We start from the raw sequence: 111838 nt of genomic DNA, 5'->3' as shown, positions 1-111838 counted from the left end.
AGATGATCAGCGTCAACCGCGTCACCAAGGTGGTGAAGGGTGGCCGGATCATGGGTTTCGCCGCACTGACCGTGGTCGGTGACGGTGATGGCCGTATTGGCATGGGCAAGGGCAAGTCGAAAGAAGTGCCCGTGGCTGTGCAAAAGGCAATGGAAGAAGCCCGCCGCAAGCTGGTGAAGATCAGCTTGAAGAACGGTACCGTTCAGCACGCAGTCGTTGGCAAGCACGGTGCTACCACCGTGTTCATGCAGCCTGCCGCTGAAGGCGCTGGTATCAAGGCCGGTGGTCCGATGCGCGCTGTGTTCGAGGTGATGGGCGTGACCAACATCTCGGCCAAGTGCCACGGTTCTACCAATCCTTACAACCTCGTGCGTGCCACCCTGGACGGTTTGTCCAAGCTGCGCAGCCCGGCTGAAGTTGCTGCCAAGCGCGGTAAGGCCATCGAGGACATCCTGGGGGCCGAGGCAAATGGCTAATTCCAAGATCAAGGTAACGCTCGTCAAGAGCCTGATTGGCCGTCTCGAAGCGCACAAGGCGTGCGCTCGTGGTCTGGGTCTGCGTCGCATTCGCCAAACGGTGGAAGTGATCGATACCCCGGAAAACCGCGGCATGATCAACAAGATCAGCTATCTGCTGAAAAGCGAGGGCTAAATGGAACTGAATACGATCAAGCCCGCTGATGGTGCCAAGCACGCTTCCAAACGTGTAGGCCGCGGCATAGGCTCTGGCCTGGGCAAGACTTGTGGCCGTGGTCACAAGGGTCAGAAGTCGCGTTCGGGTGGTTTCCACAAGGTAGGCTTCGAAGGCGGTCAAATGCCTTTGCAACGTCGCCTGCCTAAGCGTGGTTTCAAGTCGTTGACCAAGGGTCACACGGTTGAGCTGCGTCTGGACGACCTGAACAAGCTGCCGGTTGAAGAAGCTGACTTGCTGGTGTTGAAGCAGGCTGGCCTGGTACCGCAAGGTGCCAAGGCTGCCAAGCTGATCCTGGCTGGTAAGGTGGAGAAGGCTGTCAAGCTGCGTGGTGTGTCGGCAACTGCTGGCGCCCGTGCTGCTCTGGAAGCCGCCGGCGGCAGCATTGTCGAATAAAGCTTGAGATAGGGCGACTACGTGGCAAATCCTGCGATGGCCAGTACTGCAAGCAAGTATGCAGATCTGAAAAAACGAATCTTGTTCCTCATAGGTGCTTTGATCGTTTATCGCATCGGTGCGCATATCCCTATACCAGGTATTGATCCGATAGCCTTGGCCAAGCTCTTCGACATGTCGCAGAGCGGGGCTGGGCTGCTGAACATGTTCAACATGTTCTCGGGCGGTGCCTTGTCCAGGGCAACGGTGTTTACCATCGGCATCATGCCGTATATCTCCGCTTCTATCGTCGTTCAGCTGGGTTCGGAAGTCGTGCCCAAGCTGAAGGAATTGAAGAAGGAGGGTGAGGCAGGTCGTCGCAAGATCACGCAGTACACGCGTTATCTGACCGTGGTTATCGCTGTTGCACAAAGCTTCGGTGCGGCAAGTTGGGCGCTCAATTCTCAGTTGGTTGTACCTGGTGTCAGTGGTGCGGAGTTCTACTTCACTACCGTGCTGACCCTGGTGACCGGCACGATGTTTTTGATGTGGCTGGGTGAGCAGATCACCGAGCGTGGCCTGGGTAACGGTATCTCCATCCTGATCTTTGCGGGTATTGCCTCTGGCATACCGGCATCCATAGGTCAGACCCTGGAGCTGGCCAACCAAGGTGCGCTGCCTGTACTGCTGGTGTTAGCCCTGGGTGCCGGCGTGGTCTTGCTGACCGCTGCCGTGGTGTTTGTGGAACGTGGTCAGCGCAAGGTGCTGGTGAGCTATGCCAAGCGTCAGGTGGGCAACCGCGTGATGCAGGGTCAGAATACCCATCTGCCACTCAAGCTGAACATGGCTGGTGTCATACCGCCGATTTTTGCTTCGAGCATCATATTGTTCCCAGCTACCCTGATGTCCTGGGGTGGCGAGTCCAGCTTCTTCTCTTGGTTGAAGCCGGTCGGCTCCATGTTGCATCCTGGTCAGCCGCTGTATGTGATGCTTTATGCAGCTGCCATCATCTTCTTCTGCTACTTCTACACCGCCTTGGTCTTCAATCCCAAGGAAACGGCCGAGAACCTGAAGAAGAGCGGTGCGTACATTCCTGGCATACGCCCGGGTGAACAGACCGCAAAGTATATTGAGCGTGTGATTCTGCGTCTGACGCTGATCGGTGCGATCTACATCAGCATCATCTGCCTGATTCCGGAGTTCCTGCTCCTGCAGTGGAACCTGCCGTTCTATTTCGGCGGTACTTCACTGTTGATCGTGGTGGTGGTAACGATGGACTTCATGGCACAGGTCCAGTCGTATCTGCTGTCTCACCAGTACGAGAGTTTGCTGAAGAAGGCGAACTTCAAGGCTGGCTGATACGAACCTGTGACTAACGATAGATAACCCGAACGAGTCATGTCGAAGGAAGACGTTATTCAGATGCAAGGGGAGGTTCTGGAGAACCTTCCCAACGCGACTTTTCGCGTGAAACTGGAAAATGGTCATGTGGTACTGGGCCATATCTCCGGCAAGATGCGGATGCACTATATCCGTATTCTGCCTGGCGATAAGGTGACCGTGGAGCTGACGCCCTACGATCTATCCCGTGCCCGCATAGTCTTCCGCTCGAAGTGACGCGGTTTTTCATTGAAAGGATAGAGCGATGCGAGTTCAAGCTTCGGTCAAGAAAATATGCCGTAACTGCAAAGTCATACGCCGCAACCGCGTTGTGCGTGTGATCTGCACGGATCCGCGGCACAAACAACGTCAAGGTTAAGCCGCGTCAGTTGCCGTCGGCTGGCGTTTGGTGCTAGAATCCGCAACTTTTTACATCTGGGGTAACGAGAATGGCCCGTATTGCTGGGGTAAACATACCCAATCATCAGCATACCGTCATTGGCCTGCAAGCCATTTACGGGATCGGACAGACTCGCGCTAAGGCCATCTGTGCCATCGCTTCAGTACCTGCTGATCGCAAGATCAAGGACCTGACCGATGCAGAGATGGACAAGCTGCGCGAGGAAGTCGGCAAGTTCACGGTTGAGGGTGACCTCCGTCGTGAGATTACGATGAACATCAAGCGTCTGATGGACCTCGGTTGTTACCGTGGTCTGCGCCATCGCAAGGGCTTGCCCGCGCGTGGTCAGCGCACCCGCACGAACGCGCGTACCCGCAAGGGCCCGCGTAAGTCGATCGCAGGGAAGAAGTAAGCACTTAAGGAATAGCAATGGCTAAAGCAAACACAGTGCGTGTACGGAAGAAAGTCAAAAAGGTCGTGTCGGAAGGCATCGTGCACGTGCACGCTTCCTTCAACAACACGATCGTGACCATCACTGATCGCCAAGGAAATGCTCTCTCCTGGGCTACCTCGGGCGGTGCTGGTTTCAAGGGCTCTCGGAAAAGTACACCATTCGCCGCCCAGGTGGCAGCGGAGCATGCTGGTAAAGTTGCCCAGGAATATGGCGTCAAGAACCTCGAAGTCCGCATCAAGGGACCCGGCCCAGGCCGTGACTCCGCTGTGCGTGCGTTGAATGCGCTGGGTTTCAAGATCACCAGCATTTCCGACGTTACCCCCGTACCGCACAACGGCTGTCGTCCGCCGAAAAAGCGTCGTATCTAATTCCGGAGACCCGAGATGGCACGTTATATCGGACCGAAATGTAAACTTTCGCGCCGCGAAGGCACAGATCTGTTCCTGAAGAGCGCACGTCGCGCTCTGGACAGCAAGTGCAAGCTGGATAGTAAGCCTGGTCAACACGGTGCTAAGCAGCCCCGTCTGTCAGGTTTTGGTGTGCAACTGCGTGAGAAGCAAAAGATCCGCCGTATCTACGGCGTTCTTGAGCGTCAGTTCCGCCGTTATTTTGAAGAAGCTTCCCGCCGTAAGGGCTCGACTGGTGAAAACCTGTTGAAGATCCTGGAAGCGCGTCTCGACAACGTTGTGTACCGCATGGGCTTCGGCTCGACCCGCTCGGAAGCTCGTCAGCTGGTCAGCCACAAGTCGATCACCGTGAATGGTGTGGTGGTGAATATCGCCTCCTACCAGGTCAAGGCTGGCGATGTGGTGTCTGTTCGCGACAAGTCGAAGAAGCAGGTTCGTATTCAGGAAGCGCTCGCGCTGGCTGAGCAGATCGGTTTCCCCGGCTGGGTTAGTGTCGATGGCAAGAAGATGGAAGGCGTTTACAAGAGCGCCCCAGAACGCAGCGACCTGTCCAGCGACATCAACGAGCAGCTCGTCGTCGAGTTCTACTCGAAGTAATCGAACCGTAAATACGGATCGTCGCTCGTTTCGATAAAGGGATTGATTGTTTATGCAAAGCAACGCGAATGACTTGCTGAAACCGCGCATCATCGATGTGCAGGCATCGTCGTCTACCCAGGCGCGTGTCGTGATGGAGCCGTTTGAGCGTGGCTACGGCCATACGCTCGGCAATGCGTTGCGCCGTATCCTGCTGTCGTCGATGCCCGGCTATGCGCCGACCGAAGTTAAGATCGAAGGCGTGTTGCATGAGTACTCGGCACTTGACGGTGTTCAGGAGGATGTCGTTGATATCCTCTTGAACCTCAAGGGTGTGGTGCTCAAGCTGCACGGCCGTGGTGAAGCCCTGCTGACCCTGAAGAAGGATGGCGAAGGCGTTGTTAAGGCCAGCGATATCGAAGTCCCTCACGACGTCGAGATCGTCAACCCTGATCACGTGATTGCCAACCTCTCTGCTGGCGGCAAGCTCGCCATGGAGATCAAGGTTGAGAAGGGCCGCGGCTACCAGCCGGCTGTCGTGCGTCTGGATAAGGAAGAGGGCCGTAACATCGGTTCCATCCTGCTGGATGCGTCGTTCAGCCCGATACGTCGCGTCAGCTACGCGGTTGAGAGCGCTCGTGTTGAGCAGCGTACCGACCTCGACAAGCTGGTGATGGAGATCGAAACGAACGGTGCCATCGATCCGGAAGAAGCGGTTCGTTTTGCCGCCCGCGTCCTGGTCGAGCAGCTGGCCGTGTTCGCTGACCTGAAGAGCACTGAAGTCGAACCTGAGGCGCCTCGTGCGCCGCAGGTCGACCCGATCCTGCTCCGCCCGGTTGACGATCTGGAATTGACCGTGCGTTCGGCGAACTGCCTGAAGGCTGAAAACATCTATTACATCGGTGACCTGATCCAGCGTACCGAAACCGAACTGCTGAAGACCCCGAACCTGGGTCGCAAATCCTTGAATGAAATCAAGGAAGTGCTGGCCTCCAAGGGTCTGACGCTCGGCATGAAGCTGGAAAACTGGCCGCCGGTCGGCCTGGAAAAGCCGTAATCCAGGCTGGAAAGACAAGGGATAAACACCATGCGTCATCGTCAAAGTAACCGCAAACTGAATCGCACGACGAGCCATCGTCTGGCGATGCTGCGCAACCTGGCCAACGCACTGCTGAAGCACGAAGTCATCAAGACGACGCTGCCTAAGGCAAAGGAACTGCGTCGCGTGGCTGAGCCGCTGATCACTTTGGGCAAGCAGGAGCGCACCGTCGCCAACCTGCGTCTGGCCTTCGACCGCACCCGCGATCGTGAGCTGACCCTGAAGCTGTTCGACGTGCTGGGCCCACGCTACAAGAACCGTAACGGCGGCTACCTGCGCATTCTGAAGTACGGTTTCCGTCAGGGCGACAATGCTCCTATGGCATTGGTCGAACTGCTGGACCGTCCGGAAGTTGCTGAAGTCGTGGAAGCTGCCTAAACCGCAGTGTTCCAATGGAAAAGCCAACCTTAGGGTTGGCTTTTTTACGTTTGGCGTGCCGCATTTGATGTCGTGGCGGCGTTAGCTTGGGTGCGCGGCGATCTGTATGGGTGGTGGTGGCTGGGCTGGATCATCGCCAAACCAGTCCCAGCTCTTCTGGGCTTTGCGGCTGGCTTCGTGGCACAGGTGCTGCGCCTTGTCGTAACCCATGCCGGCCAGGTCGGCGACAGCCTGGTAGTCGTCAGGAAGAGCCTCGTCGTTCCAGCCATTGGCACTATGGCGGGCATAGGCGACGGCGGTGGTGACGGTACGCACCCTGGGGTGTTCAGCGTGGCCTTCGTCCATCAGCATCTTCAATATCGGGGGCAGGTGCCAGGCTTCTATCAACGCCAGCTGCAACTCGATAAATGGGAAGCCCAGCACGGTCTTTTGCGCCTGTTGGCTACGCAGGCGCTTATCCAGCTGTTGCATGGCGCGTATCCGTAGCAGCAGCTTGGGGGCGAAGCAGCCCACCAGTACTTCGGCGATATCACGCAGCAAGGCGGCGGTGCCCACTTCGCCGCCGTCAATGTCGTGCCGGTGGCTGGCCCAGAGCTCGGCGCTGATGGCAGCGTGGAAGGCCCTTTGGAGTACCCGCAGGACCTGCTTCAGGCCTTGAGGGTGCCCCTGCAGCATGTGCTCAACCGTGTCGGACTCGACAAAGGCGCGTAGCAGGGGGTCGACGCCCACCATGAGGATCACCCGTTCCACCGTGGTGACATCGGTCAGTTGCTGGGCGGAGCGGTGCCGCTGCAGATAGCGCAGTATCTTGAGTGCCAGCAGGGCGTCGTGGTGTGCGACGGCGGCCAGATCCAGCACCGTAGCGTCCTCGCCTTTCTCCACCAGCTTGACCAGCTCGGCCTTGCTGCGGGCGAGTATGGGGAAGGTGCTGGCTTCGAAGAAGCGTGTCCAGGCATCAATGCTGGCTAAGGGGTGCTCTATCATCTGTCCTCCTCGCATGAGTCTAGTGCTCGCTGCCTGCGATAGCCAGCCCAGCACGTAAGCTGCCGATATCACTATAATCGTCGGCTTACCCTTATCGAGCTCACCATGGCCAGCTATGCAATAGGCGACCTGCAGGGTTGTTATCAGGAGTTTCTGGATTTGCTGGCCGCCATGGCGTTTCAGCCGGGTAGTGACCGGTTGTTCCTGGTGGGCGATCTGGTCAATCGTGGGCCGGACTCACTGGCGGTGTTGCGCTGGGTGTACCAGCACCGGGACAGCGTCGATATCGTACTCGGCAACCATGATCTGCACCTGCTGGCGGTGCAGGCGGGGCTGGCGAAGCAGAAGGGTAGGGATACCCTGGGCGAGGTGCTGGCGGCGGCTGATGCGCCCTTGTTGTTGGATTGGCTGCGGTGTCAGCCGCTGGTGCGGCGATACGGTGGGTATTTGTTTGTCCATGCGGGCTTGCTGCCCGAGTGGACAGCACAACAGGCTGTGACTTTGTCGGCGGAGGTTGAGGCGATGCTGGCCTCGCCGGCTTATAAGGAATTCCTGGGGCAGATGTATGGCAATCAACCCAGTCGGTGGGATGAGTGCTTGGTCGGCATGGACAGGCTGCGACTGGTGGTGAATGTCTGCACCCGCATGCGTCTGCTGACGGACGCAGGCGCCTTGGATCTGGATTTCAAGGGGGAGCTGGACGATGCGCCAGGCCACCTGCATGCCTGGTTTGATTCGCCTGATCGGCAGCAGCAGGATGTCTGTATTGTTAGCGGCCATTGGTCGGCCTTGGGCTTGATGCTGCGGCCGGATGTCATCGCGCTGGATACCGGCTGTGTCTGGGGCGGCAGCCTGGCTGGTGTGCGGTTGGAGGATAGGCAGGTGTTTCAGGTGCCGTCACGCCAACCCCGCTCTAGCGACTGGGGGTGATGTTGTTCCCATTGGCGGGTTGCACGGGCTCGGATGTGGTGATGACCAGCTCGATATCGCTACGCACCCGCTCGGCGATGCGTTGCTGTGCCAGCTGCGCCAGCTCTCGCCGACCATATTCCTGGGCGGCCAGGATGGGCAGGTAATCGAGCGTGACACGCATGCGCGGTTCCGCCAGCAATAGGCCCATGGACTCGATCAGGCTCATTTCCCCCACATAGGCGGCGGCAGTGCTGCGCAGGCCATGCTGATCGTAGTAGCGCAGGGCAATGGGCTGCAGGCGGGCACCCGCTTCTATGGCGGGCTGCAGCAGTGAAGCATTGAAGCTGGCGACATCCAGGCCATGGGTGGTACTGCCTTCGGGGAAGACCGCGATGCAATCGCCGCTGCTGAGCGCATGGGCTATCTGACGATTGACCCGCACGGTGTCATGGCGGCGTTCGCGGGCCACGAACAGGGTGCCGGTTCGATGGCATAGCCAGCCTATCAGGGGCCAGCGGCGTACTTCGGATTTGGCCACGAAGCGGGATGGGCAGACCGCGTTCATGACGAAGATATCCAGCCAGGACACGTGGTTGGCTACCAGCACTGTATTGGTGGGCACCAGCTCAGGGTGATCGCCGCGGGCTTCCACCTCTATGTCCAGTATCTGGCACAGGCGCCGAGACCAGCGCGCGATGGCGCGCGCCCGGCTGGCGGCGTCCCTGCGCTTGAACAGCAGGGCAACCTCGGTCAGGCCAAGCAGCAGATGCAGGAAGAGGCGGGCGGAACGCCACGCGCGTAGTAGTCGCGGTGTTTTCATGGTGACAAGCCGCGAGTGTAATGTCGCGAGCAGCGGCTTGTCAGCAAACCGTGCGCTGATACTGGGCAGCACCCCGCTCATTCGGTGGCGATGAAGTGGCGGGCGTAACGGTTATTCATCCGGCTCATGGGCAGCAGGATCAGCAGATCGGCGGTGTTGAAGTCCGGGTCCCATGCCGGCAGGCCGCAGATATAGGCCCCCACACGCATATAGCCCTTGATCAGCGGCGGGATCTCGGCCGGCACGGCATCATCGAGTGCATCCAGGGGCAGCGGGCAGCGTGGATGGGCGCGCCACTCCACCGGTGACATGGATTTCTTGCTCAGCTCCCGATAGATGCTGGCGGCGGCATGCCCGCCGTCCGCCATGCTGATGCTGGCGCAGCCGACCAGGTATTCATAGCCGTGGCGGCTCATGTAGTCGGCCAGGCCCGCCCAGAGCAGGGTGATGGTGGCGCCGGTGCGGTAGTCAGGATGTACGCAGGAGCGGCCCACTTCAACCATGCTGCTGCGTATGTGCTGGAAGCGGGTCAGGTCGAACTCGGTTTCGGAATAGTAGCTGCCTAGTGCCTTGGCTTGGTGGGGGGGTAGGATGCGATAGGTGCCGACGACTTCGTTGCTGGCTTCGTCCCGTACCAGCAGGTGTTCGCACCAGGGGTCGAACAGGTCTACGTCCAGGCCGCTATGGCGGCTGTTGAGCCGCGCGCCCATTTCTTCGCCAAACACCTTGTAGCGCAAGGCCTGCGCTGCACGTACATCGCTGTCGCTGCTGGCCAGGCTGACGCTGAGCTTGGGCCGGGCCGGGGTGGTGGGGTGCAGTTCGATATGCAGCATGGCGCTGGGGCTCCAGGTCTGTTCGTGGTCTCAGGAACAAACTTAGAGTGCTGCCATGACGGTCAGGTGACCGTGGAATGAAGGATTTCTTACCGGTGTAACCTCGGCCGCTGCCGGCAATGGCCGGAACGCCGGGTGACAAAATCGTGAATAGGCTCTTAGGTGCGGTTGTCGCTACCGTCGTCGGCTAGCGGATCTACCGGGCTGCCTGCAACACGGTACTGCTCGGCAGCCCATAGGCCCAGGTCTATCTGCTTGCAGCGTTCGCTGCAAAAAGGACGCCAGGGATTCTCGGTGGACCATGGACTGAGCTTGCCGCAACACGGGCAGGGGACTTGACGTTGGGACATGGATCAGAGGTTGCAGAAGGCCAGGACGAAGTCGATATCGTGATCGCACTGCCTGGGGCGGTCGGAGCCGGCTGCAGGCGTGACGAAACGCACATTGATGGCGTATTTGTTGGCTGAGAGTTCGGGAACGTAGGGGACATCGGAGGCCAGTGTTACCTTGAGCAGCTGCACCAGCTTGCCGCCCGACATCTGCTGGAAGGCACCATTGCGGGCCACCAGGGGTACCACCTTGGCGCTGTTGCGCAATATCCGCAGCACGATGTCTATGCCGTCCTTGATGGGCAGCATGGGGCCTAGCCAGCCCCCCAGTTCGTGACGCCGCTCTTCTACCGGCTTTTGTTGCCAGTAGTGGTAGGAGGGCAGGTCGAACTCGCAAACGCCACCGGGGATGCCGGAGCGCTGCTTGATGGCCATCAGCCACTCATTCTCGCGCAGGTGCTGGGCGAACTTGCCGGTGGGTTCCAGCAGGCGGCCATGGGTATGCTCGATATCGGCCAGTACCATATCCAGCGCCTCTTCGGAAATCTGCGGATTGTCGCGCAGTCCTTCCAGTGTCTGGCGTTGGCGGTCCAGCTCCTGCAGCAGATCGGATTTCAGATCGGCGCGGCCGGCCACTTCCATGATTTCGAACAGGCACAGCAGGGAGGCGTGATGCTCCAGGGGGTGATCGCGACCGGCAAAGAAGGCGGCACGGTCGTACAAATCCTCCAGCCGCAGCAAGGTGCGGATACGTTCGTTGACGGGGAATTCGTAGCTGATCACGTTGGGCGTGGAGTGGTTAGGCCTGTATTAGCGCTCGATTGTGCAAGATTCGCCCCATTTTTACAAACGATTAAGCTGAATCGGGTTCCGATTCAGGTGCTTGCAGATACTTCTTATGTAAAACCTTAACTTTATCCGCGAGTTGCGCGAGGTCGCCGTCGTTGGTGATCACATCATCGGCCCGTGCCAAACGTTCGCTGCGGCTCATCTGGCCGGCCATGATGGCCCTGACATCGGCTTCGCTGAGTTGGCTGCGGCGCATCACGCGCGAGATCTGCAGGGCCTCGGGAACATCGACCACCAGGGCACGCGTGATGGTACTGGCATAGGCACCCGTCTCGAACAGCAGGGGGACGGCCAGCAGGCAATAGGGCGTGGTGGTGGGCAGGCCGGCCAGATCGGCTAGTGCGGTCTGGCGTATCAGTGGGTGGAAGGCGGCCTCCAGCCTGGCCTTGGCCTGGGGATTGCTGAAGATGGCCTGCCTTAGCATGGGGCGGTCGATGGCACCGTCTGGTGTTAGGTAATCCGATCCGAACAGCTGTGCTACGCAGGCGGCACCTGGCTGCCCGGGCTGGCTCAGGCGATGGGCGATCTCGTCGGTATCGACCAAGGGCACGCCCAGCGCCTGGAAAGCCTGGGCCACGGCGGATTTGCCGGACCCTATGCCACCGGTCAGGCCTATCACGCGCAAGAGAGGGGCTCCGGCGGGCGAGGCATCAGTAACTGCCCCAGATCAGTCTTTGCAGCTGCGGCCCCCAAAACAGGGTGGCGAGGCCGGCTATGGCCAGGTAGGGACCGAAAGGCAGGGGCTTGCCCCAGCCGCGCCGCGCCAGCAGGGTCAGGCTGATGCCTATGATGGCACCGGCTACCGACGACATGAGGATGATGACAGGCAGGCACTGCCAGCCCATCCAGGCGCCCAGGGCCGCCAGCAGCTTGAAGTCGCCATAGCCCATGCCGTCCTTGCTGGTGACCAGCTTGAAGGCCCAGTAGACCAGCCAGAGCAGCAGATAGCCGGCCATGGCACCGACGACGGCATCCTGCAGGGGAACGAAGATGCCGTTCAGGTTGAACAGCAGGCCCAGCCAGAGCAGGGGCAGGGTCAGGCTATCGGGCAACAGATAGGTGTCGGCATCGATGCAGAACAGGGCTACCAGGAACCACACTAGCAAGATGGCGCCCACCGCCAGCAGGGAGGGGCCAAAGTGCCAGGCCATTGCGGCAGTGAGCAGGCCGGTCGTCAGCTCCACCAGCGGATAGCGCGGGCTGATGGCTGTCTGGCAGTGCCGGCAGCGGCCGCGCAACCATAGCCAGGAGAGCACAGGGATATTGTCGCGGGCGGTGATAAGGGCGCCACAGCCTGGGCAGGCTGAGCGAGGTACCGCCAGGTTGTAGCGTGGCCTGGCGGGCTCTTCGGCGTCTTCGGGCAGGTCGATGACCGCGCATTCGTGACGGAATTCGCTCTCCATCATCTTGGGCAGGCGATGGATCACCACGTTCAGAAAGCTGCCTACGATCAGGCCCAGGCATAGCGAGAAAACAATGAAGAACGCCGGCTCAATGCCAGCGAGGTTGAGTAGCGTCATCGCATCAGCCGCCGACGGCGGCACCCATCTTGAAGATGGGCAGGTACATGGCGATGATGATGCCGCCGATGATGGGGCCCAGTACCATCATGATCATGGGTTCCATCAGGCTGGTCAGCGCATCGACGGCCTCGTCCACTTCCTGCTCGAAGAAGTCGGCGATCTTGCCCAGCATGGCGTCCAGTGCACCGGATTCTTCGCCAATGGCAACCATCTGCATCACCATGGGGGGGAAGACTTCGCTGTTCTGCATGGCGACAGTCAGGCTGGTGCCGGTGCTGACCTCGGTCTGGATGCGTTTGGTGGCGTCGGCGAAGATGATATTACCGGCGGCCCCGCCGACCGAGTCCAGTGCTTCGACTAGTGGCACGCCGGCAGCGAACATAGTGGACATGGTGCGTGTCCAGCGGGCGATGGTGGCTTTGCGCATAACTTCACCCAGCACTGGAATACGCAGCGACAGCTTGTCTATTGCATGCTGAAACTTCTTGGAGCGCTTTTTGAGCTGGATGATGCCGTAGATGCCGCCACCTATGCTGCCAAAGATAGCCCACCAATATCCTAGGAATATCTCTGAGATTGTAATCACCAACTGGGTTGGACCAGGCAGTTCAGCACCAAAGCCTGAGAACAAGTCCTTGAAGGCTGGAATCACGAAAATCATGATCACCGAAATAACGATAAAGGCGGCAACGACGATAGAGATAGGGTAGAACAGAGCGGACTTGATCTTGCCTTTGATGGCGAGGATTTTTTCCTTGTACGTGGCTAGCCTGTCCAGCAGATTATCAAGAATACCAGCCTGTTCGCCCGCTTGTATCAGATTGCAGAACAACTGATCGAAGTAAAGTGGGTGCTTGCGGAACGCTTGAGTGAGGCTGGCGCCGGTTTCCACGTCATTCTTGATCTCGGTCAGCAAGCGGGTCACGCTGGGATTGCTATGTCCCTTGGCGACGATATCGAAAGCCTGCAGCAACGGTACGCCGGACTTCATCATGACCGCCATCTGGCGGGTGAAGAAGGTGATGTCCTTCTCGGTGATGCGCTTGCCCATGGATCGCGATTGCTTCTTGATCTTGAGCACGGTAACGCCCTGGCGGCGCAGACTGGCACGTACCACGGCATCGCCGCCGGCGCGCATTTCACCCTTGATGGTTTTACCCGTCTTGTCCTTGCCTTCCCAGGAAAAGGTTTGTTCCTTGACCTGGTTTTTCTTATCGACCGCCATGCGGTTACTCCTTGGCTTAACAGCCTTATTCGTTGGTGACGGCTTCTACTTCGGTCAGCGAGGTCATGCCTTGCTTGACCTTGAGCAAGCCGGATTGGCGCAAGTCGCGAATGCCTTCGCGCTTGGCCTGGTCTGCGATGTCTATAGAGTTACCCTGGCGCATGATGATGCGCTGCATTTCTTCGGAGATGGGCATGACTTGATAAATGCCCACCCGTCCCTTGTAGCCCGTGCCCTTGCAGATATCGCAGCCGACAGGCCCGTAGGGCTGCCAGCTGCCATCCAGCTCGTCCTCGGTGTAGCCGGCGCGCAACAAAACGTCGTGTGGTATGTCCACCGGCTTCTTGCAGGCCGAGCACAGGCGCCGTGCCAGCCGCTGGCCGGTGATCAGGATGACTGACGAGGCGATGTTGAACGGGGCGATGCCCATGTTCAGCATGCGCGACAGGGTGGCGGGCGCGTCGTTGGTGTGCAGGGTGGAGAACACCATGTGGCCGGTCTGGGCGGCCTTAATCGAGATGTCGGCGGTCTCCAGGTCACGGATTTCACCCACCATGATGATGTCGGGATCCTGCCGCAGGAAGGACTTGAGTGCCGCCGCGAAGGTCAGGCCGGCCTTGTCGTTGACGTTGACCTGGTTGATGCCGGGCAGGTTGATTTCGGCCGGGTCTTCGGCAGTCGAAATATTGATGCCGGGTTCGTTCAGGATATTCAGGCAGGTATAGAGCGACACCGTCTTGCCGGAGCCGGTGGGGCCGGTTACCAATACCATGCCGTAGGGGCGGTGGACGGCGTCCAGCAGGGCGGCTTTCTGATCTGGCTCGTAACCGAGCGCGTCGATACCCAGGGTGGCGGAGCTGGGGTCGAGAATCCGCATACAGATTTTCTCGCCGAACAGCGTGGGTAGGGTGGAGACCCGGAAATCGATGGCGCGTGTCTTGGAGAGCACCAGCTTCATCCGACCATCCTGCGGGATGCGCTTTTCCGAGATGTCGAGCTTGGAGATCACCTTGATGCGGGAGGAGATTTTCTCCTTGATGGCCAGCGGTGGCTGGGCCACTTCGCGCAGCACGCCGTCGATGCGGTAGCGCACGCGGTAGAACTTCTCGTAGGGCTCGAAGTGGATATCGGAGGCGCCGCTATTGATGGCATCCAGCAGCAGCTTCTGGATGTATTTCACCACCGGGGCGTCATCGACTTCGTTGCTGCCGGTGTCGGCCTCTACCTGGGTCTCCTCGGGCACGTTGAGGTCCAGGTCATCCTGGTCGTTCACCATGTCCTTGAGGTTGGCGCCACTGGCCTCGACCAGCTTGTCGATCAGCTGTCCCAGCTTGGGGTCTTCGACAATGATGGGTTCGATGACGGCACCGCTCTGGAACTTGGCATCTTCCAGTGCCTGCAGATAGGTTGGGTCGGAGATGGCCACGAACAGCTTGGTGCCGCGCTTGTACAGCGGGGCAATGCGGCGGGTCTGCATCAGTTTGCGGTCCAGCGCGCCGGGCGGGATATAGGCCGGGTCGAGCTGGGCCAGGTCCAGCATGGGATAACCGAAGGTCTGCGCGGCGAACTCGGCCACCTGCAGGCCGCTGAGTTTCTTGCTGGCAACCAGGGCTTGCACAAAGCTGGTCTGGCTGGCCTGTGCCTGTGCCTGGATGGCATCCGCATCGGCTTCCTGCAAGCGGCCTTGCTGAACCAGCGCGCGGGCGATGCCAGAGAGGGTGGATGGGGATTGCGCCATAGGTAATGCGTCCTTGCGGAAGGTGACGCGAACTGCGCCGTATTTAGAAGGCTGGCATAAATAATGCCTTTGTCAAGTTCGTATGTAAAGCCGAAAACCCTTGCGCCGTCTGGCTTTGGCGGGATTTTTGACGGCGTGGGCATGTATTTCGCCTTGCGTAACACATGGGCGGGCCTGGTCTGTTGCGCTGTGACTCAATGCTGCAATAGGGCGTCCATTACGAACCGACTACCAATATAGGCCAACAGCAGCAGGGTGAAGCCGGTCAGCGTCCAGTTCACGGCAATGCGGCCGCGCCAGCCGCGCGTCTGCCTGCCCCAGAGCAGGGCGGCGAATACCAGCCAGGCGGCCAGCGAGAACAGGGTTTTGTGATTGAAGGTGACGGCTTTGTGGAACAGGGCCTCGGAGAAGACCGTGCCGGTGACCAGGGTGGCGGTCAGCAGCACAAAGCCCAGCGCCAGGGTGGAGAACAGCAGTCGCTCAAGTGCCAGCAAGGGGGGGAGCTGGCTCAGCAGGCCACGGCCTGGGTGGTGAAGCTGGCGATCGGCCAGCCGCATCAGGATGGCCAGCCCCGCCGCCACGGCGAAAAACCCATAGGCCAGCATGGCAATGGCGAAATGAGCCTGCATCAGGGGGGCGGACAGCCAGGGTGTCGGGTGGCCGGCAGGCATCAGCAGGCTGGCGCCCAGGCTGACAGTGGCCACCGGCAGCAAGATGACTTGCAGGCCTTCCAGCTTGATCAGGAAGGCTGCTGTCCAGTAGATCAGTACCGCTATCCAGGTGAGCATGCCCAGGGCTTCGCGTGCGCCGAAGTGGGGTGCAAGGCTGATCAAGGGAGTGAAGGCCAGGGGGGCGTGCAGCAGCAGCAGCAGCCCCAGTAGGCTGTGCTCCAGCTTGAGCCGGGTGGCTGGCAAGTCTTGGAATGGCGGTCGGCGCGATGCCCACAGCCAGCCGGCCAGTGCAAGGTAGCCTAGCCATACCAGCAGGGGGAGCAGGGTGAGGTACTGAGTCATGGGGCGTGTTGGCAAGTCGGGTTGCGGCAAGTCAGGTAAACTGCCGGGTTTAAACAGCCTTTGGGAATCTGTTTACGCGCTTGCCGGCATCGGTAGCGCACTGCGGCAGCTACCCCATGCGGCTGCGGATGCCGTGTTTGCAGCCCTGCTGCTGGCGGGCAAGATAGCGGTAAACAGTTTCCGAACCAGTCTTCGGCCTCGTGTCGAGAGGCTGCTCAAGTCTAACAGAGCACCGCTGGGTGCCGATTGAGAATTGCTCCCATGTTTGACAACCTGCAAAGCCGTCTTTCCACTGTCGTCAAAACCCTGCGCGGTCACGCCCGGTTGACGGAGGACAATATCTCGGACGCCATGCGCGAGGTGCGCATGGCCCTGCTGGAGGCTGATGTCGCCTTGCCTGTGGTGAAAACCTTTGTGGCCCAGGTGAAGGAACGCGCCTTGGGGCAGGAGGTGATGGGCAGCCTGACGCCGGGCCAGGCAGTGATCGGGGTGGTACACGATGAGCTGAAGAAGCTGATGGGCGACCACAACGACAGTCTCAATCTGGCTGCGGTACCGCCGGCCATCGTGCTGATGGCGGGTTTGCAGGGGGCGGGCAAGACCACGACCACCGGCAAGCTGGCCAAGCGCCTGAAGGAAGATTCCAAGAAGAAGGTGCTGGTGGTCTCGGCTGACGTGTATCGGCCTGCCGCCATCGAGCAGCTCAAGCTGTTGGCAGGCCAGGTGGGGGTGGAGTGGTTTCCTTCCGACCCCAAGCAGGCGCCGGCCGATATTGCCCGTGCTGCGCTGGATCATGCCAAGCGGCATTTCTTTGATGTCCTGATTGTGGATACTGCGGGCCGCCTAGCGATAGACGAGGCCATGATGGCCGAGATCAAGCAGCTGCATGCGCTGCTGAACCCGATAGAGACGCTGTTCGTGGTGGATGCCATGCAGGGTCAGGATGCGGTGAATACGGCGCGGGCCTTTGGTGAGGCCTTGCCGCTGACCGGTGTGGTGCTGACCAAGCTCGATGGTGACGCCCGCGGTGGTGCGGCGCTGTCGGTGCGGCATGTGACCGGCAAGCCGATCAAGTTCATTGGTGTGGGTGAGAAGGTGGGCGGGCTGGAACCCTTCCACCCCGAGCGTATGGCTTCGCGCATCCTGGGCATGGGCGATGTGCTCAGCCTGATCGAGCAGGTGCAGCAGACGGTCGATGTGGAAGAGGCTGAGAAGCTGGCCAAGAAGATGAAGTCCGGCAAGGGGTTTGACCTTGAGGACTTCCTGGCGCAGATACAGCAGATGAAGAAAATGGGCGGCATGTCCGGCCTGCTCGACAAATTGCCGGGCATGGGCCAGATGAGCCAGGCCATGCAGGGCCCCGAGGCTGAAAAAGCCATGCGCCGGGTGGAGGGCATTATTCGCTCGATGACGCCGCTGGAGCGGCGCAAGCCCGAGTTGCTCAAGGCCAGCCGCAAGCGCCGTATCGCTGCGGGCGCCGGGGTCAGCGTGCAGGAGGTCAATCGCCTGCTCAAGCAGTTCGAGGACATGCAGAAGATGATGAAGCAGTTCTCGGGCAAGAATATGTTCAAGCTGATGAAGGGCATGAAGGGCATGCTCCCTGGCATGTAAACGCCTGCTCAAAGCTTGCCGGTTTGTCGTTGTGCAACGTGGGTGTGCTGGTAGCGCGCCCCGTCTGGCGGCCACCTGTGTGGTTTGCCGATACGGTCTAATTACTTGAGTTGCAAGATCTTCTTGCTGCTTTGTGCTGGGTGGTTGTAGAATGCCCGGCTTTCTCCGCCTAACCAGAATTTTAGGAACAACATAATGGTTGTGATTCGTCTTGCCCGTGGTGGCGCCAAGGATCGTCCGTTCTTCAACGTGGTCGTGGCCGACAAGCGCTGCCGCCGCGACGGTCGCTTTATTGAACGCATCGGCTTCTACAACCCCCAAGCCAAGGATGGCGAAGAGGGTCTGCGCATTGCTGCTGACCGCCTGAGCCACTGGATTGGCAACGGTGCCCAGCTGGCTGACAGCGTCAAGAAGCTGGTCAAGCGTCTGCCGGCCTAAGTGCCGAAGGACGTGAGCGCCGACATGAAGCCGGCGGACCAAAAGCCCATCGCAGCATCACCGGCCGGTGTACCGGCTGATCTGGTGTCGATGGGTTTTGTCGCAGGTGCGTTTGGTATACGCGGCTGGGTGAAGGTGGTTTCCGACACCGAGTACGCCGATAGCCTGTTTGATTACGATGTTTGGTGGCTGGGCCGTAATGGCAACTGGCGCGCCTATCGTGTCGAAGAGGGTAATCGCCAGCCCAAGAATCTGTCTGCCAAGCTGGAAGGCGTGACGGATCGTGATGTCGCCCATGGTTTCAAGGGGATGACTGTTGCGATTCCTCGCTCAGCCATGCCGCCGGCAGATGAGGGTGAATACTACTGGGCCGATCTGATCGGCCTGGCCGTTGTCAACCTGCAGGGCGAAAGCCTGGGCAAGGTAGACAACCTGCTCAGCACCGGCGCCAATGACGTGCTGGTGGTGAAGGATGGCCAGGTTGAACGCCTGATTCCGTTCGTGGGCCCGGTCATCGACAGCGTTGACCAGCTTGCCGGCGTGATCAAGGTCGATTGGGGCCTGGATTACTGACGTGCGCTTTGATGTCGTCACGATTTTTCCTGCCATGTTCGAGGCGATTGCCCAGCATGGCGTGACGCAGCGGGCGCACGAGCAAGCCTTGTTTGGCCTGCAGTGCTGGAACCCACGCGACTACAGCACGGGCAATTACCGGCGGGTGGATGATCGCCCCTATGGTGGCGGCCCCGGCATGGTGATGTTGCCAGAGCCGCTGGAGGCCGCCATTGAGGATGCCAGGGCGGCGCAGGCTGCTGCCGGTGCTGCGCGTAGTAGAGTGGTTTATATGTCGCCGCAGGGTGCGCCGCTGACGCATGAGTCGGTGATGCGACTGCTGCAGGAGCCCGGCCTGATCATTCTGGCCGGTCGCTACGAAGGCATAGACGAGCGTGTGATTGCGCGCCAGGTGGATGAGGAAATCTCCATCGGCGACTATGTGCTGTCGGGCGGCGAATTGCCGGCCATGGTGCTGATCGATGCGCTGGTCAGGCAGTTGCCCGGGGTGCTGAATGATGCGGCCTCGGCGCAGGAAGACAGTTTTGTGGACGGGTTGCTGGATTGCCCCCATTACACCCGTCCAGAAGAATATCGCGGTATGGCGGTTCCGGAAGTCCTGCTTTCGGGCAACCATGCAGCGATCAGGCGTTGGCGGCTTAAGCAGTCGCTGGGGCGGACGTGGTTGCGTCGGCCCGAGTTGCTGCAGGATCGCCAACTGACAAAAGAGGAAGCTCGTCTTCTCCGTGAGTTCCAGTCCGAACAGGATCAGGATGCACGTAAAGAGGATGCCTGAGCGCACCGAGAGGTGGCTGGCAGCCTGAGAAGGAACAAGCTTCACACTGGAGTATTGAACGATGAATCTCATCGCCAAGCTGGAACAAGAAGAAATCGCCCGTCTGGGCAAGACCCTCCCCGAATTCGCCCCCGGTGACACCGTCATCGTGCAAGTGAAGGTGAAGGAAGGTAACCGCGAGCGTCTGCAGGCTTACGAAGGCGTTGTTATCGCCAAGCGTAACCGCGGCCTGAACAGCTCCTTCATCGTCCGCAAGATTTCGTCGGGTGAAGGCGTTGAGCGTACTTTCCAGACCTACTCGCCGCTGGTTGCTTCGGTTGAAGTGAAGCGTCGTGGTGATGTGCGTCGCGCCAAGCTGTACTACCTGCGCGACCGCTCGGGCAAGTCCGCACGTATCAAGGAAAAGCTGCCGGCCCGCAAGGTCGCTGCTGTTGCCGCCGCTTAAGCGACGGACACTGCTGCTGCTTGAAAAACGGTCGTCGCAAGACGGCCGTTTTTTTATGGTGCGCCCGGCAGGGCGCACATGTGCGGGGCATTCATCCCCACAGGGCAAGGTTGAGCGGCACGGTCAGCATGGCGCCCAGCGTGGTGGCGGTAATGGTGGCAGCGACCAACTGGCCGTCGCTGCCCAGGCGCACCGCCAGGATATAGGCGGTGGTGGCAGAGGGCAGGCAGGCCAATACCAGTGCTGCCTGGTAGTACACGCCGGTTACCCCCAGCAGGCGGCAGCTGGCAACGGCCAGCAAGGGCAACAGCAGCAGCTTGACCACCGACCACCAGGCAACTAGCCAGGGCGCGCCGCGCCAGGCAGCTAGGCGCAGGGCGCCGCCTACGGTCATGAGACCCAATGGCAAGGCCGCACCTGCCAGCAGGCCCAGGCCGTGGTGCAGCCAGGTGGGCAACGACCATTCATTGAGGTTCCAGCACAGCCCCAGGGCGATGGCGAGGATCAGCGGGTTACTCAGCAGCTCGCGCCAGATGCGCTGGCCCTGGCCCTGGGTCAGTTGCAGTATGGCCACGAGGTTGACCAGTGGAATCAGCAGGCCGACCAGCACGGCGAAGGCGGCAATGCCTTGCTGGCCGTGCAGGCCGCCGATGATGGCCAGGCCCACATAGGTATTGAAGCGGTAGGCGCATTGTGTGCCGCTGTTCAGTGCGGCGGGTGTGGCCTGCATCAGCCAGCGGGCGGCATAGCCCAGCAACAGGCCGCCCAGGGTAAACAGCAAGCCGGCCAGCAGCATGGGGCCGCTTTGTACCATGTCCAGTGGCGCGCGTGACACTGCATTGAAGAGCAGCGGCGGAAACAGTACGTAGTAGATAAACTGTTCCATGCCCTGCCAGAAACCATCGTCGCGAAAGCTGCTGCGCCTGAGCGCATAGCCCAGCAGTATCAGCAGGAAGTCAGGTAGCAGCAGGGTGATCATGGGCTGGGATTATCGGCCTGTTCGAGCGAAATGCAGTATGAGGTGGTGACTTTATGTCCGCCATGACGGATCGGGACAGAATAGACGGTTTTATCGATGCCGCCTGGCTGGCGGAGGGCTGGAGCAGCCATACCGCGGATAGCTACCGGCGCGATCTGACCCAGTGGGCCGATTGGCTGGCGCAATTGAGTAGCGACAGCCTGAGCGCGGGCCCAGAGCAGATACGGGATTACCTGGCCTTGCTGGCCGCGCGCTACACCGAGACGGCGGCGTTGAGCGAGGTGGACAAGCGCCGGTTGCCGGCCTTGATGCGAGGCAAGAATGGGGCATCCCGTGGTCGCTTGTTGTCGGCTTTGCGTCGCTACTACCGGCATTTGCTGGAGGAGGAGACGATAGCCCAGGATCCCACCAGCGAGTTGGATGGCCCAAGGCTGGTGCGGCCCTTGCCCAAGACGCTGTCCGAGGTGGAGGTGGAGGCGCTGATGCGTGCACCCGCGCTGGATACGCCGCTGGGCCTGCGTGACGCGGCCATGCTGGAGCTGATGTATGCGGCAGGCCTTCGGGTGTCGGAGTTGGTGGTCTTGCCGCTGGCGGCCATGAACCTGGCCGAGGGTTCGGTGCGGATAGAGCATGGCAAGGGCGACAAGACGCGCTTGGTGCCCATGGGCCAGCCGGCGCAGCAGGCGTTCCGGCGCTATCTGGCCGAAGGACGGCCGCAGTTGTTGGACGGCCGTGCCCACCCGATTGCCTTTGTGAATGCCCATGGCCAGCCGCTGACCCGGCAGGGCTTCTGGTATATCGTCAAGCAGTACGCACTGCGGGTGGGCATCGCGGCCCAGCGACTGAGCCCGCATGTGCTGCGGCACGCCTTTGCCACCCACCTGGTCAACCACGGTGCGGACTTGCGGGTGGTGCAGCTGCTGCTGGGGCATGCGGACATTACCACCACCCAGATCTACACCCATGTGGCCAAGGCCAGGCTGGCAACCCTGCATGCGGCGCATCACCCGCGTGGCCGTCGCGGTGGGGCATGACCGTGGCTCGCCAGGCGAGCCACACCGTGAGGGGAGATGGCGGTATTACTTCTTCAGGCACTCGCTCATGAACTTCTTGCGCTCGTCGCCTTTCTTGCCTTCGGCCTCCTTGTTACAGGCCTTCATCTTCTCCTGCTGCGGATTGGCAGGCTTGGCCTTGAGGCATTCGCTCATGAATTTCTTGCGCTCGTCGCCCTTTTTGCCTTCGGCATCCTTGTTGCACTGAACCATCTTGCTCTGTTGCTTGGTGGGTTCCTTGGCCGTGGCGGGGGCGTCGGCAGCGTGGGCGAGGCTCAGGCACAGCAGGGCGGGAGCGATAAGGGCCAGCAGTTTCATGGTGAACTCCAATAGGGGAAATGGCAAAGCCAAGGCAGTGTAGAAGAGCTGTCAGCCAGCAGCAAATGCCGCTGTGATAAAATGCCGGCCTTCTTCTGATTCGTTTTCGAGGATTTTTATCATGGCCGGCCATTCCAAGTGGGCGAATATTCAACACCGCAAGGGTCGTCAGGACGCCAAGCGCGGCCAGCTGTTCACGCGGCTGATCAAGGAAATCACGGTTGCTGCCAAGATGGGCGACCCCGACCCTGCCACCAACCCGCGCCTGCGACTGGCGGTGGACAAGGCCCTGGGTGCCAATATGCCCAAGGACAATATCCAGCGCGCCATTGATCGCGGTGCCGGCAACCTGGAGGGCGTGGACTATCTGGAAACACGCTACGAGGGCTATGGCATAGGTGGTGCTGCCGTCATGGTGGATTGCCTGACCGATAACAAGACCCGTACCGTGGCCGATGTGCGCCATGCTTTCAGCAAGTACGGCGGCAATATGGGCACTGATGGTTGCGTGTCGTTCCAGTTCAAGCACTGTGGCTACCTGATCTTTGCCCCTGGCACCAATGAGGATGCCTTGATGGAGGCGGCGCTGGAGGCTGGTGCTGACGATGTGGTGAGCAATGACGATGGTTCCATCGAGGTGATCACCCCTCCCTATGACTTCGTCACCATCAAGGAAACGCTGGAGGCCGCTGGTTTCAAGGCTGAAATGGGCGAAGCCACCATGAAGCCGCAGGCCGAGACACCGCTGGCCGGCGACGATGCCGTGAAGATGCAGAAGCTGCTGGATGCGCTGGAAAGCCTGGACGATGTCCAGGAGGTCTACACCACCGCCCTGATGGACGAGTAACAGACCAGTAGACGGGCAGTCTGCGGGCGGGCTGGTAAAGCCGCCGCGATGGATGCTGTACTGCCCGACCGAGGGCCGGTTATCCGGCCCTTACGCATTTGAGCTGTGGCTTGCCTAAGATAGAGCAGGCACAGAGGCTTGTTGAGGAACGGATTGCCGCCATGTATCACACGCCAAATTATCGAAATCGTGGTAACAGCCGCTGGCGGGATCGCCTGCGCGGCTTGCTGGGCATGCGTGTCAGCCGGCAATTGCCTGACCCCGGCCCCCGACCCCATATTGGCGACTACATTGCCTATCGTGACCTGGTCATGAAGATAGGTGAGCCGGTGGCTGATGAGCTGTGGGATTGGCTGGTGTTCAACCGCTGGCGCCAGGTCCACCCGCAACGGGATCGCCGGCGCTATCGCCGCCTGCCCAGCGAGACTTTCCGCTTGCTGGCCCGCTGCGCGCCTACCCAGCGGGATGCCTTTGTGGCCCAGATGCTACGCCAGCACAAGCCAGCCATGACGCGCATGGGGCCGTTGAAATAAGCGGACGGCACTGGAGATCGGGGCCGCAGGCTGCTAAAAAGCAAGCTGTCTGATCGCCCGGCCACGCCATGACCTCCGCACACCTTTTACGCCTGCTGCGCCATTTCTCCTGGTGGCACTGGCTGGCCATCAGCTTGCTGCTGGTGTTGCTGGACTACACCGTATTGCACACCAGCCGCATCATCGACCAGCGCGCCGGCGATGTGCTGCTGCGCGAGCATGCCAAGCGGCGCCCGGTTTCGACCGGCGTGGTGGTGGTCGATATCGACCAGCGCTCGCTCGAGCGGATGAACGAGGCGGCCGGCAGTTGGCCCTGGCCACGTTCGGTGCACGGCGAGTTGACCGACTATCTGGCACGCCAGGGTGCTCGCGCCATCGTGTTTGATATCCATTTCAACGAGATGGATTTTTACCGTCCCGAGCATGATCAGGCCTTTGCCGAGACGGTAGCGGCCCACAACAACGTTTATCTGGCCATGGCGCTGCAGGACAGTGGCAGTGGCGGGCCCCTGGCCAGCATGATTCCACCCGCTGTCGGTGTGGCGGCATTGCCTGGTGCCAATCCGCAAACCCGTATCCCCGTCTTGCTGCCCCTGGTGATGCTGCAGCACAAGCAGCCGGAGGCCATGCGCGGCGGGCTGATCAATTTTGTGGAGGACAGCGACCTGGTGGGCCGCCACTACCTGCTCTACAAGGACTACCAGGGGTGGCGCTTCCCCTCCATGCCCGCCCGGCTGGCGCGCGACCTGGCCTGGCCGCTGCCGCAGCAGGGTGACCGTATCCTGCTCAACTGGCGCAGTGGCTGGCAACATGTATCCTATGCCGATCTGTATGAAGACGCCCAGCGCGAGCAACCCCGCCGTCCTGTGATGGAGTTCAAGGACAAGATCGTGGTGGTCGGTGCGGCGGCGCCGGGCCTGATGGATCTGCGCCTTACCCCCTTGGCCAGCACCTATCCTGGTGTCGATATCCTGGCCACCAGCATAGACAACCTGCGTGCAGGCGATTGGCTGGGCGAGAAGCCCAGGCCGCTGGTGCTGCCCTTTGTCGCGTTGTTGCTGGGCACCATCGCCTGGCTGTTTGCCTGTGGCTATGCACCTACCCGCATCCTGTATGGCCTGCTGGGGGTGAATGTACTGGTGGTGGCGATAGCCTGGTGGCAGTTGGGACGCGGGTTGTTCCTGCCCCTGTTTGCGCCGCTGGCCTGGGGCTGGGGCTATTTCTGGCTGTGTGCCCTGCTGGCCTATCTGAAGGAGCGGCAGCAGCGCGAGCGGGCCATGGGCATGTTCCAGCGTTTTCTGGACCCGCGCGTGGTCAGCGATCTGGTGGCCAATGGTGAGATCAATACCGAGGTGAACGCCGAAAGCCGCCAGGTGACGGTGCTGTTCTCGGACATACGCGGTTTTACCACGCTGTCGGAAACCCGCTCGCCCGAAGCCATTGTCTCCCTGCTCAACCGCTATTTCTCCACCCAGGTGGAAATCATCTTCCGCCATGGCGGCACCCTGGACAAGTTCATCGGCGATGCCATCATGGCCTTCTGGGGCGCCCCGGTGAATGACCCTGACCACGCCAGGCACGCGATCGCGGCCGCCATCGAGATGGCCGAGGCGCTGGTGCGCTTCAAGGCCGAGCTGACCGAGCTGGGGCATGATTTCGACATTGGCATCGGCCTCAATAGTGGGCCTGCGGTTGTCGGCTTTATCGGCTCCCGCGATAGACTGGACTACACTGCAATAGGCGACACGGTGAACCTGGCCAGCCGCATAGAAGGGCAGACCAAGGGGGTGGCGCGGGTGCTGGTGGCAGAGTCGACCATGCTGCTGGCGCAGGCGGATTTCAGCTACCGTGATTGCGGCTTGCACCATGTAAAAGGCAGGGAACAGGAAGTCAGGTTGTTTGAGCCCGGGCGTCTGGGCACGAGCGGAAACGGGAGTTGAAGCAATGAAAATAGCGATAACTGTCTTGCTGTTGGCGGCCGGCCTGGCGCAGGCGGCAGAGATGGGCACGGTGTTACGGGCAGCAGAACTGAAACAAAAGCCTTTTGCGGATGCAGCCAAGGTCAGCGATGTGACGGCCAAGGCGGCAGTAGAGATCGTGCAGCGGCAGGGTGCCTGGATACAGATCAAGGCCGACGGTCAGGTCGGCTGGGTGAAGATGTTGAACGTGCGCACCGGCAACAGCCAGGCCAAGCCCGGTAGCGGCGGTGGTGGGCTGGGCTCGCTGGTATCGGTGTTCCAGACCGGGAGTTCGTCCAAGACCCAGACCACGGGCGTCAAAGGCATCAGCAAGGATGGGCTGAAGGAGGCACAGCCTGATATGGAGCAGTTGGCCAAGCTCAACGGCATGCAGGTCACGGCAGAGGATGCCAAGCGGTTTGCCCGCGCCGGCAAGCTGGAAGACGTGAAGGTTGACTACCTGCCCAAATCGGCTGACGGCAAATGACAGGGAATAAGGAGCTCAGCATGCGCAAACTGATATTGCCCCTGTTGTTGGCCTTTGCCGCCCCGGCCCAGGCCTGGGATGTGGGCAAGCTGATCAAGGGGCTGGAGACCGCCAAGAAGGTAGTGGATGCCAATCGCGACATTACTGAAGCCGAAGAGGTGCAGATGGGCGGCGAGCTGGCTGCCACCCTGCTGGGTGCCGCGCCGCTGGTGGATGACGCCGAGATGCAGCGCTATGTGAACCGGGTGGGAGTGTGGTTGGCTCAGCACAGCGAGCGCCCGGGCCTGCCCTGGAAGTTCGGGGTGATAGACCATCCCCATGTGAATGCCTTCGCCACGCCAGGCGGGCATATCCTGGTCACCCGCGGGCTGCTGCAGCGCCTGCGCAGCGAGGCCGAGCTGGCGGGGGTGCTGGCCCATGAAATCGCCCACGTGCTGAAGAAGCACCAGCTCAGCGCCATCCAGAAAAGCCTGGGGACAGCGGCCTTGTCCGACATTGCCGCCCAGTATGCCGATAACACCGGTAAGCGTAGCGCAGCCAATACCGCCAAACTGATCGGCGGTGGCAAGGAGCTGTACCTGAAGGGGTTGGACAAGGAAGACGAGTTCGAGGCCGACCGCATGGGGGTGGTGATTGCAGCGCGTGCCGGCTACAACCCCTATGGTTTGGTCGGGGTGTTGCAGACCCTGTCGGAATCGGCCAGCGATCCCGGCCTGGGTTTTCTGCTGGAAACCCACCCCATGCCCAATGACCGGTTGGACCGGCTGGATGCGGCCATGGGCGAGCGCATGGAGGAGTTGAGCAAGAACGTGGACAACCTGCCGCGCTTTAGCAAGCTCAGGCGCTAGGCGAGGCTTAACGATAAGCGGCGTACCGGCTTGGCCGGTGCGCCGTTTTTCGTGCCGGGTGAGGCATAAAAAGTGGCGCGGTGGCATGGCCCACAGGGGGATGCAACACGCGCCAGAGAGGAGTGAACCTTGATGGAAGATGGGCCGGGACCTGCTACGCCGCCTTGCCGGCCGCCGCAATGGCGGTGTTTTGTCTCACCCTGGGGTGGAGCAGGGTAGGCCGCAAGACAGCGACGGCCTGCCCCTTGCCAGGTTTTAATACTTCATGCGTAGGCCGACGTAGTACTGGCGGCCATTCTTGTAGAACGATTGTGGCTGCTTGGCACCGGTCTTGTCGTAGACATAGGTCTTCAGCAGTGGGTTGTTGATGTCCTTGGCATCGAAGCTCAGTGCCAGGTTGTCGTTGATGGTGTAGCCGAGCGAAGCGACCCAGGTCCCGACGGCATCCTGATAGACCGCGCTGCGACGATCGATACCGTTCAGGAAGGCGGAGCGGTAGTTGTAGGCGACGCGAGCGCTCAGCTTGCCCACTTCGTAGAAGCCGCCCAGGTTGAGGGAGTGCTCAGAGGTGCCGACGAGGTCGCAAGCGTGCCGGTCACCGGCTTTTTCCTTGGCCTCGCAGGCCACGCTGGTTTCCTTACCATCCGCATAGGTGTAGTTGGTGTTGAAGCCAAAACCACCACCAATAGGCATTTCCAGCGAAAGCTCGAGGCCCTTGACATCACCTGTGGTGTTGATCGGGGTATTCATCAGATAGGTGCTGAATATGTCCTTGCCCTGCTTCTGGCTTTCGACACCGTTGCGGAATACGGCATTGTAAGTACCGAACGAGACATAGGATGACAGGTCCATCGAGTAGAAGGCCGCTGACAGCATGGCGTTCTTGCCGAAGTACCATTCCACCCCTGCGTCAAAATTGGTCGAGCGGATAGGCTTGAGGTAGGGGTTGCCGCCGCTGCCGCTAAGTGAGGTATCATTCAGGCTCAGGCCGGCCAGGCGGCCAAAGTCGGGGCGGGCCATGACCTTGGCCAAGGCAATCCGGGCGACCAGATCGTTGCCGATGTCGAGCTTGAGGTTGGCGCTGGGCAGGACGTCGGTGTAGTCCGACGATACTACGCTGGCCGCGTAACGGGTGTTACCTGGCCCCTGGAAGCTGCCGTTGGCATCCAGAACGTAGGACTTGATCTCTTCCTTGGTGCGGGCAAAACGGATACCCACATTACCGCTCAGGCCTTCGTCGGTTTGGATGTCAGCCATGATGTAGGCCGAACTGGTGGGCTCGCTGATGGTGTAGGAGCTGGCCCAGTCCTGCCGGTCGGCGCGCTTGTACTTGTCGCCCCAGGCAATCAGCTGGTCAAAGGGGATGGCCCAGGAACCGCCAAGCACACCACCACCCAGGCCGGCGCCGAAGTCACTGGGATAGCTACCGGTAACGGCCCCCAGGCTGCTGCGTGGCACGCCTGCAGGATCGGTAATGCTGCCGGTCTGCTCCAGGCTGCGCTCATGCTTGGCGAAATGCAGGCCAAACTTGAGGCTGGGAACGATACCTTCGCTGAAGGTATAGCGGCCATCAACCTGGCCGTAGTCCTCGGAATCCTTGGTCAGTACCTTGCCGCCCCATGTGTCGATATTGCCTGCCGTGGGGAAGTTTGCCACGCCAGGTATGGTGACCGTGGCCGCGCCGTTCATGCCATTGAGCTTGTAGCTGCCACCTACGTAAGGGCCGCCAATTTCAGCGATGGTATCGCGCGGCGTGCCGCCCTCACCGCGTGTGGTGCCAAGCTGGCCGGTCAGCGTGAAGCGGTCGTTGATATTGAAGCGACCATCCAGGTTGAGGAAGTCGGATTTGGCGTAAGCGCCCTTGCGGCCAATCGCGTCCTGTATCCAGGAGCCACCGCAGGCGCCATTGAGGTGGGCAGGGCAGGTGGCGGGGAAGGCGATAGCAGTGACGGTGCTGCCTTCTATGGTGTAGCTGGAGGGGACGACACCATTGGTGAGTGGCGATACGGCCCAGAACATCTGGTTGCGGTTGTAGTTCGAGGCATTGAGCTTGGAGCTGAAGCCGGACAGTTCCAGGTTGATGCCTTCGGCCGGGCGGGCCTGTAGGGTGATCAAGCCGCCTTTGCGCACGCGCTCCTGCTCAAACCAGGCCGAGCCGGTCAGCAGGCTGATGTTCTTGCCACGCAGCTCGGGTGCTGCTGCCAGTACATCGTTGTTCTTGCCCCAGAGATTTTCCAGGGTGTCCCACCACAGGAATTCCTGGCCGTCGCGGCGCAGATGGCGCTTCTCGTTGAAGCCTTGCACCATGATGCCGAAAGTATTGGCGCTGTTCTTCCAGTTGAAGGAGGCGCTGAGCTGGGGGTCCCATTTGTCGGCCAGTTCCGAGTAGACGGCCTGGATATTGGCGGTGGCGGAGAACGGGGTCTTGGCGTCCAGCGGGTGGCGGGTCTGGATGTCTACTGAGCCGGCGACACCGCCTTCGGTGACGTCGGCACGGGCGCTCTTGCGTACTTCAATGCGCTCTACCAGTTCGGATGGGAGCAGGGAGTAACTGACGCTGCGGCCTGCACCGGTCTGGTTCAGGATGAACCAGTCACCGGTACCGACGCCGTGGCCGTTGATGGTGGTGGCGGTCAGGCTGGGGGGGGTGCCACGCAGGCTGATACGATCGTTTTCACCAAAGCCGCCCTCGGTGCCGCCGGCCGTGATGGTATTCACACCGGGAACGCGCTGGAGCGAGTCGGCGACGTTTTTGTCTGGCATCTTGCCGATATCTTCAGCGGTCACGACTTCCACGACCGAGGCGGCGTTACGCTTGGCAACCAGTGAGCGCTGCTTGGAGGCCCGGATGCCAGTGACCTTTACTTCCTCCGCCTTCACCTCCGGCTGGGCGGCCGGTGCATCGGCCGCGTAGGCGGGTGCTGCTGCGCCCAGCATGGCAATGGCTACTGCCAAGGCGACGGGCGTTGGTTTGTACTGCATGGCGAAACCCCTTTCGTTAAACATGCCACTCTCCTGTAATTGGATAAGTACCGCTCTGATGCTGAACAACGATCCCGGCCTCGCCCTACCCGGCGAAGGCGGGGTATACGGGTGCTACGGATAGGGTTGGCCACTGCCCGGCAGGGCCAGGCCGGCCGCATCGAACAGGTGGCAGGCAGCCAGCTCGGGCTTGAGCCAGACGCGCTCGCCTCGGTGTGGTGCGGTTTCCTTGCTGGGCAGGGAGAAGGCGATCTGGGTGTCCATGCCGTCGGCGCGGGCGTAGATGATCTGCTCTCCACCCAGGTGCTCCACCAGATCGACGCTGGCGGGGATGGCGTTGTCCTCGGCCTGGCCTTGCCAGGCAATGTGCTCTGGCCGCACGCCCAGGATGATGGGGCTACCGGACAGCAGGCGGTACTGTTGTGGCAGAGTAATACTGGTATTACCAGCTAGAACAATATCGCTACCACTGTTGCTACCACTGCGCAGCTGGGCCGGCAGGAAATTCATCTTGGGCGAGCCAAGGAAGCCGGCGACAAACTGGTTGGCTGGCTGCTGGTACAGCTCCAACGGGGTGCCGACCTGCTCGATGCGGCCACCATTGAAGACGGCGATGCGGTCACCCAGAGTCATGGCCTCAACCTGATCGTGGGTGACGTAGATCATGGTGGTGGCCAGATCCTTGTGCAGCTTGGCCAATTCGATGCGCATCTGCACCCGCAGGGAGGCATCCAGGTTGGACAGCGGCTCGTCGAACAGGAAAACGTCGGGCTTGCGTACGATGGCGCGGCCTATGGCAACGCGCTGGCGCTGGCCGCCCGAAAGCGCTTTGGGCTTGCGCTCAAGCAAATGGGTGATCTGTAGCACCTGTGCGGCGCGCTCGACGGCTTCGTTGATCTCGGCCTTGGGCTTCTTGGCCAGCTTGAGGCCAAAGCCCATGTTCTCGCGCACGGTCATGTGCGGGTACAGGGCGTAGCTCTGGAACACCATGGCAACCCCGCGCTTGGCAGCGGGAACATCGTTGACCCGGCGCTGGCCTATGGACAGATCGCCGCCGCTGATGTCCTCCAGCCCGGCTATCATCCGCAAGGTGGTGGTCTTGCCACAGCCGCTGGGGCCGACGAAGACCATGAACTCGCCATCGCGGATATCGAGATCGATGCCGTGGATGACGGTAGGGCCGTCCTCGTAGGTCTTCTGCAGGTTTTTCAGTTTCAGTTCGGCCATGGACCGGTTCCTTGTTGTTGGCCAGCGGTATTGTCGTGTTGACACCGCTTCAATACCAATTTAATACAAGACCGATTCAATACCACTGTAACAACACTGTCAACGCCTTTATGGTGCTTGTCTGCAAGTGTTGCGTTTGTGCGGCAGGCACTGGACGCTTGTACCAATCCCCGTGCAAACCTGGTGGCGGACAGCAGAAGGCCCGCCTGCAACACCCCATTAAAAAAGGGGGGCAGGCGGGCCTCAGGTGGTCGGGCGGAGTGCTTGTGTTTGCGCTGTATCAGGCGTCCAGCGGGGCGGGCAACTGGCCAGTGGCGTTCAGTTCGCCCTTGAGCCAGGCCACCACGGCATTCAGCGCCGGGTCGGCAAAGCCATAGCTGACCAAGGCTGCGCAGGGCAGGTCGGCTGCGGCATAGGGGTTCCATAGCGCCAGGTGCAGCTGCGGGCGCCAGCTGCTGCGCTCGGCGACGCCATAACGCTCGCGCGTGGTGGAGGCCACGATGGTGTAGACGCCATCCTGGGGTAGGCTCTCCCACTGCAGCTCGCTGCGGCGCTGGTAGCTCACTACGTCCAGCTCATACAGGGGGGCCAGCTTGGCGATCAGCACGCTGGCGGCCAGGCCGGGCTCGGACACGCCGTCGGAGGGTGCGTCGGCCTGCAATACCAGCCTGACCCGACTGCCCAGCGGCGGCCTTTGTGCCTCGCCTACCAGGGTCAGGGCGCGCGCCCAGGCGCCAGCAAACAGGGCGCGGTCGGCGGCTTCCTGCTCGGCACTATAGGGACGGACTTCGGCAGGATAGCGGCGGGCCATGGCGGTGACACGCGCATCCGCCTCGGCCAGTCTTGCTGCAGGCAGCGTGCCGGCTGCGACGGCCGCCAGCAAGGCCTGCTTGGCCTCGGTCATTTCATCGCCGAACTGCAGAACCAGCGACAGGTCGGCGCCTGCCGCGACGGCCATGACCGTGCCTTGGGCCTGACCCCAGCGCTCGCGTATGGCCTTCATGTTCATGCCATCGGTAATGGTGACGCCCTGGTAGCCCCACTCGTCGCGTAGCAGGGTTTGCAAGATGGCGGGCGAGAGTGTGGCGGGGCGCTCATTGTCGAAGGCAGGGAAGACAATATGGGCACTCATCAGGCCAGGGGTCTGATGGATGAGGGCATGAAACGGCGACAATTCATATTGCTCAATGGCGTTGCGTGACTTGTCGACGATGGGCAGGGCCAGGTGTGAATCGGTATGGGTGTCGCCATGGCCGGGGAAATGCTTGACGCAGGTAGCCACGCCTTCGCTGAGGTGGCCGGCCATCCAGGCGCCGGCCAGGCGGGCAGCTTGCTCCGGATCAGCGCCAAAGCTGCGCTCGCCGATGACGGGATTGCGCGGGTTGTTGTTCAGGTCCAGTACCGGCGCGTAGTTCCAGTTGATGCCCAGCGATGCCAGGCCGCGAGCGATGGCGGCGCCGACCTGGTAGGCCAGGGTGTCGGAGCCTATCGCGCCCAGGGCCATGGCGCTGGGGGCCGCCGGCATAAACAGGGTGCGCATGACTGCACCGCCCTCCTGGTCTATGCCTATCAGGGCATCCTGGCCGATGACGGCCTTGAGGTCGGCCACCAGTTTGCGGGTTTTTTCGGCGCTGCTGACATTGCGGCGGAACAGGCAGATGGCACGGGCATCAAGCTGCCGCAGGAAATCGGCATCGGCTGCGGTGAGTTCATCGCCGGGTACATCGACCATCAGGGCGCGGCCGGCAAGCTGGTTCAGGTTCTGGGTCATTTCACGGCACCATCAAAGCCACGCAGGAAATAGCGTTGGGTAAACAGGAAGACGATCAGGATGGGGATCACGGTCAGTACGGCGCCGGCGGCAACCACGCGGGTCTTGAAGCTGAATGAGCCCGACAGGTACTGCACGCCTACGCTGAGCGGAAAGTTCTCCGGGCTGGTCATGACCACCGAGGGCCAGATGTATTGGTTCCAGGCGGTTACCAGCGTCAGGATGGCCAGCGCACCCAGGGCGGGCTTGGCTAACGGCAGCATGATCTTCCAGAAGATTTCCCACTCGTTGGCGCCATCTACCCGGGCTGCGTCGATCAGATCCTGCGGCACGGCCTCGAAGGCCTGCTTCATCAGGAAGATGCCGACCGCGCCTGCCAGATTGGGTAGGACCACGCCGGTCACGCTGTCGGTCAGCTGTAGCTTGGAGACTGTGATGAAGTTGACCAGGAAGTTGATCTCGGCCGGTAGGATCATGGTGGCGATAATGGCGCCGAACACCAGCTTGCGCCCGGGAAACTGCATCCGTGCCAGGGGGTAGGCGGCCAGGCTGCAGATCACCAGGGTGCCGACCACGGTAGCGCCAGAGATCAGCAGTGAGTTCTTGTAGAAGGCCAGCAGATCGATGGTGTCGAACACCTCGATAAAGTTGACCAAGCTGGGGTCCTGCGGCCACAACGGCGGTGGAAAGCTGTAGACGTCACCCGTAGTGGAGAGGGCCGTGACCAGGGTCCACCAGAATGGATAGACGGTGATGATGGCCAGCACAGACAGCAGCAGGTAGTGGGGCAGGCGGCGGACGATGCGACGCAGGCGGGCGCTGTGCAGGCCGCGCTGCAGCATGGTGGCGGACGAGGGGGCGATTGCCGGCATGGTTTGGGCTTGGCTCATGGGTTCTTGGGCTGCAGGTAGCGGAAGTTGAGCCAGGCCAGCAGCATGCAGACGACCGACATGACCAGGCTGGCGGCCAGCGCACGACCGAAGTTGAGCGACTTGATACCGAATTCATAGGCGTAGTAGAGCGCCGTGTAGGTGGACTGGAATGGCCCGCCCTGAGTCATGATCTGTACTTCCTCGAAGGCTTTGACGGCGGCCAGCATGGACATGATGGAGCAGAGCAGGATGGTGGGCAGCAGCAGGGGCACGGTGATGCGCCAGAACTTCTGCCAGGCATTGGCGCCGTCCAGCGTGGCGGCTTCGTAAACATCGGCCGAGATGGCCTGCAGGCCGGCCAGGTAGAGCACCATATACCAGCCCAGGCCGCGCCAGATGGTGACGAACATGACGGCAAACAGGGCGATGCGGTCGTCAGTGAGAAAGCCGATGGGCTCGTTGATCAGGTGTAGCCAGCGCAGGATGGCATTGAGGGCGCCATCGTCGTTGTACATGAAGTTCCAGATGATGCCGATGACCGACACAGTGGTGACCACCGGCAGGTAATAGGCGGCGCGGAAGAACTTGATACCCGGCAGGTTGTTGTTGACCAAGACCGCCAGCAGGATAGCCAGTACCTGGATGACGGGCACCACGATGAGGTAGAGGGCGGAATTCTTCAGCGAGCCGATGAACAGTTCGTCGTCGAACAGCTCGCGGAAATTATCCAGCCCTACCCATACCGGGGCGTCGATCAGATTGTATTGGGTGAAGGCGATATAGGAGCCGAAACCGACGGGCCAGAAGGCAAAGGCCAGGAGCAGGATAATGGCCGGGGCCAGGAACAGATAGGCCGTCAGGGTGGCTTTGCGGGAGTGGGCCACGATAGATGTCTCCATGCCGGTGTACGGCAGCTGCGTGTCAGGGCGATGCCGGTCTATGCCCGGATCAGCCAGGTCGCCTTGCCCGGTATGGGCGTGCGGCACCCGCTACATCGGCCCCAGGGCGGGCGTAGCGGGTCAAGGCCTTGTATCGGTATCAGGACTTGCCGAGTTTCTTGTTCCAGAACGCGACGGCTTCATCCAGCGCCTGCTTGGTGTCCTTGCGGCCGGTGACGGCTTGCTCGACTGCGGCGGACAGGCGGGTGGACAGCAGCTCGGCATCCTTGACGCCGCCCAGGTAGATGGTGCGGGTCTGTTCCAGGTTCTTGGCGGCAGCCACCACGGCTTTTTCCACCGCGCCGGCGTTGGCCGGGTAGGTCTGGAAGTGGGCATCCTGCGCGGCCCGCTTGGAGGTAGGCAGGGTGCCAGCAAAGCGCGAGAAGGCCAGCTGGTTCTCTGCATTGGTCAGGTAGTTGCCGAACTTGCCTATCTCCGGCAGCAGCTTGGCATCGACATTGCGCGGCACCACAAAGGTGAACTGCCAGCCGCCCGAGGCGATGCCGGTGGGGCTGAGCTGCAGGCCGGCCACATCGGTGACCTTGTAGATGCCGGGGGCATCGTCGCGCACCCGGGTCATGGCGGCGGGCACCGATACCAGCATGGCCAGCCGGCCGCTGTTATAGGCGGCCATGGAGACCTGGAAGTTGTCCTGGGCGAACAGATTGTCCTTGAGCAGGGCGCCGGCCTTGTAGGCGTCGGCCAGCTTGTTTACCAGGGCAATATGGGCGGGCGAGTTGAATACGGCGCGGCCATCCTTCAATACCTCCAGGCCTTCCTGCGCCATCAGGCCTTCCAGCTTGGTGGGGCCCAGGGTGGGGGCAAAGCCGGCGACACCGGTCTTGGCCTTGATGATCTTGGCGTAGTGGAGCTGCTCAGTCAGGCTGCCGGGGGCTTTTTTCGGGTCCAGGCCGGCTTTCTTGAATAGCTCGGTGTTGTAGGCAATGACATTGGCGCCGTTATAGAAGGGGAAGGCGTACAGCTTGCCATCGAAGGTGACATCCTTGAGGGCGCCGCCGACATACTGGCTCTTGTCCACCAGCGGGTCGACCGACTGTATCAGCCCCTTCTGCTTGTATTCATAGGCCCAGGGCACGTCCATATTGGCCATGGCGGGGGGCTTGCCCGAGGCGATGGCGGCGGTGAACTTGGTGCGTATCACGTCCCAGGGGTAATCCACCCAGACCACTTCGACATGGGCGTTGGACGCGTTGTAGCGGCTGACCACATCCTTGAAGTAGGGGGCGAACTTGGGCGCCAGGCTTTGGGTCCAGAACTCCAGGCGCTGCTTGGCTGCCTGTGCCTGGCCGCAGAGGGCAAGGCCTGCCAGCAGCAGGGCTGTCTTGGCGATACGGTTGGTCTTCATGGTGCATACACCCCATCAGTCTGTTGTCGTCTAGCAGGCGTGCGCGTTGGCACGCCCTCCAATCCTGCACCGGGCTCTTGGGCGCGGTGTCGTCTCTATCCCTGGCCTGGGGCCAGGGCTGGTCAATTGCTTGGCTTGCCGTTGGGTGGTCTACGGCGCGGCCAGTGCTGGCCCGGTGGGCTAGCGGGTCAGGGTCACCTTGTTTAGGTGCCGCGGTTGATCGGGGTCGTAGCCTCGGGCACGGGCCAGCGCCTCCACCATGGGGTAGAAGGCGGTGATGGCTGCAATGGGGTCGAGTTCCGGTACCGGGCCCAGCGGCAGGGTCAGTTCGCGCTCGGCCACATCGGTCGGGGCCGCCAGCAGTACCTTGGCACCACGGCCGCGCATTTCCTCCGCTAGCTTGATCAGTCCTGCTTGCGCCGGACCGCGCGGTGCGAAGATCAGCAGGGGGTAGCCTTCGTCTATCAGTGCCATGGGGCCGTGCTTGATCTCGGCGCCCGAGAATGCCTCGGCCTGGATGGCTGCGGTTTCCTTGCACTTGAGGGCGGCCTCCAGGGCAACCGGCAGGGTCAGGCCGCGGCCCACCACCATGATGCGCTCGGCCTGCTGCAATACCTCCACGCCGTGAGACCAGTCCACTTCCTGCGCCTTGGCCAGGTTATCGGGCAGGGCGGCCAGGCCGTTGAGCAGTTGCGCGTCATCGGCCCAGTGGGCAACCAGGCGGGCGCCAGCGGCCAGGCTGGCGATATAGCTCTTGGTGGCGGCTACGGCGTATTCGGGGCCGGCTTCCAGCGGCAGCGTCCATTCGGCGGCTTCGGCCAGCGGCGAGGCAGCATCGTTGACCAGGGCTACGGTTTGGGCACGGCCCTGGCGAAAGCGCTTGATCGGTTCGACCACATCGGGGCTGCGGCCAGACTGCGAAATGGCGACGGCTACCGTGCCTGCCACATCCAGCGGGGCATCGTAGAGGGTGACCAGCGACATGGGCAGCGAGACGGACAGGCGGCCCAGCCGCAGCATGGTGAGATAGGCCAGATAGGCTGCGGCATGGTCGGAACTGCCCCGTGCCACGGTGACCAGTGCGTGCGGGTCGGTATGGCGCAGGCGCGCACCCAGTTCGGCGTAGCGGGCATCCTGTTTGTCTGCCTGGCGGGCGATGGCAGCTGCGCCTTCGCGCATCTCTTTCCACATGCAAGTAGTCACTTACTTCTCCGACGTCAGATTTACCGGCTCGCCTTCGACATAGACGGCCTTCAGTTTCAGGTTGCGATCAAGCACCACAATGTCGGCATAGGCGCCGGGCTTGAGCTGGCCGCGGTCGTCCAGGCCCAGCAGCTCGGCCTGGTAGGTCGATAGCCGGCGGGCGGCGTCGTCCAGGTCCAGGCCCAGGCTCACCAGGTTGCGCAGGGCTTCGTCCAGTGTCAGGGTGGAGCCGGCCAGGGTGCCATCGGGCAGGCGTACGCCGCCCATGCACTTGGTCACGGTATGGCGCCCCAGCTTGTAGTTGCCGTCAGGCATGCCAGCGGCGGCGGTTGAGTCGGTGACGCAATAGAGTTTGGGTATGGCGCGCAGCGCTGCCTTGATGGCGCCAGGGTGCACATGCAGCAGGTCGGGTATCAGCTCGGCGTACTCGGCGTGGGCCAGGGCGGCGCCCACCATGCCGGGCTCGCGGTGATGCAGGCCGGTCATGGCGTTGAACAGGTGGGTGAAGCTGGACGCCCCGTGCTTGAGGGCTTCCACGCCATCCTCGTAGCTGCCCAGGGTGTGGCCCAGCTGTACCCGTATGCCGCGTGACACCAGTTCGCTGATCAAGGCCATATGGCCCTGCACTTCGGGCGCCAGGGTCAGTACCCGCAGCGGGGCGAGATTGTTGAAGCTGCTGATCTCGTTGAGCACCCCGTCGCGGGCGAAGTTGGGCTGGGCGCCGAGCTTGCCGGGGTTGATATAGGGGCCTTCCAGATGCACGCCCAGTACCCTGGCACCGCCGCCGGTGCGTTGCGCCACCACGGTGGCCACGCCGCTGAGCGCATGTTCTATCTCACGCTTGGGCGCCGTCATGGTGGTGGCCAGCAGGCTGGTGGTGCCGTGCCGCGCATGGATGCGGGTGATCACCGACAGGGCATCGCCCCCCTCCATGACATCACGACCGCCGCCACCATGGACATGCAGGTCGATAAAGCCAGGCAGGATGATGTCGTCGGCGTTGCCGGCGGGATCGCGTGCCTGGCCCTGCAATGCGGTGATATGCGTGTCGAAGCGCAGTTCGCCGTGTTGCCAGCCATCAGGAGTGAGGATATTGCCGTGCAGGTTTTGCATCGTTCAGGTTCTTTGCTCAGCGGCGGAGTTCGGCGATGAAGTCGTAGTAGTCATTGCGGCAATAGGAGTAGGTCAGCTCCACCGGTAGGCCGCTGTCGAGATAGCCGATTCGGGTAATCATCAGCATGGCTGTGCCCGAGGGTATGCCTGCCAGTTGGGCTATCTCGTCGGTGGCATTGACGGCTTTGATGTGCTGCAGGGCGCGGGTGACCGAGCTGCCGTGGCTGTCGAGATAGGCATACAGCGAATCGGCCACCACAGTGGGGTCGGCCAGGTAGCGGCTGGGCAGGGTGGAGGTTTCCACCGCCATGACCGTGTCGTCGGCCATGCGCAGGCGTTTGAGCCGGGCTACGTTGGCTGCCGGTGACAGCCCCAGGCGCAGGACTTCTTCCTGGCTGGCGATGCCGGTCTCGCGGCTGAGCCAGCGCGACGAGGGGGCAAAGCCACGGCTGCGGATTTCTTCGGAAAAGCTGGTGAGGCGCGACAGTGGCTGTACCAGGCGGGGGGCGATATAGGTGCCCGAACCCTGGCGCCTGACGATCAGCCCTTGCTCGAACAGCATGTCCATGGCCTTGCGGGCGGTGACGCGGGAGATATCCAGCATGTCGCACAGCACGCGCTCGGAAGGCAGGGCCTCGTCGGCTTGCCAGAGACCGGTGGAGATGGCGCTGGAGAGTTTGTTGGCAACCTGGAGATAAAGCGGGGTGCTGCTGTCTGCATCCGGCTTGAGTGCCAGAAGGGCGGCTTCGCGGGCCTTGTCCATTTATGTATTTCCCCTAATCAGATGCAGCGCGCCAGTGGCGGAATCGCCCAGAGGCTGGCGCGCACGGTGGACCAGTTCTGCTGGTAGCCAGGGTTGCAATGCCGCAGCAAGACCACCACAGAACGCCAGTGGCAGATGAGATTCGGGATCCAGCGCTAGCGCTATCGCCGCAATTTCTTCACCAGCCTGGCGCAAGATGGTAGCAGCGGCGCCGTCGTTCGTGGCGTGGCTTAGTACCAGCGGCGTAAGTTGTGCGTAATTGGTCTGGCGAGCCTGCGCCAGCCAGTCATAGGCACTGTCTACCGAGCCGCCAACATGTTGTATTACTGCCTCAGCCAGTGGTCCGCGAGGCAGTCGTCCATCCAATGCCTTCTGCGCCAGCTGGGTGGCCTTCATGCCTATCCAGGCACCGCTACCTTCGTCGCCGCAGGGAAAACCCCAGCCCGATACGGTGCGCTTGCGCGGGCCGGATGGGCTGTCGCCGAACCAGGCCTCGCCTATGGTGCCGGTGCCGATGGCAACGATGACGCCAGGCTGGCCACCGTGCGCACCCAGCAGGGTGGTGAAGCCGTCGTTGTCCAGCTTGATGGCATGGAGTGCGGGCGCGGCTGCCAGGAATGCCGCGGCCCAGCTGGCGTTATGGACACCAGCCAGGCCCAGGCCCATGGCGCAGCGGGCGGCATCGTAAGGCTGGCCCAGGCTGGCGAATGCGTTGTCGCAGGCGGCCTGTATGGCTTGCCAGGCTGGCGCGATGCCCAGTGCCAGACCCGATGGGCCGGCGCTGCCCCGTGCCAGCTCGCGGCCGTCGCGATCCGCCACCAGCACCCGGGTGCCGGTGCCGCCGCCATCGACGCCGATCAAGAATTCAAGAGACATCCACTAACTCCGCGTGACCAATAGATACCGGTCTTATTGTGACTGGTTTGATACCAGTTGAATACAATACCGATTCAATACCACTGGCGTGATGCTGTCAACGACTTTGTGCGGCAAGTCCCGATTTTGCGGGCTATGTGTGGCGTGACTGCGCCTGGGGCGGCAACTGGCTGGTATCAGATTTCTTGCCGTGGCGTGTCAACCGCCTTGCTGGGGTCTGCGTTAAGGCGGATGACGTGTCATACCGTCGTAATAATTCCAAGCTGTATCCACTCCTCCTCCAGTTAAAGGAAACACCATGAAACTGATCGCTGCTCTGATCGCCGGCCTGTTCGCTACCGCTGCCTTCGCCACCGAAGTTGCCAAGACCGAAGCCCCCAAGGCTGATGCCGCCAAGGCCGAAGTGAAGAAGGACGAGAAGAAGGTGGAAGCCAAGGCCGAAGCCAAGAAGGAAGAGAAGAAGGTTGAAGTGAAGGCCGAAGCCAAGAAAGAAGAGAAGAAGGTTGAAGTAAAGGCTGAAGCCAAGAAGGAAGAAGCCAAGAAGGAAGAGAAGAAGTCCTGATCGGGACGGCTTCGGCCTGAATGGCAAAAGGCGGCGCGAGCCGCCTTTTTTGCATTTGGCGCCGCTAACAGAACCGCTGCGCCGGATTTGTTGCGGTGCTTGGAGCGTTGCGCTGCAGGGGTAAGGCATGTTGAGGGGTGTCGTTCGCCAGGGGCGGCGAAAAGACCTTGAACGGGCCCTAAGCGTTTAAAATAGCGGGATTTTCCCGCTGCAAGGCTTGTGTGCACCGTGTCCGACCCCATCTGGAAACCGAATACCACCGTGGCTGTGCTGGTCGAGCAGGCCGGGCGCTATCTGCTGGTCGAAGAGCTGACCGAGCACGGTCGCCGCTACAACCAGCCGGCGGGACATCTGGATGATGATGAGTCATTGCTGGTTGCGGCCATACGTGAGGCTCGCGAGGAAACGGCTTACCAGGTGTGCCCCACGGCCCTGGTGGGCATCTACCAATGGTCACCGCCCGGCAAGCCCGGGCTGACCTATCTGCGCTTTGCCTACGCCGCCGACCTGGCGCCTGGCCAGGCTGCCGGGTTGGCGGTCTGTAGCCATCGGTTTGCGGCCGAGGCGAGGCCGGGCGAAGTGTTGGCGGTGCTGGACGACGGTATCGTCCGTGCCGTATGGCTGAGCTATGAGGAAGTCCTTGCCTGCCAGGCGCAGCACCGCAGCCCACTGGTGCTGCAGTGCATAGAGGATTACCGTGCGGGACGGCGCTATCCGCTGGACCTGATCTGCCACTACGACAAAGATGTTGCTTGAGCGCCAGCCAGGCCGCCGGATGAAGTGCTAATTTGGGGAAAGTGTTGCCTTGCCCTTGGCAGGTAGAACCTATCCCGACAACGCGGCCCAGGCCGCAGAAGAGTATTGCTTGTGACTGACAAGACCCAGCGCATAGTCGTCGGCCTATCGGGCGGCGTGGATTCCTCGGTAACCGCCTGGCTGCTCAAGCAGCAGGGGATAGACGTGGTCGGCGTATTCATGCAGAACTGGGAAGATGACAACAGCGATGAGTTCTGCTCGATCAAGGAAGACTCACGCGACGCCATTGCAGTGGCCGACCTGGTGGGCATCGATATCGAGCTGGTGAACTTTGCCAGCGAGTACAAGGACAGGGTGTTCGCTTATTTCCTGAGCGAGTACCAGGCAGGGCGCACGCCCAATCCCGATGTGTTGTGCAATGCCGAGATCAAGTTCAAGGCGTTTCTGGACTATGCCATCAGCCTGGGGGCCGAGAAGATTGCCACCGGCCACTATGCCGGCATCGACCTGGCCGCCGATGGGCGCACCCGCTTGCTGCGCGGGGTGGATGAAACCAAGGACCAGAGCTATTTCCTGTATCGCCTGAGCCAGTACCAGGTTTCACGGGCGGTGTTCCCGCTGGGGGGGATGCGCAAGACCGAGGTGCGGCAGATTGCGGCGGAGATCAAGCTACCCAACCATGCCAAGAAGGATTCCACCGGCATCTGCTTTATCGGTGAGCGTCCTTTCCGTGAGTTCCTCAACCGCTACCTGCCCAAGGTGCCTGGCCGCATGCGTACGCCCGAGGGCCGTACGGTGGGCGAGCATATGGGCCTGATGTATTACACCCTGGGCCAGCGCCAGGGGTTGAATATAGGTGGGCCGGGCGAACCCTGGTATGTGGCGGGCAAGGACATGGCGGCCAATGAACTGATTGTGGTGCAAGGCCATGATCATCCGCTGCTGCTGAAAGATACCTTGCTGGCCGACCAACTCAGCTGGGTGGCAGACGAGGCGCCCAGGCCTGGCCGATATACCGCCAAGACGCGCTATCGCCAGGCAGATGCCAGCTGCGAGCTGCTGGAAGTGCGCGACGGCGTGGCCAGGCTGCGGTTCGATGCACCGCAGTGGGCGGTGACGCCCGGACAGTCTGCCGTGCTGTATGACGGCGAGGCCTGCCTGGGGGGCGGCATCATCGTTTGATTCAGGTCAGCATCCTGCTGGCGCCAACGCTATAGTGTATTTACTCGACTTGGGGCAGCGCAGGCTGGCTGTGCCCGGCGTGCGTTGCTGCGGCAGTTGATACCTTTCTGGGTGGGCGCTGAGCAATGCGGGCCGGCGCGCTCGGCTTCGCTGGCAGCAGGCGAAGACGAAATCCAGAAAGGAACACCGATATGTCCATAGGCAAGCGTCTTGTCGTGATGCTGGCTGTTGCCCTGGTTGCACTGCTTGCGGTGGGTGGCATAGGCCTGAAGGCCTTTGTTTCACTGAACAACCAGGTGCAGTCGCTCACCGTCGAAAGTATTCCCCGGGTCCAGGCCACCAACGATATTGCCATTGCCTACCGCGAGATGCGGGCTTTGCTGCTGTCCCACATCATGGAAGAGGATGTGGACCTCAAGAAAGCCTTCAACCAGAAGGTGGATGAGGCTGTCAGCAAGGCCAAGCTGGCGGTGGATGGCTATGCCAGCTTTGCCTCGGATGCGACCGACAAGGCCAATTATGGCGCCATGAAAACGGCCTTCGAGACCTATCAGGCCGGCTATGCCGAGGCCCTGAAAAGCTCCAGCGCGGCCCAGGCCGACCAGGCGGTAGCGGCCCTGTATGGCAAGGTGATACCGGCCGAGCAGGTATTACAGGCTTCCATCGAGAAGATGGCGGGTTACAACATCAAGATGCAGGAGGCTGCGGCACTGGAGGCGGAAAGCGTGTATGAGTCATCACGCAATCTGTTCATGGTGGTGATTGCCCTGGGCGTGCTGGTGCTGGTGGGGTTTGGCTGGTGGATCTACGGCGCGGTCTCCGGCCCGCTGGCCTTGATGGAGCGTACGGTGGAGCGCATAGGTCGGGACCTCGACTTTACCCAGCGCGTGCCTATCAGCAGCCGCGACGAGGTGGGCATGACGGTGGCCGCCTTCAATCGCCTGCTCGATACCTTGCAGACTAGCTTCCGGGATATCGCCAGCGGTGTCGATGGCGTGGCGGGCCAGGCCAACGGCATGGCCGACGCCGCCCGGCAGATGTCGCACAGTTCCACCTCGGCCAGTGAGTCGGCCGCCAATATGGCGGCGACGGTGGAGCAAGTGACTGTCAGCATCAACCATGTGGCCGACCGGGCCAACGAGGCCAATACCATGTCGCGGCGGTCGGGTGATATGGCGGGCGAGGGCGAGGTGGTGATCAAGGCCACGGTGGCTGAGATCAATGGCATTGCCGAGCGGGTGGCGGACGCCTCGGAACAGATCAATCTGCTGGCCCGTGAGAGCGCCAATATCGGCGCCGTGGTCAGCGTGATCAAGGACGTGGCGGACCAGACCAATCTGCTGGCGCTGAACGCCGCCATCGAGGCAGCCCGCGCAGGTGAGCAGGGACGGGGGTTCGCCGTGGTGGCCGACGAAGTGCGCAAGCTGGCGGAGCGTACCTCGGTATCCACGCAGGAGATAGGTGCCCTGATCGCCACCATACAGCAGGGGGCGGAGGCGGCGGTGAGCCGTATGCGCGAGGTGGTGGAGCGGGTTGATGTCGGCGTGGAAAAGGCCAGGGGGGCCGGCGAGACCATATTGCAGATACGGCAGGGCTCGGGCCAGGTGGTGGAAATGGTGGACGATATCAGCCATGCCATCCGCGAGCAGAGCGCGGCCAGTACCAATATCGCCCAGCAGGTTGAGCGCATCGCCCAGATGTCGGAGGAAACCAGCGGTGCTGCTGGCGTCACGGCGGATGCGGCCAACCAGTTGCAGGCCTTGGCCAACCAGATGCAGGTGACGGTGTCGCGCTACCGGGTGTGAGCTAGGCTTGCAAGACACACAAAAAGCCCAAGACCTTGTCTGGGCTTTTTGCGTCTTCTGGCGGCTTGCGGTATCAGCCGGCTGGCGGCCAGTGCGGCAAGCGCTCGAACATGGTGCGTAGCTCGCCATCCATGGCGATGGCGCTGCCCTGCTTGGCGTCGAAGATCACGAAGGTGACATCCGCCTCGGCGATGACGGTATCGCTGCCCTTGAGGCTGACGACCTGATGGATGACGGCGCTGCGGCTGCCTATCTTCTGCATGGCGGTGGCGATGCTCAGTTCTTCGCCCATCAGTGCGGCACGGCGGTAGTTGATATTGATGTTGACGATGACAAAGGCGAGGCCGGCCTGGCTGAAGAAGTCCAGCGAGCCGTGGTCTTCGGTAAAGCCCCAGCGGGCTTCTTCCAGGAACTCCAGATAGCGGGCATTGTTGACGTGGCCGTACAGATCCAGGTGGTAGCCGCGTACCTTGATCTCGGTAATATGTGGATTGCTCATGCTCGATGGGCTCGTGAGTGAGGATGGGCGCATCATAGAGCCTGTGATGGGCTCAGGCCACTGATTGGTAGTGCGGGCTGTACAGGTGCCGGGTTATGGGCTTTTCACCGCATGGGTGCCAGTTGGCAGGGCGTCGCGCCCGGTGGGCTGGTCAGTGGCGATATCCGCAAGCGCTGGATTTGTATTTTGGCAAATATAAATCCTGCAAGGGTCGTGGCATGGTGAGCCTTGCCGCAGGCATAATCGGGCCATGCCTTTGTATCAGATTCCCCCACGGCTACGCCGCTGCCTTTATGCCTTCGCCTTTTTACTGGCGGTGGTGGTGGCCGTGCCGCTATTCAACCTCAGCGCGCTGGGCGACAAGCTGGCTGCTGATGCCAGTGATTCGCTGGGCCGCAAGGTCGAGATAGGCGCCTTGCGCCTGGCCTTGTTGCCGCGTCCCAATGTCACCCTGGAAGACCTGACCATCAGCGAGCCGGATGGCCGCGCCCTGTTTGCCCACTTTGAAAGCGCGCGCTTTTCGCTGGGTTGGGGGGGGCTAGTGAAGGGCAGGGCCGAGCTGGTCGATGCCCGGGTTGAAGGCCTGGTGGTGAATGCCTACCAGCGCCTGGATGGCACACTCAATATCGACGACCTGCTGGCGCGGCGCCCCAAGCCTGGTCGCGTGGATTGGCGGCCGGAGCGGGTGGACCTGGTGTCGGCAGCGCTGAATTGGCAGGACGCCCATGGCGCCACGACCCGGTTTCGCAAGCTAGACCTGCACGCGCTGGACCCTGAGGGGGAGAATGGCGCGGTAACGGTGGTGGGGCAACTGACGGCGCCGGACTGGGGCGGTGGGCTGCGGGTGGATAGCAAGCTGCGGGTAGACCGGGCTAAGCTGGCGGCCAGGCTCAAGCAGTTCCGCCTGGCCATCAATGCGCAGACGCCAGAATGGCGCGATGGACGGTTCGAGCTGGCGGGCGACCTGGAGCTGGGGGCCTTGCCATGGCGGGCGCAGCTGCAGCAGGTGGTGGCGCAGGCAACCGTGCAGCGGGGTGAGCAGCGCTGGCAGGCCAAGCTTAGAACGCCGGCGCTGCGTGGTGGCGAGGGCGGGCTGGCAACGGGCGAGATTGAGGCGGAGTTCGGTATCAAGAGCCGGCTCAGCGAAATCGCTGGCCAGCTGAGGCTGGCACGGCTGGCTGCGGAGCCCACGGGCGGCCTGGCTGCCGACCAGGCCAGGCTGACCCTGCAACTGCTGGATGACACCCAGAACGCCCAGCTCGAGATAGAGAGCCCCTTGCGCATGGGCAACTGGCGCACGATGGAGTTGCCGGCCTTTACCCTGACCGGCTCATACCGTAACAAGGCTTTGCCGCAAGGGGCCATCAAGCTGGCGCTGGCTGGGCGCACGGCGGTCGATCTGGAGCGGGAGCGCTTCGACTGGGATAGCCGGGGCCAGTTGGATGGGGCGCCGGTTACGGCACTGCTGTCGCTGGAGGATTTTGTCTCCTCGCGCTATGCCTTTGCCCTGGATCTGGCCAAGCTCGACCTTACCCCCTACCTGCCTAATGCCGAGGCGGCGCCGCTGCTGGACCCGGCACAGCCGCTGTCGCTGGATTGGCTGAGCGGCCTGGTGGCACGTGGCGAGGTGCGCATAGGCGAGCTGGATATAGGCCGTTTCCGGGTATTCAACCTGCAGACGCATGTGGACACCAAGCGGCGCCAGCTCAAGCTCGATCCGCTGCGGGCGGATATCTACGGTGGCCAGCTCAATGGCAAGCTGTTGCTGGAAGGGGGCACCAAACCCCGGCTGCATATGTTGCAGACACTGACCGGTATGGAGGTGGCGGCACTGATGTCCGATACCTTCGGCATAGACCGCCTGTCAGGCCGGGGCACGCTTAATCTGGATATCACGGCACCGGCCGGCAGTATTGCGGCACTGCGCCAGGGTATGTCGGGGCGGGTGGATCTGATGCTGACCCGAGGCGCCATTGCCGGACTGGATGTGGGCGATGTATTGCGCGGCCTGCGTAGCAACCTGGCCAGGCTGACTGGTGGTGCCATACCGGCGGACGTGGCCCGGCGTACCCGCTTTTCCGACCTCAGCGCCCGTTTCGTGATCAAGGAAGGCGTGGCCGAGAGCCGTGATCTGGTCATACGTGCGCCATTCCTGAATCTGGCAGGCGATGGCCGTATCGATATAGGCCAGGGCGAGGTGGACTACCTGCTCAATGCCACTGTGCGTGGTGGCAGTGGCGTGCCCGAACTCGATGCCCTGAAGGGTGTGCAGGTGCCGATACAGATCAGCGGCCCGCTGGCCTCGCCCAGCTACAAGCTCGATACCACAGCCCTGCGGGAGAAGCTGGGTAGCGCCGCCAAGCCTGTGGCCGCTGCGCCCAAGCAATAGCAGGGCAGCCCGTATGGCCTGAGTTTGTGCCAGTGTGGGGGGCGGATGGCACAGGCGCCTGTCCCAGGCTTCTGGTGCGCGTGGCGGGCTATCGATGGCTGGGGGATTTCCCTCGTGGTTCAGGTTTTTTTGCAATCGATCTTGTCTATACAAATGTAGACGAGTAATCTGTGTTTCATTCGATCATCCGATGCGAGAGACACCATGCAAGCCATGACCCTGACCCCCGGTAAACTGACCCACAAGCAACTGCGCGCCATCATGGCGGGCGGTGTGCAGCTGACGCTGGACCCCGCTGCTGTGCCCGGCATTGAGGCCGGCGCGCGCGCGGTGGCGGCCATTGTGGCCAAGGGGGCGCCAGCTTATGGCATCAATACCGGTTTTGGCCGCCTGGCATCCACCCATATCCCGGCCGATCAGCTGGAGCTGCTGCAAAAGAACCTGGTGCTGTCACACGCGGTGGGCGTGGGTGCGCCGCTGCCCGCACCCATGGTGCGCCTGTTGCTGACGCTCAAGATTTCCAGCATGGGCCGTGGTTATTCCGGCATACGGCTGGAGGTGATCACGGCGCTGCTCAAGCTGCTGAACGCCGATGTGCTGCCCAGCATCCCTGCCAAGGGTTCGGTTGGGGCGTCGGGTGATCTGGCCCCCCTGGCCCATATGGCAGCCGTGCTGCTGGGTGTGGGCGAGGTGATGGTGGATGGCAAGTTCCTGCCGGCCGTGGAAGGCCTGGCCCGTGTTGGCCTCAGCCCCATGACCCTGGGTGCCAAGGAAGGCCTGGCCCTGCTCAATGGTACCCAGGCTTCCACCGCCATTGCGCTGGTGAACCTGTATGCCATTGAAGACCTGTACCAGACCGGCCTGGTGGCCGGTGCCTTGAGTGTGGACGCGGCAGCTGGCTCGGTGGTGCCGTTTGACCGCCGTATCCACGAGCTGCGTGGCCATGCCGGCCAGATTGAAGCGGCGGCGGCCTATCGTCAGCTGCTCGATGGTTCCGCCATCAATGCCAGCCACAAGGAATGCGACAAGGTGCAGGACCCTTACAGCCTGCGCTGCCAGCCGCAGGTGATGGGCGCCTGCCTGGACCAGATGCGCCATGCCGCCAATGTGCTGCTGCGTGAGGCCGATGCGGTTTCCGACAACCCGCTGGTGTTCCCCGATACCAATGAAGTGCTGTCCGGCGGTAACTTCCACGCCGAGCCGGTGGCCTTCGCTGCCGACAACCTGGCCATAGCGGTCTCCGAAATCGGTGCGCTGGCCGAGCGTCGTATCGCACTGCTGATCGATGCGACACTGTCCGGCCTGCCGCCCTTCCTGGTGAAGGATGGCGGGGTGAATTCCGGCTTCATGATTGCCCATGTGACGGCGGCTGCGCTGGCCAGCGAGAACAAGACCCTGGCGCATCCGGCCTCGGTGGATTCGCTGCCTACCTCGGCCAACCAGGAAGACCATGTGTCCATGGCAACCTTCGCTGCCCGCAAGCTGGGTGATATTGCCGAGAATGTGGCGCATATCCTGGCGATAGAACTGCTGGCTGCTGCCCAGGGGGTGGATCTGCGTGCACCGCACCAGACCTCACCACGCTTGCTGGCCGCCATGGCGCTGATCCGTGGCAAGGTGCCGCATTACGATATCGACCGCTACTTTGCGCCCGATATCGAGGCCATCACCCAGTTGGTGCGCGACGGGGCTTTTGCCAAGCTGGCGCCGTTCCGCTTCGATTCGCAGGCCTGAGACGGCGTGCCACGCGCCTAGTCGGCGGTGCGTGGATACAATCACGGGGCTTGCTGGGGCAGGCAATCTTGAGGCTAAGGGTCTGCCCTGGCACCCGTGGAATGCGCTACAAGCAGCGATGACTGGAGCCCATGACGGGCTCTGAGGTGAGAAGAAAATGAGCACACCGGCCTACCAACAGATCAAGGACTACCTGCTGAGCGAGATACAGGCAGGCCGCTGGCGTGCAGGTGACCAGGTGCCCAGCGAGAACGAGCTGGTCAAGCGCTTCGATGTGGCCCGCATGACAGTCAACCGCGCCGTGCGCGAGCTGGCGGCCGAAGGGGTGCTGACCCGTAGCCAAGGGGCGGGCACCTTTGTGGCCGCCACCAAGTACCAGAGCACGCTGGTCGATATCAAGAGCATCGCCGAGGAAATCCGCGCACGTGGGCATGAGCATACGGCCGAGCTGCTGAAGCTGCAGGCCGTCAAGGCCGATACCACGCTGGCCGCCGAGATGGGTCTGCAGGTGGGGGCGCCGCTGTTCTATTCGCTGATACTGCATCGCGAGAACGGGCTGCCTATCCAGCTGGAGGAACGCTGGGCCAATCCGCAGCTGGCGCCGGACTACCTCAAGCAGGATTACAGCCGCATCACCCCCAATGAATACCTGACCCGTGCCGCGCCCCTGTCACGGGTGGAATACCGTATCGAGGCTCGCCGGCCGGATCGTACCGCCAAGGCTAGGCTGGCCATGGACAAGGACGAGCCCTGTTTGGTGCTGCATCGCCGCACCTACTCCAGTGGCCTGGTGGCCAGCGTGGCCAACCTGTACCACCCGGCCGGCCGCTATCAGTTCAGCGGGCATTTCTAGGGCTGGCCATGATGCCTCTGCGCCTTGCCCCCATCCAGCTGGCCGATGATTTTGCCGAGGCCTATGCCATGCGGCGGGATTCCTATCGGGTATCGTTTGGTACCACCGAGTCGTTCGACCACGATGCCGGGCCCGCAGGCGAACTGTACCGGGCCAGGTTGGCGCAGCGTTGCGCCGACTACCCGGATGGCTATATGCATGCCTGGCTGGGGGACGAGATCGTCGGCCAGCTTGAGGTCAGGCACGAGCCTGAGCTGCCTGGGCACGGCTATGTGCATCTGTTCTACCTGCTGCCGGCCAGGCGCCATCAAGGCTTGGGTGGGCAGCTACACGACTATGCTGTCGACTATCTGCGGCGCCATGGCTGCCATACCGCGCGACTCAGCGTGGACAGGCATAACCTCCCTGCTCTGGCCTTCTACCGTCGGCATGGCTGGCGCTTCGACGGTGCCAATCCCAAGCATCCAACCACCGATTTTCTGCGCCTGGACCTCGGCCCCGGCGCAGCCTGATTCGATCTACCCTTCCCCGACAGGAGACCACCATGACCGATCCCCGCATCGACCCCAGCCGCGTTATCCGCGCCCCGCGCGGCAGCGAGCTGAGCTGCAAGAGCTGGCTGACCGAGGCTGCCTTCCGCATGATCCAGAACAATCTGGATGCCGAGGTAGCGGAGCACCCGACCTCACTGGTGGTCTATGGCGGCATAGGTCGGGCGGCGCGCGATTGGGCCTGCTATGACCGCATACTGGATACGCTCAAGACCCTGAACGACGATGAGACACTGCTGATACAGAGCGGCAAGCCGGTGGGGGTGTTCCGTACCCATGCCGACGCGCCGCGCGTGCTGCTGGCCAACTCCAATCTGGTGCCGGCCTGGGCCAACTGGGACCATTTCAACGAGCTCGATAAGAAGGGCTTGATGATGTATGGCCAGATGACGGCCGGCTCGTGGATCTACATCGGTACCCAGGGCATTGTGCAGGGGACCTACGAGACTTTCTACGCGGTGGCCAACCAGCATTTTGATGGCAAGCCGGCAGGCCGCTGGATACTGACCGGTGGCCTGGGGGGCATGGGCGGTGCCCAGCCGCTGGCCGCCACCATGGCGGGCTTCTCCATGATTGCGGTGGAGTGCGACGAGACCCGCATCGATTTCCGCCTGAAGACCCGCTATGTGGACAAGAAGGCCCATACCCTGGACGAGGCGCTGGCCATGCTGGATGCCGCCCGTGCCGAAGGCAAGCCGGTATCGGTGGGCCTGCTGGGCAATGCTGCCGATGTGTTTGGCGAGCTGGTGCGGCGTGGCATCACCCCCGATGTGGTGACCGACCAGACCTCGGCCCATGACCCGGTGCATGGCTATCTGCCGCAAGGCTGGAGCGTGGCGGAGTGGCGCGACAAGCAGAAGTCGGCACCCCAGAGCGTGGTGGAGGCGGCCAGCCGCTCCATGGCCGTGCATGTGCAAGCCATGTTGGACCTGCAAGCACGCGGTGCGGCCACCCTCGACTACGGCAACAATATCCGCCAGGTGGCGCTGGACCAGGGCGTCAGCAATGCCTTCGATTTCCCCGGCTTTGTGCCGGCCTATATCCGCCCCCTGTTCTGCAAGGGCGTAGGCCCCTTCCGCTGGGTGGCGCTGTCGGGCGACCCAGAGGACATCTACAAGACCGATGCCAAGGTCAAGGAACTGATACCCGACGACCCGCACCTGCACAACTGGCTGGACATGGCGCGCGAGCGTATTGCCTTCCAGGGCTTGCCGGCACGTATCTGCTGGGTGGGCCTGGGCGACCGGCATCGTCTGGGGCTGGCCTTCAACGAGATGGTCAGGACGGGCGAGCTGAAGGCCCCTGTGGTCATCGGCCGCGACCACCTCGACTCGGGCTCGGTGGCCTCACCGAACCGCGAAACCGAGGCCATGCGCGACGGCAGCGATGCCGTCTCGGACTGGCCCCTGCTCAATGCCCTGCTGAACACGGCTGGCGGCGCGACCTGGGTGTCCCTGCACCACGGCGGTGGCGTGGGCATGGGCTATTCGCAGCATTCCGGCGTGGTTATCGTCTGTGATGGCAGTGATGCTGCCGCCAAGCGTATCGAACGGGTGCTGTGGAACGACCCGGGCACCGGCGTGATGCGCCATGCCGATGCCGGCTATGAGATTGCACAGACCTGTGCCCGTGAGCAGGGGCTGAACCTGCCCATGCTGGGTCGCTGATCAGGCGGGGTGCCGGCGACAAGACGGCAGCCCACCCTGCTACCTACCCGTGCCGCCGCGCGATTGCCCGGCGGCACGGCCCATTGAACACCTGGCCTGAAATCTGGGTCTGCAGACAACGCCAAAGCCATGAACCTGCTGATACGCCACACCCACCTTGCCACCTTGGCCCAGCCCGCCGGCTACGGCGAGCTGCATGATGCCGCCCTGCTGGTACGCGATGGCCGCATCGCCTGGCTGGGGGCGGAGCAGGATATCCCTGCCGGCCAGGGTGAGCTGGAAGAGGTGGACGGGCAGGGAGGCTGGCTTACACCTGGGCTGATCGACTGCCACACCCACCTGGTATTTGGCGGAGACCGTTCGCACGAGTTCGAGCTGCGGCTCAATGGCGCCAGCTACGAGGAGATCGCCCGGGCCGGTGGCGGCATACGCTCGTCGGTGGCGGCCACCCGTGCGGCCAGCGAGGATGAATTGCTAGCGCAGGCGCTGCGGCGGTTGGATGGCATGCTGCGCGAGGGGCTGACCACCGTGGAAGTCAAGTCGGGCTATGGTCTGGATTTCGACAGCGAGCGCAAGATGTTGCGGGTGGCGCGGCGGCTGGGCCAGCAGCGGCGAGTGGGCGTGCAGGCCACCTATCTGGCGGCCCATGCGCTGCCGCCAGAATTCCAGGGCCGGCCGGATGACTATATCGATGCCTGTATTGCCTGGCTCAAGCCGCTGGCGGAAGAAGGGCTGATCGATGCCGTTGATGCCTTCTGCGAGCAGATAGGCTTCAGCCGCGATCAGGTGGCGCGCCTGTTCCAGGCGGCCGAGGCGCTGGGGCTGCCGGTCAAGTTGCATGCCGAGCAGTTGTCCGACTCGGGCGGGGCGCTGCTGACTGCCCAGCATGACGGGCTGTCGGCCGACCATCTGGAATGGCTGGATGAGCAGACCATTGCCGCCATGGCGCAGCATGGCACGGTCGCCGTGCTACTACCCATTGCCTTCTACTGCCTGCGCGAGACCAAGCTGCCACCTATCGCTGCCCTGCGGGCGGCAGGTGTGCCCATGGCGGTCTCTACCGACTGCAACCCTGGTACGGCACCGGCTTCCAGCCCACTGTTGGCGCTGAACATGGCTTGCACGCTGTTCCGCCTCACCCCGGCCGAGGCTCTGGCCGGCATGACACGCCATGCAGCCCAGGCACTGGGCCTGCAGCAGCAGACCGGCACACTGGAAATCGGCAAGCGCGCCGACCTGGCACTATGGCAAATCAATCGGCCGGCCGAGCTATGCTATTGGCTGGGCGGCGAGCCGCTGCTGGGGCGTTGGGTGGGTGGGCGTTACGCTGCCTGACGTTATGTCATATTTCTATTCTTGGTGGTGGCGTGAGCAGCGTGGGAAGGGGGTGTGGTATGTCGTAGCGGATTCGCTCGCAGCCATAAGTGCCTTGACGGTGCTGATCTTCGCGCCCTTGATCTTAGTTCCGCTGAGCTTTGTCTTCCCTGGTGTGATGGAAGGTTTAGCCAGGTGGAGCGTGCCGACCGCACTGGTGCTATTGAATCCGCTGGCTTGGATGAAGCTGCTGCAAATCGGCCCTTCAGGCGTCCGCTGCTACAGCGCTTTCTATGGTCTGCCTTACTGGCGCACTACCATATCCAATCGGGCGACATTCGACACCTACAGTGCATTCGAGGATAAGGACGCTGTCGGTGTTGTCTTCAATGTTCCTGATGCACGGTCCGACGGTCTGTTTCTGGGCACAAGCCGTTCATGCCGTGCGTTGTATCAGCGTATTAAGTGGGATTTGCCTATTGCCGGCTGGTCCATGCGGCGGGGCACAATGATTGGCCCTGGCGGCGTAATTGAAACCGAATAGATAGAAAGAGACAGCATGTTTTCCGTAGCCGACATGAGCGTGTGGCAGGGCAGGGTGGATACCGAAGAAGGCCCGCTGGCCCGCCGCTGGCATGAGTGCCTGCAGGCCTTTCATGATGATGCGCCCCCCGGTACAGCATTGTTGGGCTTTGCCTGCCACGCCGGGGTGCAGCGCAATCACGGCCGGCCCGGTGCCGAGGAGGGGCCGCTGGCCCTGCGCAAGGCGCTCGCCAACCTGGCCTGGCACCATGAGGGGCATATCTACGATGCGGGCAATGTGCGCTGCGTGGGCGATGCACTGGAAGAGGCCCAGCAGGAGCTGGGCAGGCAGGTAACCCATCTGCTGCAGCGCGGGCATTTCCCCTTAGTGCTGGGCGGTGGACACGAAATTGCCTATGGCAGCTTCCTCGGCCTGGCACGTCACGCCGAGCTGCAAGGCAGGCCGCCGCGTATAGGCATCATCAATCTCGATGCCCATTTCGATCTACGGGCAGGCGAGCGCGGGAGCTCCGGCACGCCGTTCCGGCAGATTGCCGAGGCCTGCGCGGCCAACCGGATGTCGTTCAACTACCTGGTCTATGGCATCTCGGAGCCAGGCAATACCGAGGCCCTGTTCCACCGTGCCCGCGAGCTGGGCGTGCAGTGGCGCGGCGACGAGGAGTGTACCCGCGACAAGATGGAAGACTTGCTCGATACCCTGGCCTTCTTTGCCGACGAGGTGGACTGGCTGTACCTGACTGTCTGCCTTGATGTCCTGCCGGGCAGTGTGGCGCCCGGCGTTTCGGCGCCGGCAGCCTATGGCGTGGAGCTGCCGGTGGTCGAGGCCCTGATCGATGCCGCCAAGGCCACGGGCAAGCTGATGTTGGCGGATATCGCCGAGCTGAACCCGGCCTTCGACCGTGATGGTGTCACGGCTAAGGTGGCGGCGCGGCTGGCTTGGCGGATTGCCCGCTAAGGCTGCACAGAAGCGACGTCGCGTGGCATAAAGTCACCCCTGTAATCCAGTGTCCCGATTCTGGCTAGGCACGTGCAACAGAAGCACATAGGTCTGGTAAGCTCGCGCAACATAGGTGGAAGGGTTTTGTTGGCCGTTCTATAGATGTGGCGCAAAGCCGTCAGGGTGACGAGTAGGTTGGCCGGGGGTATTCCCCTGATGCTGCTATGTTCGGATTCAGCGGCTGCCGAAGGCAGTCCGCTGACGTAACTCGTTGGGCTAGAAAGCGTCAGCGATTCTGTTCCCAATGGTCTGCAGTATTGGTCAGCACTTCACAATCGCAAAAACCACCGTGTTCGTTTAGCCAGTCAAGAATGGATTCTGCTGGCTGCCGGTTCTCTGCGATCCAAGACTCAGTAAAGCGTAAGGTGTGATTGCATCCCACCGCCTCAACTTTTGCGTCCACTGCCTCAAACATCGATTCCAGCAGTGAGTCGGCTATGGGGAAAGCCTGCTGCGCCAGTTTTCGCTGTTGCAGCTTCCATGCTTTCTTCCGATCTCGATCGACTGCATCCATAAGTTCTTCTTCCTTGCCGCCTGACGTCTGTGTTAATGCGTTGGTTTGACTGATGGGCTTGGTGCGCCTAGTTCGATGCTACCTCCAGCGTGCCTCAATGCGCCGCCGCCTTGGAGTAGAGATTGATGACGACTACCCCGGCGATAATCAGGGCCATGCCCAGCAGGGCGGGTGCGTCCAGTTTCTGGCCGTGCAGCAGCCAAGCGATCAGGGCAATCAGGACGATGCCGGCGCCTGACCAGATGGCGTAGGCGGTGCCCATGGGTATGGTGCGCAGGGTGAGCGACAGGAAATAGAAGGCAATGCTGTAGCCGCCCAGGGTAAGCAGGGAGGGCCACAGCCGGGTGAGGCCATCGCTGGATTTGAGGGCCGAGGTGGCAATGACCTCGGCGACGATGGCGATGGCGAGAAAGAGCCAGTTCTGCATGGGCTAGGCCTCCGTGGGGGAGTGCTGGGCGTAGTAGCCCAGGAACATGTCTACCGTGGTGGTCATGATGTGCTGCCTTGCCTCGGCCGTGGGGCGGGGCTGGCCCATGGTGACCTGGGGCCAGAAGGCAAACGCCTTGAGTAAGCCATACAACTGGTGGGTAGCGAAAGCCGGGTCGTGCGGCCTGAGCCTGCCGTCGGCCTGGGCGGCCCTGAGCCAGGTGGTCAGGCCTTCTTCCCGCTCGCCCATCCTGGCCACCATGGCCTGCGCCCGCTCGGGCGTATGTATGGTCTCGGCGATGGCGACGCGGGCCAGGTCGAGAAAATTGTCGTCGTCCAGCATGTCCAGCTTCTGCGCCACCAGGGCCAGCAATTGTTCGCGCAGGGATAGGTCGGCGCGATAGGGTAGGTCACGCCGGGCCAGGCTGCGCTGCCAGAGCTGCAGCAGGATTTCAGCGAACAGTTCTTCCTTGCTGGGGAAGTGGTTGTAGACCGTACGCTTGGAGACATCGGCGCTGGCGGCGATCTTGTCCATGCTGGTGCTCTGGAAGCCGTTGGCGCGGAACTCGGCAATGGCCGCAGCCAGGATGGCGGCGCGTTTCTGGTCAGTCAGACGTCGTGGTTCAGACATGGTTGGGCGGATACCTGAGGGTTGAATCTGATTTTACACTGATGAGTGTACTTTTCTCTTGCATAAAACTACACTGTGTAGTGTAATTTATCTCGAAGGGGCAGAGGACCTGTTCCGGAGAACCCGATGAAGCCCCTACGTCTGACCCTGATAGGATTGACCGTCGCCATGGCCTACCTTGCCTTGAATGCCTGCAGCACCGTGCCTGCTTATCCGCGCTCCACGCAGTTTGAAGCAGGCCGTTTCCGCAATGTCGCCACCACACCCAGCCCAGGCCTGGGCCAGACCCTGAGGGCCGCCTGGAGCATGCTGGTGGACAAGGCACCGGACACCACCCCCCGCAAGGCGATTCCGGTAATGGCGCTGAGCCAGGCCGATTTGCTGGCCGCACCTGACAACACCCTCTATCGTCTGGGGCATTCCACCATGCTGCTGAAGCTGGAGGGGGCGTTTTGGCTGACCGACCCGGTATTCTCGGAGCGGGCGTCGCCCTTGCAGTGGCTGGGTCCCAAGCGCTTTCATCAACCCCCCATCAGCCTAGAGGCGCTGCCGCCGATCAAGGGGGTGATACTGTCGCATGACCATTATGATCACCTGGACCACGCGGCCATACAGGCGCTTATCCCCAAGGTGGAGCGCTTCTATACCCCGCTGGGTGTGGGCGACCGCCTGGTGGCCTGGGGTGTGCCGGCTGCCAAGGTGCAGCAGCTGGACTGGTGGCAGGAGACACGGGTAGGCGGGGTGATGCTGGCCGCGACGCCGGCGCAGCATTTTTCCGGCCGCAGCCTGAGTGACCGCAACAGCACCCTGTGGGCATCATGGGTGATTGCCGCGCCAGGGCTCAAGCTCTACTTCAGCGGCGACACCGGCTACCATGCCGGCTTCAAGGCCATAGGCGACAAGTATGGCCCGTTTGACCTGACCCTGATGGAAACGGGCGCCTACAACGAGCAATGGGCCGATATCCACATGCTGCCCGAGCAATCCCTGCAGGCGCACCTGGATTTGCGGGGCAAGTGGCTGCTGCCCATACACAACGGCACGTTCGACCTGTCGCTGCATGCCTGGCACGAGCCTTTCGAGCGCATCAGCGCCCTGGCCCAGGCGCAGCAGGTAGCCTTGACCACGCCGCGCATGGGGCAGCAGGTCGATATGTTGCTGCCACCAGCTGAGGATGCCTGGTGGCGTGAGTAGGCGAGGCAAGAGCCCCGGATTGCTATTCTGTTGTCATCTCAATGATTAAGCTGACAGGGGGCGGCCGTATTTTTTGGAGGGCGATGTCTATGCAAATTCTGACGTATAAGCGTACTCATACTGGCGATCCTGATGATCGCGGTATTTTCGGGGTGAATGGTTGCATGGGCATGGTGCGAGCCTACAAATACGATGCAGTCATTGGTGTAGGAGGTATCGGTGCCGAACCCAAGGCCTACGGAATCGACGGAAAGATTACGTGGGTAGGCGTGAATCCGAAGGTGTTAACCGGCACAGGGGAACCGCCGCAAATAGCGTTTGAGTACTTCGTCTTGTTTGATGCACTTGGCCCAGAGTTACACTCATTGGCGCCCTATCTGGCCCAGCGTATGTATCAAGGCAAAGTGCGGTATCTTCTCAAAAGCTACAGTGCGCCGGAGCAGCGGGAGGCAGAGGGCATTGTGCAGTGGGCGAAGGCTGCATTAGCGGCAGGTGTAAGTACGGAGACTAAAAACCAAAACCGCTTGGCGGTTGGCTCCCAATGTACCTGCAAGTTAGCTGTGGCGGTTGTCAGGACAGCTGATTCCGCCCCTAGGCAGACTAGGCGGTGTGGCCCGAGTCGCGGTAAATGCTAATTGGTGGGCCTGCCTGGCGAGCAAGATGACGCTGTGCTTGAATACAGTCGTGGTACCGCGTCATTCCCCGTGGCAATCGATATTCAAATCCGAGTCTAGGCCTATGTTTTCATTTCTTCACAAGAAACCGACATCGTCCGAGCGAGACTTGGAGCAGCTTATCTTTGATGTCGCTGAGCATCAGGCAGACAAGGATTTTCGCGAGCTCTACGCACTCATGCAAGGTAAGCAGGTCTTCGTTCCCATCGACAAGGCCTCGATTCCGGCGGGCGCCGCTGTCGGGGAGCAGTACGTCACAACAGCGAATGATTGCCTCAAAATGCAGTATGTGATCGGACCAAATGGTCAGCTTCTCGCTCCCAGCGCGACATGCGAGGACTCTCCGATGGTCAAGAACGGCTATGTCGGCATGGAGTGGACGGCGTTTCTGCAGATGGTCGCCAAGCTCGATAACTCGTTCTTTGGCGCACTACTTCAAGGAAAGACATCCTGGGTTGCGTTTGATCGCGATCGAATCAGCTACATACTCGGCGGTGCTTGGGACCGGCCCATAGACTAAGGGCAGCTCAAAAAAACGCCGACGTACTGTCGGCGCACATGATTCGTTGAGCTATTCCGGTTGCCAAGACTCCAGGTGTCGCTTTTCGTCTTTTGGCAGCTACAAACCCAAGGCCTGGCTCAGGCTGGCGATTTCCTGGCGCCATTGCTGCTGAGCCTGCGGTCTTTGCTGGCGCGGCTTGCGGCCCAGGTCGTCGGCCAGGCGTGCTTCCAGCTCGCACAAGCGGGCCAGCATCTGGTCGGTATCACTGGCCGCAGCGGGTGCGACTGGCGCTGGGGCAGGACGACTGAGGGGGGCGGGTAGTACCTCCAGCATGCGGGCATAGGCCTGGGCAGCATCCTGCCATTGCTCTATCCGGCCATCGCGTATCAGCCAGTAGCGGTTGCAGGCGCGCTCTATCAGCTCCCGGTCATGCGATACCAGCAACACACCGCCGGCATAGCCGAGCAGGGCTTGCGCCAGCTCGGCCTTGCCATCCATATCCAGGTGGTTGGTCGGTTCGTCCAGCAGCAGGAGATGGTAGCTGGCCAGCGAGAGCCCCAGGAACAGCAGGCGGGAGCGCTCGCCGCCACTGAGTGTCGCCACCTTCTGGCCATGCCGGGGGTAGGCAAAGCCGGCGCTGATCAGTGCCCTGCGCCTGTCCATCTCGGCGATGCGGCCGGATAGGCGGGCAAAGGGCGCCAGGGCGCTCATCAGGTCATCGTCGTCGCGCAGCTGCTGTTGCGACTGATCGTAGTACCCAACGGCAGCCTGACTGTGGAACTGGATGCCCTCAGTCTGGGCGTCGTGCTGCAAGGCCTGCCAGCATTGCCGCAGCAGCGAGGACTTGCCCAGGCCGTTGGCGCCCAACAGCGCAACCCGGTCGCCAGCCTTGAGGCTACAATCTTCCACCGTAAACAGCGGCGGCAGGCCTGCGGCGGGCCTGACCGGCAACGCGCTCAGCGCCAGCAGGCGGTCGGCCGCCAGGGCCTGGCCTTGCAGGGCCAGGCGCCACGGCGGGCCCTGGGTGACGAAGGTCTGCTCCTCGCGTAGCCGGTCGGCCCGCTTCTGTATGACCTTGGCCTTGCGTGACAGGTCTTCGTTGTCGTAGGTACGACCCCAGATGGCCAGACGCTGGCTGCTGCTGGTGAGCCGGTCTATTTCCTTCTGCTCGGCGGCATGGCGCTGGCTGGCGGCCTGGTCCATCTCGTCCAGTGCTGCCCGCGCTGTGCTGCAGGGCAGGTCAAAGCAGTACAAGCGCTTGTCGCGCAATATCCAGCTCTGCCGGGTGACATTGTCGAGCAGCCTGGCATCATGCGAGACTAGGATAAAACCGCCCGGCCAGCGCAGCAGGAATTGCTCCAGCCAGAGCAAGGAGGGCAGGTCCAGGTGGTTGCTGGGCTCGTCCAGCAGCAACATATTGGGCTCCTGCAGCAGGGCACGGCCCAGCAGCAGGCGGGTGTGCTGGCCGCCGCTCAGGCCCGAAACAGGCACCTGGGCGTGATGGGGCTCGAAGCCCAGCTCCCCTAGCATGGCATCAGCGCGCCAGTGAGCATCGGGCTGGTTGCCCACGGCTGCGCAGAGGGCGGCATGGAGGGTCAAGCCGGCCAGCTCGGCGGGCAGATGCTGCTCCACATGTTGCAGGCGACAGGCGCGGGCGTGGTGCACGGTACCGGCTGTGGCCTCGCGGGTGCCGGTCAGCAAGCCTAGCAGGGTGCTCTTGCCGCAGCCGTTGTGGCCCAGCAGGCCTACGCGGTCGCCCAGGTTGAGGGTAAAGGACAGATCCTGGAACAAAGCGCCGTCGGCGGTATCCAGTTGCAGTGAGAGTGCGGAAATCAGTGTAGTCATCGCTCTTGCCATATTTTTGGGATGCAGGCATCCACATCAACACAAGCGCTGACGACAGGAGTCGGGAAAGGACTCAGGAAAAGCGGAAGAAGGGCTTTTCGGCAGGAATGAGGGCTTTGCTCCGACCCACTATCGCAACGCGACAGAAATGGGGCAGGAGCGGGCGTACATGCCATAAAGGCGTGCGAACCAGACGGTGCACGAAGACAGAACCATATTGACCTCCTTTCTTTGCAATGAGGTGTGGCGGTGGGGCGCCAACAAACGCGGCGAGGCGTTTGCTGCACCCAGAGTTCCCTACTTTAGCCGGCCGTACCGCTGGTGATCAAGCGGCTGGGTATTTTGCCGCCAGTTTCTGCAGTGTGCTGATACCGCGCAGGGTAGTCTTGAGCTTGCATGTCTTCTCGAACAGCCTATTGCTGAATTCCGACTCGCTGGGTTGTTGTCGGCGCAGCCAATACACCTCGCGGCCATGTATGTGGAAATCGTCGTGTTCGTTGCGCATGGCCAGCAGGGTGGCCTGTTGCGCAGGGCTCATGGGCTGGGCCAACAGGCAGACCGCCAGTGGGCCGCTGCCTGCCCTGGCCATCTCGAAAGCCGGATGGCTGGCGATGGCGGCCACTTCGGCATCGCTGCGGACAAAGGTGGCTACTTCGTAGCCCAGCGTCTGCTGCAGATGCAGGGCGATGGCCTGTTCAAGCTCAAGGGCTGGGCGCTCGTCGCGATCAAAGATGACATTGCCGCTGGCGATAAAGGTCTCCACGCCCGTCAGGCCCAGGGCCGACAGGTGCCGGCGCAGGTCTTCCATCCTGACATTGTGGCCACCGACATTGATGGCGCGAAGAAAGGCGATCTGGCGGGGCATGGTGGTGACTGGCAGAGTTGGCTGGGTCAAGACCCTAGCCGACAAAGTAGCGCTGGGTCTCGCTGGCCAGCTTTTCGAAGGCTTGCTTCTCCTGGCTCTGCTCGGCCATCTCGGCCAGCCTGGCGTCGGTTTCGCGCAATCGGCCTGCCATCATGATGGCCAGGTTGCGGTAGAGCTTGGTTTCCAGCCCGGCCAGGCGCGGCATGCTGGCACGCTTGAATACCAGCACCCGCACATCGTCTATGGCCACCACGCTGGCAGAGCGCCAGCCGAAATCAATCAGGGCGAGCTCACCAAAGGTCTCGCCCGGCCCCAGCCGGGTCAGCTCGTGCTCGGTGATGCCGGCGAAGCGGTTGACGGCTACCGTACCGGACAGCAGTACGTAGAGCTCGCTGCCGTCTTCGCCTTCGTTCAGCAGGCGCTTGCCGGCCGGGTGCTGCTCGAACTGGCAGGCGGCGAGATACTGGCGGGCTTCTTCGGCGGTAAAACCGCCAAACAAGCGCACCGATTGAACCAGTCGCTGTACCAGGGCATCGTTGTTCTGCATGGTTATCCTCGGGTTTCGAAGGCTGCCAGCAGCTTCTGGTGTATGCCACCGAAACCGCCATTGCTCATGACCAATACATGATCGCCAGGCCGCGCTTCGGCCGCGACCGCTGCTACCAGCTTAGTCAAATCATCGTGGGCCTGGGCGATTTCACCCATGGGTGCCAGGGCCTCGGCGGCGTCCCAGCCCAGGTTGGCGCCGTAGCAGTACACTCTGTCGGCTTCGCTCAGGCTGGCGGGCAGCGCTTGCTTCATGGTGCCCAGCTTCATGGTGTTGGAACGTGGCTCCAGTACGGCCAGGATGCGTGACCGGCCTATTTTCTGCCGCAGGCCGGCCACGGTGGTGGCGATGGCGGTGGGGTGGTGGGCAAAATCGTCGTAGACGGTCACGCCATGGACGGTGCCGCGTACCTCCATGCGGCGCTTGACGTTGCGGAAGCCGGCCAGGGCGGCGATGCCGACTTCGGGCGTGACACCCACATGGCGGGCAGCGGCCAGGGCAGCGAGGGCGTTGAGCTGGTTGTGCTCGCCCATCAGATCCCAGCGCAGGCGACCTTGCGGGACGCCGTCGAGGATAATGTCGAAACCATCGTCGTGTACCGCGCCGACCTGCCAGCCCTCGGCACCGCCGAACCGTGCCACCGGCGACCAGCAACCGCGCTTGAGCACCCGCTCCAGGCTGTCCTCGCGGCCATTGGCCACGATCAGGCCCTGGCTGGGTATGGTGCGGACCAGGTGGTGGAACTGGGTTTCGATGGCGGCCAGGTCGGCAAAGATGTCGGCGTGGTCGAATTCGAGGTTGTTGAGGATGGCAGTACGGGGCCGGTAGTGGACGAACTTGGACCGTTTGTCGAAGAAAGCGGTGTCGTATTCATCGGCCTCTATCACAAAGAAAGGCGAGCGGCCGCCGGGTTCCTGCCGTGGTTCGCCGGGCAGGCGGGCTGATACGCCGAAGTTCTCGGGCACGCCACCCACCAGAAAGCCTGGCGCCAGCCCGGCGTATTCCAGTATCCAGGCCAGCATGGAGGTGGTGGTGGTCTTGCCGTGGGTGCCGGCCACAGCCAGTACCCATAGGGGTTGCGCCGGATTGCGCAACACATGCTCGGCCAGCCATTGCGGGCCGGAAACATAGGGCAGGCCGGCGTCCAGTATGGCTTCCATCAGCGGATTACCGCGCGTCACCACATTGCCGATAACGTAAATATCAGCCTTGAGATTGATCTGTTCGGGCGAGTAGCCTTCAATGAGTTGTATACCAGCTGCTTCGAGCTGGGTGCTCATGGGTGGGTAGACATTGGCATCGCAGCCTGTCACGGTGTGGCCGGTGGCGCGAGCAAGCTGGGCGATACCGCCCATGAAGGTGCCACAGATGCCAAGAATATGGATGTGCATAGAGTCCTGTTTTGCGATCGCCCCGGCTCAGTTGCGCGAAGCTCTGGTAATATAAGTGGTTGACGATAAATGAACGAACGCTCGATGACGCCTTCCCAGTCACCCACTCTGACGCCGTCGGATATCGCCCGCATTGCGCTCAAGCGCCTTGCCGAGCTGGGTTTGCCGCCGACACCGGAAAACTATACGAAATTCTACAACGCCATTGCCGCAATCAAGTCCCCCACGGATAAAAGCGACGAGGAATTGAAGAGTGCGTATCAGGTGCTGTTCCGTGTTTCAGACGTGCTCGACGGCATGAGCGAGACCTCGGAAGTGCTGCTGGAAGACCTGTTGCGTGGCAGCGAGGTCATGGATCAGTCGCTGGATGCCCTGCGCAGCAGCCACGATGCCGACACGCTGGAACAGGTGTTGAGCACCTTGATCGAATCCACCGGCACGGTCCGCCAGACGGTGAATGCCTCGCATCGTGACCTGCAGGAACTGAAGGCGACCATGGACAAGATACAGTCCGACCTCGCCATCAACCGCAAGACGCTGGAGCAGGATCCATTGACCGGGGCGCTCAACCGCCAGGGCCTGGAGCATCTGCTGACCCGTGAAGTGAAGCGCGCCCGTCGTGCCAATCTACCGCTGACGGTAGGCATACTGGATCTGGACGAGTTCAAGCAGGTAAACGATAGATTCGGCCACCTGGTGGGCGATAAGGTGCTGATGCATTTCTCCAGCATAGCCAAGGCAGTGCTGCGCGAGAGTGATGTGCTGGTGCGTTACGGTGGCGAGGAGTTCCTGGTGCTGCTGCCCGAAACCGACTTGAACGGCGCACGCTTCCTGGTGGACCGCCTGCGCCAGGTCAACGCCAAGACGCCCTTCTTCCATCACAGCCAGCATATCGACATCCGCTTCTCGACCGGTGTGGCGCAGCTGAAGCAGGACGAAAACGGCCATGCCATGCTGATACGGGCTGATGAAGCCATGTACCAGGCCAAGAACAGTGGCCGTGATCAGGTGATCTTTTCCGACTAGTCGCGCCATCACAGTCTAGCCACGGGCCGGTGTATACACCGGCCCGTTTTGTTTTCTGGGCCACCGCCGGTCGCCTGGCAGGGGGCTGTTGTGGGTGTGTGACATTTTATGTCTTGACATTTTATGTCGAAAATCCTAACTTCAGCACACACGGCCATCAGCAGGACGCGACAGGCGCGCACCGATGGCCGCAGGTAGAAGAGGTGGGAAATGACCGAGTTTCAAAGCAGGATGGAAACAGCCGCGCGCATTGCCGAGGCGGTCTATGGGCTGACCGTGGAGTGGCAGCCGATACCGGGCGAGGTGGAGGTGGTGCAGGCCACGCTGGCCGGGCGTGAGGAGCTGCCCATCTACCTGACCCATAGCGGCGAACAGATCATCTGCATCTGCTATCTCTGGCACGACAAAGAGGTGCTGGCAGAGCGCCGGGTGGCGCTGTTGGAGGCGCTGCTGGATTTGAACATCCCCATGCCGCTATCGTCGTTTGCGCGGGTGGAGGGCTGGTTCGTGGTGTATGGCGCGCTGTCGCGTCAATCCCGTGCCGAGGAGCTGGCGCAGGAGCTGGCTACCCTCAGCGAAAACGCGGTGGATGCGCTGGATGCGTTTGCCGAGTATCTGAAGTAAGCGAGAAGGAGCGTCATCATGTCTATCTTCAACAAGATCGTTACGGCAGTACGCGGCAGTGTGCGTGAGTTGGGCGAGGCGGTGGTGGATGCCAACGGCACCCGCATCTACGAGCAGGAAATCACCGATGCCCGCCATGCCCTGACCCAAGCCAGGCAGGACCTGACCATGGTGATGGCCAAGGAAATGCAGGCCGGGCGCGAGATCGAGCGGCTGGCAGCTGAGATGGGCCGCTTCGAGAACCACGCCGTGGCCGCCATGGACAAGGGCGAAGATGCCCTGGCACTGGAAGTGGCAGACCGCATCGTGGCGCTGGAGACCGAGCTGGCAGCACAGCAGCAGGCCCGCACGGAATTCGCCGCCAGCATTGCCAGGCTGAAGGAGCTGATCAAGCAGGCCGAGGCCAAGGTGCGCGAGCATGAGCGCGAGCTGGTGATGGCCAGGACCACCGAGAGCGTGCATCGGGCGACGCAGTCTATCTCGCACAGCATGGGCTCGGGCGGCTCCAAGCTGCTGTCGGCCAGGGAGTCGCTGGAGCGCATCAAGCAGCGCCAGCAGGATCTGGCCGACCGGATGACGGCGGCGGCCGAGCTGGACAATGAGATAGGCGGGCAGGCGCTGGAGCGCAAGCTGGAAGCGGCCGGCATAGGTGAGAACGCTGGCCGGCGCGATGCGGTGCTGGCGCGGATTGCTGCCCGTCGTGCGGCCCCTGCGGATGCGCCGAGCGATGCCTAAGGTACCGGCACGCTGGGGCGAGGCCGAGCCGGCCATCAAGGCGGTGCAGGTGGCATTCGATGTGGAGGAGGCGGTGCTGCGTGCGGTGCGTTATGCCGCCTATCGCAATGAGCTGTCACCGTCGGATCAGATACGGCAGGTGTTGAACCTGCCCGTATCCACCCGCCCCAAGCGGCCACGTTTGACGGTGTCGCTGGCCGAGGCGGACTACCATGCATTGGGTGCCCGCTTTGGCCTGGCGGCCGAGGACAGGCTGGCCATCAAGGAGCGGGTGACGGCGGAGCTGATCGCCTTTGCCCAGCGCCACCCGCCGCCGCCTTGATGCGGTATGGCGCGCATGACATAGGACAATAACAAGATGCTTGATGTAATCACGACCACACTGGCCAGCTACCCCACCAATCTGCTGACGGTATTGCTGGGCGTGCTGCTGATCTATTGGGTGCTGGCGCTGTTCGGGCTGCTGGACCTGGATGCCTTGGATGTCGATCTGGATGCCGACCCTAGCGAACTAGGGCAGATCGCCAGCTATGTGGTGGCCTTTGGCCTGACCGGCGTGCCGTTCTCCGTCGTGATTAGCCTGGTGGTGCTGATTGCCTGGTTGCTGTGCTACCTGGCAGACCGCTACCTGCTGTTCTGGATGCCGGGCTGGATGACGCTGCTGGCCGGTACAGTGGTGCTGATCGTGGCCCTGGCGGCTGCCGTATTTGTCACCGCACGCGCGCTGCGCCCCATGCGTGGTCTGTTTGTGGAACACAACGCCCGGGGCAATGCCAGCCTGGTGGGGCTGAGCTGCCAGATCACCACCCTGAAGGTGGATGAGCGCTTTGGCCAGGCCAATGTGGAAACCGAGGGTACAGCCATCGCCATCCGGGTCAGGGCCGCTGCGCCCAACGGTCTGGTCAAGGGTTCGGTGGCCACCATCATCAGCTACGACGAAGGCAGTGGTTGCTACGAGGTGGTGGAGTCCCCGCTGATTTGATGCCTACGCAATAGCCGTTCAACAATAAATTACCAGATTACCCGCTACAGAGCCTCGCCAGGGGCCGTCAGCTCAAGGAGAAATACCCCAATGGAAGCCATACTGATCGCTGTCGGCGTACTTGCCGTCATTATTTTCGGCATCTTTGCCTTGTTCGCGAAGTTCTACAACAAGGTGGAGCAGGGCCATGCCCTGATCATCAACAAGCTCAAGGCCGTGCCGGATGTCACCTTCACCGGTGGGGTGGCCTATCCCATCATCCACAAGAAGGAGACGATGGAGATATCGCTCAAGACCATCGTGATAGACCGCTCGGGAAAGGAGGGATTGATCTGCGCCGACAATATCCGCGCCGACATCAAGGTCACCTTCTTTATCCGCGTCAACAAGACCGCCGAGGATGTACTCAAGGTGGCGCAGGCTGTGGGCTGCGCCCGTGCATCTGACCAGTCTACTTTGGAAGAGCTGTTCTCGGCCAAGTTCTCCGAGGCGCTCAAGACGGTGGGCAAGTCCATGGATTTCGTCGATCTCTACCAAGCGCGCGACCGATTCCGCGACGAGATCATCCGCCAGATAGGCGACGACCTGTCCGGCTATGTGCTGGACGATGCGGCCATTGATTTCCTGGAGCAGACGCCCATAGAGAAGCTGGACCCCAGCAATATCCTGGACGCCCAGGGCATACGCAAGATTACCGAGCTGACGGCGGTGGAGCACGTGCAGACCAATGAGCTGCAGCGCAATGAGCAGATGCAGATCAAGAAGAAGGATGTGCAGACCACCGAAGCCTTGCTGGAGCTGGAACGGCAGCAGGCCGATGCCGAGGCGCGGCAGCAGCGCGAGATCACCTCGGTGCGTGCCCGCGAAGAGGCGGAGGCCGCCAAGGTGCAGGCCGAAGAAAAGCTCAAGGCCGAAACCGCCCGTATCAAGATGGAGCAGGACCTGGCCGTACAGAACGAGAACATGAAGCGTGAAACCGAGGTGGCGGAAAACAACCGCAAGCGCGCCGTGGCTATCGAGGAAGAAAAGGTCGTCCGTGCCCGCGAGCTGGAGGTGGTGGCACGTGAGCGCGAAGTGACCTTGCAGGAGATAGACAAGGAAAAGGCGGTTGAGGTCGAGAAGAAGAACATCGCCGAGGTGATACGCGAGCGAATAGCCGTGGAACGTACCGTGGCGGAGCAGGAAGAGGCCATCAACGAGCTGCGGGTGGTATCGGAAGCCGACCGCAACAAGAAAGCGACCGTGATCAGCGCCGAAGGACGGGCTGCCGAGCAGATGGTGGTGGATGTGAAGGCGGCCGAGGCCGAGGAGCTGCGTGCCAAGCACAAGGCAGCCGAGCAACTGACGCTGGCGGAGGCCAAGCTCAAGGTGGCCGAGAAGGAAGCCGAGTCGAAGAAGCGCGAGGCCGAAGGCATAGAGGCACTCAGCGCGGCAGCCGGCCTGGCAGAGGCCAAGGTGATGACGGTGCAGGCCGATGCCAAGGAGAAGGATGGCATGGCGGCGGTGCGGGTGAAGCTGGCCGATGCCGATGCGGTGGCCAAGTTTGGCCATGCCGAAGCCAGCGCGCTGAAGGACAAGCTGGAAGCCGAGGCCACCGGCAAGGAAAAGCTGGGCCTGGCCGATGTGCATGTGCGCCTAGCGGATGCCGATGCCTTGCGCCAGCAGGGCGAAGCTGAAGCGTCTGCCATCCAGGCCCGCTTCGTGGCTGAGGCAGCTGGCTTGAAGGAAAAGTTTGCCGCCATGGGCGCGATGACCGAAGACACCCGCTCGCACGAGGAATTCCGTATGCGGCTGGACAACGCCCATATCGAGACCCTCAAGGCCATTGAGGCCAATACCTCGATTGCCCGCGAACAGGCCGAGGTACTGTCCACTGCGCTGGGCAACGCCAAGATCGATATCGTGGGGGGCGACGGCGACTACTTCCAACGCTTCGTCAATGCGCTGGGCATAGGCAAGGCCATAGACGCCACCATAGGCAAGAGCGAGACCCTGCAGACGGTGTTCAAGGGCCATCTTAATGGAGATAAGGACCTGCTTGCCGACGTGAAGGACATCATGGGCAATGTGGGTACGGATGATCTGCAGAACCTCACGGTATCGGCCTTTCTGGCCAAGGTCATGAGCGAAGGCAGTGAGGAGCAGAAAGCCTTGATAGGCCAGTTGCTGGGCAAGTTTGGGCGTAAGTAAGGTGCTGATGATGGTGACCAATTGCATACGTTGCAGCGACCAAGTGTTGGCAACGACCGAACTGAGCCCCGGCCTAAAGGCCGATAGCTGTGCCCAATGCCACGGTAGCTGGCTGGCCATGGAGGGCTGGCGCAGCTGGCGTGCCAGACGCCAGCTTGTGGGCAAGCCCGAACCGGTGGTGGTGGGTGGCGAGGATGTCGCCGCCGAGGTGGCGCAGGCGGCGGCCTGCCCGCACTGCCAACGTTTGATGAACCGCCTGCGGGTGGCGGCCGGGCTGCCGTTCCGGCTGGACCATTGCGCTGCCTGCCAGCATGTCTGGCTGGATGGGAATGAGTGGGCTGCCCTGAGCCAGTATGGCTACGATGGCGTGCTGGATGAGGTGGTGTCAGCGCAGTGGCAGCGACGGGTGCGCGAGGCGGAGGCTGTGGCCCACCGGGAATCGGCCTGGCGCAGCCGCTTGGGCGAGGCGGTCTACCAGGAAGCTGTGCGGCTGAGGCAGTGGCTCGACAGCCAGCCCAACCGTGCCGAGCTGTTGGCCTACCTGAGCCGCGATGACAGCAAGAACCATTGATCCAGAAACCGCGCAGGGCGGCAAGGCTGCCCTGCGCCATGATTGAGTACCGATGCAGACCACAGACCAAGAAACCGACCTGCAGGTGGCGGAGAGCGGCGGCTATGAGCTGGTAAAGGGCCGCCTGGCCAAGCAGGGCCGCGAGTTGGAGGGCAAGACCGAGGCGCTCAATACGGCACGCCTGGCCGAGTTTGGCGAATCCAGGCTGGCCCTGGCTGCCAGGGTGCGGGCCCGGACCGAAAGCAATTGCACCGCCCGCGACATCGTCCGGGTGGGCGATACCCTGCTGTTTGGCTACAACGTGTTCCTGGGGCTGAAACAGGAGACCCGCATCAGCGATGTGTTCGGCCTCTACCGTCTGGCAGAGTCGGCCGATGGCCCCGAGCTGGAGGCACTGCCGCTGGCGGACAGCCTGCTGGCTGACGCTCGCTTCGAGCAGGATTTTCGCGAGCTGTATGGCTATTACAAGGAGGCCAGCCTGCTGCAACTGCGGCTGGTCAATGGCAAGCTGCTGGCGGCATTCAAGACCGGCCCCAGCATGCAGAACCTGCGGGTGTTCCGCTGGGAGCTGGCGGTCGATGGCAGTGCCAGTTACATCGACAATCGCGGTGAGCGCGATATGGCTCTGCCACCCAGCCATGATTTTGAGTGGCAGGCCACCACCCGTGAGCAGCATGTGCTGGGGCGCCATCCTCACGTCAATGTTCTCGATACCGTGTTTGTCGAGACGGTGGGGGGCGACCTGACCATCAAGGTGGAAAACAATACCGAGACCGGCCTGGGCATCTATAGCGAGCCGGTGGAGGACAGCACCCAATCCCTGATGGATGCCGACATCCAGTACGCCCGCGCGGGCGGCGTGCTGCTGCTGAAGATACGGCCATACCGGGAGGCTGCTTACCGTTACCTGGTCTTCAACCCCCGTACCCGCTCGGTGCAGCGTATCGATGCCCTGGGCCAGGCCTGCATCAGCCTGCCCGAGGATCAGGGCATCATCTTCCCCGGCGGCATCTACTTGGCCAGCGGCGAGTACAAGGACTTCGGCCCTGACTGCGCCGGCATGGGATTCGACCGGCTTATCCGCTCGCCCAATGGCGAGGATGTGCTGTATGTCTTCTGCAATCTGGAGGCGGGCCGCTACGGTCTGTTTCCTTACAACCTGATACACAAGCGCCTGGCCAATCCCATCGTCGGCCATGGTTATGCCCTGTATGCCGATGGGCGCATGCTGGCGTTTTCGGTCGATGCCGACGAACCGGTCAGGCTGCATCCCATGCAGCTGTGGGATACGCCTTTTCATACCGACGAGCATGCGGCTGGCGCGACAGAGAAGCAGAGCTTTCTGGGCAAGCTGGGCAATGGCGAGCTGGTGCGCGGCATTGCCGAGCTGTTTGGGCTGGCCCGCGCCGCACAGGCATCGGCCCCGGCACGCGCCATGTATGAAGACCTGGAAAAGCGTGCGCGCCGCGTGGTGGATGGCTATTTCTGGCTGACCACACCGGAAGTCGATCTGGCGGAGGGCCTGAAACAGCTGGCCCATACAGCCAGACTGATGCTGGACGAGTTCGACAAGGTTGAGCAATACCGCCGCACGGCCGCACAGGCCATCGCCGAGGCTGAGGCCAATCAGGCGGCACTGGTGGCCGAGATCAAGCGCACTATCTGGCAGCACCCGCGCCAATTTACCGAGTTGCTGGATCGCCTGCGGCAGGCAAGAGGCAAGCTGCTGACGCTGAAAGACCTGCGTTATATCGATACGGCCCGGATTGCCGAGCTGGATGCCATCCTGGCACGCGAGCAGGACCTGCTGGGCGAAGGGGCGGTGCGCTTCCTGTCGGAGCCGGCAGCATTGGCGGCGTTTGATGCCCAACTGGCCGAGATTGCCAGCAAGGTGCCGGGTGCGGCTACCGTTGCACAGCTGGCGCCGCTGCTGAGCGCGCTGGACGATGTGGGTGACAGCCTGGATCTGCTGACCGAAACCCTGGGGGCGCTCAAGGTGGGCGACGCAGTGCTGCGCACGCGGTTGCTGGATGCCATTTCCACGGTTTATGCCAGGGTCAACCAGTTGCGTGCCGAGGCCGGCAACCGCAAGAAGCAGTTGGGTGTGGCCGAGGCCCAGGCGGAATTCGGTGCCCAGCTCAAGCTGTTTGGTCAGAGCCTGGACAATGGCCTCAACCTGGCGGCAACGCCGGAAGCCTGCGATGAGCAATTGGCCAGGCTGGTGGGTCAGCTGGAGGAGCTGGAAGGCCGCTTTGGCGAGCATGAGGCCTTCCTGGGCGATATCCTGGGCAAGCGCGAGGCGGTATTCGAGGCCTTTGAAGCCAAGCGCCAGGGCCTGTTGGCAGAGCGGCAGCAGAAACTCGGCAGCCTGAAGGCGGCGGCAGACCGGCTGGCGGCCGGCATCGCCAAGAAGATAGGCAAGTTCGCCGATGCCACTGCGCTGCAGACCTATTTCGCGGCCGACCAATTGGTACTCAAGCTGCGTGAATTGATCGCCAGCCTGCGTGGCGCGGGCGACAACGTCAGTGCCGACCAGTTGGAAGGGCAGCTCAAGTCGGCCCAGGATCAGTCGGTGCGCGCCTTGCGCGATCAGGCTGACATCTTTGAGGATGGCGGCAAGCTGATACGGCTGGGCAAGCATCGATTCAGTGTCAGCCAGCAGGCGCTGGAGCTGGCATTGGCTGTGCGGGACGACACGCTATGTGTCCACCTCAGTGGGACAGACTATACCGAACCGGTTGCAGATGACCGGCTGGCCGGGCTGCGCCCCTTTTGGGGGCTGGCACTGCCATCCGAGAGCCCGGATGTGTACCGTGCAGAATTCCTGGCCTGGCAGCTGCTGCGCGCGGCGGAGCAGGGGCGCGAGGGCCTGAGTAATAACCAGTTGGATGTGGCTGCGCTGGAAGGCACCCTGTTGCAGAAGGTGCAGACCTTTGCTGCCCCCCGCTATCAGGAGGGTTACCAGAAGGGCGTGCATGACGAGGATGCCAGCCGCCTGCTGGCGGACTTGCTACCCATGCGCACAGCCGCCGGTACACTGGCCATCCCGCCCCGGATCCGGGCTGTTGCCCAGTTGTTCTGGGCCAGCCTGGACGAGGCCCATCAACATGCCCTGGCCTTGCGTGCGCGTCAGGCCAGCTTGCTGCTGGGCGAGTTCGACGAGCGCGGCGCCCAGCAGCAGTTGGTGGCTGAACTGGCCGAACAGCTGGAGCGTTGGCAGCAGCAGGCAGGCTTTGAGGCGGCCGACCAACTGCCGGCTGCCGTGCTGGTGGCCAGCTACCTTGCCGAGGAGCTAGGCCAGACAGTGCTGCAGTTTGTGCTCTCGGCAGCGGCTGACGACCTGGCGCAGGCTTTTGTGCGCACCCTGACCGAGCGCGGCCATTTTGGCGACTGGCGCGATGCCTTGGGGCATGCAGGCCTGGCACAGCGTTGGCGTGCGGTGCAGTCCTGGTTGCAGGGCTATGTCCGGCGCCATGGCGGCTCTGCCCATTTTGTGGCTGAGGCCGCTGCCGTACTGCTGGCTGATCTGCCCAGGCAGCGCGTCAACGCTGTGCTGGAGGTGGAGGTGACAGGTTTGCTGGGCCAGCATCCCCGCCTGCAGGACGGCCGCTTGCGGCTGACCCTGGATGATTTCGCCCAGCGCCTGCGCCACCATGTGGAGCAGGTGTTGCCAGGCTTCGAGCAGTACCAGGCACTGCGTGGCGAACTGCTGGGACGTGAGCGGGAGCGGCTGCGTTTGAAGGATTTCCAGGCCAAGCCGCTGAGCAGCTTTGTGCGCAACAAGCTGATCTCGGAAGTCTATCTGCCTCTGGTAGGTGCGAACTTTGCCAAGCAGATAGGGACGGTAGGCGATAGCCGCCGGGTGGACCAGATGGGCTTGCTGCTGCTGATATCACCGCCAGGCTATGGCAAGACCACCTTGATGGAATATCTGGCCAACCGCTTGGGGCTGGTATTCGTGCGTATCAACTGCCCTTCGCTGGGGCACGAGGTCAGCTCGCTCGACCCGGCTGATGCACCTGATGTCACCGCCAGGCAGGAGCTGGAAAAGCTGAATCTGGCGCTGGTGATGGGCAATAACGTGATGCTCTACCTGGACGACATCCAGCATACCCACCCGGCCTTCCTGCAGAAGTTCATCAGCCTGTGCGATGCTACCCGCCGCATCGACGGCGTATGGAATGGCCAGCCCCGCACCTGTGACCTGCGCGGCAAGAAGTTCGCCATTGTCATGGCAGGTAACCCCTATACCGAGTCGGGCGATGTATTCAAGATTCCCGATATGCTGGCCAACCGGGCGGACATCTACAATCTGGGCGATGTGCTGGGCGGCAAGGAGGAGTTGTTTGCCCTCAGCTATATCGAGAACTGCCTGACCAGCAACCCGGCACTGGCGCCGCTGGCCAACCGTGACCCGGATGACTTGCATCGCTTTCTGCGCATGGCGGCCGGTGAAGAGATACCGCCGTCGGCGCTTTCCCATCCCTACGGCCAGGCCGAGATCAGTGAGATCGTAGGGGTGTTGCAGCGCTTGTTACGCTTGCGCGATACGGTGATGAAGGTCAACGCCAGCTATATCGCCTCGGCCGCCCAGGCTGATGCCTATCGCACAGAGCCAGCCTTCAAGCTGCAGGGTAGCTACCGCAATATGGCCAAGCTGGCAGAAAAGGTGAATGCCCTGCAGAGCGAAGCCGAACTGGCCCAGTTGTTGGCTGACCACTACCAGGGCGAGGCGCAGACGTTGACCGCCGGTGCCGAGGAAAACCTGCTGCGCTTGGCTGAGCTGCGTGGTGGCATGTCTGCCGCCGAAGCGGAGCGTTGGGCCCAGATCAAGCGTGATTACCAGCATATCAAGCGTACCGGTGGCGACGAGGCCGATGGCGCCAGCAAGCTGGCTACCCAGCTGTCGCATATCACCGGGCAGTTGGGCGAGATACACCTAGCCCTGCAGGCCGGCCACGCCCCGCAATGGGCCGAGGGCGTGCAGGCCGCCCTGGCTGGCCTGGGCGCAGCCATGGCGGCGCAGCAGACCACGGTGCAGGTGGCTCCGCCAGACCTGGGGGATTTGTCCGAAACGGTCAAGCGCATGGCGCAATCGTTCGATACCGGGCTGGTGCCGGTGGTCAGCGCCATGAACCACAAGATAAGGCTGGACCACGATATATGGGACAGGGTGCAACTGCTCAACGAACAGTTACAGGCCATCGCCAGCAAGGTAGGCGCCGGCAAGCTGCAGCTGAAGCCACGCAGCAGCGAGCCACCGCCCGCTACCGATGAAATACCGATTTGACGGCACATATTGCCGACCCAGACTAAACCCCCTACCTAAAAGGAAGAAACATGAGTCAAGACGAAGCACGCGATTACCTGGAAATGAGCTTTCGATCCATCAGCTGCTTTGGCAACGATGGCAAGCTGGACCTAGCCGAGTTCGACCAGATACTGACCATCGCCTTGCGCGACGGTAAGTTGGACGACAACGAGAAGCGGGTACTGGCCCGTATCATCAGCCTGCTGCAGCCGGGCGAGGCCGCGGAGCTGGCACCGAGGGTTGCGCAATTGAAGGCGCTATACGACATCTAGACGCTGTGTCGCCCTTGCTACGAAGCAGGAAGCCTGCGCCTGAGTGGTAGTAAAACGGCAACGCGGAGAGTTTCCGGTAAGTAGTTTGACGGCAATTCCCTACACGGTGTGAATCGCAGACAACGTGAGCCGGCTGCGATGGAATGCGAGCCCAGTTGCAGCGCATGTGCGTCCGCGCTGCTGGCTGGGCGCTGTGAATTTGAGCCGGGCGGTACGTCGAATACCAGTCCGGCCAGGTTCAAGCTTTATCTGCCCGTATCAAGAGACTTTTGCGCCTTTGCGCCGTGCCCGCCAACGCTTGGCAGCAAACCAGGGAGCCAGTACCCAGGGGAATGCCGCGTAAGCCAATAGGCGCAGCCGCACCGCTAGCGGCACGCCTGGTGTGGTGACAAACAGGCGCAGGCGCTGAGCCTGATTGCCGGCGGTGAGCATGTCGTGGATAAAGCCTTCGCGGCGCAGCTTGGCGGCAAAGGCACTGGCCACAGCCGCTTCCTGCCCAGCCAGTTGCGCTGCTTGCAACAGGAGGGGAATCTCGACCAAGGCGCCACGCGCGCCGCGCAGCAGGCGACGGGCCACGTCAGCAGCGCTAAGGCTTGCTTGCTTGGCTGAATAGCCGCCGCGTCGGTAACGCACCAGCGGCTGATCAAGCGTGATGGCGCCACCGCCGACGATGGCACGGAACACCATCACCAGATCTTCGTAGACCACCCCACTGGGTAGCCCGCCATGCCGATCGAACAAGCGCCGGGTCCAGGCCTGGGCAGCGCCGATAACCAAGGGTGGCCGCGCTAGCCAGTCGGCGGCATTGCGGTAAGTGGCCAACTGATCGGGGCTAATGCTCTCCTGCCTGCTGCCGTCCGCATCCATGGCAATCAGACTGCCAGCGATCAGATCGGGCCGGCACCCTGCCGCCACCCAGGCGGAGGCACAAAGACTGGCCCGCTGCGGTAGCGACACATCGTCGCCGGCTGCTACCAGCAGGAGTTCACCGCTACTGAGTCGCGTTGCTCTATCCAGATGTGCGCCTATGCCCAGATTGCTGGGATTGCGGTTCAGCACGATGCGGTGTGGGCCACGGTAGTCACGCACCGCCTGCTGCATGAGCTGCCAGGTCTCGTCGCTGGAGGCGTCATCCGACAGGATGATTTCCAGATTCGCGTAGTCTTGGGCCAAAGCGCCTGCGATCGCATCGGCAATGGTGCCGGCCTGATTGTAGGCAATCAGCAGCATCGAGAGGCGAGGTGTACCGTCCGCCATCAACGGTAAACCCAGTCACCGCCTCGGCGATCCATATGCAGGGTCATGCCGTGTGCGGTCAGTTCGGCATTCCGCCATTGCCGCTCGCGCTGGCGGCGCTGATGTTTGAACCGTTGGCGGCCCAGCCAGCTGAGCCCCAACTTGCCATACAGATAGCGGTGATCGCCAAACTCCCTCACGCCTTGTTCCAGCTTCATGGCCTTCTGGGTGATGGAGCCATAATGGTGCAGCACGGCATCGCCCACCATGGCCATCGCCACGCCATGGCGGCGGCAGCGAAACAGAAACTCGGTATCCTCGCGACCGCCCAGATCACGGTCGGTATCGAAAAAGCCCAGGCGATGGAACACTTGGCGTCGCACGGCAAAGCAGACACCATGGAAGAAGTTTTCGCGCTGCTGGCCGGCCATCTCGTGGCCGAAGCGCTCACTGAAGGCGGTCAGGTCATAATCCAGCTCACCTTCGACCAAAGCCGGGCTCACTACGTCCAGCCCCTTGCGTTCGGCAGCGGCCAGGCTGCGCCCGATGGCGTCGTGACCAAACACCACATCGTTGTTCAGCAACACCACCCATGGGCTGTCGCCCACCAAGGCACCCTGAGTCCAGGCCCCGCCGCAGCCCAGATTGACCGGATTACGCAGGCTGGGCAGGTCTGGACGGCTGTCCAGCCAGGCCGGCGTGCCGTCGGTGCTGCCGTTGTCGATAATCAGCAGTGTGCTTGGGGCGACCCCTTGTGCCAGGAGTGTGTCCACGCATTGCTGGGTGTATTGCAGCTGATTGAGGACGGGAATAACGATTTGGTAGTGCATAGACGCTCAGCAATCGCGACCGGCCCAGCCCAGGCAGAGGAACAGGCAGACCAGGTACAGGTTGAAAATGCCACCATAGATGAGCGTAGTCTCGCTCAGCCCTAGCAGTACCAGCAGCAGGATGATGGCCCGTGCCCCCCGGGCGGCAGCGGCTTGCGCCGGATTGGCGGCTTCGAGCCGGCGGCTGGCCCGCCATGCATAATACAGGAGCGCCATCAGCCCCAGCATACTGGCTAGCCCCCCCGTCACCCAGGCATGCAGAAATTCATTGTGGGCATGGGTGTGTTGGGCCATGGCAGCCGGCCAGCGACCTTGCTCGACCCCGGTGCGCATCAGCGCCACGAAGCCATCGGGGCCTACGCCCAGCCATGGATGGGTCAAGATACTCTCGGCGCTGGCCCGCCACATCTCAAAGCGCATGCCCACGGAGGTGACGACGTCGCCGTTATGGTAGCGAGCCAGGTCGTTAAACAGGCTTTGCCAACGATCCTGCACCAAGGGGGAAAAGCCGGTGACCAGGGCCAGCAATAGCCCGCCCAGCACGATTCCGCCTACGCGTTGCTCGCGCCGCAAAGATGCCAGTAACAGCACAACAATGGTGATCCAGGCCATGCGTGACGATGAGAACAGGGCCGCTACGATGCCGCCGATGAGCCCAAGCCACAACAGCGAACGTCGCCAGCCCCGCTGCCAGTGTGCAGGTCTTGCCAACCAGGGCAGGAGACCAAAGATGGCGCCCAGCGCACCGACGATATTGTGAAAGTACACGCCCTGAGCCCTTGGTAAACCTTGCACCAAGGCCTGCCAAGCGCTTTGCGCACCAAGGATGATGGCGGCCACGCAACAAGCCAGCCACAAGGCGTCGGAACTGATACGTAGCCGCCGAGCAAGGAGCAGCAAGGCGCAGCTGAGCAGCAAACGCAGCGCATCCATAGCCGGAGCACTGGCTTGCCAGTTGACCGCCAGCACCAAATACCAGCTAGCGAGGGCTCCAGCCGCCAGCATGGGGGCATGGTCGGGCGGGTCAAGCAAGCCCAGCATGCGTCGGGGTTGTGCAAGGCATAGCCCTAGGGCGATACAGGCAAGCAAGACCAGTCCGACCCGGCTGTTGGCGCTGAGCGGCATGGCGGCGACAAAACTGAACAGCGCCAGCGTAGCCGTGCCGGCAAGTGCTTGAGAGGAGAAGGCGTGCAATCGGGAGGGAGCGTGCGCAGATTGGGGCTGCACCGGCTGAGTTGGGTGTTCCGTTATAGGCATGAGGCGGGATGGAATCGCAAGGAATACGCGCCACCGGCTGGCGGACCGCGATGTGTGCCAGGGGGCACGACGCTAAGACACGGACTGGCGTGCAGTCTACCATCGACCTGCGGGGCATGTCTTTTGCCAGTTATCTCATGCGGCAGTCTGGATTTGATGTTTAAGTGTTTGATTTTTATGGGTTGCTTAAGGGGGTGTCCGTATTGAATATGTCGACCAGGCCGGTGTAAGGGCTCGCGCTTGCGCTTCAAATGACCGGATCAGCAGTCACTGCGAGGCATTAGCCGTATCACCGCCGGAGCCAGGGCGATAGGCCGCCCCACTTCTTCGCCTAATTCGCGAATGGCGCGCAGGGCGGCTTCCACCGGCAGGCTTTCCAGGCAGTCGCTGACGAGGCCATCGCCACAGCCGGCGCGGAAGCAGGGTCGGCATAAATACTCGGGTGCGGCCACTATCCGATGGGGAACATGCCAAGGCCGCCATTTGCACTCACCGGTTGGGCCGAAGATGGCTACGGTCGGTGTGCCCAGCGCCGCAGCCATATGCATGGGGGCGGAATCCAGCCCGAACCATAGCTTGGCATCGGCGATCAGCGCACCAAGCTGCTTGAGTGTGAGCTTGCCACTCAAATCCAAAACGGGGCGCTGCAAGCGGGCATTGATCGCGTGGATCATCGCCATTTCGTCCGCGCTGGGGCTGGCGCTGAGCACTACCTGCTCGCCGGCAGCTGTGAGGGTGTCGATCACCGCGGCCATCTTCTCGGCTGACCAGGCTTTGAACATCCAGCGCGAGGTGGGGTGGACGTGGATATACCCTCCAGGTGCAAGGCCGGCTTCAGCCAATAAGGCGCGGACGCTCGCTACTGTTTCAGGCTCCAGCGCCAGGGTCAGCCGGCGGCTGGCTTCGGTGGGTTGCACCCCAATGTGGCGCACGGCATCGAGGTGCACCTCGATCATATGCCGCTCGCCTTGCAATTCGAAATAGCGATGGGTGAAGCTTTTGCGCCAGAAGCGGTCGGGCAGGGCATCGGGTGCCACCGACACGCGTGGCCGCAGCAATCGTACCAGCCAGGCACCGCGCCTGCGTTTGGTCAGGTGTACCACCAGATCATATTCGCGAGCCCGTAGCGCCCTTAGCAGCTGCCATTCCGCCCTCAGCCAACCCAAAAGCCCATAGGCCTTGTGCCCCTTACGGGTAATGCCGAACAGCCGGGACAGCGCTGGATGTCCGGCCAGCATGGGCTTGGTTTCTTCAAAGACCAAGGCATCCACCTCCACGCCCGCTGCAGCCAGGGTGCTGATCACCGGACTGGTCAGTAGCACATCACCATGATGCTGAAGCTTGATGACGAGGGCGCGGCGGTAAGGAGGGGCGGTCAAGGGGAGGTCTCGCTGGATGGGGTAGTGCCGGGGGCGGGTACATTGCCAGGCCCGCCAGGTCTGAACGGCAGTCCACCGTGAGCTGATGCGTATGGCCGTGGATACGGCAATAAATGTCTTTCAGTTGCATGGCGTTGATCAGCAAGAGAAAGGGGTGCTACGCAAGCGCTTGCGGCGGGAGGCGTTCTTGTCGTGGGTTGAGCTCAGCTCGATGACAATATCAACATTGCTCTCTGTCCAAACATTTGTGGATACGCATTTCCCATCCCCAACGACCGATCAGGTTGTTATTGCCCCGCAGAGAACCTCGCCTGCCATTGCCTCAATCGATCCGCAATAACTTGCGCCAGGTTCGCCGTTGGGCGCGCCAAGACATCGTGACTATGCACATTTTGGCAGAATTGATACAGGTCTGAAAAGCGGGCCGCTGCCGATTCAGTAGCCAGCGTCTTGGGGGAGAGTCCCAAGGAAAGGCCCTGCGGCTTCTGAAAACGGTCAAACCAAGCTTACATCTCGGTAGGCGTCGGCATCTCCACGGCCAGTCGCAACTGGAAGGTCCGTCACGCTGGCCGAAAAGGTGCACATCAGCCCGGCGAGTCCAGCAAAGCTGGCGCCGGGGATTGCGTAGTTGCAGGCGCTTTAGGACGTGTAGACGCTGTGTAGCCCTTGCTACGAAGCAGGAAACCTACGCCGGTGCGCAACAAAGCCCGCTCTCATGCGGGCTTTGTTGCGCTTGGGTGGTAGAAAAACGGCAAAGCAGAGGATTTTCCTTTATGTAGTTCGACTACAATTCCCTACACGGTGTGAGTCCTTTACTCTCGCTATCGCACCGTAGCATCCCCACCGACACGAGACTCGCCATGGCCCTTTACGACAACGCCGCTGCCAAAGACCTGCCGCTGGAGCAGGATCTCGATCTGCTTGCCCGCCTGCTGGCCGATACCATACGGACCGAAACCGGCGAGGACACCTTGAAACAGATTGAGGCGGTGCGCGAGCTGGCTGTGCGTTTTGTCTGGGAGGCGGACTCCACAGCGGCAGACGAACTGGCCACCACCCTGGCTACCCTGTCGCATGACAACACCGTGGCCTTGGCACGGGCATTCAGCTATTTCTCGCATCTCTCCAATATTGCAGAAGACCTGCATCACAATCGCCGCCGCCGTTACCACCGCATGCAAGGCAGCCAGCCGCAGCGTGGCAGCCTGGCGCACTCGCTGGATGCGCTGGTGGCGCGCGGTATCTCGGCCGAGGCCATCAAGAATATGGTGGCCGCTACCCTGATTGCGCCGGTGCTGACGGCGCACCCCACCGAAGTACAGCGCAAGACCCAGCTCGATTGCGAGCGCACCATCGCCCGTACCCTGACTATGCGGGATCGGCAGGCCTTGACGCCGGAGGAGCTGGAAGAGAATCAGATCGCGCTGCAGCGGGTGGTGCTGACGCTATGGCAGACCCGCGAAATCCGGGCGTTCAAGCTGTCGGTCAAGGACGAGATCGAGAATGGGCTGAGTTATTTCCGTTCGACCTTCCTGAAGCAGCTGCCGCGCATCTATATCGAGCTGGAGGACAGGCTTTCCGCGCTGACGGGTGCGCCGGTGACCTTGCCGACCTTTATGCATGTGGGTTGCTGGATAGGCGGTGACCGCGACGGCAACCCCTTTGTGACCCCGGAGGTGACCCTGCATGCGGTGGCCCGCCAGGCGGCCGTGGCGTTTGATTTCTATTTTGAGGAAGCCACCAAGCTGGAGGGCGAGCTGAGCCTGTCGTCCCGCCTGGTGACGGTGAGCGAGGCGGTGCGGCTGATTGCGGCGGGCTCGCCCGACCAGCCCATCAGCCGGGCAGAAGAACCCTACCGGCAGGCCATGGCGGCGATACGCCAGCGCATCCTGGCGACGGCCCACCTGCTGGGCAAGTTCCGGGGCGAGATACTGCCATTCGAAGGGGCGGCTCCCTATGCCTGCGCCGCCGACCTGGTTGCTGATCTGCAGGCCATTGCCACGTCGCTGGCCAGCCATGGCTCTGCCCTGCTGGCCAGTGGCCGGCTGCGCCGGCTGATACGGGCGGTCACGGTGTTTGGCTTTCATCTGGCACCCTTGGACATGCGCCAGCACAGCGGCGTGCATGAGCGCTTGGTGGCCGAGCTGTTCCAGAAGGCAGGGCTGGAGGACTACCTGGCACTGGATGAGGCTGCGCGGCGTACCGTGCTGCTGCGTGAGTTGGCCAGTGCCCGTCTGCTGGTGACGCCCTATGTTCAATACAGCGAGGAAACGGCCAAGGAACTGGCCATAGCCCGCACGGCGGCGCAGGTGCATGCCAAATATGGCGCAGCGGCTTTGCCCAACTACATTATCTCCAACGCCACCAGTGTGTCTGACCTGCTGGAGGTGGCGGTGCTGTTGAAGGAGGTTGGCCTGGTGGCGCTGTCGCCCCAGCCTTTTGCCGCCGTCAACATCATTCCGCTGTTCGAGACCATACCTGACCTGCGTGGCAGCGACAGCATTGTCCGCGAGCTGTTCGGCCTGCCTGCCTGGCGCCAGTTGCTGGCCAGCCGTGGCAATGTGCAGGAGATCATGCTCGGCTACTCCGACAGCAATAAGGATGGCGGCTACCTGACCTCCAACTGGGAGCTGTACAAGGCGGAGGTCAAGCTGGTGGAGGTGTTCCGCCAGGCGGGTATACAGATGCGGCTGTTCCATGGCCGTGGTGGTTCGGTGGGCCGTGGTGGTGGCCCCAGCTACGAGGCCATTCTGGCGCAGCCGGCGGGTTCGGTGGCGGGGCAGATACGGATTACCGAGCAGGGCGAAATCATTGCCGCCAAATACTCCGATGCCGAGGTGGGTCGCCGCAACCTGGAAACCCTGTTGGCTGCCACCTTGAGCGCCAGCTTTCCACCCGAGCAGGCATTGCAGGCCGATACGCCGGAGCGGCTGGATCTGCTGGAGCGGCTGTCGGGCATGGCCTACCGTGAGTACCGCGACTTGGTCTATGCCACACCGGAGTTCATTACCTATTTCCGGGAAGCGACGCCGATTTCGGAGATCGCTAAGCTCAATATTGGCAGCCGTCCGGCGGCACGCAAGGCTACCAACAGCATTGCCGATCTGCGCGCCATACCCTGGGTGTTCTCCTGGGCGCAAAGCCGTTTGATGCTGCCAGGCTGGTACGGGTTTGGTACCGCCATCGAGGACTACCGCCGCGAACGCGGTGAAGCGGCGATTGAAGAGCTGGCTGCCCTGTACCGTGACTGGCCCTTCTTCCGGGCCACCATCAGCAATATGGAGATGGTGCTGGCCAAGAGTGACATCCAGATCGCCAGCCGCTATGCCACGCTGGTAAAGGATGCCGATATTGCGGCGCGCATCTTTGGCCGCATCAAGGCTGAATGGCGGCGGGCGGTCGATGCGGTGCTGGCCATCACCGGCCACAAGGAGTTGCTGGGTGATAACCCGCTGCTGGCGCGCAGCCTGAAGAACCGGCTACCCTATCTGGACCCGCTGAACCATATACAGGTGGACCTGATCAAGCGGTTCCGCGAGGGCGACGAGAGCGAGGATGTGCTGTATGCGATACATCTCACCATCAACGGTATTGCGGCCGGCCTGCGCAACAGCGGCTGAGCCGGCTGTGTGCCGGCGGCGTGGGCGCAGCCCGCGCCACCGGTTGAGCATCACCAGGCTGTCAGCCCTTTGGGTGTTGGTGGTGATGGCTGCTTTACCGGCAAGGGCACTGCCTACTGATTTCAACGACAAGGTGGAGTCAGCCCTGCTGTGCCGCTCGGACTGGAGCACGGCGTTCTGGCAAAGCTATTTCGACAAGCACCTGCAGACCAGCATCCGCGATTGGGGCGAGGCACGCTGGTGGAGCTCACAGGGGGCGCAGCTGGGTGGGGCCAGTACGGTGGAAATCTTCACCAATGTCGACACCAGCCGTGCGCTGATGCTGGGGGTGCTGATTGCCCAGCCGGTGGAGGAGGTCAAGCGCACGCTGGAGCAAAACCTCAGGGTGGCTTTCAAACCGGTGCAGACGGTGGATGGACTGCGCTATGTCAGCGATACCCTGTCGGTTCTGGTGGGCACCAACAATCAGCAGACCAAGTGGTACTGCGCCAAATGGAACCTGGGCAACCGCGAGCGGGTGCAGCCGTTGGCACCACAATACTGAGCCGTTGATCCAGTCTGCGGTGCCGTGAGCGGGCGTGTACGGCCTGGTTTCAGGCAGCCTTGCCGAGATTGGGCCAGCGATGCTGTATCAGGGCATCGAGCGACAGCTTGCCTGGGCCGTGGGCCATCAGGCCTGCCAGCAGCAAGCCCCAGACGAGGTGGTGAGTCAAGCCGGCTGCTTGTTCGGGTGTGCCCAGCACATGCCAGTAAGAGACGACTGCCATGAGGTTGACACCGAACAGACCCAGCGCGCCCAGCCGGCCAGCGAGGCCCAGTGCCAGCAGCACAGGGAAGAACAGCTCACCGAAGGTGCCCCCCAGGGCGGCCAGGTTGGGGGGGAGCAGGGGGACGCGGTATTCCTCGGTGAACAGAAAGAGGGTGGTGTCCCAGTCATTCAGCTTGGTCAGACCGGCGGAAAAGAATACCTGGGCGATATACAGGCGGGCAGCCAGATCGGCTACTGGGGCGAACCAGCGGTCTGTCAGGTGGATGGCGCAACGGCCCAGTTGCAGACTACGGGCGAGCAGGGTGTTCACGGTGGTGGGCTTTCATTGAAATCGACGATGACTTGGTCGTGCAACCACTGCTGCAATGACAGTCCGAAATCAAATTCCATGTCTTCATCCATGGCGCACTCCAGTGCTTCGGCCAAGGGGAGCTGGCGGGCACAGGCTGATAGAAAGGCGTGATCGGCAGGCATGAGCCGGCGCACCTGCACCCGGTTACGTGGGTTACGCCAAGCCAGCGCCATTTCACCGCCCTGGTCGGGTGAGGGAAAATCGCCCCCCTCGGGCTGGTGCGCCAGCCACAGACTGGCGACGGGCCAGGGCGAGCGCAGCAGGCTGGCGGATGGGGCCAGTTGAAAATGCAGGCTGCCATGCTGTTCTGCAGGCACGTGGGCCAGGCGCGCCAGATCGAAGGGTGGGCTGTCCTCGGCGTAGTAGGCCAGGTGGCACAGCCAGTCCAGCCGGGCGGCATCGGCCAGGAAGGGTATGTCCTGGGCCGGGGGGAAGTCGCGGATGAAGTCGGCAAAACCGTCACCATAGCGGTTCAGATCGCCCGAGCGGGATGGGGTGGTGCGGGCATAGGCACGGGCCATGCCGCCAAAGAACTCATCGCCCACCAGCTGGCGTACGATGGGATAGGCCTCGGCCAGGGCGTCGGCGCGGTTGAACAGGGTGTTGTTGGCATAGGCGCTGGCACCGTGGGCGCTGGCGCCGAACAGTGCCTGGGCGGCGGCTGCATCGTGCAGGGCTTGGGCAAAACGTCGCTGTAGTTCATCCAGTTTCATGGGCGTACTCCCAGTCTGTCCAGCGCGGCTTGGGCGCGGCCGGTTTCCTGCAGCAGCTCGGCCAGCGGCGGCAACTGGGTGTCACGTTCCAGCAGCACGGGCAGGGGGCCAAAACGGGCCAGTGCGGCGTCAAGCAGATCCCAGACCGCTTCGCGCACGGGGGTGCCATGGGTGTCCAGCCATAGGCCGTCGTCGCGCTCCTCGAAGCCAGCGATATGGATTTCGCCCACGGCATGCAGTGGCAGTGCCGCCAGGGCGGCGTGGGCGCTGCGTCCGAGATTGTGCTCGTTGACATGGAGGTTGTTGAGATCCAGCAGCAGGCCGCAACCGCTGCGGCGGCTCAGCTCGGCCAGGAATTCACCCTCGGGGATGGCATCGTCGACCAGGCTGACATAGGACGACAGGTTCTCGATCAGCAGGGGGCGGCCCAGTGCGTTCTGAGCCCGGTCTATCTGTTCCACCATGAAGTCCAGCGCGGCGGTGCTGTAGGGCAAAGGCAGCAGGTCGTTGTAGCATTCCTCGTCTGTGCGGTTCCAACACAGGTGTTCAGAGATGCTGGCGGGCTCCAGCGCGTCGATCAGGCCGCGAAAACGGTCCAGGTGTCCGGCATTCAACCCCACCGCCGACCCCAGGCCCATGCCCACGCCATGCAGACTGAGCGGGTAGTCTGCCCTTACCCGTTGCAGGGCGGCCAGATTGGCACCGCCGCCAAAATAATTCTCGGGATGCACCTCGAACCAGGCCACGGCGGGGCGGCTGTCTATCACTTCACGGATATGGGGTAGCCGCAGTCCCAGGCCGGCTGCGAGGGGAAGGGAGGTATGCATGGTAGTGGTATGCGCTATGGGCAGTGGCAATGCAAAACGGGCGGTATGACCGCCCGTTGCGTATTCCAGAAGGCCTGGGCTTAGGACTTCTTTTCGCCCGGCTTGGTGCTGCCACCCATTTTTTCGCAAGTACCCTTGGCGACGTACTTCCACTCATTGCTGTCGTTGTCGGTCTTGGATTGGCCGGCGCAGCTGTGGGAGCCGTTGGCGGCGGCGCAGTCATTCTTGCCTGCCTTGGCTACGCCGTAGCATTTTTCCTTGGCGGCCTTGTCGTCGGCCATGGCGCCGGAGGAGAGGCCGAGGGCGATCAGGCTGGTCAGGGCGCCGGCGATCAGAGCTTGCTTCTTGTCCATTTGGGTAACTCCTGTTTGGTGTAACGGTGTTTAAGGGGAAGATCCGGTGAACCTTGGTCGAGCATGAGCCGGCTTTTCTTACACCCCATCCTTTGCGTGTGACCATTCTGCCATGGCTGGGTGAACACTTGCTGAATGTGGTTGTCATGCAAGGCCAGTGTCAAAACTACCCATGTTCAACATGATATGGCATTGCTCAGCACTTCGCCTGCGGCAAAGGCACGGACATTCTCCAGCGTGGTGTCGGCGATATTGGCCAGTGCCTCGCGGGTGAGAAATCCCTGGTGCGAACTGATCAGCACATTGGGGAAGGTGGTCAGCCTGGCCAGTTGATCATCGGCTAGGCCCGTGCCTGACCAATCCTGAAAGAATACGCCTTCTTCCAGTTCGTACACATCCAGCGCGACCCCGCCCAGTTGCCCCCGCTTGAGCGCGGCGATCAGGGCGGGCGTGTCGATCAGCCCGCCACGGCTGGTGTTGACCAAGATAACGCCGGGCTTGCAGCGCGCCAGCGACTCGGCATTGATCAGGTGGTGGCTATCGGGCGTCAGGGGTAGGTGCAGCGAGACAATGTCGGACTGGGCCAGCAACTGCGGGAACTCGCAGTAGCTTGCATCCAGTTGCTGGGCAAACGCGGGATCGGCCTGCGGGTCACATAGCAGCACCCGGCAACCGAAGCCGGTGGCGATACGCGCCGCTACCCGGCCTATGCGGCCGGTGCCGACGATGCCCAGGGTCTTGCCGTGCAGATCGAAACCCACCAGGCCATCGAGCGAGAAATCGGCTTCGCGCACCCGGTTGTAGGCTCGGTGGGTCTTGCGCACCAGGGTCAGCAGCAAGGCGAAGGCGTGTTCGGCCACCGCGTGGGGCGAGTAGGCTGGCACCCTCACTACGGTGATGCCCTGTGCCTGGGCGGCGGCCAAGTCTATGCCGTTATAGCCGGCCGCCCGTAATGCGACCAGGCGGGTGCCACCTTGGGCCAACTGCTGCAAGGTAGCCGCATCAAGGCGGCAGTTCACAAAAGGGCAGACGGCGGTGAAGCCGGCGGCCAGTGCCGCCGTGGCCGCATGCAGGCGGGGCTCGAAGAACACGATCTCATGCCCATGACGCACATTGGCCGCGCTCAGGGCCTGTTGGTCGTAGCTATGGGTGTCGAATACGGCCAGCTTCATTCTATGGCGTGCTTTCGCTTGAGCTGGTCTACCACCTCACGCGCCTGCAGGCGCTCGAATGCGGCTTGCAGGCGTTGTAGCAGGGCGGGGTCTGATTGCTTGTTGAGGGCAAAGTAAAAGCCCTCGGGCTGGCGCAACAGGGTCAGGCTGATCTCCAGCTGGTCTGGCCGTATGCCGGCGCGGCTGGCCACATACTGGATGAGGGTGGGGCTGGCGACGATAAAATCTAGCGAACCTAGTTGCAGCAGCCGAACCAGGTCGTTGCGCTTGTCCAGCGGGACCAGATTGACCCCTCGGACAAAACCCTGGGACAGCAACAGCTCCATGCCGGCGTCGCCGTTGATGACGCCGACCTTGTAGGCTTTTGCCTCCTGCAGGCTGCTGGCACGGGCAGGCCCGTCGCGCAGCCGCATCATGGCGGTGCTGCGGGCGGCAATCGGCCCTATCCAGTGAAAGTGCGGCTCACGCTCTGGCGTGCGGGCGATGGTGAAAATAAGGCTGCCAGGCTGCTGGCGCGCATTGCTGAGGGCGCGGGCCCAGGGCACCAGCTCCAGCCGGTATTCCTGCTGGGCCTCTTTCATCAGCAGGCTTAGCAATTCCACCGCATACCCGCTGGGCTGGCCTTGTTCGTTGAGGGTGTTGAACGGCGGGAAGTCCTCGGTATAGGCACGCACGGGTTCCGCGCAGGCCATCAGGCCGCACAACAGCAACAGCAGGTAAGGGGCGAGCTTGGTCATACATGCTGCGATGGATAGACTTTGCTCAGTATAGGGCAGTTCCAGCAAGCCCACTTTGGTCGAGTAGGGCGGGGGACGCTTCCCTGGCTACCTTTACCCCTTCGGCCCACGCTACTGCTTGCCCATGCTTGATGAGGCATAGGGAGCGGGTTTCAGTTTTTTCACGAATTAAGCTCATAAGCGACGCTTGGGAGCCGAGGTTTCCCGCAGCGCCCTTATAATCGGCGGATTTCGTATTCTTTGCCCCGGTGCACAAGGACAAACATGACGATGACCGAAGCGGCCGATCTGCAGCCGCTGCACACCTTGGGCTTGCTTGCACGGGCGGAGCGCCTGAGCCACTTGACCGAGGCGGCACAACTGGCGCCGCTGCTGGCGGGTGCCGTGGCGCCGCTGCGGGTACTGGGCGGTGGCAGCAATCTGGTACCTGGCACCAGGGTAGATGGCACGGTGATCAAGGTCGAGCTGCAGGGCCGGCAGTTGCTGGGTGAGGACGAGGCGGCCTGGTATGTGGCCGCTGCGGCGGGTGAGAACTGGCATGACTTTGTCCAGTGGACCCTGGCCCAGGGTTGGCCGGGGCTGGAGAATCTGTCTTTGATACCTGGTACGGTAGGGGCCGCACCCATACAGAATATCGGGGCCTATGGGGTGGAGTTGAAAGACCATTTCCATGCCCTGACTGCGTTGAGCCTGACAGATGGTTCGACTACAGTGTTTACCCCTGAGCAGTGTGCCTTTGCTTACCGTGACAGCGTGTTCAAGCAGGCCGAGGCCGGTCGCTGGCTGATTGCTGACGTGTTGTTCAAGCTGCCCAAGCAGTGGCAGCCACGGCTGGACTACGGGGATTTGCGCAGCAGGCTGGCCGGCGAGGCCATTACCCCGCAGGCAGTGGCTGCGGCCGTGATGGCGGCCCGCCAAAGCAAACTGCCGGACCCGGCGGTGATAGGCAATGCGGGCAGCTTCTTCCACAACCCCATCGTGCCCACAGCGCAGGCCGATGCCTTGCAGGCGGCCTACCCCGGCCTGCCGGTGTATCCCCATACCGAGGGCCGAGCCAAGCTGGCGGCGGGCTGGTTGATCGAGCAAGCCGGCTGGAAGGGCCGGCAACTGGGGCCGGTGGGCATGTACGAGAAACAGGCACTGGTGCTGGTCAACCATGGTGGTGCCACGGCAGACGATGTGCGGCGGTTGATGCAGCAGGTGCAGGCTGATGTGGCGGAACGCTTTGGCGTGCAGCTGCAGCCTGAGCCGGTGTGGTGGTAGCGGTGCAGCGTATCTGGGTGACGGCGACGACAGGTGCGGGCAAGACCACACTGGCACGCCAGCTATGCGCGCGTTGGGCGCTCCAGCATATCGAACTGGATGCGCTGCATTGGGAGGCGGACTGGCAGCCGGCCGCCCCGACGGTGTTCCGCGAGCGGGTCGCTGCAGCGGTGGCGGCGCCGGCCTGGGTGGTAGATGGCAATTACTCGGCTGTGCGTGATCTGTACGCGCCGCATCTGCAACTGGTGATCTGGCTAGACTACAGCTTTGCCCGCAATCTGTGGCAATTGCTGGGCCGCACTTGGCGCAGGCTGAGCAGCCGGGAACGTTTATTGGCTGGCAACCAGGAGTTGCTGGGCAAGACCTTGAGCCGGGATTCCATCCTGTTGTGGTTTCTGCAGACCTACTGGCGTCGCCGCCGCGAACTGCCGCCGGTGCTGGCCGGGCTGGCGGCGCAAGGTGTGCAGGTGCGGCGCTTTGCTACACCGCGTCAATTGCAGATTTGGCTAGAAGGGTTTTCCGTAGCTGTGGCGCAAACACCATGCAGCATAGGCATGCAGGAGCGGTAATTGCCGCTGACGTTAGTCGCGCGTAACATCGCGCGCTTTTCCACCCCCCGATCAGGGTTATTCACCCTGGTGTCTCGGAGGTAAGTACATGTTTTCCTTCATCCTCAGGAAACTGGCAACCGTCATACCGACCTTTATCGGTATTACCCTGGTTGCTTTTGCCTTGATACGCATGATTCCAGGCGACCCGATCGAGGTCATGGTGGGCGAGCGCAAGCTTGATCCGGTCATGCATGCGGCGGCCATGCAACGCCTGGGACTGGATCAGCCCCTGCACATCCAGTACTTCCGCTACGTCAAGGACCTTGCCCAGGGCGATCTGGGCATTTCGCTGGTGACCCGTGAGCCGGTCACCAAGGAATTCCTGACGCTCTTTCCCGCCACCGTCGAGCTGGCCATCTGCGCCCTGCTGTTTGCCGTGCTGGTGGGCTTGCCTGCCGGCATGATTGCGGGTCTCAAGCGAGGATCGGTGTTCGACCATGGGGTGATGGGGGTGTCCATGACAGGATTCTCCATGCCCATCTTCTGGTGGGGTTTGATCCTGATCATGTATTTCTCGGTGACCCTGGGCTGGACGCCTGTATCAGGCCGCATCGACATCGAGTTCGACATCGCCCAGCGCACTGGCTTCCTGCTGATAGACAGCTGGCTGTCGGGCGAGGAGGGGGCTTTCAAGTCAGCCGCCATGCATCTGATACTGCCCACCATCGTGCTAGGCACCATCCCGCTGGCGGTGATAGCCCGCATGACCCGCTCCTCCATGCTGGAAGTCCTGCGTGAGGACTATATCCGTACCGCCCGCGCCAAGGGCCTGGCACCCACCCGTGTGGTGGTGGTGCATGCGCTGCGCAATGCCCTGATACCGGTGATCACCGTGATTGGCCTGCAGGTGGGTTCCCTGCTGGGCGGTGCGGTACTGACCGAGACCATCTACTCCTGGCCCGGCATAGGCAAATGGCTGGTGGATTCCATCTCCCGCCGTGACTACCCGGTGGTACAGGCGGGCATCCTGGTTTCGGCCACCATCTTTATCGTGGTCAACCTGTTCGTGGACATCCTCTACGGCGTGGTTAACCCGCGTATCCGTTCGGCCAAGTAAGGGAACGAACATGACGACTCAAGTCCAAATCGCTGATGTAGTACCCAGCTACCCCTCCCCGCTGAAGGAGTTCTGGCAGAGCTTCTCGCACAACAAGGGCGCCGTGGTGGCCTTGTTCATCTTCCTCAGTGTGATCTTCTGCGGGGTGTTTGCCGGCTGGATTGCACCGCACGATCCGGTTGAGCAATATCGCGACCATATGCTGACGCCGCCGTCCTGGGCCGAAGGTGGGATGTCCACCTATCTGCTGGGTACGGATGAGCTGGGCCGCGACATTCTCTCCCGCCTGATCCACGGTGCCCGCATCTCGCTGTTCATTGCCTTCATGTCGGTGCTGATGTCATTGATACCCGGCATGGTGTTGGGCCTGCTGGCGGCCTTCTTCCCCAAGGGGGCAGGTACGGTCATCATGCGCGTGATGGATGTGATGCTGGCCTTGCCCGGCATCCTGCTGGCCATCTGCATCATCACCATCCTGGGGCCTGGCCTGATCAATACCATGATCGCCATCGCCATCGGCACTCTGCCCAGCTATACCCGCCTGACGCGGGCGGCTGCCATGGCCGAGATCAACAAGGAGTACGTGACAGCCAGCCGTGTGGCGGGTGCCGGCGCGCTGCGGCTGATGTTCCTGACCGTGCTGCCCAACTGCATGGCGCCAATCATCGTCAATGCCACCTTGGGCTTTTCGTCCGCCATCCTGGAAACCGCTGCACTGGGCTTTCTGGGCCTGGGCGTGCAGCCACCCACACCGGAGTGGGGCACCATGCTGTCGGCCGCGCGTGACTACATCGAGCGGGCACCCTGGGTGGTGACCATGCCCGGCGTGACCATACTGGTGACCGTGCTGTCTATCAACCTGATGGGTGACGGCCTGCGCGATGCGCTGGACCCCAAACTCAAGCGTGCAGCCTAAGGAGCGGTCATGAGCTTGCTAAAAATCCGCAACCTGCGCGTTGAGTTCGGCTCGCTGGCGCACCCGTTTCCGGCCGTGGACGGCCTGGACTTTGATATTGATCGCGGTGAGCTGGTTGGCATCGTCGGTGAGTCTGGCTCTGGCAAATCGGTCACCATGATGGCCCTGATGGGCCTGATCGATGCGCCCGGCCGGGTGACGGCAGACGAGCTGGTGTTTGATGGTCATGACCTGCTCAAGCTCAAGCCGGCCCAGCGCCGCAAGATCGTGGGCAAGGACATCTCCATGATCTTCCAGGATGCGCTGACCAGCCTCAATCCATCCTATACCGTGGGGTTCCAGATCAAGGAATCGCTCAAGGTACATATGGGTCTGCGTGGTGCTGCGCTGGAGAAGCGGGCACTGGAGTTGCTGGAGCTGGTGGAGATACCGGCTGCCAAGAGCCGGCTGAGTGCCTATCCGCACCAGCTTTCCGGTGGCATGAACCAGCGCGTGATGATCGCCGTGGCCATTGCCTGCAACCCCAAGCTGTTGATTGCCGATGAGCCGACCACCGCCCTGGATGTGACCATACAGGCGCAGATCATGGATCTGCTGGAGCGGCTGCAGAAGGAACACAATATGGGGCTGATCATGATTACCCATGATCTGGCCGTGATTGCCGAGATGGCCAAGCGCATCTGCGTGATGTATGCCGGCCAGGTGGTGGAGCAGGCGCCGGTGGCGGATTTGTTCCGCGCCCCCCGGCATCCCTATACCCAGGCCTTGCTGGAAGCCATTCCCGAACACTCCAAGGGCGCCCACCGCTTGTCGGCCCTGCCCGGCATCGTGCCTGGCCACTATGACCGGCCCAAGGGCTGCCTGCTGTCGCCGCGTTGCCGCTATGCACAGGATAAATGCAGCCAGGAGCGGCCCGCCTTGCTGGATGGCGTGCGCTGCTACTACCCGCTGAATGCCGAAGGGGAATCGACTCATGGCTAATCTGGACAATCTTCCGCCGACCCAGAGCGATCTGCTGGTGGCACAGGACCTGACCCGGCACTACCAGGTCAGCCGTGGTTTCATGAAGGGGCACGCCACGGTCAAGGCGCTCAATGGTGTGTCGTTTACCCTGCAGCCACGCAAGACGCTGGCTGTGGTGGGCGAGTCGGGCTGTGGCAAGTCCACACTGGCACGCCAGCTCACCATGATCGAGCCGGCTACCTCGGGTGTACTCAGCATCGAGGGAGTCAATGTGGCTCAGGCCAACCACGCTACGGTGAAGGCCATGCGTGCCAAGGTGCAGATGGTGTTCCAGAACCCCTATGCCTCGCTGAACCCCCGCAAGACCATCTCCGCCACGCTGGATGAGCCGCTGTATATCAACACCAGCCTGAGTTCGGCCGAGCGCAAGGAGAAGATCGACGCCATCGTGCAGAAGGTCGGCCTGCGTCCCGAGCATGTACGGCGCTATCCGCATATGTTCTCGGGTGGTCAGCGCCAGCGTATCGCCATTGCCCGCGCCATGATCCTGAATCCGCGCATCGTGGTGGCGGATGAGCCGGTATCGGCACTTGATGTCTCCATACAGGCGCAGATACTGAATCTGTTCATGGACCTGCAGGAGGAGTTCGGCGCCGGTTACGTGTTTATCTCGCACAACCTCAGCGTGGTGGAGCACGTGGCCGACGACCTGATGGTGATGTATCTGGGCGCCGCAGTGGAGTATGGCAGCAAGAACACCATCTACGCCCGGCCCTTGCATCCCTATACCCAGGCCCTGATGAGTGCGACGCCGGCCATACGCGAGGAAGACCGCCGCCTCAAGATCAAGATCACGGGTGAGTTGCCCAGCCCGCTGAATCCGCCGTCGGGCTGCGCTTTCCACAAGCGCTGCCCGCATGCGGTCGAGCGCTGCCAGCAGGAAGTGCCCTTGTTGCGGCCTATCGATGATCGCCTGGTGGCTTGCCACCGGATTGAAGAGATTGCTGCTTAAGCGCTTGTTAGGGACTTAAGACATGGCTGGGCAGGTGCCAGGGTAATCCTGGCGTTGGTTGCTGTGGTGTATGGACTTCGGTTTTGCAACGCTTCAAGTCCATTGCCGATGCCAAGCCAGGTAATCGCACTAAAAGCAAACGGCCACCTTTGGGTGGCCGTTTGCTTGGATAGGCGCGAGGGCCTGATTTGGTTGGCGGCTCAGCTACCGCGACAACTCACCCTTCTGGTTGATGATGGTCAGCTCGACAAAGCGCGATCCTGCGCGGTCGGTCGGGCCGTAGCCTATGCGGAAGCCACCGTAGTTGACCTCGCCCAGGTTAGACAGCGCCTGAAATACCCGGCTGCGGCTGGGGCTGGGGCCGGCTCGGCCTATGGCTTCGGCTACCAGCTTGGCCATGATGAAGCCTTCCAGCGAGGCATAGCTGATGGGGGTCTTGGCTGAGGCGTATTCGGCCATGGCGGTGCGGTACTCGCGTATCAGCTTGTTCTGGTTATCCCAGGGGTAGGGATAGACCTGGGCGATGGCTAGGCCGTGGGCCAGCTCGGCGCCGACCTCACGCACCAGTTCGTCGAAATCGACGGTGGAGGTGTGATAAAGGATGGCACCGCCACCCAGGCCGCGGAAGGCCTTGATAAAGGCACCGGTAGGCTTGGTGATGGAGATCATCAGGATGGCGGGTGGGTTAGCCTCTGCCAGTTTCTTGGCGGCGCTCTCCACGGCCAGGGTATTGGCCTTGTAGCTGCCGGTGGCTACGATGCCCAGTCCGGCCTTTTTGGCCTCGGCTTGGGCGACCTTGAGGCCATCGCGGCCAAAGGCGTCGTCCTGGTAAAGCACGCCAAAGCGGTCTATGCCCAGGCGCTTCATCTGGGTAACCAACTTGATGACTTCGTCCTGCTGACCTGCGCGGGTGTTGAAAATATAGGGCGATGCGGCATCGCGTACCGAGCTTGCGCCGCTGGTGAGGCCCACCAGCGGGATGCCGGCCTGCTCCAGCCAGCTGCGTCGCAGCAATTCATAAGTCCCGTCTGCGCCGAAGTAACCCATCAGCGCTACGGCCTTGTCCTGGTCTATCAGCTTGCGTGTATTGTCCAGCGTGCGCTTGGCTTCGAAGCCATCGTCATAGACGATATGCTTGACCTGCTCGCCGTTGATGCCGCCGGATTGCTTGTTCAGGGACTGAAAGTAGGCTTTGGCCCCCTCGGAAAGGTGGCGACCATATTCGCCCGCCACGCCGGTGAGTGGTGCGCTCTGGCCGACGACAATGGCGGCTTGTGCCGCGCTGCCCATCAGGCAAAGGGCCAGCAGGATCCCCTGTGTTACTGCGCGCATAAGGTTTTCTCCCTTTTATCTTGGTCAATGCCGGACTGAGTTTGCGCCAGATTGCCCAGTGCATTCAATATGGTCGTATCGTGATGCGCTAATGGTATTGCCGCTGTTGGAAAATTGCCGTACAGGATGGCGTAAGCACTTGTTGTATCAGGAAAGTGGTCTGCTTGGCGGTGTGGCGAGAAACACAGTAAAAAGCTATGCGCGCGACATGTTTTGGTGCTTTGGCGTGAGCTGGTTTCTTGCCGGATGTCATATGCTGTTTTGCCTGCTGGTGGCGCTGACAAAACAAGAGTGGGCAATGCCACAAATGGGCAGGTGAAATAGTTCGGCGCAGGCTCTAGAATGGTCGGCCCAGTGAACAGGAATGCCCTTACGATGAAACGCGCGGTCTACGCAGGCAGCTTCGACCCGGTGACCAATGGGCACTTGTGGATGATAGAGCAGGGCTACGAGCTGTTCGACGAGATGATCGTGGCCATCGGGGTGAACCCGGACAAGCGCAGCACCTTTACGGTGGAAGAGCGTGAAGCCATGCTGCGCGAATGCACCACCCACCTGCCCAAGCTCAGGGTGGTGAGCTTCGAGAACCAGTTCCTGGTGAACTACGCCCAATCGGTTGGCGCTAATTTCATCCTGCGCGGCATACGTACTGCCAGCGATTATGAGTTCGAGCGCACCATGCGCTATGTGAACAGTGATCTGGTGCCGGACATCGACACCGTGTTCCTGATGCCACCCCGCGAGATCGCCGAAGTCAGTTCCACCATGATCAAGGGCCTGGTGGGGCCGGTAGGCTGGGAGTCGGTGCTCAGGCAGTATGTGCCAGCGCCCGTGCATAGGCGTTTTATCGAGATGACGCTCAAGGGCTAGCGAGCTGCCTGAGTGCCAGCGCCCCTGGCAAGCGCGGCCTATGTTTCATCCCTACACTACCTAGGGCCGGCGGATGCTGATTCGCCGGCCTGTTACTTCTTCATTCGAGTCTAGCCATGTCTGCCCTGCAGGATTTCCAGAACCGGCTCGCCAAGAGCCACAAGCACTACGCCAAGTGGGCCAAGCGCCAGCATACCGAGGCCTACCGCATCTATGACCGGGATATTCCCCAGTACCCGGTCGCCGTCGATATCTATGGCAGTCGCGCCCATATTGCTGAGTACGATACCGGCTGGCAGCAGACTGATGAGGAGCACGCTGCCTGGGTGGCTGAGGTCAAGGCCTGCGTGGCCCAGGTGCTGGGCATGGAAACCAGAACTGTGGCCTTCAAGCTGCGCCGGCGGCAGAAGGGGGAATTCCAGTACAGCCGCACCGGCCACCACAGTGAGGATTTCGTGGTCAGCGAGCAGGGTCGGCGCTTCTGGGTGAACCTGGATGAGTACCTGGATACCGGGCTGTTTCTGGATCACCGGCCCACCCGCAAGCGGGTGGGGGAGGAGGCAGCGGGTAAGCGCTTTCTGAACCTGTTTGCCTATACCGGCAGCTTTACCGTCTATGCGGCCACGGGCGGCGCGACTGATTCGGTGACGGTGGATTTGTCCAATACCTACCTGGAGTGGGCTCGCCGCAACTTTGAACTGAACGGGCTGGATCCTGTCCGGCACAAGCTGGTGCGGGCGGATGTGTTCCGTTACCTGGAGGAGGCCATGGATGAGGGTCAACTGTTTGACCTGATTGTGATGGACCCGCCCAGTTTCTCCAATTCCGCCAAGATGCTGGATATCCTGGACGTGCAGCGCGACCATGTGAAGCTGGTGCAGCAATGCCGCAAGCTGCTGATGCCCGGTGGCGTGCTGTACTTCTCGAACAATCTGCGCGGGTTCGAGCTGGATGCTGGGCTACAGCCGCTATGCCGCGATATCTCGGCGCAGTCGGTGCCTGAGGATTTTCGCAACCGCAAGATCCACCAATGCTTCCGCTTCGAGGCATAGCGCCGGTGGCTTGAGAGACCTGCCGCCTGTCGCAAGCGATAGCCATCCGTCTGGCCAGGCCTAACACCCATCGCACCGGGGCGTAGCCCTGCTGGATGCGGCTATAATCGTGCGTCTATCCCGCCCCTCTCCCATGATGAGGGAGGCACCCATCCGGAATGCATACCATGCAGATCAATGTTGAACGTCATCGTGGCCGTCGTGCCAGCCTGAACGAGCGCCTGCCCGAGGGGCTGGTGATCCTGCCGACGGCGCGCGTACGCAATCGCAGCAACGATACCGATTACCACTTCCGCTACGACAGCAGCTTCTATTATCTGACCGGCTTTCATGAGCCGGAAGCCGTGCTGGTGATGCAGTTGGGCGAGCAAGTGAAATCCACCCTGTTCTGTCAGCCCAAGAACGAGCTGCGCGAAATCTGGGAGGGCTTTCTTTATGGCCCGGCAGCGGCCCGTGAGCAGTTTGGCTTTGATGAGGCCTATGCCATCGACCAGCTGGACGCCAAGCTGATCGAGTTGATCGCCGGCCAGCCACGGCTGTACTTCCCCATCGGCTTTGACGAGCAGTGGGATCGCCGCATCATGGGGCTGGTGCAGCAGGTGCAGGCGCGGGCCCGCAACGGCAAGCCGGCACCGATCGAGTTTGTCGATGTGCGTGCGGCCGTGGCCGAGATGCGGCTGTTCAAGGACGATAGCGAAGTGGCCATCATGCGCGAGGCCGGCCGCATTTCGTCCGAGGCACATATACGGGCCATGCAGACTACCCGCGCCGGCCAGTTCGAATACGAAGTGGAAGCCGAGCTGCTGTACCACTTCTACAAGAATGGCTCGCGCTATCCGGCCTATGGCAGCATCGTCGCCAGCGGCGCCAATGCCACCTGCCTGCACTACCACGAAAACAACCGCCGCATGCATGACGGCGACCTGCTGCTGATAGACGCTGGTTGCGAGCTGCATGGCTATGCTGCCGACATCACCCGCACCTTCCCGGTCAGCGGCAGGTTCAGTGGGCCGCAAAAGGACATCTACCAGCTGGTACTGGCCGCCATGGAAGCCAGCTTCGAGCAAGTACGCCCTGGTGCCAGCCGCATTGCTTACCATGATGCCTCGGTCCGCACCCTGACGCAGGGCCTGCTGGATCTGGGCATCTTCAAGGGGACGGTGGATGGCCTGATAGAGAGCGAAGCCTACAAGCAGTTCTATATGCACGGCACCGGCCATTGGCTGGGGCTGGATGTGCATGATGTCGGCGAGTACAAGATAGACGGGCACTGGCGTGCGCTGGAGGCCGGTATGGCACTGACGGTAGAGCCTGGCCTGTACTTCCGCCCCTTGCTGCCGGATTCGCCCTCCCACTATGTCGAGGTACCGGAGGCGTTCCTGCATATCGGTGTGCGTATTGAGGATGATCTGGTGGTGACCCGCGATGGCCACGAGAACCTGACGGCGCTGACGCCCAAGACTGTGGCGGACATCGAAGCCACCATGGCGCGTCAAGCTGGGTAAGCCTACCGTGAGCCGGGTCGAGATCATGGACAAGCAGTTGTTGTCGGACAACTGGTATCTGCTGCATCGCTACCGCTACAGGCTGATGCGCCGTGATGGCGAGATGCAGGAGCAGAGTCGCGAGGTCTATGACCGTGGCAATGGCGCGGTCATCCTGCTCTATAACCGTGCCCAGGGCACGGTGGTGCTGACGCGGCAGTTCCGCTTGCCGACCTGGGTCAATGGCAACGCTGACGGCATGCTGGTGGAGGCTTGTGCCGGTTTGCTGGATGCCGATAGCCCGGCCGATTGCATACGCCGCGAGGTGGCCGAGGAAACGGGCTACCGGGTGGGGCAGGTGCAGAAGGTGTTCGAGGCCTATATGTCGCCTGGCTCGGTGACCGAGATACTGCACTTCTTTGTGGCCGAGTATCACCCGGCCGACAAGCAGGCTGAAGGTGGTGGGCTGGAGCAGGAAGGCGAGGATATCGAAGTGCTGGAGTGGTCGTTTGCAGAGGCTGTCGCCGCCGTGGCCAGTGGGGCCATACGTGATGGCAAAACCATCATGCTGCTGCAGTATGCCCAGTTGCATGATTTATTGGGGGTGGGGCGCTGATGCGCGATTTCCCTGATCATCTGGATCTGATCATCGTCGGCGGCGGGCCGGTGGGAGGCGCCTTGGCGCTGTTGCTGGCTCACCGTGGCTGGCAGGTCGGTGTGCTGGAGGCTCGCCAGCAGCCTGCGCAGGACAGCCGCGCCCTGGCGGTGGCCCATGCCAGCCGGCAGACGCTGGCGGGCCTGGGTGTCTGGCCACAGGCGGCCGCAACGCCGATACATACCGTACATGTCTCGCAGCAGCAGGCTTTCGGTCGGGTCAAGCTCAGTGATGCTGACCTGGGCTTGCCGGCGCTGGGCTATGTGCTGCCCTATGCCGACCTGGCCACGGCCATACACGCCAGGCTGGCCGAACAGGCTGGCGGCGTGCATTACCTGACGGGCGCGCAAGTGAGTGGCCTGAAGTCGCTGGATGGCTATGCCGTGGTCACCGTCAACCAGGGCGGGCAGGAGCGTCTGCTGACGACCCGCCTGGCCGTACTGGCCGAAGGTGGGAAGTTGTTGGCTGGCAGCGGCATAGGCCAGTCCGAACATGATTACCAACAGCAGGCTGTGGTGGCTGAAGTCTGGACCGATACACCGCACCATGGCCAGGCGTTCGAGCGTTTTGCGCTGGACGGCCCGATTGCCATGCTGCCCAAGCAGGATCATTACGCCCTGGTCTGGACGCGGCCCGCCAACGATCCCTTGGCGGTGCTGGGATTGCCTGATGCTGCGTTTCTGGCAGCCCTGCAGGACCGCATGGGTGACCGGGCGGGCCTGTTGACGCGAGTGGGAACGCGGGCGGCGTTTCCGCTGCGGCTGAAGTGGGCGGATGCGCACCATGGCCGCCGTATCGCTGTGGTTGGCAATGCGGCCCAGACCCTGCACCCGGTAGCGGGGCAGGGCTTTAACCTGGGCTTGCGTGACGCGATTGCCCTGGCCAGGGTGATCGCGGCGACACCGCAGCCCGCGCTGGGGGATGCGGACATGCTGGCCCGCTACGCTGCTTTGCGGCAGCGCGACAGCCTGGCGACCGTGGGCTTTACCGACGGACTGATACGGCTGTTTGGCCTGGAATCGGTGCCGGTGCGACATCTACGGGCCGCAGGCTTGCTGGCGCTGGACAATCTCCAGCCGCTGCGGCGTGGCTTTGCGCAACGCATGGTGTTTGGTACGGCATGAATCAGCGCGAATTCGATATTGTGATCGTGGGGGGCGGCCTGGTCGGTGCCAGTTTGGCCCTGGCCCTGGCAGGCAAGTGGCGGGTGGCCTTGCTGGAGCGAGCGTTGCCGCTGCTGCCGGCGGCGCTGCCGCAGGATTGGGACAATCGCATCTTTGCCATCAGCCCCGGCAGCCAGGCCTTTCTGGCGAGCCTTGGCGCCTGGCCGCCCTTGCGCGCTGGCTGCATACGCGAGATGGATGTACGGGGCGATGCCGGGGGGCGCATCCATTTCGATGCGCTGGAGCTGGCCAGCGAACAACTGGCTGCAACGGTAGAGAATCGGGGCCTGCAAGCACGGCTATGGCAGGCCTTGCAAGGCCAAGTGGAACTATTGGCGCCGGCCAGCCTCCATGCTGTGCAGTTTGATGCGGAACACGTCAGCCTGACCTTGGCGGATGGTGCCTGTATTCAGGCTCGCCTGGCTGTGGCGGCTGACGGTGCCAACTCCTGGTTGCGTGAGCAGGCCGGTATTGCCTTTGCCCGCCAGCCCTATGAGCAACAGGGGGTGGTGGCCAATTTCAGCTGCCAGCGACCACATGGTGATATTGCCCGGCAATGGTTCGGTCATGATGGGATACTGGCTTGGCTGCCCTTGCCGGGCAACCGTATCTCCATGGTCTGGTCTACCGGCAATCAGCATGCGACCGAGTTGCTGGGTCTGGCGCCTGAGCTGCTGGCGGCCCGGGTGGCGGCGGCTGGTGGGCATGGACTGGGTGCGTTTGCGCCCTTGTGCCCTGCGGCGGGGTTTCCCCTCAGCCTGGGCCGCGCCGAGCGCAGCATAGGTCGGCGTCTGGCCTTGGTGGGGGATGCGGCCCATACGGTGCACCCCCTGGCGGGGCAGGGCGTCAATCTGGGGTTTGGCGATGCCAGGGTGCTGGCGGAGCTGCTCAACGCCAAGCCGGGGCGTGACCCGGGCGATGCCATGCTGCTGCAGCGTTATGCGCGCAGCCGTGCCGAAGAAGTACTACTGATGCAGACCGTTTGTGACGGCCTGCAAAAGCTGTTTGCCAGCCCAGACCCGGTTCTGGGCCGTGTGCGCAATATGGGCCTGCAACTGACCGATGCATTGGGGCCGCTCAAGCGGACCCTGATGCGGCAGGCTTTTCGTTAATCTTTTTACACCCAACGCAGGACATCACATGATTGCTTTCAACAAACGGTTATTCGCAGCGCTGGTGGGTTTGTCGCTGGCAGCGTGTGCCAATGCAGCTGGCGATGCGCCTGCTAACCTCAAGGCCGACATCCAGAAGAAATTCCCCAATCGGCCGATAGAGAGCGTGCGCACCACGCCACTCAAGGGTATTTATGAAGTGGTGATGGAAGGCCGCCAGATCATCTACACCGACAACCGTGGCGACTTCATCCTGGTCGGCGACCTGGTGGACGTGAAGAACAAGGTCAGCCTGACCGAAACCCGCATGAAGGAGCTGACGCGGGTGGATTTTTCCAGCCTGCCGCTGGATAAGGCGATCAAGCTGGTACGCGGTACGGGTGCACGCAAGGTTGCGGTGTTCTCTGACCCCGATTGCCCTTTCTGCAAGAAGATAGAGCGTGAAACCATTGCCAAGCTGGACAATGTGACGGTCTATACCTTCCTCTACCCCCTGGCCCAGTTGCATCCCGACGCGGCGCGCAAGTCGGCACTGATCTGGTGTGCGGCAGACCGGCAGAAGGCTTGGCAAGGCTGGATGTTTGAAGGCAAGCTGCCAGAGGGTAGCGATAGCTGTCCTAACCCGGTGGCAGATACGGTGGCTCTGGCGGACAAGCTGGGCATCAACGGTACGCCTGCCATGGTGTTCGAGAGTGGCGAGCTGGTATCGGGCGCCATTCCGGTCGAAGAGTTTGAAGCCAAGCTGTCGGCCAAGAAGACCAAGTAAGCCGTAACGCCGTGCCCATGCAGCGACGACTCTTTTATGCCTTGGCGGGTTCTGCGCTGGTGCATGCAAGCTTGTTGTCGCTGTTGGGGGCGGAAGCAGTAACAGGGCAGGGGCGCCATACCCTGGCCCTGGATGTAACACTGCAACCCAAGCTGGCCAGGGTGACGCCCCAGCCGGCCCCGCCAGCGCCCTTGCCGACACCGCCCGGCACGGCTGAACCACAGCCTGTGTCACCTGTACTGCCACCCACGGCAGATGCCGCAGCTACGCCTGCTGCCGAACCGGTCGAGGTGGCCTTGGCCTCATCCTTGCCCAGTGCTATTGCGGTGTTTGGCGGAACGAGCGACACCACCTGGTACACCAGCGAGGAGGTGGATGTCGCGGCGGAATCGTTGGTGGAGGTGCGAGTCGATACGCCCTTGGATATGGGGCATGCCAAGCTGGACGGCCGGGTGAAGGTGGCGGTCTATGTCGACGAGTTTGGCGTGACCGACCGTGTCGAGGTGGTGGAATCCACGGCGGACGAGATACTCAACAACCTGGCCATCGGTGCCTTTCGTCGGGCGGTATGGCAGCCTGCCATGCTGGAAGGGCGGCGGGTGCGCAATCTGAAGCAGATTGAAGTCTGTTTTGGCCGCTGCGATGCCGCGCCCTTGCGCTATAAAGAAATGATTGAGGTTATAGAGCCACCCAAGCCGTGATTCGTCATTTCCTACTTGTCAGCCTGTTTCTCCTGTCAGGCGCCTGCGCGGCGGAGAAATTGCGCATAGGCTTTGGGACCCATAAGCCACCGTATATCTTTGAGCAGGAAAAGCGCGGGCTGGAATACGATATCGTGGTGCAGGCCGCCATGGCGGCAGGTTTCGAGGTGGAGCCCTTTTTTGCGCCCATGGAACGGCTGCATCGCATGCAGGAGATGAGCCAGATCGATGCCATTGCCACTACCAATACCCGTAGTGGCGTACCGGCCCACTACTCCAAACCGTATATCGAATACCACAACGTGGCGGTGGCGCTGGCCTCGCGCAAGCTCAATCTGCGCAGCATTGCGGATCTGGGGGGCTATTCTGTCAGCGCCTTCCAGCGTGCCCGCACCCTGCTGGGTACAGAGTTCCAGGCCATGGCATCCAACAACCCCCAGTATCGGGAAGAAGCCCAGCAAATCTCCCGCAATCGCCTGCTGTATTCAGGCCGTATTGATGTGGTGGTGGGGGATAGACGCATTATTCAGTACTTCAATCGCGAAGTATCGGACGTGGTGGATACCCGCCAGCCCGTCAGCTGGTTTGCCTTGTTTCCCCCCACGCCCTACCAGGTGGCCTTCAGGCTGCCAGAGCAACGCGATCGGTTTGATGCGGGCTTGGAAGCGCTGCGCAAGAGTGGGGAATACCTCGCCATCGAGAAGAAATACGACAGCTATTGATGGGGCTGCCCTGCGCAAGCGGGGCGATTACGCCGCCATCGAGCAGCGCTACGCCAGCTTCTAGGGGGCTGGATTTGGGTAGCGTCGGTGGATGGCCTCTATGCCGTCCAGCACGGCCTGCGGCAATACCAGTTCTGTACTGTCCAGGTTTTCTGCCAACTGCCCCAACTGGGTCGCACCTATGATGGTGCTGCTGACATACCAGCGGTGCTGCGCCCAAGCCAGGGCCATCTGGGCGGGCTTGAGGCCATGCTCCCGGGCCAGGGCGACATAGGCGGCGACGGCAGGCGGGAGCTGTTCCTTGCCATAACGCTGACCAAATGCGGGAAAGCGGGTGATACGGCCCGCAGCCTGCGGGTCATCCAGGTATTTGCCGCTCAGGTGGCCGAAGGCCAACGCACTATAGGCCAGTAACCCCACATGCTCGCGATGGCAGACCTCGGCCAGACCCTGCTCGAAGCTGCGGTTCACCAGACTGAAGGCATTCTGTACGCTGGCGACGCGGGGTAGGCCATGCTGCTCTGCCAGCTTGATGAACTGGCAGACCCCCCAGGGGGTTTCGTTGGAGAGGCCCACGTAACGTACCTTGCCCTGCTCGACCAGCCGTCCCAGCGCTGCCAGTTGCTCGTGCAGGCTGGGGTGGTGGCGCTCATCGGCCGGTTCGTACTGGCTGGCCCCAAACAGTGGGACGCTACGGGCAGGCCAGTGCAACTGGTAAAGATCGATGTAGTCGGTACGCAGGCGCGCCAGGCTGGCCTCTACGGCCTGCTGAATCTGCGGGCCATCGCAACGCAAGGGTGAGCGCAGCCATTGCAGCCCTCGGCCAGGGCCGGCCACCTTGGTGGCAATGATCAGCTTGTCGCGCGCTTGCCGTGCCAGCCAGGTGCCGAGGTAGCGTTCGCTCAACCCCTGGGTTTCTGCCCGGGCGGGGACGGGGTACATCTCGGCCACATCAATGAAATTGATGCCGCGCTCATAGGCCAGGTCCAGCTGGGCGTGCGCCTCGGCCTCGGTGTTTTGTTCGCCGAAGGTCATGGTACCCAGGCAGAGGGCGCTGACCTGGAGTTGGCTGCTGCCCAGCGGCTGGTAGCGCATGGCTGTGTTCCGTGTTGGATGGGGAGCACAGAATAGCGCAAGGGCAGCGGTTTGTGGGGTGGTGTACGCGGGGGGCTTACCAATAAAAAAAGGCCGCTTGCGCGGCCCCAAGAAGCGTTGGTGTCCTACCAGATGCGTATGCGCTCGCTGGTGGGTTTGAACATGCCGTCGCCCTGCTTGATGTTGAAGGCCTCCATAAAGGCATCGCTGTTGACGGCGGCACCAATGGGACGCAGCGTGGCGGGCGAATGCGGGCCTGTCGTCAGTTGCTGCAGGAGTCGGGCTTCGCGGGTCTTGTTACGCCAGACCTGGGCAAAACCGATAAAGAAGCGCTGATCGCCGGTATAGCCATCCAGGGTAGGCGCCGGCTTGCCGTCCAGGCTGAGCAGATAGGCCTTGTGGGCAATCTGCAGGCCTGAGAGATCGGCGATGTTCTCGCCCAGCGTCAGTTTGCCGTTGACGTAGCGGCCGGCTATGGGCTGGTACTGGCTGTATTGCGCCACCATGCGATCTGCCAGCTTGCCAAAGGCGGCCTTGTCGCTGGCTTGCCACCAGTTCTGCAGGTTGCCTTGGCCGTTGAACATGCTGCCTTCGTCGTCAAAACCGTGGCTGATCTCATGGCCGATGACTGCGCCTATGCCGCCGTAGTTGACGGCATCGTCAGCCTCGGCGTCGAAGAACGGGGGCTGCAGTATGGCCGCCGGAAACACGATCTCATTGAGGGAGGCGTTGTAATAGGCGTTCACCGTCTGGGGTGTCATGCCCCATTCCTCACGGTCTATGGGTTGGCCCAGGTGGGCGAGTTCGCGGGCGTAGTCAAACTGGTGGCCGCGCAGCACATTGCCTAGCAGGTCATCGTGTTTGATGGTCAGTCCGCTGTAGTCGCGCCAGTGCTTGGGGTAGCCGATCTTGACCGTGTAGTTGGCCAGTTTGGCCTGGGCTGCCTGCTTGGTGGCTGGGCTCATCCATTCCAGCTTGTCTATGCTCTGGCCATAGGCCTTGAGCAGGTTGTCCACCAGTGTTTGCATCTTCTGTTTGGCCTGGGGCGGGAAGTACTGCGCCACATAGAGCTGGCCCACGGCTTCCCCCAGGTTCCTTTCCACTATTTCCACACCGCGTTTCCAGCGTGGCCGTGGCTGTTTGGCGCCGGCTAGGGTCTGGTCGTGGTAGTTGAAACTGGCGTCGGCAAACGGGCTGGACAGATAGGGGGCGTAGCCATCCAGTACCCGTATGCGCAGGTAGTCCCGCCATAGCGGCAGCGGCTCGCTGTGCAGCAGCTTGGCCAGGGTGCTGATGTAGCCCGGCTGGCTGATATTGGCCTCGGTGGCCTGGCCGGCGTCCGCAGCAGCCAGGAAGGCGTCCCAATCCAGCTGCGGCGCCAAGGCCTTCAGCCCGGCGCGGTCAAGCTTGTTGTAAATTTTCTCGGGGTCGCGATTATCAACCTTGCTCCACTGGGCTTGTGCCAGCCTGCCCTCGAGGGCGATCACGGCGTCGGCCTTGGTGCCGGCGTCCTGGGCCGTTTCGCCATCCAGCATGAGCAGGGTCTGCAGATAGCGCTTGTAGGCGGCGCGCGCTGCGGCCATACGTGCGTCCGGCTCGCTGTAGTAGTCGCGATCGGGCAAGCCCAGGCCGCCTTGGCGGATATCCAGCAGGTAGCGGGTGGCGTCCTTGCTGTCCTGATCGACGCTGATCCGCAGCGGCAGGCGCACGCCCCGGCTTTGCCATTGCCCCAGTGCGGTCAACAGGCCAGCCTGGTTTTTGATGGCGGCTATCTGCTCCAGCAGTGGCTTGAGCGGCTTGATGCCCAGTTGTTCTACCTGGGCTTGATCCATGAAGCTGCCGTACAGCGCGGCGATCTGGCGTGCGTTGGCGTCATCCTGTTTGGCGGCGGCTTCGATGATGCCGCGTACCTGCTGTTCGGACTGATCACGCAACTGCTGGAAGGCGCCCCAGCTGGTACGGTCGGCCGGGATCTCGGTCTTTTTCTCCCAGCCGCCATTGACCGCTGCATAGAGATTGTCCTGTATGCGTATGCTGGTATCGAAGTTGCTCAGGTCTATGCCGGATTTGGGCGCGCCGAGGGCGCTGAGTGGCAGTGCCAGCGCGAGCGCGCAGGTGAGGCGGGTCAGTTGCATGTGTTGTCCCCTGTGGTGAGCTTTTGTTGTTGAGAAACAGAAGCCAGATCGTTGGCTGCCCTGCGCCGGCGCAGCGGGAGGGCTGGGTAGGGATACAGTCAGGGAGAACCTGTTGGCCCAGGCTGCACTGACGTCCTGTGCCTGAATATCCCTGATGCCAACCCCGTCCCTACCCATCGATCAGTGACTTGAGTTCTTCGCGGGCTCTTATGCCAGAGAGGCAAGGGCGGGGGCCAGCGCGATGCGACGAGCTGTTGATGAAGGGGATGAATGGAAATGAAAAACGGCCGCTTGAGGCGGCCGTTAGTAGCGGTGATCGAGCGGGCTTACTTATAGCGCGCCACGCCGTCTACCAGTTCCTTCTGGGCGGCTTCGATGCCGTCCCAGCCGGTCACCTTGACCCACTTGCCCTTTTCGAGGTCCTTGTAGTGCTCGAAGAAGTGGCGGATCTGTTCCAGCAGCAGCGGGGGCAGGTCGCTGGTGGACTTGATCTCCTTGTACATGGGGCAGAGCTTGTCCACCGGTACGGCGATCAGCTTGGCATCGATACCGGCCTCGTCTTCCATCTTCAGCACGCCCAGCGGACGGCAGCGCACCACCACGCCCAGGCTGAGGGGGAAGGGGGTGACGACCAGCACATCGACCGGGTCGCCATCCTCGCTGAGGGTCTGTGGCACGTAGCCATAGTTGCATGGGTAGAACATGGCGGTGCCCATGAAACGGTCCACGAACATGGCGCCGGTTTCCTTGTCCAGTTCGTACTTGATGGGTGCGGCGTTGGCGGGGATTTCGATGACGACGTTGAAGTCGTTCGGTACGTCCTTGCCAGCAGATACGCGGTCGAGATTCATGGTTTGTCCTTGGTTCAATGCAGGAGAGATTTAATCAGCGGGAGGATTATACCCGCCCGGAATCGGCTCTGTTGACCACAACATGAGCGGAAGATCGCTGCACTATGGCAGGGGACGGCGTGGTGATAGGCTTGGTACCCAGGCCATGCCCGTGGCGATAGGCAAAGGAGCAAGTGATGGAACAGGTATTCAAGGTAGAAGGCATGAGCTGCGGTGGTTGCGTGGCCTCGGTGGAGCGCGCCGTCAAGGCGGTGGCCGGCGTGAGTGCCGTACAGGTGCGTCTGGCGGAAGCGGAAGCTACCGTCGTATTCGAGCCACAGCAGGCCACTGTGGCTGCAATACGCGCGGCCATTGAGGCTGCGGGCTTTGATGTGCCGGCTTGATGCGTCTGTAGCGAGGATGGGGCTGCAGGCAGATTCAGGGGGCTTAGCGGTACGCCTAGGCTATATGCTGGGTGGCGATACCGTCACTAGCCTTGCCTGGGCAGCGGCTACACTGTAACTGCCCGCTACAACGACACGAGATGGGATGGCTCCATGGAGCGCTGGACCGCAATGAAGGCGCATTACCTCAGCCCGCTGTTCCAGCCGAACAATATCGTGGTGATCGGTGCATCCGAAACCACGGATTCGGTTGGTGCCCGCGTGTTCCGCAACCTGCTCGATGCGCCCTTCAAGGGCGCACTGTTTGGTGTGAACCTGCGGCATGGTGCGGTCTTTGGCGAGCGGGTGTACGACCGCATCGCGGCAGTGCCGGTCGATGAGATAGACCTGGCTGTCATCACCACGTCGGCCCGTACCCTGCCGGGATTGATGCGGGAGTGTGGCGAGCGTGGTGTGAAGATGGCGCTGGTGCTGTCGCGCGATTTTGTGGCGGTGGATTCCAGCAATCGCGCCCTGCTGGAAGAGGCTGTGGCCATGGCGCGGCAATACGGTGTGCGTCTCCTGGGCCCCAACCTGCTGGGCATGATGCGGCCATCGCAAGGGCTGATTGCTGCCAATTACCAGGGGCATGTGAAGCCAGGCAATCTGGCCCTGGTTTCGCAGTCCAGCTCGGTGGCCAGTGCCATTCTGGATTGGGCAGAAGCCCATGAGGTGGGCTTTTCGGCCGTGGTCTCCATGGGGGCGGCGGCGGATGTGAACTTTGGCGAAATACTGGATTTTCTGTCGCAGGACTCCCAGACGCGTGGCATTTTGCTGTACCTGGAAGATGTAGGCGAGGCCCGTGGCTTTATGAGCGCGCTGCGTGCCGCGGCTCGGCAGAAGCCGGTGGTCTGCCTAAAGGTGGGACGTGACCCCAACCCGACAGACCATGCCGCCCGTACGCATTCTTACCGGCTGATAGGGCGGGACGATGCGTTTGATGCCGCATTGCGCCGGGTGGGCGTGTTGCGGGTGCCCACCATGGTGCACATGAGCATCGCCATCCGCATGCTGGCGGCCAACTACCGCACGCGCGGCCGCAGGCTGGCGGTGATCTCCAATGGCTATGGCGCCGGCCGTATGGCGGTGGATAGGGCGCGCGAGCTGGGGGTGGAGATGCCCAGGCTGGATGCGGCCACGGTGGCCTACCTGGATCAATCGCTGCCGCCCATAGGCAATCACGATAACCCGGTGGATATCCTGGGGGATGCGCCGCCAGAGCGCTTTCTGGTGGCTGCCGAGGCCTGCCTGGCTGACCCGAATGTGGATGGCGTACTGGTGGTGCTGACCCCGCAGGCGGGGACCGATCATCTTGCCACGGCGGAGCGGATGATTGCGCTGCGGCGCAAGACCGACAAGCTATTGATGCTGGTCTGGCTTGGGGACAAGAAGATCGCCTTGTCCCGCAAATTGCTGGATCGGGCCCATATGGCGTATTTCTTTTCGCCCGAGCATGCGGTGGAGGCGTTTGCCAGCCTGGCGGCCTGGAATTACATACAGGAGCTGAGCCTGCAGACGCCCGGTCCGCTCAGCAGCCGTAGCGAGCCCCATGTGGCCCAGGCCAGACAGGTGATAGCGGGTGCCCTGGCGGCAGGCCGCAGCCTGTTGACCACGGCGGAGTCGCTGGCGGTGCTCGATGCATTCCATATTCCCCATCCCCCCACCCTGCCAGCGGCGACGCGGGAGGAGGCGGTGGCTGCTGCTGCCCGCATAGGCTTGCCGGTGGCCTTGAAGATAGATGCCGACAACCTGATACATAAAAGCGATATCGATGGTGTGCTGCTCAATCTTAATTCGCTGGAGCAGGTGGCCGATAATGCCGAGGCCATGCTGGCTTATGCCCGCCAGCGTTTGCCTGCGGACAGCGTGCATGGGCTGGTGGTGCAGAAGATGCATGGCAAGCGCCATGGCCGGGAGTTGATGTTGGGGGTGGCGCGTGATGCGGTGTTCGGGCCTATCATTGCCTTTGGCTCTGGCGGCCTGACTGTGGATGTATTTGAGGATGTGGCGGTGACCTTGCCACCGCTCAATGACATGATTGCCGGCAACCTGATCAAGCGCACCAAGGTGGCCAGGGCGCTGGGGCCGTTCCGCAATCATCCGGCGGCCGATATCGAATCGGTCAGACAGATACTCCTGCGCTTGTCCGAAATGGTATGTGAGCTGCCGGAGATGGTGGAGCTGGATCTGAACCCGGTCGTAGTGGATGAGCACGGGGCGGTTGCGGTGGATGCCAGCATCGTCGTGGCGGCATTGCCACCAGGCTTTCGTCGCTATAGCCATATGGCGGTGCACCCCTACCCGGCACATCTGATCACCCATGGCCAGTTGAAGGACGGCATGGCCTGTGTGCTCCGCCCGGTGAGGCCGGAAGATGCGGATGAGCTGCAGTATTTTGTACGGGTGGAGTTATCGGATGAGAGCCGTTTCAACCGTTTCATGAGCACGCTGAAGCAATTGTCGCCCGGCATGCTGGTGCGTTTTACCCAGCTCGACTACGCCCGCGAGATGGCAGTGGCGGCGACTGTGACGGAGGATGGCCGTGAGCGCATCGCCGGCGTGGCCCGCTATACCGCCAACCCCGATGCCGCCAGCTGCGAGTTTGCGGTGTCCATTGCGGATCGTTGGCAGGGCAAGGGTTTGGGCGTGCAATTGATGGAGGCGCTATTCAAGGCGGCCCGTGATACCGGTTTGTCTTCGATAGAGGGCGATATCCTGGGGTCCAACACCGCCATGCTGGGTTTGATGAAGAAACTGGGTTTTGATATACGCCCCCACCCCGATGATGCAACCCTCAAGTGGGTGGTGAAGGCGCTTTAACCGTGATGCAATAGACGAAGGAGTAGGTATGAATCCCACTGCGGTGGCCTTGCTGGGCTACGCCGGCTGGTGTGTGCTGATGGTGCTGTTATTGATCAATCACCGGGCCTTGTTCCTGCTGCGGGGGGAGCGGGCGGTGAACGGCTTCACCGCCGACAACAAGGGCCTGGGAGATCTGGCCGAGCGTATCGTGCGGGTACATGGCAACTGCATCGAGAACCTGCCCTTGGTGGCCACCGTGCTGCTGTATGCCATTGCCACCGGCCAGACTGCTGTTACCGATGCGGCGGCACCTGTGCTGCTGGGGCTGCGGGTGAGCCAGTCGCTGGTGCACCTGAGCGGTACGCGAGCTTGGCAGGTGTGGCTTAGGCTGGTTTGTTTCCTGGGGCAGCTGGCCATACTGGCGATGTGGCTGCTGCAGTTGCTGATGAAACTCTGAGCTCCTGCCATGCACCATCTTATTGGGTGGGCTTCAGCTT

Annotated in this window: 111 protein-coding genes (1 of these 111 cut by a window edge); 67 read left to right on the top strand and 44 right to left on the bottom strand. The window is 62.0% G+C overall.

The window, feature by feature from the left end; all coding sequences use genetic code 11:
* The 11 genes from rpsE to rplQ form a co-directional block, all read left to right on the top strand.
* On the top strand, positions 1-476 hold the 3' portion of the coding sequence (gene rpsE, locus V7714_RS14470) for a 30S ribosomal protein S5 (RefSeq protein WP_284197184.1). The gene continues 46 nt to the left of window position 1, outside the view; the window shows 476 of its 522 coding nt (coding positions 47-522); its start codon lies beyond the left edge, outside the window; its stop codon occupies positions 474-476.
* Positions 469-651, top strand: coding sequence for a 50S ribosomal protein L30 (gene rpmD, locus V7714_RS14465; RefSeq protein WP_284197185.1), 183 nt, complete (start codon positions 469-471; stop codon positions 649-651). Before rpsE ends, rpmD begins: the two co-directional genes overlap by 8 nt.
* Complete coding sequence (gene rplO / locus V7714_RS14460; RefSeq protein WP_335710370.1) at positions 652-1086, top strand: 50S ribosomal protein L15; 435 nt, start codon at positions 652-654, stop codon at positions 1084-1086. It abuts the gene before it with no gap.
* A 36-nt stretch (positions 1087-1122) separates the two neighbouring features.
* Positions 1123-2424, top strand: a complete 1302-nt coding sequence (gene secY / locus V7714_RS14455; RefSeq protein ID WP_290332333.1) for a preprotein translocase subunit SecY — start codon at positions 1123-1125, stop codon at positions 2422-2424.
* Between the two features lie 39 nt (positions 2425-2463).
* Positions 2464-2682, top strand: a complete 219-nt coding sequence (infA, locus tag V7714_RS14450) for a translation initiation factor IF-1 (RefSeq protein WP_284197188.1) — start codon at positions 2464-2466, stop codon at positions 2680-2682.
* 28 nt (positions 2683-2710) lie between these two features.
* On the top strand, positions 2711-2824 hold the full coding sequence (gene rpmJ, locus V7714_RS14445) for a 50S ribosomal protein L36 (RefSeq protein WP_072428311.1): 114 nt from the start codon (positions 2711-2713) through the stop codon (positions 2822-2824).
* Between the two features lie 70 nt (positions 2825-2894).
* Complete coding sequence (gene rpsM, locus V7714_RS14440) at positions 2895-3257, top strand: 30S ribosomal protein S13 (RefSeq protein ID WP_284197189.1); 363 nt, start codon at positions 2895-2897, stop codon at positions 3255-3257.
* Between the two features lie 17 nt (positions 3258-3274).
* Positions 3275-3667, top strand: coding sequence for a 30S ribosomal protein S11 (gene rpsK / locus V7714_RS14435; RefSeq protein WP_072428309.1), 393 nt, complete (start codon positions 3275-3277; stop codon positions 3665-3667).
* 15 nt (positions 3668-3682) lie between these two features.
* Entirely contained in the window at positions 3683-4303 is a 621-nt protein-coding gene (gene rpsD / locus V7714_RS14430) for a 30S ribosomal protein S4 (RefSeq protein ID WP_284197190.1), read from the top strand.
* 52 nt (positions 4304-4355) lie between these two features.
* On the top strand, positions 4356-5339 hold the full coding sequence (locus tag V7714_RS14425; RefSeq protein ID WP_284197191.1) for a DNA-directed RNA polymerase subunit alpha: 984 nt from the start codon (positions 4356-4358) through the stop codon (positions 5337-5339).
* 30 nt (positions 5340-5369) lie between these two features.
* Positions 5370-5759 carry a 50S ribosomal protein L17 gene (gene rplQ / locus V7714_RS14420; RefSeq protein WP_284197192.1) on the top strand — a complete coding sequence of 130 codons (390 nt, stop codon included), beginning with the start codon at positions 5370-5372 and terminating at the stop codon, positions 5757-5759.
* An 81-nt stretch (positions 5760-5840) separates the two neighbouring features.
* Here the strand turns inward: rplQ and V7714_RS14415 are convergent, their stop codons facing one another.
* Positions 5841-6743: an HDOD domain-containing protein gene (locus tag V7714_RS14415; RefSeq protein ID WP_335710369.1), complete on the bottom strand. Its 903-nt coding sequence runs from the start codon at positions 6741-6743 to the stop codon at positions 5841-5843.
* Positions 6744-6848: 105 nt separating this feature from the next.
* On the opposite strand from V7714_RS14415, the gene V7714_RS14410 reads away from it, so the two are divergent.
* On the top strand, positions 6849-7673 hold the full coding sequence (locus V7714_RS14410; protein ID WP_335710368.1) for a symmetrical bis(5'-nucleosyl)-tetraphosphatase: 825 nt from the start codon (positions 6849-6851) through the stop codon (positions 7671-7673).
* Here the strand turns inward: V7714_RS14410 and V7714_RS14405 are convergent.
* The 9 genes from V7714_RS14405 to V7714_RS14365 form a co-directional block, all read right to left on the bottom strand.
* Positions 7657-8475, bottom strand: coding sequence for a lysophospholipid acyltransferase family protein (locus V7714_RS14405; RefSeq protein ID WP_335710367.1), 819 nt, complete (start codon positions 8473-8475; stop codon positions 7657-7659). The genes V7714_RS14410 and V7714_RS14405 overlap by 17 nt on opposite strands.
* Positions 8476-8552: 77 nt before the next feature.
* A complete protein-coding gene (locus tag V7714_RS14400; RefSeq protein WP_335710366.1) occupies positions 8553-9308 on the bottom strand; it encodes a GNAT family N-acetyltransferase in 756 nt (251 codons plus the stop codon).
* 158 nt (positions 9309-9466) lie between these two features.
* A complete protein-coding gene (locus tag V7714_RS14395) occupies positions 9467-9658 on the bottom strand; it encodes a DNA gyrase inhibitor YacG (RefSeq protein ID WP_335710365.1) in 192 nt (63 codons plus the stop codon).
* A 3-nt stretch (positions 9659-9661) separates the two neighbouring features.
* Positions 9662-10420 carry a cell division protein ZapD gene (zapD, locus tag V7714_RS14390; RefSeq protein ID WP_335710364.1) on the bottom strand — a complete coding sequence of 253 codons (759 nt, stop codon included), beginning with the start codon at positions 10418-10420 and terminating at the stop codon, positions 9662-9664.
* A 70-nt stretch (positions 10421-10490) separates the two neighbouring features.
* Complete coding sequence (gene coaE, locus V7714_RS14385; RefSeq protein WP_335710387.1) at positions 10491-11105, bottom strand: dephospho-CoA kinase; 615 nt, start codon at positions 11103-11105, stop codon at positions 10491-10493.
* A gap of 31 nt (positions 11106-11136) precedes the next feature.
* Positions 11137-12006: a prepilin peptidase gene (locus tag V7714_RS14380; RefSeq protein WP_335710363.1), complete on the bottom strand. Its 870-nt coding sequence runs from the start codon at positions 12004-12006 to the stop codon at positions 11137-11139.
* A 4-nt stretch (positions 12007-12010) separates the two neighbouring features.
* Positions 12011-13234 (bottom strand): type II secretion system F family protein, encoded by a 1224-nt coding sequence (locus V7714_RS14375; RefSeq protein ID WP_335710362.1) that lies wholly within the window; start codon positions 13232-13234, stop codon positions 12011-12013.
* 25 nt (positions 13235-13259) lie between these two features.
* Positions 13260-14972 (bottom strand): type IV-A pilus assembly ATPase PilB, encoded by a 1713-nt coding sequence (gene pilB / locus V7714_RS14370; protein WP_335710361.1) that lies wholly within the window; start codon positions 14970-14972, stop codon positions 13260-13262.
* Positions 14973-15166: 194 nt separating this feature from the next.
* Positions 15167-15985, bottom strand: a complete 819-nt coding sequence (locus tag V7714_RS14365; RefSeq protein WP_335710360.1) for a cytochrome C assembly family protein — start codon at positions 15983-15985, stop codon at positions 15167-15169.
* A gap of 261 nt (positions 15986-16246) precedes the next feature.
* On the opposite strand from V7714_RS14365, the gene ffh reads away from it, so the two are divergent.
* From ffh to rplS, 5 genes are all read left to right on the top strand, one after another.
* Complete coding sequence (gene ffh, locus V7714_RS14360; RefSeq protein ID WP_284197204.1) at positions 16247-17596, top strand: signal recognition particle protein; 1350 nt, start codon at positions 16247-16249, stop codon at positions 17594-17596.
* 195 nt (positions 17597-17791) lie between these two features.
* Complete coding sequence (gene rpsP / locus V7714_RS14355; RefSeq protein ID WP_284197205.1) at positions 17792-18034, top strand: 30S ribosomal protein S16; 243 nt, start codon at positions 17792-17794, stop codon at positions 18032-18034.
* Positions 18035-18058: 24 nt separating this feature from the next.
* Entirely contained in the window at positions 18059-18607 is a 549-nt protein-coding gene (gene rimM, locus V7714_RS14350; RefSeq protein WP_335710359.1) for a ribosome maturation factor RimM, read from the top strand.
* Between the two features lies 1 nt (position 18608).
* Positions 18609-19382 (top strand): tRNA (guanosine(37)-N1)-methyltransferase TrmD, encoded by a 774-nt coding sequence (gene trmD / locus V7714_RS14345; RefSeq protein WP_335710358.1) that lies wholly within the window; start codon positions 18609-18611, stop codon positions 19380-19382.
* Positions 19383-19443: 61 nt separating this feature from the next.
* On the top strand, positions 19444-19827 hold the full coding sequence (gene rplS, locus V7714_RS14340; protein ID WP_335710357.1) for a 50S ribosomal protein L19: 384 nt from the start codon (positions 19444-19446) through the stop codon (positions 19825-19827).
* A gap of 91 nt (positions 19828-19918) precedes the next feature.
* Here the strand turns inward: rplS and V7714_RS14335 are convergent, their stop codons facing one another.
* On the bottom strand, positions 19919-20806 hold the full coding sequence (locus V7714_RS14335; protein ID WP_335710356.1) for an AEC family transporter: 888 nt from the start codon (positions 20804-20806) through the stop codon (positions 19919-19921).
* A 53-nt stretch (positions 20807-20859) separates the two neighbouring features.
* Between V7714_RS14335 and V7714_RS14330 the strand changes: the two genes are divergently transcribed.
* The gene (locus V7714_RS14330) at positions 20860-21840 is read left to right on the top strand and encodes a site-specific tyrosine recombinase XerD (RefSeq protein WP_335710355.1); all 981 of its coding nucleotides are present in this window, start codon (positions 20860-20862) and stop codon (positions 21838-21840) included.
* Positions 21841-21885: 45 nt separating this feature from the next.
* Here V7714_RS14330 and V7714_RS14325 read toward each other — a convergent pair whose 3' ends face one another.
* Positions 21886-22176 carry a PsiF family protein gene (locus V7714_RS14325; RefSeq protein WP_335710354.1) on the bottom strand — a complete coding sequence of 97 codons (291 nt, stop codon included), beginning with the start codon at positions 22174-22176 and terminating at the stop codon, positions 21886-21888.
* Between the two features lie 121 nt (positions 22177-22297).
* On the opposite strand from V7714_RS14325, the gene V7714_RS14320 reads away from it, so the two are divergent.
* The 5 genes from V7714_RS14320 (at position 22298) to V7714_RS14300 (ending at position 26849) form a co-directional block, all read left to right on the top strand.
* A complete protein-coding gene (locus V7714_RS14320) occupies positions 22298-23023 on the top strand; it encodes a YebC/PmpR family DNA-binding transcriptional regulator (protein ID WP_335710353.1) in 726 nt (241 codons plus the stop codon).
* A 161-nt stretch (positions 23024-23184) separates the two neighbouring features.
* A complete protein-coding gene (locus V7714_RS14315) occupies positions 23185-23556 on the top strand; it encodes a hypothetical protein (RefSeq protein WP_335710352.1) in 372 nt (123 codons plus the stop codon).
* Between the two features lie 68 nt (positions 23557-23624).
* Entirely contained in the window at positions 23625-25496 is a 1872-nt protein-coding gene (locus V7714_RS14310; protein WP_335710351.1) for a CHASE2 domain-containing protein, read from the top strand.
* A gap of 4 nt (positions 25497-25500) precedes the next feature.
* A complete protein-coding gene (locus tag V7714_RS14305) occupies positions 25501-26001 on the top strand; it encodes an SH3 domain-containing protein (protein WP_335710350.1) in 501 nt (166 codons plus the stop codon).
* Between the two features lie 20 nt (positions 26002-26021).
* Positions 26022-26849 carry a M48 family metalloprotease gene (locus V7714_RS14300; RefSeq protein WP_335710349.1) on the top strand — a complete coding sequence of 276 codons (828 nt, stop codon included), beginning with the start codon at positions 26022-26024 and terminating at the stop codon, positions 26847-26849.
* A 255-nt stretch (positions 26850-27104) separates the two neighbouring features.
* Here the strand turns inward: V7714_RS14300 and V7714_RS14295 are convergent, their stop codons facing one another.
* From V7714_RS14295 to V7714_RS14250, 10 genes are all read right to left on the bottom strand, one after another.
* Complete coding sequence (locus V7714_RS14295) at positions 27105-29855, bottom strand: TonB-dependent receptor (protein WP_335710348.1); 2751 nt, start codon at positions 29853-29855, stop codon at positions 27105-27107.
* Positions 29856-29945: 90 nt separating this feature from the next.
* Positions 29946-31058: an ABC transporter ATP-binding protein gene (locus V7714_RS14290; protein ID WP_335710347.1), complete on the bottom strand. Its 1113-nt coding sequence runs from the start codon at positions 31056-31058 to the stop codon at positions 29946-29948.
* A 280-nt stretch (positions 31059-31338) separates the two neighbouring features.
* Positions 31339-32829: a beta-N-acetylhexosaminidase gene (gene nagZ, locus V7714_RS14285; protein WP_335710346.1), complete on the bottom strand. Its 1491-nt coding sequence runs from the start codon at positions 32827-32829 to the stop codon at positions 31339-31341.
* On the bottom strand, positions 32826-33719 hold the full coding sequence (locus tag V7714_RS14280) for a carbohydrate ABC transporter permease (protein ID WP_335710345.1): 894 nt from the start codon (positions 33717-33719) through the stop codon (positions 32826-32828). The genes nagZ and V7714_RS14280 overlap by 4 nt, the downstream gene beginning before the upstream one ends.
* Positions 33716-34585 (bottom strand): carbohydrate ABC transporter permease, encoded by an 870-nt coding sequence (locus V7714_RS14275; protein WP_335710344.1) that lies wholly within the window; start codon positions 34583-34585, stop codon positions 33716-33718. The genes V7714_RS14280 and V7714_RS14275 overlap by 4 nt, the downstream gene beginning before the upstream one ends.
* Positions 34586-34739: 154 nt before the next feature.
* A complete protein-coding gene (locus V7714_RS14270; RefSeq protein WP_335710343.1) occupies positions 34740-36005 on the bottom strand; it encodes an extracellular solute-binding protein in 1266 nt (421 codons plus the stop codon).
* Between the two features lie 180 nt (positions 36006-36185).
* Positions 36186-37208, bottom strand: coding sequence for an SIS domain-containing protein (locus V7714_RS14265; protein WP_335710342.1), 1023 nt, complete (start codon positions 37206-37208; stop codon positions 36186-36188).
* Positions 37209-38321: an N-acetylglucosamine-6-phosphate deacetylase gene (nagA, locus tag V7714_RS14260; protein WP_335710341.1), complete on the bottom strand. Its 1113-nt coding sequence runs from the start codon at positions 38319-38321 to the stop codon at positions 37209-37211.
* 16 nt (positions 38322-38337) lie between these two features.
* Positions 38338-39084, bottom strand: a complete 747-nt coding sequence (locus V7714_RS14255) for a GntR family transcriptional regulator (RefSeq protein ID WP_284197224.1) — start codon at positions 39082-39084, stop codon at positions 38338-38340.
* The gene (locus tag V7714_RS14250; protein ID WP_335710340.1) at positions 39085-39960 is read right to left on the bottom strand and encodes a BadF/BadG/BcrA/BcrD ATPase family protein; all 876 of its coding nucleotides are present in this window, start codon (positions 39958-39960) and stop codon (positions 39085-39087) included.
* A gap of 298 nt (positions 39961-40258) precedes the next feature.
* Between V7714_RS14250 and V7714_RS14245 the strand changes: the two genes are divergently transcribed.
* The 4 genes from V7714_RS14245 (at position 40259) to V7714_RS14230 (ending at position 44265) form a co-directional block, all read left to right on the top strand.
* Positions 40259-40522: a hypothetical protein gene (locus tag V7714_RS14245; protein ID WP_284197226.1), complete on the top strand. Its 264-nt coding sequence runs from the start codon at positions 40259-40261 to the stop codon at positions 40520-40522.
* A 228-nt stretch (positions 40523-40750) separates the two neighbouring features.
* Positions 40751-41278: an NUDIX hydrolase gene (locus tag V7714_RS14240; RefSeq protein ID WP_335710339.1), complete on the top strand. Its 528-nt coding sequence runs from the start codon at positions 40751-40753 to the stop codon at positions 41276-41278.
* Positions 41279-41389: 111 nt separating this feature from the next.
* Positions 41390-42460: a tRNA 2-thiouridine(34) synthase MnmA gene (mnmA, locus tag V7714_RS14235; protein ID WP_335710338.1), complete on the top strand. Its 1071-nt coding sequence runs from the start codon at positions 41390-41392 to the stop codon at positions 42458-42460.
* 191 nt (positions 42461-42651) lie between these two features.
* Entirely contained in the window at positions 42652-44265 is a 1614-nt protein-coding gene (locus V7714_RS14230; protein ID WP_335710337.1) for a methyl-accepting chemotaxis protein, read from the top strand.
* A 73-nt stretch (positions 44266-44338) separates the two neighbouring features.
* Here V7714_RS14230 and V7714_RS14225 read toward each other — a convergent pair whose 3' ends face one another.
* Entirely contained in the window at positions 44339-44764 is a 426-nt protein-coding gene (locus V7714_RS14225) for an acyl-CoA thioesterase (RefSeq protein ID WP_335710336.1), read from the bottom strand.
* A gap of 250 nt (positions 44765-45014) precedes the next feature.
* Between V7714_RS14225 and V7714_RS14220 the strand changes: the two genes are divergently transcribed.
* The 8 genes from V7714_RS14220 to hutG all read left to right on the top strand — a co-directional run bounded on the left by V7714_RS14220 (position 45015) and on the right by hutG (position 54770).
* Positions 45015-47153 carry an AsmA family protein gene (locus V7714_RS14220; RefSeq protein WP_335710335.1) on the top strand — a complete coding sequence of 713 codons (2139 nt, stop codon included), beginning with the start codon at positions 45015-45017 and terminating at the stop codon, positions 47151-47153.
* 204 nt (positions 47154-47357) lie between these two features.
* Entirely contained in the window at positions 47358-48887 is a 1530-nt protein-coding gene (gene hutH / locus V7714_RS14215; RefSeq protein ID WP_335710334.1) for a histidine ammonia-lyase, read from the top strand.
* A 157-nt stretch (positions 48888-49044) separates the two neighbouring features.
* A complete protein-coding gene (hutC, locus tag V7714_RS14210; protein ID WP_335710333.1) occupies positions 49045-49740 on the top strand; it encodes a histidine utilization repressor in 696 nt (231 codons plus the stop codon).
* Between the two features lie 8 nt (positions 49741-49748).
* On the top strand, positions 49749-50252 hold the full coding sequence (locus V7714_RS14205; RefSeq protein ID WP_335710332.1) for a GNAT family N-acetyltransferase: 504 nt from the start codon (positions 49749-49751) through the stop codon (positions 50250-50252).
* A 32-nt stretch (positions 50253-50284) separates the two neighbouring features.
* The gene (gene hutU, locus V7714_RS14200; RefSeq protein WP_335710331.1) at positions 50285-51958 is read left to right on the top strand and encodes a urocanate hydratase; all 1674 of its coding nucleotides are present in this window, start codon (positions 50285-50287) and stop codon (positions 51956-51958) included.
* Between the two features lie 129 nt (positions 51959-52087).
* Positions 52088-53293 (top strand): imidazolonepropionase, encoded by a 1206-nt coding sequence (gene hutI / locus V7714_RS14195; protein WP_335710330.1) that lies wholly within the window; start codon positions 52088-52090, stop codon positions 53291-53293.
* Between the two features lie 94 nt (positions 53294-53387).
* Complete coding sequence (locus V7714_RS14190) at positions 53388-53816, top strand: hypothetical protein (RefSeq protein ID WP_335710329.1); 429 nt, start codon at positions 53388-53390, stop codon at positions 53814-53816.
* Between the two features lie 15 nt (positions 53817-53831).
* A complete protein-coding gene (gene hutG / locus V7714_RS14185) occupies positions 53832-54770 on the top strand; it encodes a formimidoylglutamase (protein ID WP_335710328.1) in 939 nt (312 codons plus the stop codon).
* 268 nt (positions 54771-55038) lie between these two features.
* On the opposite strand, the gene V7714_RS14180 is transcribed toward hutG, so the two are convergent.
* From V7714_RS14180 to V7714_RS14170, 3 genes are all read right to left on the bottom strand, one after another.
* A complete protein-coding gene (locus V7714_RS14180) occupies positions 55039-55326 on the bottom strand; it encodes a DUF2695 domain-containing protein (RefSeq protein ID WP_335710327.1) in 288 nt (95 codons plus the stop codon).
* A 94-nt stretch (positions 55327-55420) separates the two neighbouring features.
* Positions 55421-55753: a DMT family transporter gene (locus V7714_RS14175; RefSeq protein WP_284197239.1), complete on the bottom strand. Its 333-nt coding sequence runs from the start codon at positions 55751-55753 to the stop codon at positions 55421-55423.
* Between the two features lie 3 nt (positions 55754-55756).
* Positions 55757-56383 (bottom strand): TetR/AcrR family transcriptional regulator, encoded by a 627-nt coding sequence (locus V7714_RS14170; RefSeq protein ID WP_335710326.1) that lies wholly within the window; start codon positions 56381-56383, stop codon positions 55757-55759.
* 126 nt (positions 56384-56509) lie between these two features.
* Between V7714_RS14170 and V7714_RS14165 the strand changes: the two genes are divergently transcribed.
* Both V7714_RS14165 and V7714_RS14160 read left to right on the top strand, forming a co-directional pair.
* Entirely contained in the window at positions 56510-57577 is a 1068-nt protein-coding gene (locus tag V7714_RS14165) for an MBL fold metallo-hydrolase (protein ID WP_335710325.1), read from the top strand.
* A 783-nt stretch (positions 57578-58360) separates the two neighbouring features.
* On the top strand, positions 58361-58771 hold the full coding sequence (locus tag V7714_RS14160) for a hypothetical protein (protein WP_335710324.1): 411 nt from the start codon (positions 58361-58363) through the stop codon (positions 58769-58771).
* 99 nt (positions 58772-58870) lie between these two features.
* Here V7714_RS14160 and V7714_RS14155 read toward each other — a convergent pair whose 3' ends face one another.
* The 4 genes from V7714_RS14155 to mpl all read right to left on the bottom strand — a co-directional run bounded on the left by V7714_RS14155 (position 58871) and on the right by mpl (position 63401).
* Positions 58871-60598, bottom strand: coding sequence for an ABC-F family ATP-binding cassette domain-containing protein (locus V7714_RS14155; protein ID WP_335710323.1), 1728 nt, complete (start codon positions 60596-60598; stop codon positions 58871-58873).
* Between the two features lie 325 nt (positions 60599-60923).
* On the bottom strand, positions 60924-61493 hold the full coding sequence (locus tag V7714_RS14150; protein WP_335710322.1) for a DUF1697 domain-containing protein: 570 nt from the start codon (positions 61491-61493) through the stop codon (positions 60924-60926).
* Between the two features lie 4 nt (positions 61494-61497).
* Positions 61498-62010, bottom strand: a complete 513-nt coding sequence (locus V7714_RS14145; RefSeq protein ID WP_290332290.1) for a Crp/Fnr family transcriptional regulator — start codon at positions 62008-62010, stop codon at positions 61498-61500.
* Between the two features lie 2 nt (positions 62011-62012).
* Complete coding sequence (mpl, locus tag V7714_RS14140) at positions 62013-63401, bottom strand: UDP-N-acetylmuramate:L-alanyl-gamma-D-glutamyl-meso-diaminopimelate ligase (RefSeq protein WP_335710321.1); 1389 nt, start codon at positions 63399-63401, stop codon at positions 62013-62015.
* A gap of 69 nt (positions 63402-63470) precedes the next feature.
* Here mpl and V7714_RS14135 point away from each other — a divergent pair, with 69 nt between their 5' ends.
* From V7714_RS14135 to V7714_RS14095, 9 genes are all read left to right on the top strand, one after another.
* Entirely contained in the window at positions 63471-64427 is a 957-nt protein-coding gene (locus V7714_RS14135) for a GGDEF domain-containing protein (RefSeq protein ID WP_335710320.1), read from the top strand.
* 210 nt (positions 64428-64637) lie between these two features.
* The gene (locus V7714_RS14130; protein WP_290332287.1) at positions 64638-65051 is read left to right on the top strand and encodes a YjfI family protein; all 414 of its coding nucleotides are present in this window, start codon (positions 64638-64640) and stop codon (positions 65049-65051) included.
* 18 nt (positions 65052-65069) lie between these two features.
* Positions 65070-65786 (top strand): PspA/IM30 family protein, encoded by a 717-nt coding sequence (locus V7714_RS14125; protein WP_335710319.1) that lies wholly within the window; start codon positions 65070-65072, stop codon positions 65784-65786.
* Positions 65779-66108 carry a hypothetical protein gene (locus V7714_RS14120; protein ID WP_335710318.1) on the top strand — a complete coding sequence of 110 codons (330 nt, stop codon included), beginning with the start codon at positions 65779-65781 and terminating at the stop codon, positions 66106-66108. The genes V7714_RS14125 and V7714_RS14120 overlap by 8 nt, the downstream gene beginning before the upstream one ends.
* 36 nt (positions 66109-66144) lie before the next feature.
* Positions 66145-66768: a ubiquinone biosynthesis protein gene (locus V7714_RS14115; protein WP_335710317.1), complete on the top strand. Its 624-nt coding sequence runs from the start codon at positions 66145-66147 to the stop codon at positions 66766-66768.
* Positions 66769-66858: 90 nt separating this feature from the next.
* Positions 66859-68958, top strand: a complete 2100-nt coding sequence (locus V7714_RS14110) for a hypothetical protein (protein ID WP_335710316.1) — start codon at positions 66859-66861, stop codon at positions 68956-68958.
* A 7-nt stretch (positions 68959-68965) separates the two neighbouring features.
* Positions 68966-69529, top strand: a complete 564-nt coding sequence (locus V7714_RS14105) for a hypothetical protein (protein WP_335710315.1) — start codon at positions 68966-68968, stop codon at positions 69527-69529.
* Between the two features lie 52 nt (positions 69530-69581).
* The gene (locus V7714_RS14100; RefSeq protein WP_335710314.1) at positions 69582-74819 is read left to right on the top strand and encodes a DNA repair ATPase; all 5238 of its coding nucleotides are present in this window, start codon (positions 69582-69584) and stop codon (positions 74817-74819) included.
* A 50-nt stretch (positions 74820-74869) separates the two neighbouring features.
* Positions 74870-75112 carry a hypothetical protein gene (locus V7714_RS14095; protein WP_335710313.1) on the top strand — a complete coding sequence of 81 codons (243 nt, stop codon included), beginning with the start codon at positions 74870-74872 and terminating at the stop codon, positions 75110-75112.
* Between the two features lie 258 nt (positions 75113-75370).
* Here the strand turns inward: V7714_RS14095 and V7714_RS14090 are convergent, their stop codons facing one another.
* From V7714_RS14090 to rfaQ, 4 genes are all read right to left on the bottom strand, one after another.
* On the bottom strand, positions 75371-76369 hold the full coding sequence (locus tag V7714_RS14090; RefSeq protein ID WP_335710312.1) for a glycosyltransferase family 2 protein: 999 nt from the start codon (positions 76367-76369) through the stop codon (positions 75371-75373).
* Positions 76369-77178: a glycosyltransferase family 2 protein gene (locus V7714_RS14085; protein ID WP_335710311.1), complete on the bottom strand. Its 810-nt coding sequence runs from the start codon at positions 77176-77178 to the stop codon at positions 76369-76371. The genes V7714_RS14090 and V7714_RS14085 overlap by 1 nt, the downstream gene beginning before the upstream one ends.
* Before the next feature lie 6 nt (positions 77179-77184).
* Positions 77185-78372, bottom strand: coding sequence for an O-antigen ligase family protein (locus tag V7714_RS14080; protein WP_335710310.1), 1188 nt, complete (start codon positions 78370-78372; stop codon positions 77185-77187).
* Positions 78373-78695: 323 nt separating this feature from the next.
* On the bottom strand, positions 78696-79814 hold the full coding sequence (rfaQ, locus tag V7714_RS14075; protein WP_335710309.1) for a putative lipopolysaccharide heptosyltransferase III: 1119 nt from the start codon (positions 79812-79814) through the stop codon (positions 78696-78698).
* 860 nt (positions 79815-80674) lie between these two features.
* Between rfaQ and ppc the strand changes: the two genes are divergently transcribed.
* Positions 80675-83434, top strand: coding sequence for a phosphoenolpyruvate carboxylase (gene ppc / locus V7714_RS14070; RefSeq protein WP_335710308.1), 2760 nt, complete (start codon positions 80675-80677; stop codon positions 83432-83434).
* Between the two features lie 85 nt (positions 83435-83519).
* Positions 83520-83978 carry a hypothetical protein gene (locus V7714_RS14065; RefSeq protein ID WP_335710307.1) on the top strand — a complete coding sequence of 153 codons (459 nt, stop codon included), beginning with the start codon at positions 83520-83522 and terminating at the stop codon, positions 83976-83978.
* 49 nt (positions 83979-84027) lie between these two features.
* Here V7714_RS14065 and V7714_RS14060 read toward each other — a convergent pair whose 3' ends face one another.
* From V7714_RS14060 to V7714_RS14035, 6 genes are all read right to left on the bottom strand, one after another.
* Positions 84028-84513, bottom strand: a complete 486-nt coding sequence (locus V7714_RS14060) for a DoxX family protein (protein ID WP_335710306.1) — start codon at positions 84511-84513, stop codon at positions 84028-84030.
* Positions 84510-85268 (bottom strand): HvfC/BufC N-terminal domain-containing protein, encoded by a 759-nt coding sequence (locus V7714_RS14055; RefSeq protein WP_335710305.1) that lies wholly within the window; start codon positions 85266-85268, stop codon positions 84510-84512. The genes V7714_RS14060 and V7714_RS14055 overlap by 4 nt, the downstream gene beginning before the upstream one ends.
* Positions 85265-86095, bottom strand: coding sequence for an MNIO family bufferin maturase (gene bufB / locus V7714_RS14050; RefSeq protein ID WP_335710304.1), 831 nt, complete (start codon positions 86093-86095; stop codon positions 85265-85267). The genes V7714_RS14055 and bufB overlap by 4 nt, the downstream gene beginning before the upstream one ends.
* Before the next feature lie 80 nt (positions 86096-86175).
* A complete protein-coding gene (locus V7714_RS14045) occupies positions 86176-86448 on the bottom strand; it encodes a BufA1 family periplasmic bufferin-type metallophore (RefSeq protein WP_290332274.1) in 273 nt (90 codons plus the stop codon).
* A gap of 176 nt (positions 86449-86624) precedes the next feature.
* Positions 86625-87620, bottom strand: a complete 996-nt coding sequence (locus V7714_RS14040; protein WP_335710303.1) for a 2-hydroxyacid dehydrogenase — start codon at positions 87618-87620, stop codon at positions 86625-86627.
* Positions 87617-88357: a substrate-binding periplasmic protein gene (locus V7714_RS14035; RefSeq protein ID WP_335710302.1), complete on the bottom strand. Its 741-nt coding sequence runs from the start codon at positions 88355-88357 to the stop codon at positions 87617-87619. Before V7714_RS14035 ends, V7714_RS14040 begins: the two co-directional genes overlap by 4 nt.
* A 264-nt stretch (positions 88358-88621) precedes the next feature.
* Between V7714_RS14035 and murB the strand changes: the two genes are divergently transcribed.
* The 6 genes from murB to V7714_RS14005 all read left to right on the top strand — a co-directional run bounded on the left by murB (position 88622) and on the right by V7714_RS14005 (position 94179).
* Positions 88622-89620 carry a UDP-N-acetylmuramate dehydrogenase gene (gene murB / locus V7714_RS14030; protein ID WP_335710301.1) on the top strand — a complete coding sequence of 333 codons (999 nt, stop codon included), beginning with the start codon at positions 88622-88624 and terminating at the stop codon, positions 89618-89620.
* A 2-nt stretch (positions 89621-89622) separates the two neighbouring features.
* Complete coding sequence (locus V7714_RS14025) at positions 89623-90189, top strand: hypothetical protein (RefSeq protein ID WP_335710300.1); 567 nt, start codon at positions 89623-89625, stop codon at positions 90187-90189.
* 88 nt (positions 90190-90277) lie between these two features.
* Positions 90278-91288: an ABC transporter permease subunit gene (locus V7714_RS14020; protein WP_290332269.1), complete on the top strand. Its 1011-nt coding sequence runs from the start codon at positions 90278-90280 to the stop codon at positions 91286-91288.
* 10 nt (positions 91289-91298) lie between these two features.
* Complete coding sequence (locus V7714_RS14015; protein WP_335710299.1) at positions 91299-92204, top strand: ABC transporter permease subunit; 906 nt, start codon at positions 91299-91301, stop codon at positions 92202-92204.
* A 9-nt stretch (positions 92205-92213) separates the two neighbouring features.
* Positions 92214-93185 (top strand): ABC transporter ATP-binding protein, encoded by a 972-nt coding sequence (locus V7714_RS14010; protein WP_335710298.1) that lies wholly within the window; start codon positions 92214-92216, stop codon positions 93183-93185.
* A complete protein-coding gene (locus tag V7714_RS14005; RefSeq protein ID WP_335710297.1) occupies positions 93178-94179 on the top strand; it encodes a peptide ABC transporter ATP-binding protein in 1002 nt (333 codons plus the stop codon). The genes V7714_RS14010 and V7714_RS14005 overlap by 8 nt, the downstream gene beginning before the upstream one ends.
* A gap of 204 nt (positions 94180-94383) precedes the next feature.
* On the opposite strand, the gene V7714_RS14000 is transcribed toward V7714_RS14005, so the two are convergent.
* Entirely contained in the window at positions 94384-95511 is a 1128-nt protein-coding gene (locus V7714_RS14000) for an ABC transporter substrate-binding protein (protein ID WP_335710296.1), read from the bottom strand.
* A gap of 91 nt (positions 95512-95602) precedes the next feature.
* Here V7714_RS14000 and V7714_RS13995 point away from each other — a divergent pair, with 91 nt between their 5' ends.
* From V7714_RS13995 to V7714_RS13950, 10 genes are all read left to right on the top strand, one after another.
* Positions 95603-95830 carry a hypothetical protein gene (locus tag V7714_RS13995; RefSeq protein ID WP_335710295.1) on the top strand — a complete coding sequence of 76 codons (228 nt, stop codon included), beginning with the start codon at positions 95603-95605 and terminating at the stop codon, positions 95828-95830.
* 56 nt (positions 95831-95886) lie between these two features.
* On the top strand, positions 95887-96381 hold the full coding sequence (gene coaD, locus V7714_RS13990; protein ID WP_284197271.1) for a pantetheine-phosphate adenylyltransferase: 495 nt from the start codon (positions 95887-95889) through the stop codon (positions 96379-96381).
* A 116-nt stretch (positions 96382-96497) separates the two neighbouring features.
* Positions 96498-97433, top strand: coding sequence for a class I SAM-dependent methyltransferase (locus V7714_RS13985; protein WP_335710294.1), 936 nt, complete (start codon positions 96498-96500; stop codon positions 97431-97433).
* Positions 97434-97600: 167 nt separating this feature from the next.
* Positions 97601-98938, top strand: coding sequence for an aminopeptidase P N-terminal domain-containing protein (locus V7714_RS13980; RefSeq protein WP_335710293.1), 1338 nt, complete (start codon positions 97601-97603; stop codon positions 98936-98938).
* 7 nt (positions 98939-98945) lie between these two features.
* The gene (gene nudK / locus V7714_RS13975; RefSeq protein ID WP_335710292.1) at positions 98946-99533 is read left to right on the top strand and encodes a GDP-mannose pyrophosphatase NudK; all 588 of its coding nucleotides are present in this window, start codon (positions 98946-98948) and stop codon (positions 99531-99533) included.
* Positions 99533-100696 carry an FAD-dependent monooxygenase gene (locus V7714_RS13970; protein ID WP_335710291.1) on the top strand — a complete coding sequence of 388 codons (1164 nt, stop codon included), beginning with the start codon at positions 99533-99535 and terminating at the stop codon, positions 100694-100696. Before nudK ends, V7714_RS13970 begins: the two co-directional genes overlap by 1 nt.
* A complete protein-coding gene (locus tag V7714_RS13965) occupies positions 100693-101847 on the top strand; it encodes a UbiH/UbiF family hydroxylase (protein ID WP_335710290.1) in 1155 nt (384 codons plus the stop codon). The genes V7714_RS13970 and V7714_RS13965 overlap by 4 nt, the downstream gene beginning before the upstream one ends.
* 28 nt (positions 101848-101875) lie before the next feature.
* The gene (locus tag V7714_RS13960) at positions 101876-102613 is read left to right on the top strand and encodes a DsbC family protein (RefSeq protein WP_335710289.1); all 738 of its coding nucleotides are present in this window, start codon (positions 101876-101878) and stop codon (positions 102611-102613) included.
* A gap of 17 nt (positions 102614-102630) precedes the next feature.
* Complete coding sequence (locus tag V7714_RS13955) at positions 102631-103314, top strand: TonB family protein (RefSeq protein WP_335710288.1); 684 nt, start codon at positions 102631-102633, stop codon at positions 103312-103314.
* Positions 103311-104036 carry a substrate-binding periplasmic protein gene (locus V7714_RS13950; protein WP_335710287.1) on the top strand — a complete coding sequence of 242 codons (726 nt, stop codon included), beginning with the start codon at positions 103311-103313 and terminating at the stop codon, positions 104034-104036. The genes V7714_RS13955 and V7714_RS13950 overlap by 4 nt, the downstream gene beginning before the upstream one ends.
* A 60-nt stretch (positions 104037-104096) precedes the next feature.
* On the opposite strand, the gene V7714_RS13945 is transcribed toward V7714_RS13950, so the two are convergent.
* From V7714_RS13945 to ppa, 3 genes are all read right to left on the bottom strand, one after another.
* A complete protein-coding gene (locus V7714_RS13945) occupies positions 104097-105131 on the bottom strand; it encodes an NADP(H)-dependent aldo-keto reductase (protein WP_335710286.1) in 1035 nt (344 codons plus the stop codon).
* Between the two features lie 125 nt (positions 105132-105256).
* On the bottom strand, positions 105257-107266 hold the full coding sequence (locus V7714_RS13940) for a M13 family metallopeptidase (RefSeq protein WP_335710285.1): 2010 nt from the start codon (positions 107264-107266) through the stop codon (positions 105257-105259).
* Between the two features lie 326 nt (positions 107267-107592).
* The gene (gene ppa, locus V7714_RS13935; RefSeq protein ID WP_284197282.1) at positions 107593-108117 is read right to left on the bottom strand and encodes an inorganic diphosphatase; all 525 of its coding nucleotides are present in this window, start codon (positions 108115-108117) and stop codon (positions 107593-107595) included.
* 176 nt (positions 108118-108293) lie between these two features.
* On the opposite strand from ppa, the gene V7714_RS13930 reads away from it, so the two are divergent.
* From V7714_RS13930 to V7714_RS13920, 3 genes are all read left to right on the top strand, one after another.
* On the top strand, positions 108294-108500 hold the full coding sequence (locus V7714_RS13930) for a heavy-metal-associated domain-containing protein (protein ID WP_290332252.1): 207 nt from the start codon (positions 108294-108296) through the stop codon (positions 108498-108500).
* A 153-nt stretch (positions 108501-108653) separates the two neighbouring features.
* Complete coding sequence (locus tag V7714_RS13925; protein ID WP_335710284.1) at positions 108654-111359, top strand: bifunctional acetate--CoA ligase family protein/GNAT family N-acetyltransferase; 2706 nt, start codon at positions 108654-108656, stop codon at positions 111357-111359.
* 28 nt (positions 111360-111387) lie between these two features.
* Entirely contained in the window at positions 111388-111798 is a 411-nt protein-coding gene (locus V7714_RS13920) for an MAPEG family protein (RefSeq protein WP_335710283.1), read from the top strand.
* Positions 111799-111838 lie beyond the last annotated feature (40 nt).

This window comes from Chitinimonas sp. JJ19, from assembly GCF_036961565.1.
In the GTDB taxonomy this organism is placed as follows: Bacteria; Pseudomonadota; Gammaproteobacteria; order Burkholderiales; family Chitinimonadaceae; genus Chitinimonas.
Note: the sequence above shows the minus strand (reverse complement) of the source record. Positions and strands in the feature narration are given on the sequence as shown.

What these genes read in the sequence shown, in the direction of transcription:
- rpmD (WP_284197185.1), top strand. Translation starts at nt 469, where the DNA reads ATGGCTAATTCCAAGATCAAGGTAACGCTCGTCAAGAGCCTGATTGGC.
- rplO (WP_335710370.1), top strand. Translation starts at nt 652, where the DNA reads ATGGAACTGAATACGATCAAGCCCGCTGATGGTGCCAAGCACGCTTCC.
- secY (WP_290332333.1), top strand. Translation starts at nt 1,123, where the DNA reads ATGGCCAGTACTGCAAGCAAGTATGCAGATCTGAAAAAACGAATCTTG.
- infA (WP_284197188.1), top strand. Translation starts at nt 2,464, where the DNA reads ATGTCGAAGGAAGACGTTATTCAGATGCAAGGGGAGGTTCTGGAGAAC.
- rpmJ (WP_072428311.1), top strand. Translation starts at nt 2,711, where the DNA reads ATGCGAGTTCAAGCTTCGGTCAAGAAAATATGCCGTAACTGCAAAGTC.
- rpsM (WP_284197189.1), top strand. Translation starts at nt 2,895, where the DNA reads ATGGCCCGTATTGCTGGGGTAAACATACCCAATCATCAGCATACCGTC.
- rpsK (WP_072428309.1), top strand. Translation starts at nt 3,275, where the DNA reads ATGGCTAAAGCAAACACAGTGCGTGTACGGAAGAAAGTCAAAAAGGTC.
- rpsD (WP_284197190.1), top strand. Translation starts at nt 3,683, where the DNA reads ATGGCACGTTATATCGGACCGAAATGTAAACTTTCGCGCCGCGAAGGC.
- V7714_RS14425 (WP_284197191.1), top strand. Translation starts at nt 4,356, where the DNA reads ATGCAAAGCAACGCGAATGACTTGCTGAAACCGCGCATCATCGATGTG.
- rplQ (WP_284197192.1), top strand. Translation starts at nt 5,370, where the DNA reads ATGCGTCATCGTCAAAGTAACCGCAAACTGAATCGCACGACGAGCCAT.
- V7714_RS14415 (WP_335710369.1), bottom strand. Translation starts at nt 6,743, where the DNA reads ATGATAGAGCACCCCTTAGCCAGCATTGATGCCTGGACACGCTTCTTC.
- V7714_RS14410 (WP_335710368.1), top strand. Translation starts at nt 6,849, where the DNA reads ATGGCCAGCTATGCAATAGGCGACCTGCAGGGTTGTTATCAGGAGTTT.
- V7714_RS14405 (WP_335710367.1), bottom strand. Translation starts at nt 8,475, where the DNA reads ATGAAAACACCGCGACTACTACGCGCGTGGCGTTCCGCCCGCCTCTTC.
- V7714_RS14400 (WP_335710366.1), bottom strand. Translation starts at nt 9,308, where the DNA reads ATGCTGCATATCGAACTGCACCCCACCACCCCGGCCCGGCCCAAGCTC.
- V7714_RS14395 (WP_335710365.1), bottom strand. Translation starts at nt 9,658, where the DNA reads ATGTCCCAACGTCAAGTCCCCTGCCCGTGTTGCGGCAAGCTCAGTCCA.
- V7714_RS14380 (WP_335710363.1), bottom strand. Translation starts at nt 12,006, where the DNA reads ATGACGCTACTCAACCTCGCTGGCATTGAGCCGGCGTTCTTCATTGTT.
- V7714_RS14375 (WP_335710362.1), bottom strand. Translation starts at nt 13,234, where the DNA reads ATGGCGGTCGATAAGAAAAACCAGGTCAAGGAACAAACCTTTTCCTGG.
- pilB (WP_335710361.1), bottom strand. Translation starts at nt 14,972, where the DNA reads ATGGCGCAATCCCCATCCACCCTCTCTGGCATCGCCCGCGCGCTGGTT.
- V7714_RS14365 (WP_335710360.1), bottom strand. Translation starts at nt 15,985, where the DNA reads ATGACTCAGTACCTCACCCTGCTCCCCCTGCTGGTATGGCTAGGCTAC.
- ffh (WP_284197204.1), top strand. Translation starts at nt 16,247, where the DNA reads ATGTTTGACAACCTGCAAAGCCGTCTTTCCACTGTCGTCAAAACCCTG.
- rpsP (WP_284197205.1), top strand. Translation starts at nt 17,792, where the DNA reads ATGGTTGTGATTCGTCTTGCCCGTGGTGGCGCCAAGGATCGTCCGTTC.
- rimM (WP_335710359.1), top strand. Translation starts at nt 18,059, where the DNA reads ATGAAGCCGGCGGACCAAAAGCCCATCGCAGCATCACCGGCCGGTGTA.
- rplS (WP_335710357.1), top strand. Translation starts at nt 19,444, where the DNA reads ATGAATCTCATCGCCAAGCTGGAACAAGAAGAAATCGCCCGTCTGGGC.
- V7714_RS14335 (WP_335710356.1), bottom strand. Translation starts at nt 20,806, where the DNA reads ATGATCACCCTGCTGCTACCTGACTTCCTGCTGATACTGCTGGGCTAT.
- V7714_RS14330 (WP_335710355.1), top strand. Translation starts at nt 20,860, where the DNA reads ATGTCCGCCATGACGGATCGGGACAGAATAGACGGTTTTATCGATGCC.
- V7714_RS14325 (WP_335710354.1), bottom strand. Translation starts at nt 22,176, where the DNA reads ATGAAACTGCTGGCCCTTATCGCTCCCGCCCTGCTGTGCCTGAGCCTC.
- V7714_RS14320 (WP_335710353.1), top strand. Translation starts at nt 22,298, where the DNA reads ATGGCCGGCCATTCCAAGTGGGCGAATATTCAACACCGCAAGGGTCGT.
- V7714_RS14315 (WP_335710352.1), top strand. Translation starts at nt 23,185, where the DNA reads ATGTATCACACGCCAAATTATCGAAATCGTGGTAACAGCCGCTGGCGG.
- V7714_RS14310 (WP_335710351.1), top strand. Translation starts at nt 23,625, where the DNA reads ATGACCTCCGCACACCTTTTACGCCTGCTGCGCCATTTCTCCTGGTGG.
- V7714_RS14305 (WP_335710350.1), top strand. Translation starts at nt 25,501, where the DNA reads ATGAAAATAGCGATAACTGTCTTGCTGTTGGCGGCCGGCCTGGCGCAG.
- V7714_RS14300 (WP_335710349.1), top strand. Translation starts at nt 26,022, where the DNA reads ATGCGCAAACTGATATTGCCCCTGTTGTTGGCCTTTGCCGCCCCGGCC.
- V7714_RS14295 (WP_335710348.1), bottom strand. Translation starts at nt 29,855, where the DNA reads ATGTTTAACGAAAGGGGTTTCGCCATGCAGTACAAACCAACGCCCGTC.
- V7714_RS14290 (WP_335710347.1), bottom strand. Translation starts at nt 31,058, where the DNA reads ATGGCCGAACTGAAACTGAAAAACCTGCAGAAGACCTACGAGGACGGC.
- nagZ (WP_335710346.1), bottom strand. Translation starts at nt 32,829, where the DNA reads ATGACCCAGAACCTGAACCAGCTTGCCGGCCGCGCCCTGATGGTCGAT.
- V7714_RS14280 (WP_335710345.1), bottom strand. Translation starts at nt 33,719, where the DNA reads ATGAGCCAAGCCCAAACCATGCCGGCAATCGCCCCCTCGTCCGCCACC.
- V7714_RS14270 (WP_335710343.1), bottom strand. Translation starts at nt 36,005, where the DNA reads ATGAAGACCAACCGTATCGCCAAGACAGCCCTGCTGCTGGCAGGCCTT.
- nagA (WP_335710341.1), bottom strand. Translation starts at nt 38,321, where the DNA reads ATGCAAAACCTGCACGGCAATATCCTCACTCCTGATGGCTGGCAACAC.
- V7714_RS14255 (WP_284197224.1), bottom strand. Translation starts at nt 39,084, where the DNA reads ATGGACAAGGCCCGCGAAGCCGCCCTTCTGGCACTCAAGCCGGATGCA.
- V7714_RS14250 (WP_335710340.1), bottom strand. Translation starts at nt 39,960, where the DNA reads ATGTCTCTTGAATTCTTGATCGGCGTCGATGGCGGCGGCACCGGCACC.
- V7714_RS14245 (WP_284197226.1), top strand. Translation starts at nt 40,259, where the DNA reads ATGAAACTGATCGCTGCTCTGATCGCCGGCCTGTTCGCTACCGCTGCC.
- V7714_RS14230 (WP_335710337.1), top strand. Translation starts at nt 42,652, where the DNA reads ATGTCCATAGGCAAGCGTCTTGTCGTGATGCTGGCTGTTGCCCTGGTT.
- V7714_RS14225 (WP_335710336.1), bottom strand. Translation starts at nt 44,764, where the DNA reads ATGAGCAATCCACATATTACCGAGATCAAGGTACGCGGCTACCACCTG.
- V7714_RS14220 (WP_335710335.1), top strand. Translation starts at nt 45,015, where the DNA reads ATGCCTTTGTATCAGATTCCCCCACGGCTACGCCGCTGCCTTTATGCC.
- hutH (WP_335710334.1), top strand. Translation starts at nt 47,358, where the DNA reads ATGCAAGCCATGACCCTGACCCCCGGTAAACTGACCCACAAGCAACTG.
- hutC (WP_335710333.1), top strand. Translation starts at nt 49,045, where the DNA reads ATGAGCACACCGGCCTACCAACAGATCAAGGACTACCTGCTGAGCGAG.
- V7714_RS14205 (WP_335710332.1), top strand. Translation starts at nt 49,749, where the DNA reads ATGATGCCTCTGCGCCTTGCCCCCATCCAGCTGGCCGATGATTTTGCC.
- hutU (WP_335710331.1), top strand. Translation starts at nt 50,285, where the DNA reads ATGACCGATCCCCGCATCGACCCCAGCCGCGTTATCCGCGCCCCGCGC.
- hutI (WP_335710330.1), top strand. Translation starts at nt 52,088, where the DNA reads ATGAACCTGCTGATACGCCACACCCACCTTGCCACCTTGGCCCAGCCC.
- hutG (WP_335710328.1), top strand. Translation starts at nt 53,832, where the DNA reads ATGTTTTCCGTAGCCGACATGAGCGTGTGGCAGGGCAGGGTGGATACC.
- V7714_RS14180 (WP_335710327.1), bottom strand. Translation starts at nt 55,326, where the DNA reads ATGGATGCAGTCGATCGAGATCGGAAGAAAGCATGGAAGCTGCAACAG.
- V7714_RS14175 (WP_284197239.1), bottom strand. Translation starts at nt 55,753, where the DNA reads ATGCAGAACTGGCTCTTTCTCGCCATCGCCATCGTCGCCGAGGTCATT.
- V7714_RS14170 (WP_335710326.1), bottom strand. Translation starts at nt 56,383, where the DNA reads ATGTCTGAACCACGACGTCTGACTGACCAGAAACGCGCCGCCATCCTG.
- V7714_RS14165 (WP_335710325.1), top strand. Translation starts at nt 56,510, where the DNA reads ATGAAGCCCCTACGTCTGACCCTGATAGGATTGACCGTCGCCATGGCC.
- V7714_RS14155 (WP_335710323.1), bottom strand. Translation starts at nt 60,598, where the DNA reads ATGACTACACTGATTTCCGCACTCTCACTGCAACTGGATACCGCCGAC.
- V7714_RS14145 (WP_290332290.1), bottom strand. Translation starts at nt 62,010, where the DNA reads ATGCAGAACAACGATGCCCTGGTACAGCGACTGGTTCAATCGGTGCGC.
- mpl (WP_335710321.1), bottom strand. Translation starts at nt 63,401, where the DNA reads ATGCACATCCATATTCTTGGCATCTGTGGCACCTTCATGGGCGGTATC.
- V7714_RS14135 (WP_335710320.1), top strand. Translation starts at nt 63,471, where the DNA reads ATGAACGAACGCTCGATGACGCCTTCCCAGTCACCCACTCTGACGCCG.
- V7714_RS14130 (WP_290332287.1), top strand. Translation starts at nt 64,638, where the DNA reads ATGACCGAGTTTCAAAGCAGGATGGAAACAGCCGCGCGCATTGCCGAG.
- V7714_RS14125 (WP_335710319.1), top strand. Translation starts at nt 65,070, where the DNA reads ATGTCTATCTTCAACAAGATCGTTACGGCAGTACGCGGCAGTGTGCGT.
- V7714_RS14120 (WP_335710318.1), top strand. Translation starts at nt 65,779, where the DNA reads ATGCCTAAGGTACCGGCACGCTGGGGCGAGGCCGAGCCGGCCATCAAG.
- V7714_RS14115 (WP_335710317.1), top strand. Translation starts at nt 66,145, where the DNA reads ATGCTTGATGTAATCACGACCACACTGGCCAGCTACCCCACCAATCTG.
- V7714_RS14110 (WP_335710316.1), top strand. Translation starts at nt 66,859, where the DNA reads ATGGAAGCCATACTGATCGCTGTCGGCGTACTTGCCGTCATTATTTTC.
- V7714_RS14105 (WP_335710315.1), top strand. Translation starts at nt 68,966, where the DNA reads ATGATGGTGACCAATTGCATACGTTGCAGCGACCAAGTGTTGGCAACG.
- V7714_RS14100 (WP_335710314.1), top strand. Translation starts at nt 69,582, where the DNA reads ATGCAGACCACAGACCAAGAAACCGACCTGCAGGTGGCGGAGAGCGGC.
- V7714_RS14095 (WP_335710313.1), top strand. Translation starts at nt 74,870, where the DNA reads ATGAGTCAAGACGAAGCACGCGATTACCTGGAAATGAGCTTTCGATCC.
- V7714_RS14090 (WP_335710312.1), bottom strand. Translation starts at nt 76,369, where the DNA reads ATGGCGGACGGTACACCTCGCCTCTCGATGCTGCTGATTGCCTACAAT.
- V7714_RS14085 (WP_335710311.1), bottom strand. Translation starts at nt 77,178, where the DNA reads ATGCACTACCAAATCGTTATTCCCGTCCTCAATCAGCTGCAATACACC.
- ppc (WP_335710308.1), top strand. Translation starts at nt 80,675, where the DNA reads ATGGCCCTTTACGACAACGCCGCTGCCAAAGACCTGCCGCTGGAGCAG.
- V7714_RS14065 (WP_335710307.1), top strand. Translation starts at nt 83,520, where the DNA reads ATGGCTGCTTTACCGGCAAGGGCACTGCCTACTGATTTCAACGACAAG.
- V7714_RS14055 (WP_335710305.1), bottom strand. Translation starts at nt 85,268, where the DNA reads ATGAAACTGGATGAACTACAGCGACGTTTTGCCCAAGCCCTGCACGAT.
- bufB (WP_335710304.1), bottom strand. Translation starts at nt 86,095, where the DNA reads ATGCATACCTCCCTTCCCCTCGCAGCCGGCCTGGGACTGCGGCTACCC.
- V7714_RS14045 (WP_290332274.1), bottom strand. Translation starts at nt 86,448, where the DNA reads ATGGACAAGAAGCAAGCTCTGATCGCCGGCGCCCTGACCAGCCTGATC.
- V7714_RS14040 (WP_335710303.1), bottom strand. Translation starts at nt 87,620, where the DNA reads ATGAAGCTGGCCGTATTCGACACCCATAGCTACGACCAACAGGCCCTG.
- V7714_RS14035 (WP_335710302.1), bottom strand. Translation starts at nt 88,357, where the DNA reads ATGACCAAGCTCGCCCCTTACCTGCTGTTGCTGTTGTGCGGCCTGATG.
- murB (WP_335710301.1), top strand. Translation starts at nt 88,622, where the DNA reads ATGACGATGACCGAAGCGGCCGATCTGCAGCCGCTGCACACCTTGGGC.
- V7714_RS14020 (WP_290332269.1), top strand. Translation starts at nt 90,278, where the DNA reads ATGTTTTCCTTCATCCTCAGGAAACTGGCAACCGTCATACCGACCTTT.
- V7714_RS14015 (WP_335710299.1), top strand. Translation starts at nt 91,299, where the DNA reads ATGACGACTCAAGTCCAAATCGCTGATGTAGTACCCAGCTACCCCTCC.
- V7714_RS14010 (WP_335710298.1), top strand. Translation starts at nt 92,214, where the DNA reads ATGAGCTTGCTAAAAATCCGCAACCTGCGCGTTGAGTTCGGCTCGCTG.
- V7714_RS14005 (WP_335710297.1), top strand. Translation starts at nt 93,178, where the DNA reads ATGGCTAATCTGGACAATCTTCCGCCGACCCAGAGCGATCTGCTGGTG.
- V7714_RS14000 (WP_335710296.1), bottom strand. Translation starts at nt 95,511, where the DNA reads ATGCGCGCAGTAACACAGGGGATCCTGCTGGCCCTTTGCCTGATGGGC.
- V7714_RS13995 (WP_335710295.1), top strand. Translation starts at nt 95,603, where the DNA reads ATGGTATTGCCGCTGTTGGAAAATTGCCGTACAGGATGGCGTAAGCAC.
- coaD (WP_284197271.1), top strand. Translation starts at nt 95,887, where the DNA reads ATGAAACGCGCGGTCTACGCAGGCAGCTTCGACCCGGTGACCAATGGG.
- V7714_RS13985 (WP_335710294.1), top strand. Translation starts at nt 96,498, where the DNA reads ATGTCTGCCCTGCAGGATTTCCAGAACCGGCTCGCCAAGAGCCACAAG.
- V7714_RS13980 (WP_335710293.1), top strand. Translation starts at nt 97,601, where the DNA reads ATGCAGATCAATGTTGAACGTCATCGTGGCCGTCGTGCCAGCCTGAAC.
- V7714_RS13970 (WP_335710291.1), top strand. Translation starts at nt 99,533, where the DNA reads ATGCGCGATTTCCCTGATCATCTGGATCTGATCATCGTCGGCGGCGGG.
- V7714_RS13965 (WP_335710290.1), top strand. Translation starts at nt 100,693, where the DNA reads ATGAATCAGCGCGAATTCGATATTGTGATCGTGGGGGGCGGCCTGGTC.
- V7714_RS13960 (WP_335710289.1), top strand. Translation starts at nt 101,876, where the DNA reads ATGATTGCTTTCAACAAACGGTTATTCGCAGCGCTGGTGGGTTTGTCG.
- V7714_RS13955 (WP_335710288.1), top strand. Translation starts at nt 102,631, where the DNA reads ATGCAGCGACGACTCTTTTATGCCTTGGCGGGTTCTGCGCTGGTGCAT.
- V7714_RS13945 (WP_335710286.1), bottom strand. Translation starts at nt 105,131, where the DNA reads ATGCGCTACCAGCCGCTGGGCAGCAGCCAACTCCAGGTCAGCGCCCTC.
- V7714_RS13940 (WP_335710285.1), bottom strand. Translation starts at nt 107,266, where the DNA reads ATGCAACTGACCCGCCTCACCTGCGCGCTCGCGCTGGCACTGCCACTC.
- ppa (WP_284197282.1), bottom strand. Translation starts at nt 108,117, where the DNA reads ATGAATCTCGACCGCGTATCTGCTGGCAAGGACGTACCGAACGACTTC.
- V7714_RS13930 (WP_290332252.1), top strand. Translation starts at nt 108,294, where the DNA reads ATGGAACAGGTATTCAAGGTAGAAGGCATGAGCTGCGGTGGTTGCGTG.
- V7714_RS13925 (WP_335710284.1), top strand. Translation starts at nt 108,654, where the DNA reads ATGGAGCGCTGGACCGCAATGAAGGCGCATTACCTCAGCCCGCTGTTC.
- V7714_RS13920 (WP_335710283.1), top strand. Translation starts at nt 111,388, where the DNA reads ATGAATCCCACTGCGGTGGCCTTGCTGGGCTACGCCGGCTGGTGTGTG.